This is a genomic window from Bradyrhizobium sp. NBAIM14 (assembly GCF_020193895.1).
GTDB lineage: Bacteria > Pseudomonadota > Alphaproteobacteria > Rhizobiales > Xanthobacteraceae > Bradyrhizobium > Bradyrhizobium yuanmingense.
In genome coordinates this window covers 112,541-227,883 of record NZ_JADYVQ010000010.1, presented here as the reverse complement: position 1 = coordinate 227,883, position 115,343 = coordinate 112,541, and the positions used below count along the sequence as shown (strand labels likewise).

Here is a 115,343-nt window from a genome sequence, read left to right as displayed (position 1 = left end):
ACCGCGCCGAAATATTCATGGGTGTAGTTCTCAGGACGCCAGCCCTTGACCTCGATCGGCGCGTCCTGGCGCATGGTGTCGGGCGTCAGCCCCTGCTCGAGCGCGGTCAGGTACACGAACGGCTTGAACGAGGAGCCCGGCTGACGTTTTGCGGTGACCGCGCGGTTGTACTGGCTGTCGGAATAGTTCCGCCCGCCCACCATGGCGCGCACTGCGCCGTCGGGCGTCATGGCGACCAGCGCGCCCTGGCTGACGTTGAACTTCACGCTCTTGGCCGCGAGCTCGTCGATGATGGCGGCTTCCGCCACGCTCTGCAGTTTCGGATCGATCGTGGTCTCGACCTTGATGCTCTCGTCGATCTGCCCGACCAGATCGTCCAGCACCTCGCCGATCCAGTCGGCGACATAGTTCACCGTGCCGGCGCCGGCCGGCTTCACGTTGTAGGAGGGATGGCCGATCGAGGCCTTCGCCTGCGCGTCGGTGATGAACTTCGCATCCGCCATCGCCGCGAGCACGATCTGGGCCCGCGCTTCGGCACCTTCCGGATTGCGGTTCGGGGCAAGGCGGGATGGCGACTTGACGAGGCCGGCCAGCATCGCGGCTTCCGCGACCGTCACGGCCTTCGCCGACTTGCCGAAATATTTCTGCGCTGCCGCCTCGACGCCGTAGGCGCCGGAGCCGAAATAGACGCGGTTGAGATAAAGCTCCAGGATCTCGTCCTTGGAATGCTTGCGCTCCAGCCAGATCGCGAGCTCCACCTCCTGCAGCTTGCGCCGGATAGTGCGCTCCTGGGTCAGGAACAGGTTCTTCGCGAGCTGCTGCGTCAAGGTCGAGCCGCCCTGCGAGACGCCGCGATGAAGCAAATTGGTGACGAGCGCGCGCAGGATGCCGACCGGGTCGATGCCGAAATGCGAATAGAAGCGGCGATCCTCGATCGCGATGAACGCCTTGGGCAAATACGGCGGCAGATCCTTCAGCGCGACATTGGCGCCGGCCATCTCGCCGCGCTGGGCCAGAATGCTGCCGTCGATGCCGACGATCTGGATCGTTGGCGGGCGCTTCGGGATCTCCAGCGACTGGATCGGCGGCAGATGCGCGCCGACATAGATCACGACGCCGATCACCGCGATGACGCCCCACAGGCTCAGCACCGCGCCCCAATAGACAAGGCGGCCGAGACCGAACCCGCCACGCGACTTCGCTCGACGCTTGGCGCCGCTGCGGCCGGCTGGCGCCTTGCGCTCGCGCGGCGGCTCGGTGCCGGCATCCTCGCTCTTGCGCTTGGCGGATGGTTTCGCGGATTTCTTCGGCTTGTCGTCGCCGCCGGGAACGCGGTCTGCCGGGGTGAGCCGCAGATCGGCGAGCGCCGCGGGCAAGCCGAACAGCGGCTCCTTCCGCGCACCCTTTTTCTTTCCCCACGCCATACGCAAAACGCCCGGTCAGCCCGCCCCGCCGAGACGCTAGCGGTCGCTGTTTAAGGCCGGGTTACCCCGGCGTTAACGCACGATTAGGAGATGCGGCATTCGCCGGCCGCAGTTCCGCTTCGGGGGCCGCAAGGCTAGGATCGCTCGTATCAATAAGATGAGGGAGCGCCATGGGCCATATCGATCCGACCAAGGAGATCTTCGCGCAATTCCGGGAGAACGATCGGCCGGGCCCGATCCACATGCTCAACCTGGTGCGCCTGCGCAAAGAGGCGGCCTATCCCGACGGCCGCAAGGCCAGCGGCGCGGAAGCCTATGCGGCCTATGGCCGCGAAAGCGGCCCGGTGTTCGAACGGCTCGGCGGGCGCATCGTCTGGCAGGGCAAATTCGAGCTGATGCTGATCGGCCCGCAGGAGGAACGCTGGGACCATTGCTTCATCGCCGAATATCCAACCGTCGCCGCCTTCGTCGAGATGATCCGCGACCCCGTCTATCGTGAGGCGGTGAAGCACCGCCAGGCCGCGGTGGAGGATTCGCGGCTGATCCGGCACGCCGTGCTGCCGGTCGGGAAGAACTTTGGAGAGATACCGACCTGAACGCCAAGTAGGAGGCTCTCTCGATCGTCATGGCCGGGCTTGACCCGGCCATCCACGGCTTCCTTGACGCCCCAACAACGTGGATGCCCGGGCCTTCGCCTCGCCGAAGCGGCTCCGGCCGCGCAGGCGGGACAAGCCCGGGCATGACGTCGCAGAGGCAGATGCGTTCTAGCCCGACGGGCCGGTGTCCTCGATGATCGGTCCGAACAGCTCCCAGCGCTCGCCGTTGAACTTCATCATCTGCATCTGCTTGTTGACGCGGTAGTCGTTCGGCCCGGTGTTGATCTTGATGCCGGGCAGCGCCAGGCTCGGCGTGTAGCCCTTGATATTGGCGGCCTGCTTCATGATGTTCGCACGCGTCAGATCGTCGCCGCATTGCTTCAAGACCTGCACCAAGAGCTCGGCGACCGAATAGGCGTAGGTGTTGATGGTGTTGAGCTTGTCACCTTCCGGGAAATACTTGTCCATGAAAGCGAAGAAAGCCTTCACGCCGGGATCGTCCTTCCACTGCGGGTCGCTCGGCTCCTTGCCGTAATTGGTCGAGATGATGCCCTTGGAGATGTCGAGGCCTGCCGGCTTCAGCGTCGCCGAAATCGGGCTCGCATTGATGTCGAGGATGTGCACCGGCGTCCAGCCGAGATCGGCAAGCTTCTTGATCGCCTGCGCCGCGAATTTCGGCGTCGAGGCGTTATAGAACAGGTCGACGCCCATCGACTTCAGCTTCACCACCTGCGAGTCGACGGTGGGGTCGGTCACCTCATACGACACCTCGCCGACGATCATGTTGGCCTTGTCGCCGAGGCCGCTCTTGAGGCCGGCAAGATAGTCGCGGCCCATGTCGTCGTTCTGGTAGAGCACGCCGATCTTGGCGTTGGGGTGATTGGCGAGAATGTATTTTGCGTAGATCCGCCCCTCGGACACATAGTTGGGATTGTAAGCGATGGTCCAAGGATAGTTCTGCGGATCGTTGAAGCGCGCGGCGCCGGTCGAGGCCAGCAGCTGAGGTACCTTCTTGCCGTTGAGGTACTTCTGCACGGCGGCGTTCGCGGCTGTGCCGATCAGCTGAAAGGTGAACAGGACCTCGTCGCCCTCGACCAGCTTGCGCACCTGCTCGACGGTCTTCGGCGGCGAATAGGCGTCGTCATACTGGATCAGGTTGATCTTGCGGCCGTTGATGCCGCCCTGATCGTTGATCATCCTGAAATATGCGGCCTGGGTCTTGCCGATATTGGCGTAGACCGAATAGGCGCCGGAGAACGGCACGGTCTGGCCAATCTTGATCTCGGTGTCGCTTGCGCCGGTGTCGTATTTCTTCTGGGCGAGGGCCTGGCTGGTCGAGACTGCGACGGCGAACGCCGCCGTGGCAGCTAGGAAGGCTCTGCGATTGTTCATGTTGGTTCGTTCCTCCTGACGGAATTTTAGGTCGATGGTCTTTCTCCGTTGATTGCAACGGTCGCCATCGCTGCCGAAGATTGTGGAGGAAGCTTCGCCGCAGCGCAAGGATCGCGGCGCCGCGCCGTAGCGTCTCAGGCGAGAAACATCGCAATCAGCGCGATTGCCGCCGGCAGCGCCTGCACGATCAGGATCCGCGTGCTGACGGTCGCCGCGCCATAGGCGCCGGCCACGATCACGCAGAGCAGGAAGAACACCTTGATCTGGAATGCGAAGGCCGGGTTGCCGTGGAACAGGCCCCAGACCAGGCCGGCCGCGAGGAAGCCGTTATAGAGACCCTGATTGGCGGCCAGCACCCTGGTGATCTCGGCCTTCTCGGGCGAATTCCGAAACACCTTCAGGCCCAGCGGCTTGTCCCAGAGAAACATCTCCAGGACGAGGAAGAAGACGTGCAGCGCCGCGACCAGCGCCACCAGGATATTGGCGATCAGGATCAAGGCGAGCTCCCCCAAAAGCATCAGCTTTCGGGTGGACGTTAGCACGGCCGCCGTGGCAAGTGCGATCGATGTGTTTCGATTGCTGGTGCCGCAATGTCCGCTCGATCAACCAAGGTGCCTGAACGCTTCGGTCTCGACCACCTGGCGACGCCGATCGGGATTGCGCTGCTCGTCACCGATGCCGAGGGCAAGCTGCGCGCGCTCGACTGGGAAGACTATGAGCACCGCATGCGCGATCTGCTGCGCCTGCACTATGGCACAGTGGATCTGCGTGATCAGCCTGCGCCGTCGGACATGCGGACCGCACTCTCGCGCTATTTCGACGGTGATCTCGGTCAGCTCCAGAGCATCGCATGGCGTATCGCCGGCACGCCGTTCCAGCAAAAAGTCTGGACCGCGCTCGCGCAGATCCCCGCCGGCACCACGATGAGTTACGGCGCGCTCGCCGCGAAGATCGACATGCCCAGGGCGATACGAGCCGTCGGCCACGCCAACGGCTCAAATCCGATCAGTGTGGTGCTCCCGTGCCATCGCCTGATCGGAGCGGACGGTTCGCTGGTGAAGTATGGTGGTGGCCTCGAGCGGAAGAGATGGCTGCTGCGGCACGAGGGGGTGGAGATTTGACGCGCAGCTCAGATGCTGTTCGGGTTAATGCGCGGATCCCCCTGTTTCCAGTCAACCCATTCCTCTGCGTCTCGAAGCGAAACAAAGTCGGCGATCGGAATGTCTGTTAGGTCAGCGCGCCGTTCGATCACACGCCATCCGCCCTGTTCGAGGCGCTGGATTATGTAAGATTCGACCGGAAGGTAATCAGTCATTGCGGCTGAGCCTTTTGGGATTGCGAGGCTGGTTCAAGCCGCCGGCTGCACCGCCTTGTCGCCGGCCATCACATGGGTCAGCGCGCTCTTGATCGCGGCCTGGCGCGTCGGCGCGTTGATCTGGGCGCCCAGCAGGTCGGTGACGTAGAACACGTCGCGCGCGCGCTCGCCGAAGGTCGCGACATGGGCCGAGGCGATGTTGAGATTGAGCTTGGAGATCGCGGTGGTCAGCTCGTAGAGCAGGCCGGGCCGGTCGAGCCCGGAGACCTCGATCACGGTGTAGCGATCGGACCATTGGTTGTTGATCGTCACCTCTGGTTCGATCACGAAAGGCTTCGCCTTGCTGCGCACGGTGCGCCGCGCCACCACTTCGGGCAGGCGCAGCTTGCCCTCCAGCACGTCCTCGATCATCTCACCGATGCGCGTGGCGCGCCGTCCCTCGTCCTCGTCGCGGTCGTATTCGCGCGAGATCGAGATGGTGTCGAGCGCGCGGCCGTCGGTCGTGGTGTAGATCTGGGCGTCGACGATGTTGGCGCCGGCCGAGGCGCAGGCGCCGGCGATGATCGACAGCAGCCAGGGATGGTCGGCGGCGAAGATCGTCAGCTCGGTGACGCCGCGCACCTCGTCGAAACCGACATTGATCGCGAGCTTGTGGCCGGCCTGCTCGCTGGAGCGGACGAAGCGGGCGTGCCGGATCTTGCGCGGCAGCTCGACCTTGAGCCAGTAGGCCGGATAGTGCCGGCCGATATAGGCGTCGAGCTCGTCGTTCGGCCATTCGGCGAAGGCCATGCGGAATTCGGCGTGCGCAGCGGCGAGGCGCTTGCCGCGGTCGACCTCTGAGAAGCCGCCGGTCAGCACCGGCTCGGTCTCGTAGTATAGCGAGCGCAAGAGCTGCGCCTTCCAGCCGTTCCACACGCCAGGGCCGACGCCGCGGATGTCGGCGGTGGTCAGGATGGTCAAGAGCTTCATCTGCTCCACCGACTGCACCACGGCAGCGAAATTCTCGATGGTCTTGCGATCGGAGAGGTCGCGCGACTGCGCGACTGTGGACATCGTCAGGTGCTCCTCGATCAGCCAGGCCACGAGCTCGGTATCGGCCGGGCTGAAGCCGAGCCGCGGGCAGAGCCGCCGCGCCACCTTGGCGCCGGCGATGGAGTGGTCCTCGGGCCGGCCCTTGGCGACGTCGTGCAGCAGCGTTGCGATGTAGATCACCGCGCGGTGCTCGGGCCGGGTCTTGCGGAACAGGTCGCTCGCCAGCGCGAACTCCTCGATGCCGCCGCGCTCGATGTCCTGGAGGAAGCCGATGCAGCGGATCAGGTGCTCGTCGACGGTGTAGTGATGATACATGTTGAATTGCATCATCGAGACGATCTTGCCGAAGGCGCGGATGAAATGGCCGAGTACGCCGGTCTCGTTCATCCGCCGCAGCACGATCTCGGCATTGTCGGAGGTCAGGATCTCCATGAACAGCCGGTTGGCCTCGGGATTTTCGCGCAAGCCCGCGTTGATCAGGCCGAGCGAGCGCGTCACGTCGCGCATCGCATCCGGATGGAAGGCGAGGTTGTTCTTCTGCGCGAGGCGGAAGATGCGGATCAGATTGACCGGGTCGTGCTTGAACACGTCGGGCGCGGCGACGTTGATGCGGTTGTTGTCGACGATGAAGTCGTCGCTGTCGGGGACGCGCCGCTTCACTGCGCTCGGTCGCAGCCGCGCCATCACCCGGCTCAGCACCGGCGCGGGCTTGGCCTGCTGGTCCTCGAGCTTGGCGCAGAGGATGGCGGTGAGGTTGCCGACTTCCTTGGCGACCAGGAAGTAGTGCTTCATGAAGCGCTCGACGTCCTGCATGCCCGGATGCGAGGTGTAGCCGAGACGTATCGCGATCTCGCGCTGGAGATCGAAGGAGAGGCGCTCCTCGGCGCGGCCACAGTAGAAATGCAGGTTGCAGCGCACCGACCAGAGGAAGTCGGCGCAGCGGCGGAAGCTGCGATATTCCTGCGCGTCGAACACGCCGCGCCCGACCAGCTCGTGGGTGTCGCGGACGCGGTAGACGTATTTGGCGATCCAGAACAGTGTGTGCAGGTCGCGCAAGGCCCCCTTGCCGTCCTTGACGTTGGGCTCGACCAGATAACGCGACTGGCCGCCGCGGCGGTGTCGCTCCTCGCGCTCGGCGAGCTTTGCGGTGACGAATTCGGACGCGGTGCCCTGCACCACTTCCTTGTCGAAGCGCTCGACCAGGTCGTCGTAGAGCGGCTTGTCGCCGGTCAGGAAGCGCGTCTCCAGGATCGCGGTCCGGATGGTCATGTCGCCGCGCGCCTGCCGGATCGATTCATCGACCGATCGCGTGGCGTGGCCGACCTTCAACCCCATGTCCCAGAGGCAATAGAGGATCGCTTCGGCGACCTGCTCGCCCCAGGCGGTCTGCTTGTAGGGCAGGATGAAGAGCAGATCGATGTCCGATTCCGGCGCCATCAGCCCGCGGCCGTAGCCGCCGGTCGCCACCACCGCCATGCGCTCGGCGCCGCTCGGGATCGGCGAGCGGTAGAGATGGCGCGTCGCGGCCGAATACAGGATGCGGATGATCTCGTCCTGCACGTGGCACAGCCGCTCGGCGCAGCGGCGGCCGTGGCGGTCCTTCAGAAGGATCGCCTGGGCGGCGGCGCGCGCCGCGATCAGCTCCGCCTTGAGCAATAGCGCCATCGCCGTGCGGAACGCGTCCTCGCGCCCCTCGTGCTTCTCGGCAAGCGCATCGACCGCGGCGGTGATCCGCGCGGTATCGAAGCGCTCGTCCACCTGTGGCTTCTGCTCAGTCGCGACGCTGTCCATGTCTTACCGGATATAAATATAAGAGGTGACAGGCGCTGTCACGAGACATTCGCAAGGGACGACCGGCGAGTTTCGCCATGCAGATGAATCGGCTTCGATACCGATATCGGCGCCTGGGGTAACGTCATGAATGTGCTCAGATTTTTCTCCTGGATCCCGGCTGGTCATGACTGCCTCCACCAATCATGGGCTGACACAAAACCAATCGCGCTCTATACCGCTCGTCGATATCCCCGGGAGAGAACAAGATGGACGCTGCAGAGCTGCGCCAGATGCAGGCCCCGATCAAGGAGCGCTACAAGACCGATCCCAAGGCTGCGCTGATCACGCTGAAGGCCAAGGGCTCCACCGATAGCGAAGGCATTGCGTGCAAGGTCGAGACCGGCCGCGCTATCGCGATGGCCGGCCTGCACCCGGGCACAGGCGGTTCCGGCCTCGAGCTTTGCTCCGGCGACATGCTGCTCGAAGCCCTGGTCGCCTGTGCCGGCGTCACGCTGAAATCGGTCGCGACCGCGATCGAGGTGCCCTTGAAGACCGGCAACGTCTACGCCGAGGGCGATCTCGATTTCCGCGGCACGCTCGGCATCGACAAGGAGACCCCGGTCGGCTTCGCCGAGATCCGCCTGCGCTTCGAGGTCGACACGTCAGCGCCGCAGGACAAGCTCGATCTGCTGCTCAAACTCACCGAGCGGTATTGCGTGGTCTATCAGACCATCAAGAACGGCCCGAAGGTTTCGGTGTCGATGCAAAGGATGTAAGACGCAGGTCGTCATTCCACCGATTGGTGTCGTCCCGGGGCGCGCCGCTTGGCGCGAGCCCGGGACCCATAATCCCCGGCCGTCGGGATTTTCGGACGGTCGTTGCTCCTAGCTCTTAAGCCACCATGGCCTGTGGTTATGGATTCCGGGCTCGCGCTTCGCGCGCCCCGGAATGACAGATAAAATGTCCCTCGACCTCCACTTCCTCCTCTTCCTGCTCCTGCGCATGGCGATCGCGGCGGCGTTCGTGGTGACGGCATCGATCATCACCGAACGCTCGGGACCCGTGATCGGCGCGCTGATCGCGACCCTGCCGGTCTCGGCCGGGCCGTCCTACGTCTTCCTTGCGATCGATCATGACGCCGCGTTCGTCGCCCAGGGCGCGCTGGCGAGCCTGCCGGTCAATGCGGCAACGATCTTGATGTGCCTCACTTACGTTGTGCTGTCGCAGCGGCACACTCTCGTGGTGAGCTGCGGAAGCGCTTTCGCGGTATGGATCGGGATGGCCTCGATCATCCGCCAGTTCGACTGGTCGCTCGCCGCGGGGCTCGCCGCCAATCTGATCGCGTTCGGCATCTGCATTCCACTGCTCGCGCGCTATCGCCATGCGAAGATGCCGCTGGTGACGCGCCGCTGGTACGATGTGCCGATGCGCGCTGCGCTGGTTGCGACCCTTGTCGCCATCGTGGTTTCGACATCGAGTTGGGTCGGCCCGCGCATCAGCGGCATCATTGCGCTCTTTCCCGTGGTGTTCTCCAGCATCATGGTCATCCTGCATCCGCGCATCGGTGGACCGCCGACCGCTGCCGTGCTCGCCAACTCCGCCTGGGGCCTGCTCGGATTTGGCATGGCGATTGCGGTCCTGCACGTTGCAGTCGTGTGGTTCGGCTCCGCCGCCGGCTTGTGCCTCGCGCTCGCAACCTGCGTGGCATGGAATCTGACGCTGTGGAGAATAGGACGGCGCGCCTTGCGCCGCACGCGGCCGATGCCGTGAGACTACGGATATGCGCGACGCGACGTCGCGAGAAGCCGATGTGGCCCGCTCGGATCAACCGTTGAATGAGCGCCATCATTTCAAGTCCTGCCGTACTGTTCCGGTGTGAGCTCCAGCGGCTCCTCGCGCTGACATGCTGATAACCCCCGTCGAATTCCCGACAGTAAAATTAGAACTTTGTTCGAGCTTTTGCCGTAAAGAATCAGGCTGCTCGCCCGCTTCGTTGCTGTCCGACCATCGCGACGGACCTTCCAATCGGATCTGGGGGAGACGCAGATTGGAATATGTCAGCACTGCTGCGCGATCAGTTCCTCGATACTGACGAGCATATCCCCCTTCGGCTCAATTCGAGATGGAGATTTCCTGATGTTCGGCCGTAAATTCCACACTGATGCACAATCGCGGCTCGATGCCATCGGCCGTTCGCAGGCGATGATCGAGTTCAATCTTGATGGGACGATCATCACGGCCAACAAGAATTTTCTCGACGCACTCGGCTACCGTCTCGAGGAGATCCTGGGCAAGCATCACTCGATGTTTGTGCCGGCCGACCAGCGCGACAGCGCCGAGTACAAGGCGTTTTGGGCCGCATTGAACCGTGGCGAGTATCAGGCGCGCGAGTTCAAGCGGATCGCGAAAGACGGCCGCGAGGTCTGGATCGAAGCATCCTACAATCCGGTGCTCGACGGCAACGGCAAGACGGTGATGGTCGCCAAGATTGCGACCGACATCACCGAGAAGAAGATCCGCAGCATGACGGACGCCTCCAAGATCGCTGCCATCAGCCGCGCCCAGGCCGTCATCGAGTTCAAGCTCGACGGCACCATCCTCTCGGCCAACGAGAATTTCTGCAAGGCGCTCGGCTATTCGCTCGACGAGATCAAGGGCAAGCATCACAGCCTGTTCGTGGCCGAGGCCGACCGAAACAGCCCGGCCTATCGCGAATTCTGGGCCGCGCTCAACCGCGGCGAATACCAAGCCGGCGAGTTCAAGCGGATCGGCAAGGGCGGCCGCGAGGTCTGGATCCTTGCCTCCTACAATCCGTTGCTCGACGAAAACGGCAAGCCGTACGGCGTGGTCAAGTTCGCGACCGACGTCACCGCGGAGAAGCTGAAGAATGCCGATCTCGCCGGCCAGATCGCGGCGATCGACAAGGCCCAGGCGGTGATCGAGTTCAACATGGACGGCACGATCATCACCGCCAACGCCAACTTTCTCGGCGCGCTCGGCTATTCGCTGGCCGAGATCAAGGGCCGCCACCACAGCATGTTCGTCGAGCCCTCCGAGCGCGACGGTGCCGGCTATCGCGAGTTCTGGGCCGCGCTCAATCGTGGCCAGTACCAGGCGGCGGAGTACAAGCGCATCGGCAAGGGCGGCAAGGAGGTCTACATCCAGGCCTCCTACAATCCGATCCTCGACCTCAACGGCAAGCCGTTCAAGGTCGTGAAATACGCCACCGACGTCACCAAGCAGGTCCTGGTCCGCATGGGCAACGAGCGCGTGCGGGGCATGATGGAATCGGTCGCCGCCGGCTCGGAGGAGCTCAACGCCTCGGTGCGGGAGATCTCCGAGGCCATGACCAAGTCGCGCGAGACCGCGATGGGCGCGGTCGAGCAGGTCGGCGCCGCCGACGCGCAGGCCCAGCGCCTCACCGAGGCCGCGCAGGCGATGAGCGGCATCGTCGAGATGATCAACAACATCACGGGGCAGATCAACCTGCTCGCGCTCAACGCCACGATCGAATCGGCGCGCGCGGGCGAGGCCGGCCGCGGCTTCGCGGTGGTCGCTTCCGAGGTCAAGAGCCTCGCCAACCAGGCCAAGCAGGCGACCGACAAGATCGGCCAGGAGATCGGCAGCCTCAACAGCATCTCCGGCGACGTCGTCAGCGCGCTCGGCTCGATCAAGCAGGCGATCAACAATGTCAGCGAGTACGTGACCTCGACCGCCGCCGCGATCGAGGAGCAGAGCACGGTGACCAACGAGATGTCGACCAGCATGCAGCGCGCCGCCGCGGAAGCGGCGGCGATCGCGGCGCGGGGCTAGGCCGGGCTCGGAATTGCAGGGTGGGCAAAGGTGCGCTCTTTGCGCGCCGTGCCCACCATCTCTCCCCGATCGCTTCATGGAGCAGTGGGCACGCTCCGCTTCGCCCACCCGACGGCACCGTCACTGCTTCGGCAGTTTCGCCTTCAGCGCATACAGAGCATCGAGCGCCTCGCGCGGCGACATCTCGTCGGGGTGCAGCGCCTTCACCGCCTCCATCAGCAGCTCCGCTTCGCTCGGCGGCGCGGCTTCAGTGGCGGCGCGCGAAGGGACAGCGAACAGCGGCAGATCGTCCACCAGGGCTCGCGCGGTCTGGCCGCGGTCCTGCGCCTCCAGCTTGGACAGCACCGATTTGGCGCGCGTGATCACCGCCGGCGGCAGGCCGGCGAGTTTCGCCACCTGGATGCCGTAGGAGCGGTCGGCCGAGCCCGGCAGCACCTCGTGCAGGAACACGACGTTGCCCTGCCATTCCTTCACCCGCACCGTGGCGTTGAACATCCGCGGCAGTTTCGCCGCGAGCGCGGTCAGCTCGTGATAATGCGTCGCGAACAAGGTTCGGCAGCGGTTGCTCTCGTGCAGATGCTCGATCGCGGCCCAGGCGATCGAGAGGCCGTCGAAGGTCGCGGTGCCGCGGCCGATCTCATCCAGGATGACGAGCGAGCGCTCGCCGGCCTGGTTCAGGATCGCCGCGGTCTCGACCATCTCCACCATGAAGGTGGAGCGGCCGCGGGCGAGATCATCGGCGGCGCCGACGCGCGAGAACAGGCGGTCGACGATGCCGATCCGCGCGCGCGTCGCCGGCACGAAGCTGCCGATCTGGGCCATCAAGGCGATCAGCGCGTTCTGGCGCAGGAAGGTCGATTTACCGGCCATGTTGGGACCGGTGAGCAGCCAGAGCTGGCCGGACCTCTGGGCCGGCGCAGGCGACAGGTCGCAGGCGTTGGCGATGAACGGCTCGCCGTTGCGCTTGAGCGCCTGCTCGACCACGGGATGGCGGCCGGCCTCGATGGCAAAGCTGAGCGAGCCGTCGACCTCGGGCCGCACATAGTTCTCGTCGACAGCGAGCTTGGCCAGCGAGGTCGCGACGTCGAGCAGCGCAAAGCCTTGCGCTGCGGCCCGCAGATCGTCGCTGATCGCGAGCGCCTTGGCGCAGAGCCGCTCGAAGATATCGAGCTCGAGGCCGAGCGCTCGGTCGCCGGCATTGGCGATCTTGGCCTCGATCTCGCCGAGCTCGGACGTGGTGAAGCGCACCTGTCCCGCCAGCGTCTGGCGATGGATGAAGGTCGCGTTCAGCGGCGGCGACATCAGCTTGTCGCCGTGCTGGGCGGTGACCTCGACGAAATAGCCGAGCACGTTGTTGTGCCGGATCTTGAGGCCTTTGACGGAGGTCGCATCGGCGTAACGGGCCTGCATCGAGGCCACGACCAGACGCGAGGCATCGCGCAGGTTTCGCGCTTCGTCCAGCGCCGGCTCGTAGCCCTGACGCACGAAGCCGCCGTCGCGCTTGATCAGCGGCAGCTGCTCGTCCAGCGCGCTGGCGAACTCGGCTGCGAGCGCGCGCGACGGCCGCTGCAGCGCTGCCATCACCGCCGCGATCTCCTGCGGCGGCTGATCCATTTCGGAGAGCCGCGTCAGCACCTGGTCGGCGGCGATGATGCCGTCGCGGATGCCGGCGAGGTCGCGCGGCCCGCCGCGGCCGACCGAGAGTCTGGCCAGAGCGCGCGACATGTCGGGCGCGCCGCGCAGGATGCTGCGGATGTCCTCGCGCGCGGCGGAATCGGCCACGAAGGTGCTGACCGCGTCTAGCCGCCGCGCGATCGCAGGCGCATCGGTCAGCGGCGCGGCCAGACGCTGCGCCAGCAGGCGGGAGCCTGCCGAGGTCACGGTGCAGTCGATGGCATCGAGTAGCGAGCCGCGGCGTTCGCCGGCGAGCGTGCGCGTCAGCTCGAGATTGGCGCGCGTCGCCGGATCGATCGCCATGGTCGCACCCGAGGCTTCGCGCGCGGGCGGCGAGAGCGGCGGATGCTTGCCGACCTGGGTGCGGTCGACATAGGTGACGGCGGCGGCCGCCGCGGTGGCCTCCAGGCGCGTCAGCTGCGCGAGCCCGTCCATGGTCGCGACGGCAAAGTAGTCGCAGAGCCGCTTCTCGGCGGTCGCGCCGTCGAAGACGTCGCGAGTCAGCGGCGTCACGGCCGGCAGCTCGCGCAAGGTCTGGCCGAGCTCGTTGTCGCCAAAGAGCGCGTCGGTGACGATCGCCTCGTTCGGGTTGATGCGCGCCAGCGTCGCGGCGAGCTCGCCGCCCGAGACCTCGGTGACCATGAATTCGGCCGTCGAGATGTCGATCCAGGCAAGGCCGAAGCGGTCGCCGCCGGCGGAGGAGCGGGCGCGCGCGATCGCCAGCAGGTAATTATTGGCGCGCGCATCCAGCAGTGTGTCCTCGGTCAGCGTGCCCGGCGTCACCAGCCGCACCACGCCGCGGCGTACCACGCTCTTGTTGCCGCGCGCTTTCGCCGCCGCGGGATCCTCGGTCTGCTCGCAGACCGCGACCCGATGCCCGGCGCTGATGAGACGATGCAGATAATCCTCTGAGCGCTCGACCGGCACGCCGCACATCGGGATATCCGCGCCCTGGTGCTTGCCGCGCTTGGTCAGGACGATGCCGAGCGTCTTTGAAGCGATCTCGGCATCCTCGAAGAACAGCTCGTAGAAGTCGCCCATCCGGTAGAACAGCAGCAAGCCCTGATGCGCCGCCTTGATCTCCAGATACTGCTCCATCATCGGCGTGACGCGCGCGGCAGCCTCGGCCTGCGGCGCGGGCGTGTCATCGGCGGGCGGAACTTGTATCGGCTGTTGCATCGTCATGGGCGGCGCAACCTACAAAATTTCGGCACCTGCTCCTATTTGCTTTGCCGGGGAAGCGAAGGTTTTCCACGTTGTCCGTGTAGCGCATGCGGCTGCCACATTTTCCGCCGTCATTCCGGGATGCGCCGGAACGGCGCAGGCCCCGAATCCATCGGGCCGCACGTCACGCCGACAAATGGATTCCGGGTTTGCGCCAAATGGCGCGCCCCGGAATGACGTCTGCTCCGCGAAACCGTCAATTGACCTGCCGCGGGCGCCCTCCTAAAACTCCGCCGACATTGAAGAATTTGGCCGGATCGCGGCATTCAGGGAGAACAACGATGCGTGACGTCTTTATCTGCGATGCCGTGCGGACCCCGATCGGCCGTTTCGGCGGCTCGCTCGCCAAGGTGCGCGCCGACGATCTCGCCGCCGCCCCGATCAAGGCGCTGATGGCCAAGCACCCCAATCTCGATTGGGCACAGGTGGACGAGGTGTTCTTCGGCTGCGCCAACCAGGCCGGCGAGGACAATCGCAACGTCGCGCGCATGGCGCTGCTGCTGGCGGGCCTGCCGGATTCGGTTCCCGGCCAGACTCTGAACCGGCTCTGCGCCTCGGGCCTCGATGCGGTCGGCGCCGCGGGCCGCGCCATTCGTTCCGGCGAGATCGATCTCGCGATTGCCGGCGGCGTCGAATCGATGACCCGCGCGCCCTTCGTGATGGGCAAGGCGCAGGAAGCCTTCTCGCGCTCGGCCGAAATCTTCGACACCACGATCGGCTGGCGCTTCATCAATCCGCTGCTGAAGGCGCAGTATGGCGTCGATGCGATGCCGGAGACCGGCGAGAACGTCGCCGAGGAGTTCCAGGTCTCGCGCGCGGACCAGGACGCCTTCGCCATCCGCTCGCAGCAGCGCGCAGGCGCAGCGATCGCCGCCGGCTATTTCGCGGAAGAAATCACGCCCATCACCATTCCCGGCGGCAAGGCCGGCCCGATCACCATCGACAAGGACGAGCATCCGCGCCCCGAGACCACGCTGGAAGGTCTCGCCAAGCTGAAGCCGATCGTGCGCAATCCCGGCACCGTCACCGCCGGCAATGCCTCCGGCGTCAATGACGGCGCCGCCGCAATGATCCTGGCCTCGGAAGCCGCGGTCAGGAAGCACGGCCTTACGCCCCGCGCCCGCATCCTCGGGCTCGCCTCGGCCGGCGTGCCGCCGCGGATCATGGGCATCGGCCCGGTGCCGGCGACCCGCAAGCTGATGGAACGGCTGGCTAAGAAGATCAGCGATTTCGACCTGATCGAGCTGAACGAAGCTTTCGCTTCGCAGGGCATCGCCTGCATGCGCCAGCTCGGCGTCGCCGATGACGCCGATTTCGTCAATCCGCATGGCGGTGCCATCGCGCTTGGCCATCCGCTCGGCATGAGCGGCGCCCGCCTCGCGCTCACCGCCGTGCACGGCATGGAGAAGCGCGGCGGCAAGCTCGCACTCGCCACGATGTGCGTCGGCGTCGGTCAGGGCGTCGCGGTCGCGATCGAAAAGCTGAATTGAACTCTCTCCTTCGCCTCTCCCCGCTCTTTGCGGGGATAGGCGAAGAGCCCGGGCTCGCGCATTTCTCTCGCGTTCCGGAAAGACAGGGAGAAAATAGCCTGTGATCATCGAGCGCGAGAAGGACGTCACGGCCGCGGCCCTGGCGGTAATGGAGCGGACATCCGATCCGCGGCTGCGCGAGATCATGCTCTCCCTGGTCAAGCATTTGCACGCCTTCGTCCGCGATGTCAGGCTGACCGAGAAGGAGTTCCGCGACGCCGCGGCGATTGTGGCCGAGCTCGGCAAGCTGACCACCGACACGCATAACGAAGTCGTGCTGATGGCGGGGTCGCTCGGCGTCTCCTCGCTGGTGTGCCTGCTCAACAACGGCGATCAAGGCAATACGGAGACCGATCAATCATTGCTCGGGCCGTTCTGGCGGTTGAATTCGCCCCGGGTCGAGAATGGCGGATCGATCGTGCGCTCGGAGACACCGGGGGCCACGCTGTTCGTCAGCGGCCACGTCACTGGCAAGGACGGCCGGCCCGTCGGGGGTGCCGAGGTCGATGTCTGGCACGCCTCGCCGGTCGGCCTCTACGAGAACCAGGACCCCGAGCAGGCCGACATGAACCTGCGCGGCAAGTTCACGACCGATTCTGACGGGCGCTTTTCCTTCCGCTCGGTGATGATGGTCGGCTATCCCATTCCGACCGATGGTGTCGTCGGCCGCCTGCTCGCGGCGCAGGCCCGCCACCCCTATCGTCCCGCGCATCTGCATGCCCTGATCTTCAAGCCGGGATTCAAGGTGCTGATCTCGCAGGTCTATGATCCCAGCGACCCCCATATCGACAGCGACGTGCAGTTCGGTGTGACACAGGCGCTGATCGGCAAGTTCGTGCGCCACGATACGCCGCATCCGACGGCGAAGGACGCCTCATTGCCCTGGTATTCGCTCGACCATACCTACCGGCTCGAGGCCGGAGAGGCCGTGCTTCCGCGTGCGCCGATCAGGTAGCAGCGGCCGGCTGCCATGCGCGGGAACGCCGCCAAACCGGCTTTCCCAAATTAGTTATATCCTATAATGATTGGCGGAAGAGTTGACCGGCCGGACCGAAAACGGCCGGGGAGGAGTTCGCCAATGACATTCATCTATCCCACCGGCAGCAACGCGGCGCATCCGCTGCCGCTGTCGCCCGACTACAAGAGCTCGATCAAGCGCGCGCCGAACAAGCCCTTGATTCCGATGCCCCATACGCTGTCGGAGCTGACCGGGCCGGTCTACGGCCACGAGACCGTGCGCGAGGGCGACAACGACCTCACCCGCCAGCACGCGGGCGAGCCGCTCGGCGAGCGCATCATCGTGCATGGCCATGTGCGCGACGAGGACGGCCGCGGCGTGCCGAACTCGCTCGTCGAGATCTGGCAGGCCAATTCCTGCGGCCGTTATGTCCACGTCCGTGATCAGCATCCGGCGCCGCTCGATCCGAATTTCACCGGCGCGGGCCGCACCGTGAGCGATGCGTCCGGCTATTATCGCTTCGTGACGATCAAGCCTGGCGCCTACCCTTGGGGCAATCACCACAATGCCTGGCGTCCAGCGCACATCCATCTGTCGGTGTTCGGCCATTCCTTCGTCACGCGCCTGGTGACGCAGATGTATTTCCCGAACGACCCCTTGTTCCCGTTCGACCCGATCTTCAACTCGGTGCCGGACGAGAAGGCGCGAGCGCGGATGGTCTCGTCGTTCGACTTGGAGAATACCCAGCCCGAATGGGCGCTGTGCTACCGCTTCGACATCGTGCTGCGCGGCAAGGACGCCACCCCCATGGAGAACCATTAAGTGCAAGAGTCCGCGAAGCCCGACGGGATCACCCCATCGCAGACGGTCGGTCCGTTCTTCAAATACGGCCTGACGCCGACCGGCGAGTACGCCTGGAACGACGCGTTCACCAATTCGACGCTGACGCCCGATGTCACCGGCGATCGCATCCGCATCGAGGGCCGGGTGTTCGATGGCGACGGCGTGGCCGTCCCCGATTGCATGCTGGAGATCTGGCAGGCGGATGCGCAGGGCCGCTTTGCCGATCCCCAGGACAAGCGCGCGCTGCCGAATGCGAGCTTCCGCGGCTTTGCCCGCTGCGGCACTGACAAGGACGGCAACTATTCCTTCGAGACCATCAAGCCGGGTGTCGTGCCCGATCCTGCTGGCAAGCCGCAGGCGCCGCACATCCTGGTTGCGGTGTTTGGCCGCGGCATGCTCAGGCATCTCTACGCCCGCATCTATTTCAGCGACGAGGCCGGCAACGCCGCCGATCCCGTGCTGGCGCTGGTGCCGGCTGACCGCCGCGCCACGCTCACTGCGGTCCGCGAGGCCGGCAAGCCGGTCTACCGGCTCGACCTGCACCTGCAGGGCGACAACGAGACGGTGTTCTTCGACGTATGAGGGCAGGGCGTGCCGGGGAGGCCTGCTCCTCGGCACACATATCTCATTCGGCGCATCGGAGCCGGTGCTGCGTTGCCGCATCAGACTCGAACGTTGATTTTTGCGCGGTTGTGCGTCAGCCTCGCTGACTCAATACCGATGACTTGACGCCTAATCTCCGTATTCATGCGGGGTTCGTGAAATACAATTCCGGCGCGAATCAATCCCGTATTTACCGTAGTCGTCTAGGGTGGCCGCAGTTTCGACGCCGACCTGGATTGTTTCATGAAATTTCGTCTGTCCTTGTCCTCTGCGATCGTCGCGTTTGGCATCGTTCTCGCCATTGGTTTCGCCGCCGTTGTTTCGACCAGCCTGTACGCCCTAAAAGAGCTCAAGGTCGGCGGTCCGCTCTATTCCGACATCAAGCTCGGCAATGACCTCATCGCCGACATCCTTCCGCCGCCCGAATACATCATCGAAGCCTATCTCGAGGCGACGCTGGCCATGCGCGAGCCGGATCAGCTGGCGGCCCACGGCGAGCGTCTGGTCCAGCTCCGCAAGGACTACGACGAGCGCAAGGCGTTCTGGGTCTCCTCCAGCCTCTCGGCCGACCTCAAGACCGCGCTGGTGTCGAAATCCGATGCGGAGGTGCAGAAATTCTGGAAGGCATCGGATCAGCTTCTGCCCGCCCTCAAGGCCAAGGACGCGGCGGCTTCCGAGCGCGTCTATGCGCAGCTCAAGGAGGCCTATACCGCGCATCGCGCCGTCATCGACAGCATCGTCGAGAGTGCTAACAAGCGGAATGCCGCCATGGAGAAGCTGGCCGCGGACCGCGACAGCGCGATGCTCTATATCCTCCTCGGCGTCTCCATCGCCGTCCTCGCCTTCGTTACCGCCGGCCTGCTGGGTGTTGCCCTCGGCGTGGTGCGCCCGATCGTGCGCATGACGGACACGATGCAGAAGCTCGCGACCGGCGATCTCGCCGCCGAGATTCCGTTCGCGCAGCGCCAGGACGAGGTCGGCTCGATGGCGGGCGCGCTTGTGGTGTTCAAGCAGGCGGCGGTCGAGAACTCCCGTCTGCGCGAGGAGCAGTTGCGGCAGGAACGGGCGGCGGCGCTCGCCAAGCGCTCCGCCCTGCACCAGATGGCCGAAACGGTCGAGCGCGAGACCGGCCGCTCGGTCGATACCGCGACTGCGGCGACGCAGGGCGTGGAGCAAGCCGCCTCCGGCCTCTCTGAGATCGCAAAGTCGCTCTCTGCGCAGTCGCAGGCGGTGGCGGCGGCCTCGACCCAGGCGCTCGGCAGCTCGCAGGCCGTCTCCGCTGCGGCCGAAGAGTTGAGCGCCTCGATCCGCGAGATCACGAGCCAGGTCGCGCGGACCAGCACCGTCACCAAATCGGCCGTCGCCGGCCGCGAGCAGGCGCGTTCGACCATTCAGGCGCTGGCCGGATCGGTGAAGAAGATCGCGGAGGTCTCCGACCTCATCGGCGGCATCGCAGGCCAGACCAACCTCCTCGCGCTCAACGCGACGATCGAGGCGGCGCGCGCCGGCGAGGCCGGCCGCGGCTTCGCGGTGGTTGCCGCCGAGGTGAAGTCCCTGTCCGACCAGACTGCCAAGTCCACCGAGGAGATCGGCCGGCTGATTGCCGAGATCCAGGCCTCGACGCAGGCCGCGGTCGACGCCGTCGAGGCCATGGGAGGCCACATCATCGAGATCGACGGCGTGGCGACATCGGTCGCTGCCGCAATGGAAGAGCAGGATGCCGCGACCCGGGAGATCACGCGGTCGATTTCCGAATCGGCCTCCGCCGCACAGGAGGTCTCGGCCAAGATCGGCGACGTCAGCCGCGATGCCGCCTCCGTCAACCAGCGCGCCGCGGATGTGAGGCAGGCGATCGCCGGGATGACGGCCAATCTCGATCAACTGCGCGCGATCGTCGTGCGGACGGTGCGCGACTCGACCGCCGCAGCCTGAGCCGGCGGCAGCCGCTGGTGCCCGGGCATGTGATCGTGCAGTATGACGCGGGACAGGGGCATCGTGGTTCATGACATCTCCACAATTGCCGGCGGTCGTTGAGCCCGCTCGACTGACGGCCGCGCTGCGCCGGGGCGGCGCGCTGGATGCAGGCGCCGTCCGCGAGGTGAAGGTGCTGCATCAGCGCGACACAGTGGTGTCGCATATCGTCAGGCTCGGGCTGCGCTATGTCGGCGAATCCGCCGGTGCTCCGCAGTCGCTGATCCTGAAGACTCCAAATTCCGCCTTCGCCAAGCGCCTCGCCGATGGCGGCCGGCGCGAGGTGGACTATTACACGCAGCTGCTGCCCAAGATGCCGCCGGGACTCGTCCCGCACTGCTTTGACGGGCATTTCGACGAGGACAGCCTCGCCTGGCATCTGCTGCTGGAGGATCTCACCGACAGCCACGAGGTCGCGACAACCTGGCCCGTGCCGCCGTCGCGCGAGCAGACCCTCGCCATCGTCACCACGCTGGCGCGCTGGCACGCAGCCTGGTGGGACCATCCGAGCCTCGGCGACACCGTCGGCACCTGGGCGAGCGTGGAGGACAGCGCGCAACGGATGGAGACGTTTGCGGGACATTACGATCGCTTTGCCGATCTCCTCGGCGATCGCCTCGGCGAGGAGCGGCGGATCATCTACCGTCGGCTCATCGACCAGTCGGAGCGGCTGTCCCAGCGTTACCATTCACGCCGCCACCTCAGCATCACCCATGGCGACGCCCATGTCTGGAATTTCCTGCTGCCGCGCACGGGCGTCGACGACACCGTTCGCATCTTCGATTTCGATCTTTGGAGCATCAACGTTCCGACCCACGACCTCGCCTACATGATGGCGATGCATTGGTATCCGGAACGCCGGCACGCGCTCGAACGGCTGCTGCTCAATCTCTACCATGACACGCTGGTCGAAAGCGGTATCACCGGCTACACGCGCGGCGCGCTCGATCGCGACTACCGCTGGGCGGTGCTCTGGCAAATCACGCGGCCGGTCTGGCAGTGGAGCATCAACCTCCCGCCGCTGATCTGGTGGAATAATCTGGAACGGGCGTTTGCGGCCGTGGACGATTTGGGCTGCGAGGAGCTGTTGTAGCGCTGTTGTGTCCCGGACGCGGTGCAACGTGTAGCGCTGCGCTGCGTCCGGGGCCCGAGATCCGCTACTCCATCACCGCATGCTCCGGCCCCGCCGCCTGCTTGCGCAGCGTGGCTTTGGTCGAGCCGATCAGCAAAGCGAGCGGGATGGTGCAGAGGATGAAGAGCATCACCAGCTGGTAGTCGTGCGCGAAGGCGATGATCTGCGCCTGCACGTTGACCATTCTGTCGGCCATGGCGCGGCCGGTGTCGGTCGACAGATTGATGATGCCGCTGACGCCGGGCATCTGCAGTGCGTGGTTGAACGGGTTGATGTGCTCGGACAGGATCGCGTAGGTCCATCGCGTGCCTTGCGTCAATTGCGCGATCACGACGGAAATGCCGACCGAGCTCGCGACGTTGCGCATCAGGGTCAGCATCGCGGTGCCGTCGGTGCGCAGCTCGTTCGACAGTGTCAGGAACGCCACGGTCGAGAGCGGCACGAAGACGAGGCCGAAGCCAAAACCCTGGATGACGCTGACGGTGACGATCTCCGGCACCTGGGTCAGATCGGTCCAGCCGGTCATCTGGAACAGCGAGCCCGCCGTCAGCGTCAGGCCGCAGATGATCAGCGTGCGCGCCTCGATATAACGCATCATGCGGCCGACCAGCATCATGGCGAAGAAGGTGCCGATGCCGCGGGTCGCCAGCAGCAGGCCGGCGGTGATGATGGGATAGCCGATCACGTTCTGCATGTAGGGCGAGGCGAGTGCCATGGTCGAGAACAGGACGAGCCCCATCACGATCATGAACAGGCAGCCGGTGACGAAGTTGCGGTCCCGGAACAGGGCGAAGCGGATGAACGGGGTCGAGGTCGTGAAGGAATGCGCGAGGAAGAAGTAGAACGCGACGGCCGAGACGATGAACTCGGCGAGGATCTCGTTCGATTCCAGCCAGCCCAATTGCTCACCGCGGTCGAGCGCGAGCTGGAGCGCGCCGATCGCGACCGCCAGCGCGGCGAAGCCGAACCAGTCGAATTTGAGGCTGAAATCCTTCCTGGTCTCGTCCATGAAGACGACCAGCCCGAGCACGGTGATGATGCCGAACGGCAGGTTGACGAAGAACACCCAGTGCCAGGAATAGGTCTCGGTGAGCCAGGCTCCCAGCGACGGTCCCATGATCGGACCCATCATCACGCCCATGCCCCAGATCGCCATCGCCTTGGCGCGTTCCTGAAGCGTGTAATAGTCGAGCATGACCGATTGCGACAGCGGTACCAACGCTGCGCCGAACACGCCCTGCAGCAGGCGGAACAGCACCATCTGGTTGATGTCCTGCGCGAGGCCGCACAGCACCGATGCCATGGTGAAGCCGGCCGAGCAGATGATGAAGATGCGCTTGCGGCCGAAGCGGTTGGCGATCCAGCCCACCGGCGCCGTCATGATCGCGGCGGCGACGATGTAGGAGGTCAGCACCCAGTTGATCTGGTCCTGCGAGGCCGACAGCGTGCCCTGCATGTAGGGGAGGGCGACATTGGCGATGGTCGTGTCGAGCGCCTGCATGATGGTCGCGGTCATGGCGCAGATCGTCACCATGTTCCGGCGCAGGCCGGGGACCATCAGGCTGGCATTGGGGCCGGACATCGCGCCAGTCCTTGTCTTATTCTTTATCCTGGCCCGCGGTCGCGGACAGGCCGAGCAGGCCGGCAAGCGACCGCCGATGACCGGTGTCGATGGTGGCGTAGACGCTCATGCCGGCTTTCAGCTTCCGCACATATTTGTCGGTCTCGTCGAAATAGATGCGGATCGGCACACGCTGCACCACCTTGACGAAATTGCCCATGGCGTTCTGCGGCGGCAGGATCGCGAATTGCGCGCCGGTGCCGGGCGAGAGCGAGCCGATCTTGCCCTTGAAGACATGGTTCGGGAACGCGTCGACCTCGAGCGTGACGGACTGGCCTTCGGTGACATAGGTGAGGTCGCTCTCCTTCGGATTGGCGTCGACCCAGGGATGGGCGACGTCGATGATGGAGAACACCGGCGTGCCGGCGGGCACATAGCGGCCGAGCTGAATCTGCTCGACCTGCGTCGCCACTCCATCCATCGGCGCGCGCAGCACGGTGTGGTCGAGGTTGCGCTGCGCGTCATCCAGCTTGGCTTTCGCCTGAGCGTAGGGCGGGAATTGCTCGAGCGGCAGGTCGGGGTTGCCGAGCAACTGGGTCTTCGCGTTGGAGAGCTGCTGCTTGATGTATTGCGCCTGCGCCCCGGCGGTGACCAGCGCATTCGAGGCATTGTCGAGATCGAGCTGCGAGCCGAAATTGTTTTTCACCAGCGCCTGCTTGCGCTCGACGTCGCGCTGCTTCAGATCGATGCCCTGCTGGGCGAGGCCCAGCATGTCGCCGTAGATCTTGATGTTGGCGACGAGGTTGTCATAGGTCGTGCGCGCCTGCGCGAGCTGCGCCTTGGCCTCCTCGACCGCGAGGCGGAACGGAACCGGGTCGATCTCGAACAGTTCGTCGCCGCGCTTGACCGACTGGCCCTCCTTCACGACCACTTTCAGGATCTTGCCGGAGATGTCGGGCGTCACCAGCACCTTCTGTGCGCCGACATAGGCATTGTCGGTGCCGACATAGCGGCCCCCATGCAGATAGAAGGTGACGCCGCCGATGGCGACAATGACCGGCAGCACGACCAGGAGCAGGAAACGGCGATAGCGGCGCAGGCCCGCCAGCAGGCGGCGGCGCGGATCGGTGCCGGCCTTCTTGGTCGGCTTGCCGCTGTCGCTCTTCTGCTCGGGCTGCAACTTGACGACCTGATCAGCCATGGCGCTGCTCCTTGCGTGCTTGCTCCGCGCCGGATGCCTGGATCGCGGTTCGCACGTTTTCCTTGATGGTTTCGAGCTGGGTGAGGAGGCGGTGCGCGTCCGCCGGATTGATGCCGTCGAGCGCGTTCGCCGTCAGCTCCGACTTCAGGCCGCTCATGCGGCCGAGCAATTGCCGCCCGGCCTTTTTGAGGTACAGGCGCTTGACCCGGCGATCCGAAGCGTCGCTGCGGCGCTCGATCCAGTCGTTGTCGCAGAGCTTGTCGATCAGCCGTGTCAGCGTGATCGGCTGCATCTCCAGGAGCTCGGCGAGCTCGGACTGCTTCATGCCCTCGCTGCGCTCCACCTTGGCCAGCACCGCCCATTGCGCCCGGGTGATGCCGAAGCGCGAGGCCTCCTTGTCGGCATAGACGCGCAAGAGGCGATAGAGCTCACCGACCGTGAACAGGAAATTCTGGTCGACCGACCCGCGCGTCATGAGCGTCGTCTCCAATAAGCTTGAATATTATAAGCAAGCTTATGATTAATTCACGGACCGGGGGCGCGGTGCTGTCCCGCGGGAGGAGCATGGCTGGCAGCCGGACGGCTCGTCGTGCTTTGGGTTCCCCCGCCGAAATGCTAGAAGACGGCGACATGAGCCTCGCAAAGCCGGCATTCCCCGCGCCCGACCATGATCACGGCCGCTGCACCGCGGACGCGCTTGCGCATGCCGAGGTGGTCTGCCAGCAGCGCGCGCAGAAATTCACGCCGATCCGCCGCCAGGTGCTTGGTGCCTTGCTCTCCAGCCACCGCCCGCTCGGCGCCTACGAAATCATCGACGAGCTTGCCAAGTCGATGGCGCGGCCGGCACCGATCACGATCTATCGTGCGCTCGACTTCCTGATGGCCAACGGCCTCGTGCATCGCATCGAAAGCCGCAACGCCTATCTCGCTTGCGCAGCCCACGACCACGATTCGACCTCCGCGGTGGCGTTCCTGATCTGCGAGCGCTGCGGCCTGGTCGGCGAGATCTCCTCGGCGTCCTTCGCCAAGGACCTCAACGCCGCCGCGCGCAGCTCAGGCTTCGCGCCAAAGCTGTCTGTGGTGGAGATCACGGGCGTCTGCACGCATTGTCAGAAAATGTCTTGAAGCAACAACGGCGCAAAGCCGGATTTTTGGGAAGAAATGTCCGCACCTCAAGCCATACCGTCCGCCGGCCGTCCCCTCAGTGCCGGCGCCATCGCCCTGATGCTCATGCTATGCCTGACCTGGGGATTCAACCAGATCGCGGTGAAGCTGGTGCTGCCGGACATTCCGCCGATGCTCCAGGCCACCATCCGCTCGATGGGCGCGCTGCCGGTGCTGTTCCTCATCGGCACCTTTCGCGGTGTCAATTTTTTCGAACGTGACGGCACCTGGAAGCCCGGCCTGATCGCCGGGCTGATGTTCGGCATCGAGTTCGTGTTGATCTTCCAGGGGCTGCACTTCACGTCTGCTTCTCGTGCGGTGGTGTTCCTCTACACCGCGCCGTTCTTCGTGGCGCTCGGCTCCTACCAGGTGCTCGGCGAGCGTCTCGGTGGCGCGCAATGGCTCGGCCTTGCCATCAGCTTTGCCGGCGTGGCGCTTGCGATCGGCGTGCCGCAGCCCAATGTCGATTCGCAGGTTCTGCTCGGCGATCTCATGATCGTCGGGGGCGCCGCGCTGTGGGCCGCGACGACGCTGGTTGCCAAGGGCACGCGGCTGCGCTTCGCCGCGCCCGAGAAGGCCCTGGGTTATCAGGTCGCGACCTCGATCCCGATCCTGGGGCTGGCGGCCTGGCTGTTCGGCGAATCCATCACCCACACTCCGTCGCCGCTGTCGCTCGGCCTGATGGCGTTCCAGGCGATCTGGGTGGTCGGAACCACGTTCACGCTTTGGTTCGCGCTGGTGAAGGCCTATTCGGCCAGCAAATTGTCCGCTTTTACCTTCATCACCCCTTTGTTTGGCGTGGTGGGTAGCTATTTCATCATGCACGACACCCTCAGCCTGACATTCGGGGCCGCAGCGGTCCTTGTAATTGCTGGGCTTTTTCTGGTTAACCGTCCCAGCCCATCAGCTGCGGCGCCGCGTGATGCATTGCTGAACGTCACCAAAACCTGATATTTGGACCGCCATGAACAAGCTCGAAAACCCTCTCGATTCAGACATTGCGGGCCCGGCGCCCCGGCATCGGACCACCCAGGTCAAGGTCGGCAACGTCGCTGTGGGCGGCGGTGCGCCGATCGTCGTGCAGTCGATGACCAACACCGATACCGCCGATGTCGAAGGCACCATCGCCCAGGTCGCAGCGCTCGCGCGCGCCGGCTCCGAAATGGTCCGCATCACCGTGGACCGCGAGGAGGCTGCGGCCGCCGTTCCGCACATCCGCGACGGCCTCGCCAAGCGCGGCATCACTACGCCCCTGATCGGCGACTTCCACTATATCGGCCACAAGCTCCTCGCGGCCTATCCGGCCTGCGCCGAGGCCCTGGCCAAATACCGCATCAATCCCGGCAATGTCGGCTTCAAGGACAAGCGCGACACCCAGTTCGCCGACATCATCGAGATCGCGAACAAGAACAACAAGCCGGTGCGCATCGGCGCTAATTGGGGCTCGCTCGACCAAGAGCTTTTGACCAAGCTGATGGACGAGAACGCGGCCTCGCCCAACCCGCGCGACGTGCGCGCGGTGACGCGCGAGGCCATGGTGCAGTCGGCGCTGCTCTCGGCGGCGCGCGCCGAAGAGCTCGGCATGCCCAAGGACCGCATCATCCTCTCGGCAAAAGTCTCGGCGGTGCAGGATCTTATCGCGGTCTATCAGGATCTCGCGTCCCGTTCGGACTACGCCATCCATCTCGGTCTCACCGAGGCCGGCATGGGCTCGAAGGGCATCGTTGCGTCCTCGGCCGCGCTCGGCATCCTCTTGCAGCAGGGCATCGGCGACACCATCCGAATCTCGCTGACGCCCGAGCCCGGCGGCGACCGCACCCGCGAGGTGCAGGTCGGCCAGGAGCTCCTGCAGACCATGGGCTTCCGCACTTTCGTGCCGCTGGTTGCCGCCTGCCCCGGCTGCGGCCGCACCACCTCGACCACGTTCCAGGAGCTGGCCCGCTCGATCCAGGATTTCATCCGCGACGAGATGCCGACCTGGAAGACCAAATATCCCGGCGTGGAAGAGCTCAACGTCGCGGTGATGGGCTGCATCGTCAACGGCCCCGGCGAGTCCAAGCACGCCAATATCGGTATCTCGCTGCCCGGCACCGGCGAAGCGCCGGCCGCGCCCGTCTTCGTCGACGGCAAGAAGTTCCGCACGCTGCGCGGCCCGACCATCTCCGCCGACTTCAAGGCGCTGGTGATCGACTACATCGACCAGCGCTACGGCCAAGGCGCCAAGGTGCCGGCTCCTGCGGCAGAGTAGGCGCTCCTCAACATCGGAATCGTAGGGCGGGTTAGCACAGCCTAACCCGCCTATTTTTTTGCGGGCGCGAGGTGGCGGGTTACGCTTCGCTACCCGCCCTACGTTGCTACGATGGCTCCCAATCAAGAACGATCGGGAGACACGCCATGAGCTCACTCGCCGGCAAGCAGGGCCCGCGCTATCGTCACACCGCTGAAGACGGCGCGCCGTACGAGACCATCGTCGTCGAGAAGCTCACCCCCATCATCGGCGCGGAAATCTCCGGCGTTGATATCGGCAAGCTCGTCTCGGACGATGCCCGCTCCAACCGGCAGATGGACGAGATCCACCGCGCGCTCGCCGAGAACCTCGTCATCTTCTTCCGCGACCAGCACATCACGCCGCAGCAGCATCTCGCCTTCGGCCGCAAGTTCGGCGAGCTGCATTTTCATCCCGCCGCCCCGCATGAGGACGAAGACCCCGCCTTGATGAAGATCTATGCGGACAAGAACTCGCCGCGCGCCAATGGCGAGGGCTGGCACTCCGACGTGTCCTGCGATCTCGAGCCGCCGATGGGCTCGATCCTCTACATCAAGCAATGCCCGCCCCGCGGCGGCGACACGCTGTTTGCCAACATGTACGCGGCCTATGAGGCGCTGTCGGAGCGCATGAAGGCCTATCTCGACGGCTTGACGGCGCTGCATGACGGCGAGCCGATCTATCGCGGCCTCTATGCCAATTATGGCGTTGCCGATCGTCCCTCCTATCCCCATGCCGAGCATCCCGTCGTGCGCACGCATCCGGTCACGGCGAAGAAGGCGCTCTACGTCAACCGCGGCTTCACGCGCCACATCAACGGCATCCCGCGCGACGAGAGCGACGCAATGCTCGCCTATCTCTACCAGCACGCCGAGAACCCGCTGTTCCAGTGCCGCTTCCGCTGGACCGAGAACGCCATCGCCTTCTGGGACAACCGCTGCACCCAGCACCGCGCGATGTGGGACTACTGGCCGCACACACGCTCGGGCACGCGCGTGACGGTGAAGGGAGAGCGGCCGGTCTAATGGGCCGGGCTCGGGAGACCAACATCAATCAGTCAGCTTCGCGCAAAGGAAAGCCCCGGACGCGAGACCGGGGCTTCGTTTGTCGAAGAAGTGCCAAAGTCAGTATTTGGCGACGATCGGGCCACCGAAGCGGTAATTGATACGGGCGGTGACAATGTCGACATCCTGGCGGATCGTATCACCGCGCGTGACCCCCGGAACGATCGACGAGCTAAAGGTGATGTCGCGATGGCCCATGAACAGGTGATCGTATTCGAGCGCCAGCGACCAGTTCGGCGCGAAACCGAATTCGATGCCGGTGCCTACGACGCCGCCCCAGCGGGTCTCGGTGGCGCGATCAAACACCAAGCCGATGCTGGTGATCACGCCCTCGTACTTGTCGCGGGTGACGGCGGCGCCGCCCTTCACGTACCAGAGAACGTTGTTCCAGCTGTAGCCGACCTGGCCGGTGAATAGGCCGAGCGCATCAACCTCGGAGCGGTTGGTGAAATTGCCGTAGAACAAGCTGGAATTGGAGCCGGTGAAGTCGGCCCAGTTGCCCTGCGCCTCAACACCGAACACCCAATTGGTGGCCTGCCAGCGATAGCCGATCTGACCACCGACGGTGGCGCCGCTCGCATTGTGGCAGCCTTCCCGGAAGGGCGGCGCAACGGTGAAGCCGGCATCGTTGTAGATATCCCAGCACTTGTCGGCCCAGCCACCACCGCCGTTGATGCCGACGTAGAAGCCGCTCCAGTCGTAGATGGGGGCGATTGCGGGTGCCTTGGTGTAGGGTCGGGCTGCAAGGTCAGCGGCCGACGCCGCGCCTGTGAACAGCGCCATCAGAGCGGCGGTTGCGAATGCGAGTTTCTTCATTTGACCCCGTAGACATTCAATGGACGATTCGAATTCAAACCCGCCCTAAATACCGGCTAGTTGCGCGTTCGTCCGTCGCTCCGCCGCAACAGTCGCCGACAATCTCCGCGAGCGCGGGAATCGCGCGATTGCCAGTGCCGCATCGCGCAACGACACAATCGGCATTTTCATTTCGTCTCAAATACTTAACTGCCGACGCGATGGTCGGCCTGATCGCCCAAGACAGGGGGCGCCCTGGGTCAGACCGCGCGTTGACGCTCGGACCTCCCTGCGTCAAGGTGACCAAAAGCAAAAAGCACCGCCGAAGGTCGCGTCATCTTTCGTCCCGAAAGACTACAACTTCCTCACCGAAAGCGGTCCCGGCACCGGCATGCGTGAGCAGCAGCGGAGTAGCGCTTGAGGCACCTGCGGAGCGTCATCGTCGGGCTGGTCGCCTCGATCGTTCTGTCATCGCTTGCATTCGTCACGGCCGGCGAGGCTGCTATCGCGCGCAAGAGTGCGAGACATGAGCCGAAACCCTCACCTTCATTCAAGTGCGAGACGCCCAAATTCCGGATCGTCGTGGATGTCGGCCACACGCCGGACTCCTACGGTGCATTGAGCGCACGCAACGATCCGGAGTTTGGCTTCAACTTCCGCCTCGCACGGCTCATCACGGCCAAGCTCAAGGCCGAGGGCTTTGCCGCAACCCGCCTGCTCGTCACCGACGGCAAGGCACGGCCGAGCCTGTTCAAGCGCGTCGGCGCTGCAAACGAAGGCCGCGCCGATCTGTTCCTGTCGGTCCATCATGATTCGGTGCCGGACAAGCTGCTCGAGACCTGGGAATTCGACGGCGCAAAGAGCTATTTCAGCGATCGCTTTTCGGGCCACTCGCTGTTCGTGTCGCGGCAGAATCCGCACTTTGCCGCCAGCCTGATGCTGGCCAGGATGATCGGCCGGCAATTGAAGCAGCAGGGCCTGCACTATGCCAGCCAGTACACGCTGCCGGTGATGGGCCGCTACCGGCGCCAGCTGCTCGACAAGGATGTCGGCGTCTACCGCTATGACGGGCTGGTCGTGCTGTCGCGCACGCGAAGCGCCGCCGTGCTGCTCGAGGCGGGCTCGATCATCAATCGCGACGAGGAAATGGAGATGAACTCGCCGGAGCGACACGAGGCGGTCGCACAAGCCGTCGCGGTCGCGATGAGGGAGTTTTGCGAGAGACGGTAGTTGGCCCTGCCGGTTCAGCAGCAGTCATTGCGAGCGCAGCGAAGCAATCCAGAGTCCTTCCGCAGAGGCAGTCTGGATTGCTTCGCTGCGCTCGCAATGACGAGGAAGCTACAGCGGCCCGGCTCGATATTCCCTATTCGCCAGGCTCGCCTCCTCCAGATCCAGATCGCGCTCGATCCGCCGCCGCGTCTCGTCGGTGATCTGGCCGTCGCGCAGCAGCTTATGGATGAATTTGCGCTCGGCGGCGATCAGGTCGCGGGTCAGAGCGGTGCCGGCGGCAGAGATGTCGTGACGGTTGGGATCGAGCGAGTCCGGGAGCTGGTTGAAGCGGATCTCGTGGCGGGCGCGCAGCAGCCGCATCACCTCGTCGGAAACCTCTATTTCCGCCGTGAGCGCGTCGAGCGATTTCAGCGCGGCCTCCAGCGCCTGACGGCGCGCGGCGATCTCCGCTTCGTGCTCGGCGGCATGCTCGTGACGACCGGCTTCGGCGACGCCGAGCCACCGCACGATCGGCGGCAGCGTCAGGCCGACGCCGATCAGCGTCACGAAGATGACACCGAAGGCGACGAACAGGATCAGGTCGCGATACGGAAACGCTTCGCCATTCGGCAGCGTGAACGGCAGCGCCAGCGCGGCGGCCAGCGACACCGCGCCGCGCACGCCGGTGAAGGCGAGCACGAACGGCCATTGCCATGGCGGCGAAGGATCGCGCTCGCGCAGCGACCTGGAGAGCATTCGCGGCAGATAAGTTGCGGGATAGAGCCAGGCAAAACGCGCGATCACGACGATCACCAGGACCAATGCGGTTGCGATGAGAATGTCGTCGAGCGGAAAAGTCTTTGATTTCTCGTAGAGCGCGCGCATCTGGAAACCGGTGAGCAGGAACAGCATGCCCTCGATCAGGTAGATCACGAGATCCCAGAAGAAGATGCCTTGCAGGCGCGTCGCCGAGGAGATCAGCAATGGGCCGTTCCAGCTGACATAGAGCCCGCAGGCCACCGTTGCGATCACGCCGGAGCCGCCGATATGCTCGGGCAGCCAGTACGAGACATAGGGCGTGATCAGCGACAGCGTCAGCTCGACCTGCGGATCTCCGGACCATTTGCGAAGGCGCAAGGAGAGCCAGCCGACGCCGATGCCGAAGGCGATCTCGCCGGCGACGATGAGGAGGAATTCACCGGCCGCGAGCGGCAGTGAGAAATGGCCGACGAGGATCGCGGCGAGCGCGAAGCGGTAGAGGATCAGCGCGGTGGCGTCGTTGGCGAGACCTTCGCCTTCGAGCACGACCAGGATGCGGCGCGGCATGTTCAGCCGGCGCGCGATCGCGAGCGGCGCCACCACATCGGGCGGCGCGACGATGGCCCCGAGCAGGAAGCCGACGGTCCAGGGCAGGCCGATCATGTAGTGTGTGGCGGCCGCCACCATCGCCGTGGTGAAGATCACGGCGCCGACCGCGAGCAGCACGATCGGACGCAGGTTCTTCTTGAATTCGCGCCAGCTCATCGCGACGCTGGCCGAGTAGATCAGTGGTGGCAGCACCACCAGCAGCACCAGCTCCGGCGGCAGCTCCACAGTCGGCATGCCCGGCACGAAAGCGAGGCCGACGCCCGCCAGCATCAGCAGGATGGCAGGGGCGACGTTGAAGCGTCGCGCGGCCAGTGCCACGCCTGCCAGCACGGCCAGCAGGATGAGAAAGGTCTGAAACTTCGCTTCCATGATGGTCTGTCTTGACCCGGAAGCGACGGCTAGGTCAATGCGCGGCTCACGCCAGCCGCTCGGCCACCATCCGCCCAATCCGCGCGAACGCGGATGCGATCTGCGCCGCGCTCGGCGTGCCGCCCTGGGTATAGGCCGCGATCAGGATCGGCGTATCCGCCTTCGGCCAGGCGACCGCGATGTCGCCCGAGGCGTCCTTGCCGTTGTTGCCGGTCTTGTCGCCGATCTTCCAGCCTGCCGGGAGTCCGCCACGCAGGCGATTTGCGCCGGTCTTGCAGTTCACCATCCAGTCGGTGAGCAGGGCCCGCGAAGCAGGCGACAGCGCCTCGCCCGCGACCAGCCGGCGCAAATTTCCCGCCATCGCCGCCGGCGTCGTGGTGTCCCGGGGGTCGCCGGGTTGCGAGCGGTTGAGCTCGGGCTCGTTGTGGTCGAGCCGCGAGGTGGTATCGCCGAGCGACCGCCAGAAGGCGGTCAGCGCGGCGGGGCCGCCGATCCGCGCCAGCAGCAGATTGGCGCAGGTGTTGTCGCTGAGCTCGACGATGGCCTTGCACATCTCGCCGACCGACATCTTGCCGGCCGCGAGATTTTCCCTCGCCACCGGCGCGTATTCCAGCAGATCCGCCTGGCCATAGGGGATCATGGCCGCGAGCTGCTCCTCGCCGCGATCGACCCGCGCCAGCACGTTGGCGGCGAGCGAAGCCTTGAACGTCGAGCACATCACGAACCGTTCGTCGGCGCGCCAGGCGAGCTTCTTGCCGGTTGCGAGATTCTCCGCATAGAGCCCGATCCGCCCGCCGCTCTCGCGCTCGTAGGATTCGAATTCTGATGGGGCATCCCCGGCGAGCGCAGGGGAGGCGGCCAACCAGGCGAATGAGGCGAGCAGGGCGCGGCGGTCGACAAGCATGGTGATTTCCAGGCGAGCAGGGGTGGGAGATGGAGCGGACGCTGCATCCGCGTCGTCATTGCGAGCGCAGCGAAACAATCCAGACTGTCTCCGCGGTGAGATTCTGGATTGCTTCGCTGCGTTCGCAATGACGGAGAATTGGATAGCGAGTGCGTCCGAATTCGGGCAGCAGGACGGCGCCCGTCACTCCCTCAAATCATATCGGTACGACTTCGACACGATCTGCCAGCCGTCGGCGAGCTTCATCGCCACGAGATAGTCGGTGAAATAGCGCGGCGGCAGCTGGCAGCGCACCTTGATGAACGCGGTCTTGTCGTCCGACCGGTCGATGGTGACGATGAAATCCTCGCGCGGCTTGCCTTCGGCCTTGGCCGAGGCGCGCTTGCGCACGCGGTCGAGCCAGTCCGGCACGGTCAGAACCTGGAGCTCGCCCTTTTCGACCCAGCGCAGATCGGCGGAGGGATGGAAGATGGCGCCGAGCTTGTCGGCGTTGCCCTCGTAAAGTCCGTCAAAATAGGATTGCACGACGGCTTCGACGCTCGACCGGTCCTGGCTCATGGGTCGTTCCTTTGCATGATAACTTCGGGCCAACTTAGTCGTACACGTTGAAATGCGCTATGGGTGTGTCAGCGATTTGCGCGAAGGCGTCACGATGGCAGAATCAGAAAATTCGAACGCTCGCATTCTTGTCGGCGAATGCTTTTGCCGCGCCGTGCGCTTCGAGGTGGCCGACGCATTCGCCTATGCGATGAACTGCCACTGCTCGAACTGCCGGCGCACCACCGGTGCCGCCTTCAAGCCCTTCGCCGGCATCCGGCAAGACAGGCTTCGCATTGTTAGGGGCGGCGACCTCCGGATGATTTTCGGCGACGACACCACCCATGACGCGCATTGTGGCCGCTGCGGCTCGCTGCTCTATTCCCGGGTCCGGGAAGGAGAGTGGGTCCACGTCGCCATGGGAACCCTGGTCGATGCCCCCTCCATCCGGCCGAGCGCCCATATTTTCGTCGGCTCGAAGGCGCCCTGGCATGAAATTACGGACGACCTGCCGCAATATCGGGAGCACATCGGGGTTGTCTGACGGAACCCGGTCCGCACCGCCGTCCGTTGGCGAACCGCGACAGCGCTGGCGCGACAAACAAGAGAGGTCGTACGGCCTGCCGCCGGGGTCCGCTTCGTGACCTCCATCACAAGCGCCGGCGGAGGATGTTGCTAAAGCGGTCCCAAAGGGCCGGACGGCCCGGAACCATCGGAAGTCGTGTCATGCGCAGCTTGCTCAGACTTTGTCAGCTTTTCGTCGCCCTCGGCCTGATGTTCGGCGCCGGGCCGGCTGTTGCCGGAAAGCGCGTGGCGCTGGTGCTGGCCAATTCGGCCTATCAGCACGCGCCCTCGCTCGCCAATCCTGTCAATGACGGGTCGGTGATGGCCAAGACCCTGAAGGAGGCCGGCTTCGACGTCGTCGACTCCCGGCACGATCTGTCGGCGCTGGAGACACGGCGCGTGCTGCGCGACTTCGCCGACGCGACCCGCGACGCCGAAATCGCCGTGGTCTACTACGCCGGCCACGGCATCGAGGTGGAGGGCTCGAACTATCTGATCCCGGTGGATGCCAAGCTCGAGCGGGACACCGACGTCTTTGACGAGGCGCTCTCCCTCGACCGTGTCCTGGTCGCGGTCGAGCCCGCCAAGCAATTGCGTCTGGTGATCCTCGATGCCTGCCGCGACAATCCGTTCAGCAAGCGGATGAAGCGCACGGTCGCTTCGCGCGGCATCGGCCGCGGCCTCGCCCAGGTCGAGCCGTCCAGCCCCAACACGCTGATCGCCTATTCGGCCAAGGCCGGCTTCACCGCGCAGGACGGCGACGGTGCCAACAGCCCGTTCACCATCGCGCTGTCGAAGCATCTGACGACGCCGGGCCTCGACGTCCGCCGCGCCTTCGGCTTCGTGCGCGACGATGTGCTGAAGTCCACTGGCAACAAGCAAGAGCCGTTCGTCTACGGCTCGCTGGGTGGCGAGGACGTGCCGCTGGTGCCGGTCAAGCTGGCGCCGGCGGCGCCCGTAGCCAATCCCCAGGCCGATATCCGCCGCGACTACGAGCTCGCGCTCCAGGTCGGCAACCGTCCGGCGTGGGAAGCTTTCCTCGCCCAGCATCCCGACGGGTTCTATGCGAGCCTTGCCAAGCTCCAGCTCGAGAAGATCGGCGCGGAGCAGGCGCATGCGGCGGCGATCGCGAAAGCGAAGCAGGCCGAGGCCGAGCGCGACCGCCTTGCTGCGCTCGGCGCGCAGAAGGATGCGCAAGCCAGGGCCGCGGCCGATGCGAAGGCCGCCGAGCAGGCGCAGCTTGCTGCGCAGAAGGCCAAGGAGCAGGCCCAGCAGCAGGCGGCCGCCGCCGAGCAGCAGCGCGTCAACCTCGCCGCCACGGCGCCGGGCGTTGCGCCGGGCAACACCACGAGCGCCTCCGGCACCAACGTCGCCGCGCTCACCCCGGCGACCGCGCCGGCTGACCTCAACCGCTCGGTGCAGAGCGAGCTCGGCCGCGTCGGCTGCTTCTCCGGGCAGGCCGACGGCAATTGGAATACGTCCTCGCAGCGGTCGCTGTCGCAGTTCAACCGCTATGCCGGCACCAAGCTCGACGTGAAGGTAGCGAGCACCGATGCACTCGATGCGGTCAAGGCCAAGCCGTCGCGGGTCTGCCCGCTGGTCTGCGAGCACGGTTTCAAGGCCGAAGGCGACAAGTGCACCAGGATCGTTTGCGGCAACGGCTATGTCCTGAACGACGACAATGAATGCGAGAAGAAGCGCGCCGCCAAGCCGGCGTCAAAGCCCGCGACCTCGCGGCGCGACGACGGCGAGGACCGCCCCGCACGGCAGCGGGCCGGTGCTGCAGCGGGCGGCTACGGTGCAGCCGCGGCGGCTGGCGCGGGCCGTGCCTCGAGCGGCAGTGGTCAGATCTTTTGCAACGCTCTGCTCTGCCGGCCGGTCAGGCCCGGTTGCCGCCTCGTTTATCGCGGCGGCGGCGGCCCCCACGTCGACGCCAATGTCGAGGTCTGCAACTGAAATGGCACGGCTTTCCTGACCACTCGAACAATAACCTAAAGCGCGATGACGATTCATCCTGATCGCATCGCGCTTTAGCTCAGTTCTTCCGCTCGGCCACGAAGCGCGCGGCGGCCTGCAACACGGCGGCGCGGTCGCCGAAGATCGAGACGGCGCTGTCGGCGCGCGCGAGCAGGTCGCGCACGCGCTGCTTGGCGCCTTCGATCCCAAGCTGGGTCACGAAGGTGGTCTTGCCGAGCGCGGCATCGGCGCCGGCCGGCTTGCCGAGCGCGGCCGCATCGCCCTCGACGTCGAGCAGATCGTCGGCGATCTGGAAGGCTTCGCCGAGCGCGCGGCCGTAATCGTCGAGCGCCTGATATTCCGCCTTCGAGGCCTGGCCGAGGATCGCGCCGGCAATGCAGCCGTAGCGCAAGAGCGCGCCGGTCTTCATCTGCTGGATACGGGCGACGTCGATCGGCTCGTTGCCGCCAAAGCGGCCTTCGCCGGCGAGATCGAGGATCTGGCCACCGACCATGCCGCCGATGCCGGCGCAGCGCGCCAGTGCACGCGTCAAGAGCAGCCGCACATTGGCGTCGCGATGGACCTCGTCGCGGGTGATGATGTCGAAGGCGAGCGTCAGGAGGCCGTCGCCGGCGAGGATCGCGGTGGCGTCATCGGTCTGCTTGTGCAGCGTGGGGCGGCCGCGGCGCAGGTCCGAATTGTCCATGGCCGGCAGGTCGTCATGGATCAGCGAATAGCAATGGATGCATTCGAGCGCGGCGCCCACGAGCAGGGCCGCCTCGCGCGGCACGCCGAACACGGCGGCGCTCTCGACCACCAGGAACGGCCGCAGGCGCTTGCCGCCGTTGAGGCTCGAATAGCGCATTGCGTCCATCAGTCGCTTGGGCCGGGCGATTTCGTCATGCAGGATGTCGTCCGACAGCAGGCGCCCGAGCAGGGCTTCGGTGTCATCAGCGGTCTTGTCCAGACGTTTGGCGAAATCGGACGGGGACGTGCCGGTCATCAAGAAGGGCTCCAGAACTAAAATTCGGCGGGACAATCCTTTATGCGCCCGCGCCAGTCAATCGTTTGGAAGGCCTAAAAAGTGCTGGAAAAGGCCCGAATTATCACAGACTTAATGCTCCAGCCCGTGGCCGCTCGTCAGTTCGTGCCGGAAAGGTCGATTTGCGCATCGTCAAAATCCTGCTGGTGGCGCTCGCGCTCGTGGTCCTCGCACCCTATGTGATCGCGCCGTTCTACCGCACCGGCCACCCAGTTTCGACGCTGATGGCCTGGCGCAGCCTGCGGGGCGCGCCGATGCAGCGGGAGTGGATCGATCTCGCTGATATGTCGCCCTCTCTGCCGCGCGCGGTGGTGGCGGCCGAGGATGCCCATTTCTGCAAGCATCACGGCATCGATTGGGGGGCGCTGCGCGAGGCGATCGACGACGCCAGGGAGGACGGCACCGCCTTCCGGGGCGCCTCCACCATCACCCAGCAGGTCGCGAAGAACCTGTTCCTGTGGCAGGGGCGCGACTTCGTTCGCAAGGCGCTCGAATTCCCGCTGGCGCTTTGGATCGACCTCGTCTTGCCCAAGCAGCGGATTCTCGAAATCTACCTCAACATCGCCGAGCTCGGCCCGCAGGGGCAGTTCGGGGTCGAGGCGGCCAGCGCCTATGCCTTCGGCAAATCGGCCGAAAGCCTCTCGCCCCGCGAGGCGGCGCTTCTGGCCTCGATCCTGCCGAATCCGGTCAAGCGCAGCGCCCGGACCCCGGGACCGGGCGTCCGGCGGCTGGCAGCCACCTATATGGCGCGGGGGCAGGCGAGCTCGCTTGCGACCTGTTGGATGGAAAATCGCTGATTTTTGGCCCGTTCCGGGCGCATTTTCCGGCCCAAGAGCCTAGCTTTACGGTCAGCCTTCCTCTATAAGCGCGGCCTTGATCGGCATTCAGCTCGCCTCGTTATTTGCGGGTGCTGAGCCGTCCCTTCGCGGACGATGCCCTGATGACACCAATCCCTAGAGGATACTGAAATGGCCGTTCCGAGAAGAAAAACCTCGCCGTCGCGCCGTGGCATGCGCCGCTCCGCGGACGCCATCAAGAAGCCGACCTATGTGGAAGACAAGGACTCCGGCGAGCTCCGTCGTCCGCACCATCTCGACCTCAAGACCGGCATGTACAAGGGCCGCCAGGTCCTGAAGAAGAAAGAGTCCTGAAGCCAGGATCTTTCTCGGGCGGGAGATCGGACCCGCCCGATTCGGCCAACCCATGAGATAGACGGTGATGGCGGCGGAGCGGATGCTTCGCCGCTGCATTGTTCTGTCCGGATATCTTGATCGAGAAGGCATCAAGCCGATGGTCGGTTTCCCGCTGCTCCTGATTCCGCTCGCGGTCTACAACATCATCGCCTTCCTGATGCCGACCGTGTCCTTCACGGACGTGCTGTTCAAGGTGCCTATGGTGTCCGGAGAGGTCTGGCCGGTCACGCTCGCCGATCTCCTGCTCGCGCTCGGCATCGTTCTGCTGCTGCTCGAGGTGGTCAAGGGTGCGCGGCCGGGCTCGAAATTCCTGATGGATCATTTGCTGTCGCTGATCATCTTCGGCGCGGCCGCTGCCGAATTCGTGATGTGGCCCAAATTCGGCAACTCCACCTTCTTTCTGCTGGTGCTGCTGGCGATGGCGGACTTCTTCGCTGGCATCGCCCAGCGCACGCGCCGCCGAGTCACCTATGTCGCCGAGACCACGGTGCCGGCCCCTCGTAAGGCCAAGCGCAGGGCCGAAGCGCCGGCGGAAGACGTGGAGTCCGAGCGCAAGTTCGAGCCGGTGATCGCGCCGCAGCCGGCGCCGGCCGCACCTACCGCGCAATCCGTCGCCGAATCCGTGCTGATGGATCACCCGGCGCCCAAGCCCGTGCAGGGCGCCCCCTCGCCGGAAATTCCCTCGCCGCAGCTGCAGCCGGGGAACGGCACGCCGTCTTCCGACACGCCGCCGCGCTGATTTCTCTGAATTGGCTCGCATCTCACCGCCGCGGCAGTGTGCTCCCTTGCCCCGTTCTTACGGGGAGTGGGTTGGGGTGAGGGGCCTCTCTCCGCGGATGCGATAGCCGCGGCACCTGTACCCCCTCACCCGGATCGCACCGGACGATGCTTCGCATCGCCGAGTCGATCCGACCTCTCCCCGCAAGCGGCGAGAGGTAAGAAGCGCGCTCTCACTTCAATCAATCTTAAGCTACCTGACGCGTGCGCGCGCTGACGGTTCCGAGCGGGCGCTTGCTGCCATAGGCCATCAGCGCATCCTCGGAGGAGGCGCGGCGGAGCCGGCTCGTTTGCGGCAGCTGCTCGGCATTGGCGATCAATTGTGTGACGAAGCTCGGATCGGGGCGGGGCAGGGGCACCTTATGGACCCACCGCAACGTCGGCATCAGCGGCACCAAGGCCGTGCCTGTGCCGTTGTCCGCCGCGTCCGATCGATCAGTACTCAACATCGCAATCACCGTTGATCCGGCGAGACTGTCGCGTTTCGAGACGCGGGGGCCGGCGCGAGTCCTGTACTCGCAAGGCCTATGCCGGCCGGGCCGGTTTGGTTCCGACGCCTTCGGAAACGTGGTTTCCAAATTGTTTATCAACTTTGCCTAGGTTCGGCAGCGAATCTGGCTCTATCCTGTGCCGGCTCAGGACTTCTCCACTGTCCCGAAACGAGGCGACTTTGACCCCTGGATTGCCGCAAGCCTCCGACATCCTGGCCGCGCTCGGTCAGGCCGTGTTCGCCTGGGACATCGCCAGCGATGCCATCGTCTGGGGTGAGCAGGTCAGCGCCGTTTTCCCCGGCATTCCCGCCGAGCGGCTTTCGACCGGCGCCGAATTCGCCAAGCTGATCGAGCCCGCGCAAACGCTGCGGACGGCGGCGCTGGCACTGACGTCCCCGGTGCACGGCGCCGACGGCACCCCTTACCGAATCGAGTACGGCGTGCGCATGAGCGCCTCCGATCCCGTGATCTGGATCGAGGAGACCGGCCGCTGGTTCGCAGGTCCCGACGGCCGTCCCACGCGAGCGATCGGCTCCGTCCGCATCAACAATGAGCGCCACGCCCGGGACGAGGAATTGAGCAGGCTGGCCCGGCTCGATCCGCTGACCGGCGAGCTCAACCGCTCGCATCTGATCGCGGCGCTGGCCGAGGCGATCGAGGAGACCACGCGCTTCCGCTCGACAGCGGCCTTCATGCTGGTCGGCATCGATCATCTCGCCCGCGTCAACGATGCTTTCGGCTTCGACGTCGCCGACGCCGTGATCCTCGACGTCGCCAAGCGCATTCGCGCGCGCCTGCGCGGCGGCGACGTGCTGGGGCGCTTCTCCGGCAACAAGTTCGGCCTGATCCTGAAGAACTGCACCGTCGACGACATGAACGTGGCCGCCGAGCGCTTCCTCGCCGGCATCCGCGACGAGGTGGTGCCGACCAAATCCGGTCCGGTCTCGGTCACCGCGTCGATCGGCGCGGTCAGCCTGCCGCGCTATGCCCGCAACACCGACGAGGCCGTCAACCGCGCCCATGAGACGCTGGACGCCGCCAAGCGCCGCCGCTCCGGCTCGTTCGCGGCCTGGCGTCCGGATGCCGCGCGCGACGCACAGCGCCGCGTCAACATCCGCGTCACCGACGAGATCGTCACCGCGCTCAACGAGCGCCGCATCAGGCTCGCCTATGAGCCCGTCGTCTCGGCTGTCTCGCGCGAGCGCGCATTCCATGAATGCCTGGTGCGGATGGACCAGGGCGACGGCCAGGTGCTGCTCGCGCCCGACATCGTGCCGGTCGCCGAACGGCTCGGCCTGATCCGCCTGGTCGATCACCGCGTGCTCGAGCTCGTGGTCGCCGAGCTCGCGGCGGCGCCCGACGTCTGCCTCAGCCTCAACATCTCGCCGGATACGACCATGGATCCGGACTGGTGGGCGGGGATCGAATCGCTGATGCTGGCCCATCCCGGCGTCGCCGAGCGGCTGATCGTCGAGATCACCGAGACGGTCGCGATCCAGGACATCGACGACGTCCGCGCCTTCGTCAGCCGCCTCAAGCATTTCGGCAGCCGCATCGCCATCGACGATTTCGGCGCCGGCTACACCTCGTTCCGCAATTTGCGCAAGCTCGGCGTGGACATCGTCAAGATCGACGGCGCCTTCGTGCAGAACATCACCCATTCCGCCGACGACCGCGCCTTCGTGCAGACCCTGATCGACCTCGCCCGCCGCCTCGACATCAAGACCGTCGCCGAATGGGTGCAGGACGACGAAGCCGCAAACATGTTGCGCGACTGGGGCTGCGACTACATCCAGGGCCGCCTGATCGGGCTGGCTTCGGCGGAACGCCCGTGGGGCGTGCCGCCGGACAGCGCGCTGCCTGCGGCGGGCTGAGATGGCGTAGGGTGGGTTAGCCGAAGGCGTAGCCCACCACTTTACGATCCGCGTCGAGAGAGAAGCGGTGGATTACGCCTTCGGCTAATCCACCCTACAGACTACGAGATCTTCTCACGCTCCCTCGTCCAGCGCCACAAGCTCGCGCTTCTTGCGCAGCGACGGCAGCAGCGGCGCGATCAGCAGCACCAGGGCAAACACAAGACACACTGCCGAGATCGGCCGCTGCACGAAGGTCCAGAGATCGCCCTGCGACAGGATCAGCGACTTGCGCAAATTGTTCTCCATCATCGGACCCAGCACGAAGGCCAGCACCAGTGGCGCCGGCTCGTAGCCGAGCTTGCGCATGAAATAGCCGATGATCCCGAACGCGATCATCACATAGACGTCGAACACGTTGTTGCTCGAGCAGTAGACGCCGAGGATCGTGAACAGGATGATCAGGGGGAACAGGATGTTGTAGGGCAGCTTGAGCAGCTGCACCCACATGCCGATCATCGGCAGGTTCAGGATCAGCAGCATGACGTTGCCGATATACATGCTGGCGACGATGCCCCAGAACAGGCCGGGGTTCTGCGTGATCATCAGCGGGCCCGGCTGCAGGCCGTGAATGACGAAGGCTCCGAGCAGCAGCGCCATCACCACGTTCGGCGGGATGCCGAGCGTCATCAGCGGAATGAAGGCGCCGCCGGCTGCGGCGTTGTTCGCCGATTCCGGGCCGGCGACGCCCTCGATCGCGCCGTGGCCGAACCTTTCAGGGGTCTTCGACAGCCGCTTCTCCAGCGCGTAGGACGCGAATGACGAGACCACGGCGCCGCCGCCCGGCAGGATGCCGAGGAAAAAGCCGAGGATGGTGCCGCGGCCGACCGGACCGGCGCTCGCCTTCCAGTCCTCCTTGCTCGGCAGGAGATGGGTGATCCTGGTGTTGATGACGTCGCGCTTGATCGCCTGCTCGGTGTTGAGCAGCACCTCGGCGACGCCGAACAGGCCCATCACCACGGGCACGAGGCCGATGCCGTCGATCAGCTCCATGCGGCCGAAGGTCAGTCGCGGCTGCGCGGTGATGCTGTCGAGCCCGATCAGCCCGAGCACGACACCGATGCACGCCATCAGCAATGCCTTCGGCATCGATCCCTGGGTGAGGAAGGTGAGCACGACGAGGCCGAGCACCATCAGGCTGAAATACTCGGCCGGGCCGAAAGCAATGGCGAGACTGGCGAGCTTCGGCGCCACCAACATCAAGGCGACCAGCGCAAAGGTGCCGGCAGCGAAGGAGCCGAACGCGGCGATGCCGAGCGCGGGGCCCGCACGGCCCTGCTTCGCCATTTGGTGGCCGTCGATGCAGGTGACGACGGAGGCCGCCTCGCCGGGGATGTTGACCAGGATCGAGGTGGTCGAGCCGCCATACATCGAGCCGTAATAAATGCCGGCCATCATGATGATGCCGGATTCCGGCGTTCCCGACAGCGTCACCGGTAGCAGTAGCGACATCGCCGAGATCGGGCCGATGCCGGGCAGCACGCCGACCAGCGTGCCAATGAACACGCCGATGAAGCAGTAGAGCAGGTTGATCGGCAGCAGCGCGACGCCGAATCCATGTGCCACGTTGACAAGCGTATCCATGGGGGTCAGCCGATCCCGAACAGGCCTGACGGCAACTGGATCAACAGCAGCCGCTTGAGCACCCACCACATGCCCGAGGGCACCAGCACCGCGATCGGAATCGCCAGCGTCCAGCGCACCGGATCGATCAGCCGCAACAGCAGCAGCATCAGCGGGATCGATGACAGCAGGAATCCCAGCGGCTCCAGCGCGAACGCGAATGCAGTGAGGCAGGCGATGAGGACAAGCGGCTTGCTCCAGCGCACGTTCTCCCAGCGCGAGGCCAGCGTCGGCCCGCCCTCGGTGATCGCCGAGACGATGATCGCGCTCGCGAACACGCACATCAGGATGCCCGTGTAGAACAGCACATAGCCGGAGCCGGGATCGTTGATGGTGCCGAGCCTGAGCTTCAAGCCCGACCAGATCACGAAGCCGCCGAGTGCGAGCCCGATCAGCCCGCCCCAGAGTTCGGAGTTGCTGAGGCGGAGCTTGACGTTGGTTGGATCGTTCATCGATTCTCTCTCGTGCCCCGGACGCAGCGCAGCACCGCAAGTTGCGTTCACGCACGTCTTCGACGTGCTATGGCAGGTGCGCTGCAAAGCCGGGGCCCATGCGTGTGGGCGAAGAAGATGGGTCCCGGCACTGCGCAGCAGCGTTGCACGCTGCAGCGCGTCCGGGACACAAGCAGCGCGGTCTTACTTCTTCGCGAGCCCGAGCGTCTCGATCACCTTGCGCTCGGATTCCGTGACCTCGACGATGAATTTCTTGTAATCCTCGGTGTTCTTGTAGTTCGGCACCATGTCGTATTTGGCGAGCGTCGCCACCACCGCGGGGTCTTCGACCGCCTTCTTGAAGGCGTCGTGCAGCTTGGCCACGATCTTGGGATCCATCCCTTTCGGTCCTGCAATGCCGAACGGGGAATCGTAGACCATGGGATAGCCGAGCTCCTTCAGCGTCGGCACGTCGGGATAGTTCGGCGAGCGCGCGCCGGTCCACACCATCAGGAGCCGCAGCTTGCCGGCGTCGACCAGCGGCCGCCATCCCGTGGAATCAGCCTGCAGCATGGTGTGCTGTCCCAGCACGGCGGCGTTGGTCTCCGCGCCGCCCTTGAAAGGGACCTGGGTCAGCTTGATGCCGGACATCGCGGCGATCTGCTCCATGCCGATATGCAGCGAGGTGCCGGCGCCGGGCGTGGCATAGGTCACCTTGCCCGGATTCGCCTTTGCGAACTCCACCACGTCCTTCCAGCTCTTGAACTGCGATTCCGCGCTCGTGGTCACGCCGAAGGTGTAGCCGGTGAGATGGACGATATAGGTGAAATCCTTTGCCGGATCCCACGACACCTCCTGCATCAAGGGCAGGCGAAACACGGTGATCGGGATCTGCGAGATGGTATAGCCGTCCGGCTTCGCCGCCGCGGCCATCGTCGCCGGCCCGACCGTGCCGCTGCCGCCGGCCTTGTTGTCGATCACGATCGGCTGGCCTAGCACCTTCGAGGCGCTGTCGGCGATCGCGCGCATCGAGAGATCAGTCGATCCGCCGGCCGGCCAAGGCACGATCAACGTGATCGGCTTCGTTGGATAGTCCTGCGCATTGACCGCCGTGGAGAGCAATAAGCCCATGACGGCGTGCACCGCGGCAAATGCAATCGTCTTCAGCCCGTATCCCGACATCGAAAGCCTCCCTCGCGGCGGCCTCTCTGGGGGCGCCGTCTCTCGTTGCGAGGCGATTGTTCCTGAATTTGACGGAGAAGAAAAGCGTGTTGCGCGCATCGCTGTGCGGCCGTCGGTCAGCTAACGCCGACAGAGCCGACCTCTGCGACAATGCCGAGAGGCGGAATTTGAGCGGCCGAAGCGGTCAGGCCACCCGCCGGACCGTGTTCAGCGTCTCGATGGTGCGGCCGACTTCCGAGGCGAGACACGGCTTGCCGAAATAATAGCCTTGGACCGCGGTGCAGCCGCATTCGCGGACGAAGTCGAGCTGTTCCTCGGTTTCCACGCCCTCCGCCGTGGTCTCGACGCCGAGCACGGAGCCGAGGCTCGCGATCGTTCTGACGATGGCAACGCTCTCCGGGCTTTCGCCGAGCGTTCCGACGAAGGAGCGATCGATCTTGATGCGGTCGAACGGAAACTTGCGCAGATAGCTCAGGGAGGAATAGCCGACCCCGAAATCGTCGAGGCTGACGCGCACCCCGAGTGCGCGGAGCTGGTGCAGGATGTCGATGGTCGCCTTGCTGTCGTCGAGCAGCGCCGTCTCCGTGACCTCGAGCTCGAGCCGCTGCGGCGGCAGGCCGGCTTCCGCAAGCGCGCTCGTGACCATCGCCACCAGGCCGCGGGAGCGGAATTGCACCGGAGACAGGTTCACCGCGACGGTGACGCCGGGCCAGGACGCGGCGGTGGCGCAGGCCGTGCGCAGCACCCATTCGCCGATCGGAACGATCAGCCCGTTCTCCTCCGCAATCGGGATGAACTCGGCCGGAGAGACGAAGCCGCGCGAGGGATGCTTCCAGCGCAGCAATGCCTCGAAGCCGGTGAGCTCGGAGGAATCGAGCCGCATCTGCGGTTGAAACACCAGGTGGAATTCACGCCCTTCCAGCGCGCCGACCAGGTCCTGCTCCAGCGCGTGCCGGCTGCGCGCCTGTTCCTCCATCTCGGGCTCGAACAACTGATAGGCTCCGCGCCCCTTGGCCTTGGCCTGGTAGAGCGCGAGGTCGGCGCATTTCATCAGCTCATCGGCATCGAGTCCGTGGTCGGGCGCGATCGCGATGCCGACGGAGACGCCGACATGGATCGACTGGCTTTCCAGCGGCGGCGGATGACCGATGATCTCGACCAGGCGGCGGGCGAGCGCCTCGGCCGATTGCGGCTGCGGCCCGCGCTGGAGCACGGCGAACTCGTCGCCGCCAAGCCGCGCGACGGTGTCGTGCTCGCCGACATTCTCCTTGAGGCGCGCCGCGACCCAGCGCAGCAGGCGGTCGCCGGCGGCGTGGCCGAGGCGGTCGTTGACGGTCTTGAAATTGTCGAGGTCGAAGCACAGCACGGCCATGGCGCCGCCGGCGATCGCGACCTGGTTCAGCCCCTCGCCCATCTTCTCGCGGAACAGCGTGCGGTTGGGCAGGTCGGTGAGCGAATCGTGCCGCGCCATGTGCGCCACCCGGGCCTGGGCCTTGTGGCGCTCGGTGACGTCCTCATAGGTCACGACCCAGCCACCATGCTCCATCCGCTTGTGGTTGAGCTTGATGATGCGGCCGTCGTTCAAATGGCGGTGCAGCGTGTGCTCGCCCTCGCGCAGCCTCTCGACGTAGTCGGCATAGAGCTTGGCGCCGGTCATGTTCGGATGGATGCCGAGCTCGCAGGCGTGCTCCATGATGTCGCGCATCGAGACGCCTGGCTTCACGGTCTCCGGCGACAATCCATACATCTCGATGTAGCGGCGGTTGCAGACGATCACGCGCAGGCTGCCGTCGAGCATGCACAGGCCCTGGCTCATGTTGTTTAGGGCGGCGTCGAACCGGCGGTACTGCTCGCTCAGCTCCTCGATCGCACGCTCGCGCTCGGTAATGTCCTCATAGGTGGCGACGAAGCCGCCTTCGGCCAGCGCGCAATAGCGCACCGAGATCACCGTGTCGTTCGACATGCGCCGGCGCATCGGCGAGGAATCACGGCTTGCGATCCGCGCGCGGGCGGCTTTGAGGATCTGCTGCGGGCTGTATTCCGGGGAGAACGCGCCGTTCGCCATGGATCGCTCGATCAGCTCGGCGAGGTGTGTGCCGGGGCGGGTCTCCTCCGGCGACAACAGGTAGATCTTGAGGTAGGTGGAGTTGCAGACCCGAAGCCGCATGTCGCTGTCGAAGAAGGCGAGCCCGTGCGCCATGTTCTCCAGCGCCGCATCGAGGATGAAATTCTGCTGCCGCAGCGTTTCCTCGTATTGCAGCCGCTCCGTGACGTCCTCGTGCACCGTCACCCAGCCGCCGTCGGGCAGGAAGCGGGAGACCGCCTGCACCATCCGTCCGTCGTAGCGCATCACCAGCAGCGTCTTCGGCTTCCTGCTGCGCACGTCCTCCAGCCGGTTCTGGTAGAATTCGTCGCCCGACATGCCCGGCAGGTTGCCGCGCGACATCCAGTGCTCGATCACCGTGGAATGCGCGACGCCCGGCTTCACGATCTCGGGGTCGAGGTTGTAGAGCTTCAGGAACCGTTCGTTGCAGACGACGACACGGCTGTCGACGTCGTACATGATCAGTCCGTGCGACATGTTGGCGAGCGCGTGCTGGCTGCGCTCGGTCTGCACGCGCAGTTCCGCTTCGAGCCGGGCGAGGCGGGTGACGTCGTCGCAGATCGTCATCCAGCCGCCGCCGGGGAGCGGCTTCAGCTCGAGCGCCATGACGAGGCCGCTCGCCAGCATTTGCTCGGTGCGGAACGGCTTGCCCGCGGCGATCTGCGCCATCCGCCTCGAATACAACGTGTCGAGCTGGTCTTGCGGAAAGTTGCCGCGGCTTGCGCTGTGCGCGAGCACCTCGCGATAGCTGGTGCCGATCCGCACGATTTCGGCCGACATGTCGAACAGTCTGAGATAGCGCTGGTTCGTCACCACGATCCGGTTGTCGGCATCGTAGACGCAGACGCCCTGTTCCATGTGGTCGAGCGCAAGCTGGCTCAGCGCGACCAGGGCGCCTGGGCCCTGCTCACGGCCTGTACCAAGCTCGCTCTCGCGGGTCGACATCATGGGGTCGGCGGGGCCTCGGCCAGCAATAGACTGAATGCAGCCTAATTCAGCCGCCGAGGCTAGCGAACAGGCCGGAAAATTCCCTTAAGCGCCGTAGTTTACGGAGGATGACCGGCGATGGTGAGCGCACGCGTAAACGGCCCGCTGCCAAGGCGATAGGCCGTAGCTCCGGACGAGCGCGGCGATATTCCCGCTCCGCTCGTACAGATTTACAGCGCCGGGCGTTGCTCTACGGCCCGTACAGCACGAGCTCCGTATCGGTGAGGTCGCCGAGCTGTGGCTGGTGCGGGCCCCTGAAGTATTTCCGGCCGCGCCGCTCGGTGTAGATGCCGACGAGGCCGGGAACCGGACCGTTGGCATCGACGGCCACCGCGATCTTGCCGAGCCGCAGCAGCAGCCGTCCGATGCGGCCGGCGCATTCGGCAAATTCTGCGGTGCTCCGGCAATAGATCAGCTTCATGGCGGGCGGTGCGATGAAACCGCGGCGGATGCGCACCGGTTGCAGGATGAAGGGGAAGGTTCCCTTCGGCGTGCGGCATACCAGACTGAGGCAATTGTAACGCGCATGTCGCGTCAAAAGCTCGGTCTCCGCCTCGGAAAGCCCCTTGATCTCCTTGGCGTGCGGCGGAATGACCTCGATCTCGTTCCAGCGCGGGACGCGCGCTAGCGCAGGGACCGAGAAGAATATGCCGCGGCAATAGGCGCGAAAGCCCTGCGTCTCGATGATTGGCCAGGTCCACTGCGCCGGGCTGATGTTGAAATAAGTGACGTGCTTGTGCCGCTGGGCGATCTTGGTCAGCAGCGGCGCGTAGTTGCGGTAGGCCGGGTCGACATACCAGCTCGACAAATTGCACCGGATGGCGGTCTCGTCGCCCTCCTTGCGTTCGCTGTAGATCAAGAGCAGCACGCCGACGGGCGTGCCGTCGTCGTCGAGCATGTAGCCGAAGCGCGGATAGCCCTCCGGCGCGGCCCGGAAGGCCTGCCGGCGCAGACCCTGGATCCAGTAGTCGCGTGAACGGCCGACGAAGCCGCGCGTCAGCAAGTCCGCGATCTTATCGACGTCGGACTCGGTGATCTCGCGGCATCGGACCTTGGTATGGATCACGCTCGTCTTGCCCGTGGAAATGGTCGGCCTCGTGAGGTCTATCGTTTCAGCATGATCTTCTCGGAAAACCGCTCCGCACTTTTCCGGATCATGCTCTAGCGCCAGCCTTCGCCATGGGCCTCGGCCGCGACAGGCGGCTGCAGGGCCAGGATGTCCCGCACCTTGGCGGGCCAGGCGGAAAGATCGGTGCCGTGGGTGTGGAACATGGCGACGGCCAGGCGGTCCATGCCGAAGGCCACGCAGCCGGTGTGCGCCGGCTCGCCATCGGCGTCCTGGATTCCCCAGGTCGTGCCGAAATGCTCGCGGTGATAGTTGAAGCTCATGCACGCCGTCGGCTGCTCTTCCGAGCGCAGCGGGATGAGCAGCTCGAACTTGAGCTGCTGCTGCTTCTGGCTCACCGCCTTCATCTGGCCGACCCGGCCGAAGAACGGATCGCTGGCATAGTCGACGCGGAAGCTGAGGCCGAGGTCGGTCGCGATCTTCTGCGCGCGCACCATCCAGCGCTCGCGGAAATCAGCGACGTCGTCTGGGCTGCCGATGCAGACATATTCGCGCATGCGGAACGATTGCAGCCGGTCGAGATGCTTCGACGGCTCGCGGCGGAAGCAATCCGCGGCAACGTCGAAGCGCAGCCCGCCCTTCGGCAAAGGTCCGCGGCTCGCCGCGATCGGATAGACCGGATAGCAGGCCGCCGGCGACAGCACGAGATCGGCCGGCGACAGCGAAGTCGTCCAGTCGCCGCCGGCATCGAAGCGGCTCACCGCGGCGTTGATCTCGCGTTCGGTGCCGTGCAGGCCGCAGACGCAGCCGAGCAGGTTGGGAAAGCTCTTGAGATAGCCGGACTTCTCCAGCTGCGAGCGGCTCATCACCGGCGGGAAGCGCATCACCTCGGTGCCGGCCTCGCGATGACCGGTGATCAGCGCGGCGAGCTTCTCGACAATGCCCTCGTAGAGCGCGGTGCGGGCATAGACGCCATCGGCGCCCATGCGGTGGAACAGCTGGTCGGCGAGATGATCGAGCGGATCGATCATTTGCGGCGCGGTGGTGGGCGAGTCGGGGAGGACGGCAATATTCATGGTTCGATGTCCTGCTATCTCAAAATTGTTCTTGTTGAATCGGCCGCGGAGGTACGTCAGTCGCGAAGGCTCGCCGGCACCCCGCTCATCAATGTCGACGTCGCGGCATTGGCCAGGATCCGGTCGTTGTTGATCATGATCGGCGACGACAGCACGTCGCGGAGGTGGCGGCCCATCGTGAACTCGCCGTCGTTGCGATAGCCGGCAAGTCCCGCGGTGCGCATCGCGTGCATCACGGTCTCGACCGCGAGCTCGGAGGCCTGCACCTTCAAGAGCGTAATCGAGGACTGGAAGTCGAGCGAGCTCAGAGCACGCTCGTCATGCTCGACGCGGGCGAAAGCGTCGATATTGGCTGATATCAGAGCGCGCAGCTTGGCCAGCGACATCTTGGCGGCGGTGAAGTGCGCCGCGGCCGGGGGCATCTGTCCGCCGGACGAGCGGGCCGCCTTGCGGATGAAGGCCTGCGCGCGCGTCACCGCCGCAGCGGCGATGCCGGCCCAGGCCGACGACCAGCACAGATGCGCGAACGGCGTCATGGTCTGGGCGTGGATCTTGTCATAGGATTCCGGGAAGATGCGGTCGGCGGGGCAGTCGACCTTCAGCTCGAACCCGGTCGAGCAGGTGCCGCGCATGCCGAGCGTTTCCCAGCCCAGCGTCCGCTTCAGCGAATAATCGTCCTTGGCGAGCGCCAGCAGCACCTGGTCGGAGGCGGCGGCTTCGGTGGCGCGGCGGGCGATGGTGACGAGGCCATCGGCTTCGGCGCCGTAGGAGATCACAGTGGCGTCGCGCACCAGCGAGACGGTATCGCCGGCATGGTCGACCGCAGCTGCGCTGGCGCGGATGTTGCCGCCGTTCTGGCCTTCGGTGGTGGAGGAGGCGAGCAGCCACTGGTCGCGGGCGACCCGGCGCATCATGGTCTCCATCCAGGGGATGCCATGGCCGTGCCTGATGACGCAGGCGACCTTGGTCTGGTGCATCGCGTAGATCATCGCCGTGGACGCGCAGGCGCGTCCGAGCGTGTAGCAGATGTCGGTGACGTCATGGATCGAGGCGCCGAAGCCGCCGAACTCGACCGGAATCATCACGCCGAGCAGCTTCTGCTCGCGTGCGACGTCGAAAGCCCGGTGCGGGAAGCGGGCGTCGCGATCGACCTCGTCGGCGTCGGCCGCGGCCGCTGCGGCGGTCCGGGCGGCGCGCTCGATCAGGGAGGGACCCTGCTCGAGAAAGCTCGTCTGCATTTCGTCGACAGTGAGGACTGCTTCACGCACGTTCATGCTCGTCCGCCTCCGGTTTGCCGTTCGAGATCGCCGGCATCATTCGCGATGCCGCTTGAGGCGATCCTCCAGCCATCTTTGCTTGTGAGACGAGGCTACGGATTTAATTCAAATTCGTCGATGAAATAGAGGGTAAACAAAACCCAATTCCGAACGAACAGTTAAGGTCCGGTTGTTCGCATCGCCGGATTTTCCGGTATCGCGTTAGGACTCTGGAAGAAGGGCTGGATTTCCGACAATCTGAGTCATCGTTTACTAAGAAACGCGAAGTATTGGTGTCGCCCATTGCAGGACCGGCAGCCCGCACCCATCGTAGCCGGCAGTCCGGTCCGCCTCCGATAGACAGATGGGAATTTGCCGATGCAGGCCTTTGATACCGTTTTGCGCAATCGCATCATCAAGCTGGTGAAGGGCATCCTCGAACAGAATTCGCTCACCGCGAACGTTACGCCTTCGGCCAAGCTCGTCGATATCGGCCTGACCTCGATGGACATGGTCAATCTCATGCTCGGCGTCGAGGCCGAATTCGACTTCACCATTCCGCAGTCCGAGATCACGCCGGAGAATTTCCAGTCCGTCGAGACGCTGGAGCGGATGGTCGCGATGCAGCTCCAGCCGGCGACCGCGGCTTAACAGGGGCGCATCTCCCCCCGTTCCAAATCCGCCGCAAAACTGGCATAGCTTAACCATGTCACATTTGGCGGACAGGGTGGAGCAGGCATGACGCAGGCGGTATTGGGCATCATCGGCGGCTCGGGCATATATGACCTGCCCGGCTTAGAGGGTGCGCGCGAAGAGGTGATCGAGAGCCCATGGGGCGAGCCGTCGGCTCCTTTAAGGCGTGGCTCCATCGCCGGCCTGCCGATCGTGTTCCTGCCCCGGCATGACAAGGGGCACCGGCTGTCCCCCTCCGACATCAATTATCGCGCCAACATCGACGTGCTGAAGCGCGCCGGCGTCACCGATTTGATCTCGCTCTCGGCCTGCGGTTCCTTCAGGGAGGAACTGCCCCCTGGGACCTTCGTTCTCGTCGATCAATTCGTCGATCGCACCCATAAGCGCGAGAGCTCGTTTTTCGGCCGCGGCTGCGTCGCGCATGTGTCGATGGCGCACCCGGTCTCGCCGCGGCTGCGCATCCATCTGGCGGCCGCCGCGGAAGCGGAAGGCATCTCTATCGCGCGCGGCGGCACTTATGTCTGCATGGAAGGGCCGCAATTCTCCACTTACGCGGAAAGCATGACCTACAAGACGCTGGGCTACTCGGTGATCGGCATGACCAATATGCCCGAAGCCAAGCTCGCCCGTGAGGCGGAGATCTGTTACGCCACTGTCGCCATGGTGACGGATTTCGACTGCTGGCATCCCGACCACGATGCGGTCACCGTGCAGGACATCATCCGCGTGCTGAATTCGAACGCCGACAAGGCGAAGGCGCTGGTGGCGCGGTTGGCCAAGGATTTTCCGCGTGAGCACGAGCCGTGCCCGATCGGTTCGGACCGTGCGCTCGACACCGCGCTGATCACGGCGCCCGAGGCGCGCGATCCCGAGCTCCTGAAGAAGCTCGATGCGGTGGCCGGGCGCATCCTGCGAGCGTGAGACGCAAGAAAAACGAAAAGGCAGAATGCCATGAAGGTCGACGGCAAGCATTTCCGCAGCATCTGGCGCGAGCGCGACGGCTGGTCGGTCGGCGCGATCGATCAGCGCCGGCTGCCGCATGAATTCGTCATTGCGCGGCTGACCTCGTGTGAAGATGCGGCCGTTGCTATCAGGGACATGCTGGTGCGCGGCGCGCCGCTGATCGGCGCCACGGCCGCCTACGGCATGGCGCTCGCGATGCGCGAGGACGCTTCCGACGCCGGGCTGCAACGCGCCTATGACACGCTGGTCGTGGCGCGGCCGACCGCGATCAATCTGAAATGGGCGCTGGACGAGATGCGCGCGGCGCTCGCGCCGATCGATCCGGTGGAACGGGCGGAAGCGGCCTATGCGCGCGCCGACGAGATCGCCGAGCAGGACGTCGAGATCAATCGCGGCATTGCCGACAACGGCCTGAAGCTGATCGAGGCCACCGCGGCGAAGAAGCCGGGCGAGGTGGTCAACGTGCTGACCCATTGCAACGCCGGCTGGCTCGCCACCGTCGACTGGGGCACGGCGACGGCGCCGATCTATCTCGCGCATGAGCGCGGCATCAAGGTCCATGTCTGGGTCGACGAGACGCGTCCGCGCAACCAGGGCGCCTCGCTCACGGCCTGGGAGCTTGGCCATCACGGCGTGCCGCACACGGTGATCCCGGACAATACCGGCGGACATCTGATGCAGCACGGCATGGTCGATCTCGCCATCGTCGGCACCGACCGCGTCGCCGCCAATGGCGACGTCTGCAACAAGATCGGTACTTACCTGAAGGCGCTTGCCGCGCATGACAATGGCGTGCCGTTCTACGTCGCGCTGCCGTCGCCGACGATCGATTTCGCCGTCCATGACGGCATCCGCGACATCCCGATCGAGCAGCGCAGCGGCGTGGAGGTCACCGACATGACCGGCCGCACCGCGGACGGCCGGCTGGAGACGGTACGCATCGTGCCCGAAAACTCGCCGGTCGCGAACTACGCCTTCGACGTGACGCCGGCGCGGCTCGTCACCGGTCTCATCACCGAGCGCGGCGTGCTGAAGCCGGACCGTGCCGCGCTGGCCGCGGCGTTTCCGGAGCGGACCTCTGCTGCGGCGAAGTAGATTTGGTTGGGCGATATCTCGCCACAACCGTCATTGCGAGCGCAGCGAAGCAATCCAGACTCCCTCCGCGGAAAGACTCTGGATTGCTTCGCTGCGCTCGCAATGACGGCGTATGTCGAACTACCCCAGCTTCAGCCCCGTCGCCGTCTCCAGCTCCGCGATCGCCTGCGCTCCGCTCGTCACCTTGATCGTGGTCATGCCCATCTGGCGCGCCGGCTTCAGGTTGACGCCGAGATCGTCGAGATAAACGCAATTGTTCGGGTCGACCTTCAGCGTCTCGACCATCATCTGGTAGATGCGTGGATCCGGCTTGCGCAGACCGATCTTGGCGGATTCGATGACGTGATCGAACAGCACCATGACTTCGGCGATGTAGAGAGAACGCCCCGTCATGCTGCCGATCGCGTTGGCCGGCAGATTGTTGGTGATGCAGCCGGTCTTGAATTGCGCCTTGATGCGCTTCAGGGCCTCGACCATCTCCGGGCGCAGATCGCCCTGCAGCAGCGGCAGCACGTCTCGGCCGCGCACCTCCGCACCGAGCGCGAGCGATTCGGCGGCGAACAATGCGTCGAACGTCTCGATGTCGACCTCGGCCCGCTCGAATTTGGCCCAGGCGTTTTCCAGATGATTGGCGGCGTTGGTGCGCCGGATGATATCGGCGGGCAGGCCGCGCTCGGTCTCGAACCGCGTGAACGCCTCGAAGGGCGAGCTCGTCAGCACGCCGCCGAAATCAAAGATCACCGCCTCGATCGCCAATGTCCTGCCCTCGTCAATTGCTTTCCAAGAGGGCTAGCATGCGCTATCGGCAAGAGCCAGTCCGAAGCAATCGCCCGCCTTCATCGATGCCGATGCGTGTTCCCATGAAGAAGCTCGCCACCCTCATCGCAGCTACGCTGCTGCTCGCTGCGCCCGCTCACGCCATCGTCGGCGGCGGCACGCCGCAGGCAGATGGCGTCGCCCGCGCCGTCGTCACCATCGTCGGCTCGCGCGGCAATTTCTGCACCGGCAGCCTGATCGCCCCGAGGCTGGTGTTGACGGTCGCCCATTGCGTGCCGCCGGGCGCGGATTACAAGGTGGTCGATCGCGGCGGCGACGGCCAGCCGCAATTGCTGAACGTGCGCACCGTCGCGATCCATCCGAACTTCAACATGCAGGCGATGCAGGCGCATCGCGCCACCGCCGACGTGGCGCTGCTGCAGTTGGAAATTCCACTGAAGGGAAAATCCACGGTGACGGTCGGCATGCCCACGATTCCAATTCAGGTCGGCAGTCGCTTCGTCGTCGCCGGCATCGGCGTCACGGTTCTCGGTGATGGCAAGAGCGGCGGCACCACGCGCGTGGCCGGCCTCGTTGCAACCGGGCAGCCCGGCACGCTGCAGATTCGTCTGGTCGATCCCGTAACCAACGGTGTTCGCGGCGGAATTGGCGCCTGCACCGGCGATTCCGGCGGCCCCGTGTTCGAGGACAGGTCGAACGGTCCCGTGCTCGTCGGCCTCATCAGCTGGTCGACAGGACCGAACGGCGCCGCCGGTTGCGGCGGCTTGACCGGCGTGACGCCGCTGACGCTCTATCGCGACTGGATCGTGCAGACCGCGCGGAGCTGGGGTGCGGCACTGTGATTTGACCGCGACTTGATCTATGTCATTTTGAAGCGGAGGCGCGGCGGGTGATCATGCCCGTCGCGGAGGAAACGCGCCGTCCAATCAAGGACGGCCACAAAGACAAGCAAGGCATAGAAGCAACAATGAATGTCGCTGTTCGCAGTCACGCCACGGCCAAACAGGCTTCTGAACATTTCGACGTGCTGATCGTCGGCGCCGGCATATCCGGCATCGGTAGCGCCTATCACATCCAGAAGCAGCTGCCGGGCACGAGCTACGTCATCCTGGAGACGCAGGAAACATTCGGCGGCACCTGGAGCACACATCGCTATCCCGGTATCCGCTCCGACAGCGATCTCCACACTTTCGGCTACAGCTTCAAGCCTTGGGTCGGCCCGCCGATTGCGACCGCCGAAGAGATCCTCTCCTATATGAAGGAGGTGATCGACGACAACGATATCGCGCGGCACATTCGCTACAAGCACAAGATCAATTCCGCGAGCTGGTCGAGCGAGCAGAATCTCTGGACCATTGACGCCGTGACGACCGACACCGGCGAGCCCAAGACCTTCACGGCGAACTTCCTCTGGATGTGCCAGGGCTATTATCGCCATTCCGAAGGCTACACGCCGGAATGGAAGGGCATGGACCGTTTCAAGGGCCGCATCGTCCATCCCCAGACCTGGCCCGACGATATCGACCTCACGAACAAGAAGGTCGTCGTGATCGGCTCGGGCGCGACCGCGGCAACACTGGTGCCGAACATCACCGACAAGTGCGCCCATGTCACCATGCTGCAGCGCTCGCCGACCTATTTCCGCCTCGGCCGCAACGCCATCGAGATCGCGGAAGAGCTGCGCCGGTTGCAGGTCGATGAAGCCTGGATCCACGAGATCGTGCGGCGCAAGATCCTGTTCGAGCAGGATGCGTTCACCAAGCTCTGCGTGTCCAAGCCCGAGCAGGTGAAGAAGGAGCTGATCGGCCAGATCAGCGCCGTGCTCGGTCCCGACTACGACGTCGAGACCCATTTCACGCCAAAATACCGGCCGTGGCGGCAGCGCATCGCCTTCGTGCCGGATGCCGATTTGTTCAAGGGCATCGCCAGCGGCAAGGCCTCCGTCGTCACCGACGAGATCGAATGCTTCGTCGAGAATGGCATCCAGCTCAAGTCCGGCAAGCTGCTTGAGGCCGATGTCGTCGTCACAGCGACCGGCTTCAATCTTGCCGCGCTCGGCGATATCGCCTTCGAGATCGACGGCAAGCCGCTGGCCTTCGGCGACACCGTCACCTATCGCGGCATGATGTTCACGGGCGTGCCGAACATGGTCTGGGTGTTCGGCTATTTCCGCGCCAGCTGGACGCTGCGCGTCGATCTCGTCGCCGATTTTGTCTGCCGGCTGCTCGGCCACATGAAGGCGAAGGGTGCAAAGAAGGTCGAGGTCAAGCTGCGGCCTGAAGACCACAACATGCCGATCCTGCCCTGGATCGATCCGGAAAACTTCAATCCCGGCTACATGATGCGCAACATGAACCTGTTGCCCAAGCGCGGCGACAAGCCGGAATGGCAGCACAGCCAGGATTACTGGACCGAGAAGGACGAGATTCCGAAGACGGACCTGGACGACAAGGCTTTCGTCTACAGTTGACGATGCCGATGTAAGGCGAGGTTAGCGATCGCCACTGTCGTCCCGGGGCGCGAAGCGAGCCCGGGACCCATACTCCCAGGCGGTGGTTATAGAGCGAGCTGGTCACTCCGAGCCTTCGCCAAACTACTCCCTGGGGTTATGGGTCCCGGATCGGCGCTCCGCTTCGCTGCGCTTGTCCGGGACGACACCATTTGCTCGGTTGGCAGCGCCTCAACTCATCTACACCACGCTCAAGAATTCCGCCGCGTCGCATTCGCGGCGATCGCGGCCGCGGCGGTCCGGTTCTCGACGCCGAGCTTGGCGTAGATCTGCTCCAGGTGCTTGTCGACGGTGCGCGGGCTGAGGCCCAGAATTTGCGCGATGTCGCGGTTGGTCTTGCCCTTGCTGAGCCAGGCCAGCACCTCGCCTTCGCGCGTGGTGAGGCCGAGCTCGCTGGTGAATTCGGGCGGCAGCGCGGTGCCGGCTTCCTTGGACAGCCGCAGCAGGAATTCGTTCGGCGCGGTCTCGCCCATGTAATAGAAGCGGAGCTGCGGACTATCGGGCAGCGACGCGGCCTGGGATTTCGAGCCGCTCTTGGCCTTCGCCTGCTCGAGCCATTGCAGCAGCGTCGGCGGCAGCACGAAGTCGTCGGTCTGCGCGCCGTGATGATCGGATAGCAGCTTCTGCGCCTGCGGCGTCGCCCACAGCACGCTGCCCTGGCGATTGACCGCGAACAGGAAACGGCCGGAGACGTCGAGCGCGGCGCGCGCGCTCTGGGTCAGCCGGGCATTGCCGAGATGGACCCGGATGCGCGCCAGCATCTCCTCGATCACGATCGGCTTGGTCACGTAGTCGACGCCGCCGGCTTCCAATCCACGCACGATGTGCTCGGTTTCGGCCAGACCCGTCATGAAGATCACCGGGACATTGGCGAGACCCGCGTCGCGCTTGAGCCGGCGGCAGGTCTCGAAGCCGTCGATGCCGGGCATCACGGCATCGAGCAGGATGATGTCGGGCGTGATCTGGTCGATGATTCGCATCGCCGCGGCGCCGTCGAGCGCCACCATCACCGTCATGCCGGCGCCGTCGAGCGCGTCGGTGAGCAGCCGGAGCGTCTCCGGGGAATCGTCGACGACGAGCGCGACGTCGCGCTTCTTCGATTCAATGCTCATAAGCATGCAACGTCTTCAATGTGTCCATGTACTGGTCGAGATCGAAGCGATCGACCAGCGACCGCATCTGCGCGACGAAGTCGGCATGCTCGGGGTGCTCGCTGCCGATCTCGTCCAGCTTCAGCTGGATGCCCTTGACGTAGCCGATCTGGCCGAGCCCGATCAGCGCCTCGATGTGCCGCAGCGGCGGCTTCGATCCGGTCTCCGGATGCCAGAACGGCACCGCGACCTCATGCGAGCCGTATTGCCATTCGATCTTGAGAAGCTGGCGAATCGTCGCCAGCAGCCGCGGGATGTCGATCGGCTTCATCAGGTAGCCGTCGTGGAAGGGCTGCGCCAGCGGCGTGCCATGAGCCTCGAGCGCGCTTGCCGACACCATCAGGATGCGGGCCTGATGATGGCCGCTGGCGCGCAAGGCCTCGGCGACCGCCCAGCCGTCCATGGCAGGCATCGAGATGTCGAGCAGGAACAGATCGGGCCGGCAATGCTGCGCCAATGCGAGGCAGCCGGCGCCGTCGGGTGCGCTGAGCAGGATGAAGCCGAGCGGCGTCAGCACCTCGCGCAGGAGGTCGCGATGCACGGGATCGTCGTCGGTGACGAGGATGGTCTTGCGCGGGCCGTGATAGCCTGAGACCGGCGCCTCCACCGGCGCGATCCGCTGGGGATTGGCGACCTCCGAGAGCAGGATCTTGACCCTGAAGGTCGAGCCGGTGCCGACCGTGCTCGTGACCTTGATGTCCCCGCCCATCACGCCGGCGAGCAGGCGGCTGATGGTGAGCCCGAGGCCGGTGCCGGTCTGCGGCTGCGACGCGCCGAGCGCACCCCGCTCGAATGGTGCGAAGATACGTTCGAGGTCGCCGCCCTGGATACCCGGGCCGGTGTCGATCACCTCGAACTCGGCGACCGGGCTGCGGTAGTGCACCACGAACTGCACGCTGCCGGACTGGGTGAACTTGATGGCGTTCGAGAGCAGGTTGATCAGCACCTGACGCAGCCGCTTCTCGTCGGCATAGACCACCCGCGGTAGCGTCGGCGGCCGCCTGAACACGAAGTCGATGCCCTTGGCGGCGGCCTGGAGGCGGAACATGCCGACGAGCTGGTCGAGGAACTCGCTCAAGCGCACCTCGTCGCGCGACAGATACAGCCGCCCCGCCTCGATCTTGGAGATGTCCAGGATGCCGTCGATCAGGCCGGAGAGATGGTCGGCGCTGCGGCGGACGACGCGGACCTGGTCGCGGGGCTTGGCGCCGAGCGTCGTATCCTGCTCGAGCAGTTGCGCATAGCCGCTGATCGCATTGAGCGGCGAGCGCAGCTCGTGGCTCAGGCCGACCACATAACGGCTCTTGGCGAGGTTGGCGGATTCGGCGACCTCCTTGGCACGCTGGAGCTCGGCGTCAGTGCGCTTGTGCGCGTCGATCTCCTGGATCAGCAGCGCGGTCTGCCGCCGCGTCTCGGCCTCGGCGGCGCGGCGGCTCTGCTGCGCCAGCACGAACAGCCACGCCACCACGCCGATGATGATGCTGAGGGAGAAGAACACTTTCCACAGCACGTCGGACACGAGCTCGTTGTCGCCGTGCACATTCGCCGACGTCTGTAGATAGATGAGTCCCAGCACCAGGGCGATCAGCCCGGCGGAGACCACGAACACGCCGATATAATGGCCGACTTGCGAGTTGATCCGGGCGTAGATCGGCTGCGGCATCAGCCGGCCCAGCGTTTCCGACACCTGCGCCTGGAATCTCGCATGCGGCTTGCAGAGATCGTGGCAGCGCGCGTCCAGCGAACAGCACAGCGAGCAGATCGGGCCGGCGTAAGCGGGGCAGGAGGCCATGTCCTCCGGCTCGAACGAGTGCTCGCAGATGCAGCACTGGATCGCCTCGATGTTCTGCCAGCTCCGCTTCGGCTTGCGCGCGATGTAGTATTTGCCGCCTGTGGCCCAGGCGATCAACGGCGCCGTGAGGAAGGCCGCCGCGAGCGCGATGAAGGCCGACAGCGCCTTCGCGGTCGGCCCGAACAGGCCGTAGAAGGCGCTGATCGAGACGATGGTCGCGATCGTCATCGCTCCCACGCCGACCGGATTGACGTCGTAGAGATGCGCGCGCTTGAACTCGATCTGCTGCGGCCGCAGTCCGAGCGGCTTGTTGATGACGAGGTCGGCGACCAGCGCGCCGACCCAGGCGATCGCGACGTTCGAATAGAGCGCCAGCGTCTGCTCCAGGGCCTTGTAGACGCCGATCTCCATCAGCAGCAGGGCCACGACGACGTTGAAGACCAGCCAGACCACGCGCCCGGGATGGCTGTGGGTCAAGCGCGAGAAGAAATTCGACCAGGCGATCGAGCCGGCATAGGCGTTGGTGACGTTGATCTTGACCTGCGACAGGATCACGAAGGTGCCGGTCAAGGCCAAAGCGAGGTCGGGCTGCGACAGCACATAGCGGAACGCTTCGAGATACATGTGCGCCGGCTCGGCGGCTTCTTCGGGCGGCACGCCGTGGCTGAGTGCGAAGAAGGCGAGGAACGAGCCCGCCAGCAGCTTCAGCGCGCCCAGCACGATCCAGCCCGGCCCCGCGCTCATCAGCGCCATCCACCAGGAGGCCCTGGAGGCGCGGCGGTCGCGCGGCAGGAACCGCAGGAAGTCGACCTGCTCGCCGATCTGCGCCACCAGCGAGAACACGACCGAGGCCGCAACGCCGAACAGCAGGAGATCGAAATGCCCGTTGAGGTCGCCGTGCTCGCCGGAGAACTTGTGCCACTCCGCAAAGGAGCGCGGGTTGTGCCAGGCGATCGCGGCAAACGGAATGATGTGAAGGATCACCCACAGCGGCTGCGTCCACAATTGGAAGCGGCTGATCAGCGTGATGCCGTAGGCCACCAGCGGGATGATGACGACGGCGCTGATGAGATAGCCCACCGGCCGCGGAATCCCGAAGCACATCTCGAGTGCTGAGGCGAGGATCACGGCCTCGATCGCGAAGAAGATGAAGGTGAAGGAGGCGTAGATCAGCGAGGTGACGGTCGAGCCGATGTAACCGAAGCCGGCCCCCCGCGTCAGCAGGTCGATGTCGATGCCGCATTTGGCGGCATAATACGCAATAGGCACCCCGCAGCCGAAGATGATGATGGAAACCACGACGATGGCGGCAGTCGCGTTGGTGACGCCATAGTTCAGCGTGATGGTCCCGCCGATCGCCTCCATCGCCAGGAACGAGATCGCGCCCAGTGCCGTGTTAGCGACGCGGGCGGCGGACCAGCGCCGCGCGCTCTTGGCGGTGAAGCGCAGGGCGTAATCTTCCAGCGTCTGGTTGGCGACCCATTGATTGTACTGGCGCCTGACGCGGTCTATTCGCTGCCGCCCTGCCACTTAACCCCACTCCCGATACGGACCCGGACCCCTCGCAAATTCCGTACCAGAAGCCTACGTCGGCATTTTGCGGTGCAGTATACGCGATCTTGCGTATGCGTGGGCTGCATAAATTCGAGCCATCCTCACGGGCACCAATCGCGTGTTCTCGAACAAAAGTGGGGTGCTCATGTCAGACGAAGCAAACAAGGGCCTGTTGTCGCCGCTGCGGCGCAAATTATTGATGGGAATGGCCGCGGTCCCGGCCATCACCATGCTGCCGCGCGGGTCATTTGCGCAGGCGCCGGCGACCTCGGCGGTCAACACCACGGGTCTGGCCGTCACCGACACCGAGGTCACGGTCGGCATCCTGCATTCGGCGACCGGCACCATGGCGATCTCCGAGACCGGCTCGATCCAGGCCGAAAAGCTTGCGATCGAGCAGATCAACGCGGCCGGCGGCGTGCTCGGCCGCAAGATCAAGTTCATCCAGGAGGACGGCGCATCGGACTGGCCGACCTTCGCCGAGAAGGCGAAGAAGCTCCTCGTCAACGACAAGGTCGCGGCGATCATGGGCTGCTGGACCTCGGCCTCGCGCAAGGCGGTGCTGCCGGTCGTCGAGCAATATAACGGCATGCTCTACTACCCGACCTTCTACGAAGGCCTCGAGCAGTCCAAGAACGTCATCTATACCGGCCAGGAAGCGACCCAGCAGATTCTCGCCGGCCTGAACTGGATCGCCAAGGAGAAGGGCGCCAAGTCCTTCTTCTTCATCGGCTCGGATTACATCTGGCCGCGCACCTCCAACAAGATCGCGCGCAAGCACGTCGAGAACGTGCTCAAGGGCAAAGTGGTCGGCGAGGAATATTATGCGCTCGGCTCGACGCAGTTCAATTCGGTCATCAACAAGATCAAGCTGACCAAGCCGGACGTGATCTTCACCGACGTCGTCGGCGGCTCCAACGTCGCCTTCTACAAGCAGCTCAAGGCGGCCGGCATCGATCTCTCCAAGCAGGCACTGCTGACGATCTCGGTGACCGAGGACGAGATCGACGGTATCGGCGGTGAGAACATCGCGGGCGCCTATGCCTGCATGAAGTACTTCCAGTCGCTCGACAATGCGAACAACAAGGCTTTCGTCTCGGCGTTCAAGAAGATGTGGGGCGAGAAGACCGTGATCGGAGACGTCACCCAGGCTGCCTATCTCGGCCCGTGGCTGTGGAAGCTGACGGTCGAAAAGGCCGGCTCTTTCGACGTCGACAAGATCGCCACGGCTTCTACGGGTGTCGAGTTCAAGGGCGCGCCGGAAGGCTATGTGCGCATCCACGAGAACCATCACCTCTGGTCGAAGACCCGGGTGGGGCGCGCCAAGCTCGATGGCCAGTTCGAGCTGATCTACGAGACCGCCGATCTCGTCGAGCCGGATCCGTTCCCGAAGGGTTACCAGTAAGAAGCGTTACCGGTAAGTCGCGGCGCCCGTCGCACCCCCTCAAGGCAAAACCGCTCCCTGGCGTGGATCGCAAGTCCATGCCTCAAGCCCCCGCGTCGCGAACCTGCTCGCGACGCGGGACCCTTTCCCGACGGAGGACATGGATGTTCGGCGACTATTCGATTGGCGACCTCGGCTCGATCTTCGTCATGCAGGGGTTTGCCGGACTGATCCTGTTCTCCGTCTATGTCCTGATGGCGCTCGGCCTTGCGATCATCTTCGGCCAGATGGGCGTCATCAACATGGCCCATGGCGAGTTCATGATCCTCGGCGCCTACGTCACCTGGATGACCTCCAATCTCTTCCAGGCTAATTTGCCGAGCCTGTTCAGCGGCTACTTCTTCCTCGCGATGATCCTGGCCTTCTTCGCCTCCGGCGCCTTGGGGATGCTGGTGGAATGGGTGCTGATCCGGCACCTCTACAAGCGCCCGCTCGACACGTTGCTCGCCACCTGGGGCCTCAGCCTGATGCTGCAGCAGGCATATCGCTCGGTGTTTGGCGCGCGCGAGGTCGGCGTCGAGCTGCCGCAATGGATGCTGGGCTCGCTCCGCGTCACCGACAGCATCGAGGTGCCGATCAACGGCGTCTTCGTGATGTGCCTCACCGTGCTGATCACCATTGCGGTCGCCTACGTTCTCTACATGTCGCGCTGGGGCCGTCAGGTCCGCGCGGTCGTGCAGAACCGCATCATGGCCGGCGCGGTTGGCATCAACACCGAGAAGGTCGACCGCTACACCTTCGGCCTCGGCTGCGGCATCGCCGGTGTCGCCGGCAGCGCCTTCACCATGATCGGCTCGACCGGGCCGACGTCGGGCCAGCTCTACATCGTCGACACTTTCCTCGTCGTCGTGTTCGGCGGCGCCGCCAGCCTGCTCGGCACCATCGCCTCGGCCTTCTCGATCTCGCAGACGCAATCGACGCTCGAGTTCTTCATGTCGGGCTCGATGGCCAAGGTGCTCACACTGCTCGCCGTCGTCGGCATCCTGATGCTGCGGCCGCAGGGTCTGTTCGCCCTCAAGGTCCGCAAATAACGAGAAGCAGGCAAGTCATGATCATCAACTCACGCTTCTTCAATCGATCCGAACTGATGGGCTTCATTGCGCTCGCCGCCGTGCTGTTCGTGATCCTGCCGCTGACGCTGGATGTCTTCCGCCTCAATCTGGTCGCGAAATATCTGACCTATGCCTTCGTCGCGATCGGCCTCGTGCTGTGCTGGGGCTACGGCGGCATCTTGAGCCTGGGGCAGGGCGTGTTCTTCGGACTCGGCGGCTATTGCATGGCGATGTTCCTCAAGCTCGAGGCCTCCAGCGTCGAGAACACCAAGATCCAGTCGACGCCCGGCATCCCCGATTTCATGGACTGGAATCAGATCACGGCGCTGCCGTTCTTCTGGCAGCCGTTCCACAGCCTCACCTTCACCATCCTCGCCATCATCCTGGTGCCCGGCCTGTTCGCTCTGATCATCGGCACCGCGATGTTCAAGCGCCGCGTCGGCGGCACCTATTTCGCGATCATCACCCAGGCCGTCGCCGCCATCCTGACCATCCTCATCGTCGGCCAGCAGGGCTATACCGGCGGCATCAACGGCATGACCGATCTGCGCACGCTGAAGGGTTGGGACATCCGGCCCGATCACGCCAAGATCATCCTGTACTTCGTCGAGGTGGTGCTGCTGTTCGCCTGCATCGGCATCGCGCAGTTCATCCGCCTGACCAAGCTCGGCCGCATCCTGGTGGCGATGCGCGAGCAGGAGGACCGCGTCCGCTTCTCCGGCTACAGCGTCGCCAATTTCAAGATCTTTGCCTTCTGCATGGCCGCGGTCTTCGCCGCGATCGGCGGCGCCATGTTCGCGCTCAACGTCGGCTTCATGTCGCCGTCCTTCGTCGGCATCGTGCCGTCGATCGAGATGGTGATCTACACCGCGGTCGGCGGGCGGATGTCGATCTTCGGCGCGGTCTGGGGCGCGATCCTGGTGAATTTCGCCAAGACCAGCCTGTCGGAATCCTTCCCGCAACTCTGGTTGTTCGGCCTCGGCGCGCTGTTCATCGCCGTCGTGCTCGCTTTCCCGAACGGCTTGTCCGGGCTCTGGGCCGATTACGTGCAGCCGCGCATCGACCGGCTGTTCGCCTCGCGCAAGCCGAAGTCTGGCTGGACCGACAATTCCGTCGCCGACGGCGCGCCGGCAGAGTGAGGAGGCGATCATGCTCATCGGTCACCAGCCCAAGGACTTCCTGCTCGCGGTCTCCGGCCTCACCGTCTCGTTCGACGGGTTCAAGGCGGTCAACGATCTCTCCTTCTATGTCGAGGAGAACGAGATCCGCGTCATCATCGGCCCCAACGGCGCCGGCAAGACCACGGTGCTCGATCTGATCTGCGGCAAGACCAAGGCGACCTCGGGCTCGATCCAGTTTCGTGGCAAGGAGCTCACGAAGATGAAGGAGAACGAGATCGTGCAGACCGGCGTCGGGCGCAAGTTCCAGACGCCGTCGGTGTTCGAGGATCTCACCGTATTCGAGAACCTCGAGATCTCGTTTCCGCGCGGCCGCACCGTGTTCGGCTCGCTGACCTTCCAGCGCGACCAGCTGGTGAAGGAGCGGGTCGAGGAGGTCGCAGAGATGATCTTCCTCAAGGACAAGCTCAACACCTATGCCGACGAGCTCAGCCACGGCCAGAAGCAGTGGCTCGAGATCGGCATGCTGCTGATCCAGGATCCCGACCTCTTGATGCTCGACGAGCCCGTCGCCGGCATGAGCGTGTCCGAGCGCGCCAAGACCGCCGAGCTGCTCAACCGCATCATCAAGAACCGTTCGGTGCTGGTGATCGAGCACGACATGAAGTTCGTCGAGGACATCGCGCACAAGGTCACCGTGCTGCACCAGGGCCAGATCCTCTCGGAAGGGACGATGGAGAAGGTGAAGAACGATCCCAAGGTCATCGAAGTGTACCTCGGTCACTAGCGCATGATCCCGGAAAGTGGCGTCCGGTTTCCGGACAAGATCATGCGCAAGAAGCAAGGAGCACGCTGATGCTGGCTATTTCTGATCTCCACGTCGCCTACGGCCAGAGCGAGGTGCTACACGGGCTCAACGTCAAGGTGGCGGCGAACGAGATCGTTGCGATCATGGGCCGCAACGGCATGGGCAAGACCACGCTGATGAAGTCGCTGATGGGCATCCTGCCGGCCAAGAGCGGCTCGGTGAACATGGATGGCGCCGAGCTCGGCAACCTCAAGAGCTTTGAGCGCGTCGCCAAGGGTCTCGCCTACGTGCCGCAGGGCCGCATGATCTTCTCCACCATGACGGTGAAGGAGAACATCGAGACCGGGCTCGTCGTCTCCGGCGGCTCCGAGGTGCCTGACGACATCTACGAACTGTTCCCGGTGCTGCTGGAGATGAAGGGCCGCCGTGGCGGCAATCTCTCCGGCGGGCAACAGCAACAATTGGCGATCGCGCGCGCGCTCGCCACCAAGCCGAAGGTGCTGCTGCTGGACGAGCCGACCGAAGGCATCCAGCCCTCGATCATCAAGGAGATGGCGCGCACGTTGAAGCGCATCCGCGACGAGAAGGGGCTGTCGATCGTCGTGTCCGAGCAGGTCCTCAGTTTCGCGCTCGACATCGCCGATCGCGTGCTGGTGATCGAGAACGGCGAGATCGTGCGCGATGATCCGCGCGATGCCGTCGATGCCGCGCAGGTCTCGAAATATCTGTCCGTCTAACCAACCGTGTAAAAGGGGAGCATCTCGATGCCAGAGACACTGATCAAGGTCGATCTCACCAAGTCGGCCTATGAAAACGACATGGTGCACAACCGCTGGCACCCCGACATCCCGATCGTGGCCTGGGTCAATCCCGGCGACGATTTCATCATCGAGACCTATGACTGGACCGGCGGCTTCATCAAGAACAACGATTCCGCCGACGACGTGCGCGACATCGACCTGTCGATCGTGCACTTCCTCTCCGGCCCGATCGGCGTCAAGGGCGCCGAGCCCGGCGACCTTCTCGTCGTCGACCTGCTCGACGTCGGTCCGCTCAAGGAGAGCCTGTGGGGCTTCAACGGCTTCTTCTCCAAGCAGAACGGCGGCGGCTTCCTCACCGACCATTTCCCGCTGGCGCAGAAGTCGATCTGGGACATCAAAGGTCTCTACACCTCCTCGCGTCACGTGCCCGGCGTCAACTTTGCCGGTCTGATCCATCCCGGCCTGATCGGCTGTCTGCCCGATCCGAAGATGCTGGACACCTGGAATAAGCGCGAGGCCGAGCTGATCTCGACCAACCCGACCCGCGTGCCCGGCCTTGCCAATCCGCCGTTCGCGCCGACCGCCCATGGCGGCCGCGCCAAGGGCGATGTGAAAGCCAAGATCGGCGCCGAGGGTGCGCGCACCGTGCCGCCGCGCGAGCATGGCGGCAATTGCGACATCAAGGATCTCTCGCGCGGCTCGAAGATCTACTTCCCGGTCTACGTCCCCGGCGCGGGCCTTTCGATGGGCGACCTGCACTTCAGCCAGGGCGACGGCGAGATCACCTTCTGCGGTGCGATCGAGATGGCCGGCTGGCTCCACCTGAAGGTGGAAGTGATCAAAGACGGCATGTCGAAGTACGGCATCAAGAATCCGATCTTCAAGCCGTCGCCGATCACGCCGAACTACAAGGACTATCTGATCTTCGAGGGCATCTCGGTGGACGAGGCCGGCAAGCAGCACTATCTCGACGTCCACATCGCCTATCGTCAGGCCTGCCTCAACGCCATCGAATATCTCAAGAAGTTCGGCTATTCCGGCGCCCAGGCCTATTCGATCCTCGGCACCGCGCCGTGCCAGGGCCACATCTCCGGCGTCGTCGACGTGCCCAACGCCTGCGCCACGCTATGGCTGCCGACCGAGATCTTCGACTTCGACGTGATGCCGTCGGCGGCCGGACCCATCAAGCACATCACCGGCGACATTCAGATGCCGATCTCGCCGGACAAGTGACGCCGCGCTCCCTCTCCCCGTTCTCACGGGGAGAGGGTTCGGGGTGAGGTGCTGTCTCCACACGCACGGTGGCAGCGAGTTGTGTGAACAGGCAAGAGCGTAGGTGATGCGATGCCGGTCTACGAATATCTCTGTGACGACTGCGGTCCCTTCAAGGACCTGCGCCCGATGGCGGAATGCGACGATCCGCAGAGCTGCCCACACTGCGAGACGATGGCGCCCCGCGTCATCCTGACGGCGCCGAACTTCTTCTGCATGCCGGCGGAGAAGCGCAAGGCGCACGCCGTCAACGAGCGCAGCACGCACGCACCGCAGACGCTGGCGCAATATAAGGCCTCGCACGGCCCGGGCTGCGGCTGCTGCTCCTCGGGCAAGACCGTGAAGGACAAGAGCGCGGCGGATAGGACAAAGCCGGCGCGGCTGATGACCAAGAGCAGGAGCGGCGCCAAGGGCTTTCCGACCGCACGCCCCTGGATGATCAGCCACTAACCCACGCCAGCATCAGACAACAGGAGCGCTCCACATGCTTCACGGTGACATCTCCAGCAGCAACGACACGGTCGGCGTCGCGGTGGTCAATTACAAGATGCCCCGCCTGCACACCAAGGCCGAGGTGCTCGACAACGCTCGCAAGATCGCCGACATGATCGTCGGCATGAAGGTCGGGCTGCCCGGTATGGATCTCGTGATCTTCCCGGAATATTCCACGCAAGGCATCATGTACGATGCCAAGGAGATGTACGAGACGGCGTCAATGGTGCCGGGCGAGGAGACCGCGATCTTCGCCGAGGCCTGCCGCAAGGCCAAAGTGTGGGGCGTGTTCTCGCTCACCGGCGAACGCCACGAGGAGCATCCGCAAAAGGCGCCCTACAACACCCTGATCCTGATGAACGACAAGGGCGAGATCGTGCAGAAGTATCGCAAGATCATGCCTTGGGTACCGATCGAAGGCTGGTACCCCGGCAATTGCACCTATGTCTCCGAGGGGCCCAAGGGTCTGAAGGTCAGCCTGATCATCTGCGATGACGGCAATTATCCGGAGATCTGGCGCGACTGCGCGATGAAGGGCGCGGAGCTGATCGTGCGCTGCCAGGGCTACATGTATCCGGCCAAGGAGCAGCAGGTCATGATCTCCAAGGCGATGGCCTGGGCCAACAACGTCTATGTCGCGGTCGCCAATGCCGCCGGCTTCGACGGCGTCTATTCCTATTTCGGCCACTCCGCGATCATCGGTTTCGACGGCCGCACGCTCGGCGAATGCGGCGAGGAGGATTACGGCATCCAGTACGCGCAGCTGTCGAAGCATCTGATCCGCGACGCGCGCCGCAACGGCCAGTCGCAGAACCATCTCTACAAGCTGGTTCACCGCGGCTACACCGGCATGATCAATTCCGGCGACAGCCCGCGCGGCGTCGCCGCGTGCCCGTATGATTTCTACAAGAACTGGATCAGGGATCCCGAAGGCACGCGCGACATGGTCGAGGCAATGACCCGCTCGACGCCCGGCACCGATGAGTGTCCGATCGATGGCATTCCGAACGGGGCGGCGGCCGGCAATTACTGAGCCGTCGCCGATTCCGCCTTACCCTCCCTGGAGGGGGAGGGTTGATCGCGCGTAGCGCGAGCGGGGTGGGGTGATCCCTCCTCTCGGGCGCTGTTGGATGGGGAGAGACCGTCACCCCACCCCGTCTCACATTTCGCTACGCTCCATGTGAGCCGACCCTCCCCCTCCAGTGGAGGGTAAGAAAGAGGCGTTACCGCTTCTGCTCGGTGGGCCTGCGCGGGGGCCGCGGCGGCGCCGGCGTGCCGCTCATCTTGTTGGCGGCCTCGCTGACGTCGAGCAGCGAGCGGCGAATGTCGTCGAGATAGGCCGCCGACTTCTTCTTCATGGTGCCGGCAAGCTCGTGCAGCCCCTGGATCTTCTCGAACAGCTCGTCGGCCTTGCCATCGACGAAGCCCGGCACCGCGCCCTCGATCTTGGCGACCGCCTTGTCGAAGCCCGCAAAGGCGCTATCGACCTTGGCCATGACCGAATCGATCTCGGCGCCCTTGCTCCTGAGGTCGGCGGTATAGGTCTCGAACGTGTGCAGGCCCTCCTTGATTGCGGGGGCGTTGTTCACGATGGTGCGGTCGACGCTGTGCAGAGTTTCGACGATGGTTTCGGCGTCGCTGAGATCGGCCGTCAGCACCGGGATGCCGTCCGCGTCCAGCGGCACCGGCGGTGCAGAGGGGGCGCCGCCGATGAGTGAGATCGCGGCAATGCCGGTGAGGCCCTGGAACTCGATTCCGGCCACGGTGTCCTTGCGGATCGGCGCGGTGTTGTCGAGCATGACGAGTGCCACGATCCTGCGCGGACTATCCAGCTTGATCGACAGGATCTGGCCGGCGGGCACGCCGTCGAAATTGACCGGCCCGCCGCGGCGCAGCCCGCTGGCGGAGCCGCCCTCGAACACCACGCGCAACTGGCTGCGGCTCTGGATGGTGCGCCATTTCTGCGCGCCGAGCAGGCCGCCGAACGCCACGGCGATCGCCGCCAGCGTTGCCGTTCCGATCACAAGATTGCTCGCGCGTGCCATGCAGGGGCGATTTTACGGCCAAAGCGGGGAAGTTGGAAGAAGGTCACGATGGTACGTAGGGCGGGTTAGCGAAGCGTAACCCGCCAACGCCTCGCGCGTGGATGCACCGAATTGGTGGATTACGCTGCGCTAATCCACCCTACGGACCTACGCACCTCAATGCCCGGCCGCCCGCTTTGCCGCAGCATTGTTCAGCACGATCAGGGCGTCGACGGCCACACCCGTCCTGGTGTTGATCAGGAACGGGTTGATGTCGATCGAGGCGATGCGATCGCCCGCATCCGCGATCAGGTTGGACAGCCCGACCAGCGCCTTCACCGCCGAGGCCTCGTGCAAGACCGGCCTGCCGCGATAGCCGCGCATCTTGACGCCGGCCTTGGTGCGGCCGATCAGGAGCCGTGCCTCGCTCTCATCCAGCGGCGCGCCGGCGAGCGCGACGTCCTTCATCAGCTCGATATCGATGCCGCCGGTGCCGAACAGCACGACCGGCCCCATCTCTGCATCGAGCGAGGCGCCGACGACGAGCTCGAGCTCGGCCTTGACTTGCTGTGCGATCAGGATGCCGTCGAGCTTCGGCTTGCCCTTGAGCTTCGCCACGCGCGCGGTGATGTCGGCGAACGCCTTCTTCACCTCGGCTGCGCTGTTGAGGTTCAGCACCACGCCGCCGATGTCGGACTTGTGCAGGATCTCCGCACTGACGAGTTTTGCCACGACCGGAAAACCGATCTGCTTGGCAATCTTGATGGCGTCCGCCGCGGTCTGTGCGATCGCCTCCTTCGAGATCGGGATGCCGTAGGCCTTGAGCAGCTTCTTCGAGGCGACCTCGTCGAGCGCAGCACCGGTCGCCGATTTCAACGTCTTCTCCAGCACGGCGCGGGCGGCGGGTTTCGAGCTCGAGACGATATCGGGCACCTCCTTGCGCAGCTTCGCATAGGCGAGCAGCGACTTGATCGCGGTCACCGCGCGGTCCATGCCCTGCATGACCGCGAGATGCGGCAGCGACTTCCGCAAGCCCTTGGTGTATTCGGTGAAGCCGATCGACATCGCGCTGATGTAGATCACCGGCTTGCCCGCCTGGCTCGCCATCTCGTTGACGATGCGCAAATTGCGCTCGCGCAGCTCATGCGGCGCCTTCGGCAGCTCGGCATCGACGATGACGATGTCGATATCGGGGTCGTCGATCATCAGCTTGATCGATTTCATGTAGACGGAGGGATCGACCACTGCGGCAAAGCCAGCATCGAGCGGATTGCCGACGATCGAGCCGGGGCCGAGCATCTTCGCCAGCTCCGCGCTGACATGCGGGCTCAGCGGCGCGAAGTTCAGGCCTGCGGCATAGAAGGCGTCGATCAGCATGCCGCGCTTGCCGCCGGACAGCGTCACAGCGGCGAGCCGGTCGCCTTTCGGAACGGCCGCGTGCACGAAGCACTCGGTGGTCTCGATCAGCTCGTCGAGGCCGCCGACCCGGATCACCCCTTCGCGCGTCGCGATCGCGTCGAACGTCTCGATCGAGCCGGCGAGTGCGCCGGTATGGGCCATCGCCGCGGCGCGGCCGCCTTCGGAGGCGCCGAGCTTGAGCGCGATCACGGGCTTGCTCGCCGCGCGTGCCGCCTTGCAGGCATCGCGGAACGCCTTGGTGTTGCGCACGCCTTCGAGGTAGACGACGATCACCTTGATGCTCGGATCCTCGGCGAAGTAGCGCATCAGATCCGGCGTCTCGAGCCCGGCCTCGTTGCCCGTGGTCACCATGTAGCCGACGCCGACACCCCGGTCTTCCAGCGTCTGGCGGATCGCCATGACGATCGCGCCGGATTGGCCGGCGATCGCCACCGCGCCCTGTTCCATGGTGACGATGCGATCGTCGATATTGGTGAAGAGCTTTTCGCCGGCGCTCAAATTGCCGAGGCAGTTCGGGCCCGTGACCGCGAGCCCCGTCTCGCGCACCGCAGCCTGCAATTCGGCAGCGAGCTTCTGGCTTTCGTCATCCTGCAGCTCGCTGAAGCCGGAGGTGACGATAGTGGCCGAACGCGCGCCGGCTGCGGCGGCATCGCGGATCACCTGTACGGCAAAGCGCGCAGGCACCAGCACCAGGACGTGATCGGGCTTCTCCGGAAGACTCGCAAAATCCTTGTAGCAGGGAACGCCCCAGACGGTGTCGCGCTTGGCGTTGACCGGATAGAGCCCGCCTTCGAAACCATATTTGATCAGATTGTTCCAGATGCGCTCGGCATAATTGCCGGGCTTGTCGGTCGCGCCCACCAGCACGATGTTGTGCGGGTGCAGCATGGCATGGATGCCCTTGACGATGTCGCTGACATCTGGCGGCGGAGACCATGGACGTGATGCGGGCGCAGCAGACACACGGGCTTCCATGGCGTGACCTCACCTGTTGTTCTTATTGGTGTCGCGTCACTCTGTTCTATGGCGAGTCCTTTGGCAACTGTGTGGCTGGTATGCCGTGTGGTGGAATGAAGCGCGCACCGGTGCGTGTCAGTCCGATCGGCGATCTAGCCGTCGGCGCCAATCAATGTCGCATGCACGATGTAGCGCTCGGGGCCGGATGTGACGGCATCGAATGGCCAGCAGGTCGCGAGAACAAGCTCGAAACCCTGTGCCATGGGATCGATGCCGGATGCATCGAAGCGAACCACGGCCGAGGAATCCGCGCGATAGCGAAAGTGTCGACCGTCACTGCGCGTGACGTCGATGACGTCGCCAATGGCAACATCCTTCAGGAAGCGGAAATGAGTGTCGCGATGGGCGGCATAGACGGCAATCCCGCGTTCGCCCGCATCAGCCGTGTGCTCGATATGACCGGGCCCGAAAGCGAGCGCCTGTCCGCTCGTGCCTTCCAGCACGATGGCGCTGGCACCGATCCGCTTCACCTCGATCCGCGCGACCGGCCAGGTGTCGGCCCAGGACCAGGGCTTTACCGCCTGTCCCGTGGCAATGCTCCGGTCGAAGGCGCGCTCCAGCAGCACCTGCGCCAGCCACGCCTTGGCATGGATATAGGCGCCGTCGCCGAACAGGAAGAGGCCGACAAGCGCGAGGACCAGCGGAGAGATGAAGCGGGGCATTGTGTTTCGTCTCCCGTCATTGCGAGCGAAGCGAAGCAATCCAGACTGTCTCCGCGGCGGCAGTCTGGATTGCTTCGTCGCTTCGCTCCTCGCAATGACAGTGAAAAAAGGCGCGCGCGGCCGTTTGGAGGGGACGGGCAGCCGCGCGCGCTAACAGAGGAGTTCGGGGGAGCTCCTCTCTCAAGCGGCGTCGGTGAGCAAGGTCCGACGCCGGTTGAACACGAACAGGATCAGGGCGAGCACGATCAGGATGAAGCCCGCGATCATCTTCAGCTCGGCCGAGGTCGCGGTCTTGGGCAGGCGGATCGCATCGGGCGCAGCAGGCATAGGCCGTCGCGTTGCCGGCTGATTGCGCGCATCGGCATGGCGCTCGTGCAGCTGTGTCGGCGTCAGATGCGGCCGCTCGCCGAACACCTTCTCGAAATCCCAGCCCGCGGGCAGGTTGATCGGCAGCTCGCTGAGCTTGAGCGGTTCGCCTTCGGGACGGCTTGGCGTCTTGTCGACCGCGACGAGGCTGGTCAGCCGCGTGACGATCTGATGGTCGAGCGCCAGCGCCAGGATCGCCTTGTCAGCTTCCTCCGGCGTCATCTCGCGCAGGGTGCGCGCGACCTCCGCATCGGCGATCTTCCGCCTGGCCCAGAGCTTCGACAGGCCCTTGCCTTCGGCCGCGTTTTGCAGCGGCAGCGTCACCGACCATGGGCGGTCGCCGACGCGGCCCTTGATCTCGAGCGAGCCTGCGAGCTTGTCGAGCCTCGCCGCCAGCACCAGGGGCTCGTCGCGATAGACGTCGGGAATGATCGCCGGGGTGACGTCGGCATTGGCTTCGGAAAACCTTGCGGTGAGGCCGGTCACGGCCGGATTCTCCAGCTTGGCGAACAGGCCGCGCATGCGCTCCTCCACTTGCTCGGTGGAGCCGATATGGGTGAAGGCGCCGCGGCCGAGCTCGGCGGCGCGGGTCATCAGATAGGTGTTGGGCGCGGACCCGATGCCGACCATGAAGATGCGCGAGCGGCCGCGCATCGTCGTGATCGCATCGAACAATTGCTGCTCGTTGCCGATCGCGCCGTCGGTAAGGAACACGACCTGGCGGACCATGCCGGTGTCGCCGAGCCTGTCGGTCAGCGCCGCGCGAATCGCCGGCACCATCTCGGTGCCGCCGCGCGCCTGCAAGGCGCCGACGAAGGAGGTCGCCTCGCCGACATGCGCAGCATCGGCCGGCACGGAGGCCGGAAACAGCATGTCCATGGTGTCATCGAAGCGGATCACGTTGAAGCGGTCATTCGGCTGCAGGCGGCCGAGAGCGTAGAGCAGGCTCGCCTTGGCCTGCACGATGGAGGTGCCGCCCATCGAGCCGGAATTGTCGATCACGAACACGACCTCGCGCGGCGGCGGCTTCTGCGTCGCCTGCTCGGCGGCCGGCGGGGTGACGAAGGCGAGCAAATAATCGGCATCGCCGATGTGCTCGCGGAACAGTCCGACCGATGGCGCTGTCTCGGCAGCCGGCTTCCAGGTCAGCTCGAAATCGCGGTCGGCGGGGACAGTGCCGTCGGCGAGCGTCACCACGCGCGTCATGTTGTCCGGGCTTTCCGTCTTGACGTTGTGATGGTGGCTCTTGACCTCGCCGAGCGCAAAGCCGGCCTGCAGGCGCACAATGATGCTGGTCGGATTGAGCGGCGGATGTTTGGCGGGATCCAGCACAGGGGGCGAGATGCGCTCGCGATCCGGCGCCGGGTCCGACGTCGCCGCGCCCCAGCCCGAGCCATCCTTGCGGAAGTCGACGCTCTGGATGATCGGCGCGGGATTGTAGCGCGGCCCGACCACGAGCGGCAGGCGCAACGAATATTCGTTGCCGACTTGACGCACCGGCTCCTGGTACTCGATCTGCACCAGCACAGTTTCGCCGGGACCGATATTGGCGACCGAGTTGGTGAAGATGTTCGGCCGCTCCTGCTCGGTGAGCGCGGCCTTCTGGCCGGCGCGGCGCGCCTCCTCGTAGATCACGCGCGCTTGCTGCCGTTCCTTGATGTCGCCGATGATGACGCGGTCGCCGACCACCATCTTCAGTGTGTCGACGGCGCCGCCGGCCGCGAGCGGATAGACGTAGGTGGCCTCGACCCAATCCTTGGTCGGGTTGCGGAATGCTTGCGTGACGCGGGCGCGCAAGGTCGGGCCCGACACGGTGATGTCGATATCGGTCCCGAGGCGAATCGCCTCCGTGGTAGTGCCGTCCTCTTTCAGTAGCAGGCTGCCCGACCGTGCTTCGCCGGGCTGGAGCAGGCTGGCCTGTTCGGTCGTCGCCGACCAGCTCGCCCCGAAACTCACCAGCAGGGCCAGGAAGGCGACCAGCATCACGGCGATGCCCTGCGCCAGAAGGAACAGTCCGACCTTGATGAGGCGGCTCAACAGCGGGTGGTCGTCGCTATCGGCCGTGTCGTAGGCGTTCATTTGGCTTGCTCCGAAGCATGTTTGCTGGTCCTCAGCATCCGCCGGCGGGGCGGGATTTCGCGAGCAGAATGATCGGCAATGTTCCGCCGCGGCCGGCCCAGGCTCGCTTGAGCCGGGGCGGTCATGTGCGGTTTTGTGCTGGTTTGTCCGCCCTGCTAGAGTGACCGGCCTGGAGCGGGGCTGACGGTGAAGATGCAGGACAAACTCACGGACAATCAGCTTTCGGACGAGCAGAGCCGCGAGATCGCCGAGACCATTCGCGAGGAGCTCGCCCGGCGCCGGATGTCCCGGCAGGCGCTGGCCGAGCAAGCCAAGCTCAGCCTGTCGACGCTGGAGAAGGTGCTCGGCGGCCGGCGGCCGTTCACGCTGGCGACGACCGTCCGGCTGGAGCAGGCGCTCGGCGTCTCCTTGCGCAAGAGCGTCATCGTGGCGACGCCGCCGGCCGCAAACGACGTCGCGCCCGACAGCCTCGGCTCTTATGCCCACCGCGCAGTGACCTGGCTCGAGGACGTCTACATCACCCTGCGGCCGTCGTTCGGCGACAAGGACGCGATCTTCGCCTATCGCACCGAGATCGCCTGGGAGCCGAAGCTCTCGTCGCTGGTCTTTCGCGAGGGTGAGCGGACCGATGCCGCCTACGAGCATACCGGCGAGGTCGCCGTCCCACATCAGTCCGGCTTCATCTACCTCGTCATCATCAAGCACGGCCAGCACCGCGTGATCACGGTGTCGCGGCCGACGGTATCAGGCGAGATGTACGGCATCATCTCGACGCTGCGCGCCGGGCCCGGCTCGCAGCTCACGCCGATCGCCGCGCCGATCGCCTATGTGCCGCTCAGGAATATCCCAAAACCTTCCTTGGGCCGGGTTGCGCCCGAGGATCCCAACCACGCCTTGTATCGAAAGCACTTGCGCCGCACGGTGGAAGAGCCGTTTGCGCTGTTTCTGACGCTGTGACCCCAGGACAAGACGTCCACGCTCGAAGCGTCCGCGCCAATCAGCCACTCCGCGCAAGTGAGCGGCCGAGGTTCGAGCCATGGTGGCTGAGACGAAACCGGTCGAGGCAAGTCTCGCGATGAAGAGCCCGTTCTATACCGCCGAGCACGACGCGTTCCGCGACGTGATGCGGCGCTTCGTCGAGAAGGAGATCACGCCCTTCGCCCATGACTGGGACGAAGCCGGCGAATTCCCGCGCGCGCTCTATCGCAAGGCGGCTGGAATCGGCCTGCTGGGACTTGGATTTCCGGAAGAATATGGCGGCATCGCCGCCGACCAGTTCATGAAGATCGTGGCGAGCCAGGAGCTTGCGCGCGCCGGGGCGGGCGGCGTCAGCGCCAGCCTGATGAGCCATACGATCGGCTCTCCCCCGATCGCGCGGGCCGCACGCGCCGAGGTGAAGGCGCGCGTGCTGCCGCAGGTGCTGGCAGGCGAGAAGATCTCCGCACTGGCGATCACCGAGCCGGGCGGCGGCTCCGACGTTGCCAACCTGAGCACGCGCGCGCGGCGCGACGGCGATCACTACGTCGTCAGCGGGGAGAAGACTTTCATCACCTCAGGGATGCGTGCCGACTACCTGACGGTTGCGGTGCGGACCGGCGGCGAGGGCGCCGGCGGCGTCAGCCTGCTCCTGATCGACGGCGATACGCCCGGACTGTCGCGCACCAAGCTGAAGAAGATGGGCTGGTGGGCCTCCGATACCGCGACGCTGTATTTCGATGCATGCCGCGTGCCCGCCGCGAACCTGATCGGCGAGGAGGGCCAAGGCTTCAAGATCATCATGCAGAACTTCAACAGCGAGCGCATGGGCATGGCCGCGAGCTGCACCGCCTTTGCGCGGGTCTGCCTTGACGAGGCCATCGCCTACGCAAAGGAGCGCAAGACCTTCGGCAAGCCGCTCGCGCAGCACCAGGTCATCCGCCACAAGATCGTCGACATGGCGCAGAAGGTGGCGGCATCGCAAGCGATGCTGGAGATGCTGGCCTGGCGGCTCGAGCAGGGCGAGAGCCCGGTCGCCGAAATCTGCATGATGAAGAACCAGGCGACGCAGACCATGGCTTTTTGCGCCTCGGAGGCCGTGCAGATCTTCGGCGGCGCCGGCTTCATGCGCGGCATCAAGGCCGAGCGCATCTACCGCGAGGTCAAGGTCAACGCCATCGGCGGCGGCACCGAGGAGATCATGAAGGATCTGGCCTCGCGGCAGATGGGGTTGTGACTACGGCCGTCATTCCGGGGCGCGAAGCGAGCCCGGAATCCATCGGGCCGCAGACACCGTAGACAAATGGATTCCGGGCTCGCGCTACGCGCGCCCCGGAATGACGAGAGGACAAAATGTTATTCACCGCCGATCACGACGACATCCGCCGCTCCCTGCAGAAATTCATTGCGGGCGAGATCAATCCGCACGTCGATGCGTGGGAAAAGGCCGACATCTTCCCCGCGCACGAGCTGTTCAAGAAAATGGGCAGCCTCGGCTTCCTCGGCCTGAACAAGCCGGTCGAATTCGGCGGCTCGGGCCTCGACTATTCCTACGCGCTGATGATGGCGGAGGAGCTGGGCGCCATCACCTGCGGCGGCGTGCCGATGGCGATCGGAGTGCAGACCGATATGGCAACGCCCGCACTGGCGCGGTTCGGCTCGGATGAGGTGCGGCGCGAATTCCTGGCGCCGTCGATCTCGGGCGATTACGTCGCCTGCATCGGCGTCTCCGAGCCCGGTGCGGGGTCGGACGTCGCCTCGATCAAGACCCAGGCGCGCTCTGACGGCGACGATTACGTCATCAATGGCGGCAAGATGTGGATCACCAACGGCACCCAGGCCGACTGGATCTGCCTGCTCGCCAACACCGGCGACGGCCCCGTTCACCGCAACAAGTCGCTGATCTGCGTGCCTATGAAGAGCAAGGGCGTCACCGTCGCGCGCAAACTCGACAAGATGGGGATGCGCTCGTCCGACACCGCGCAGATCTTCTTCGACAATGTCCGCGTGCCCAAGCGCAACCGGATCGGCGAGGAGGGCCAGGGTTTTACCTACCAGATGATCCAGTTCCAGGAGGAGCGCTTGTGGGGCGCGGCCGCCTGTCTGAAGGCGCACGAATACATCATCGACCAGACCATCGAATACACCCGCAACCGCAAAGCCTTCGGGAAGTCCATCCTCGACAACCAGGTCGTGCACTTCAAGCTCGCGGAGATGCAGACCGAGGTCGAGCTCCTGCGCGCGCTGATCTATCGCGCCGGCGAGCAGCTGGTCGCCGGCGAGGATGTGACGCGGCTTGCGACCATGGCCAAGCTGAAGGCCGGCCGGCTCGGCCGCGAGCTCACCGACGCCTGCTTGCAATACTGGGGCGGAATGGGCTTTACCAACGAGACACCGGTCAGCCGCGCCTATCGCGACAGCCGTCTGACCTCGATCGGCGGCGGCGCCGACGAGGTCATGCTGATGGTCCTGTGCAAGATGATGGGGACGCTGCCGGGCAGCAAAGGAAACGCCTGATGATCACGCTGTATCATTGCGACGCCGCACGCTCGTTCCGTCCGCTCTGGATGCTGGAGGAGATGGGGCTGCCCTATGAATTGAAGATGCTGCCGTTCCCGCCGCGCGTCTTCGCCAAGGACTATCTCGCGCTCAATCCGCTCGGCACCATTCCCTTCATGATCGACGGCGAGACCAGGATGACGGAATCCTCCGGCATCTGCCATTACCTCGGCATCACATACGGCCCGACGCCGTTGATGGTCGGTCCTGAGGATCCCGCCTACGGCGCGTTCCTGAACTGGATGTATTTCAGCGATGCCACGTTAACCTTCCCGCAGACGCTGGTGCTGAGATACACCCAGCTCGAGCCGGAGGAGCGCCGCAACCCGCAGGTCGCCACCGATTACGCGAAATGGTTTCTGGGCAGACTGCGCGCCGTTGAGGCAGCGACGGCGAATGCCGAAACATTGTGCGCGGGCCGCTTCACCGCCGCCGACATCGTCATCGGTTACGCGCTTCGGCTCGCGAGCAATATCGGGCTTGCCAAGGATTTTGGCCCTAACGTCGCAGCCTATTGGTCGCGTCTGCAGCAGCGCGACGGCTATAAGCGCGCGGTTGCTGCGGAGCAAAAGGCCGGGCAAGAGCAGGATGTTGCGCCGAGGGTGAGGGCGTAAGGGAGGCTGTCATTCCGGGGCGCGGAAGCGCGATCCCGGAACCTCGCGTTTCCCGGTCGCGTTATTGCGCGTCTACGACGCGCCATGTCTTTTGACAGCGCTATCCTACCGTGACAGCGCCCAAATTTCCGCTAAGGTGACCTCCGTCCGCAGCGGCCAGAGAGCCGCGCGAGGAGGAACCCAATGGAATATAACGGTCGCGAATCCGACCACCTGATGCTGATCACGCCGGAGCGGGTGTTTTATGCGGGCCTGCTCGGCCGTCCGCGCAAACGGACACCCGGCTGCTGCCATGTCTATGTCGCGGTGAAGGGCAATCTGCACCTGACCATCGACGACGTTCTCGCCACCGGCGAGCTGTTCGTCACCCTGCCGAACCAGCGGCACTCCATCGCCAGCGACTATCGCACCGTCATCAGCGTGACGCTGGAGCCGGAAAGCATGGCGGATGGCGTGATTGAAGCCTTGGCCGCGCGCCTGACCGGACCCGATCAGGCCGCCTATGCCCGCAAGATCCTCGCCGCCTACGCACTTTTGCGTCAGCGCCGCTATGGCGACATCACCACGGCCGAGTTCGACGAGATGTGCTTTGGCGAGGCGCTGCCGCGCCGCGTGCTGGATCCGCGCGTGATGCGTGCGGTGGCCCGCATCGAGCGCTTCTCCGGCGAGCCGGTGACGGCGGATACCTGCGCCGCTGAAGCCGGCCTCTCGGCCTCGCGCTTCCTGCACCTGTTCAAGGAGGAGACCGGCATCTCGTTCCGCTCCTTCCGCGCCTGGAAGCGCGCGCGGTATCTGCTGCACTTCGCCAACCAGGACCTCAACCTCGCCCATCTGGCGCAGGACATCGGCTATCCCGATTCCACGCATTTCAGCCACTCGATCCGCCGCTTCTACGGATTGAAGCCGCGGGCGATCTTCGTCGGCTCGCGCGATCTTGCGATCTACCGCAGCACCGAGACCGTGCGGATGGCGGAGGCTTCGTAGGGTGGGTTAGCCGATCAGATGCGCGAAGCGCAGCTGCTCGGCGTAACCCACCTCGTCAATTTCACGGAGGCAGACAGTGGTGGGTTACGCCTTCGGCTAACCCACCCTACGAATTCGTCGTTTTTCCCAGCTTCTCCGCGCAAGAAGCCGCATGTCGCGCGTCACATGATCGCAAGCGTTGAATTCTCAACGTGCGAGACAGTGAACGCATGAGCGACAAGGCCGTCATCACCTGCGCGCTGAACGGCGTGCTCACCGACCCCAAGCAGCACAACGTGCCCGTGACGCCCGAGCAGATGGCGCGCGAGGCCAGGGCTGCGTTCGAGGCCGGCGCGTCCATCATGCACATCCATCTGCGCCAGCAGGCGCCGGGCAAGGGACATCTGCCGTCCTGGGAGCTCGCGGTCAGCAAGGAGATCCAGCAGGCGATCCGCGAAGCCTGCCCGGGCGTGATCATCAACCACACCTCGGGCGTGTCGGGGCCGAACTACTCAGGCGCGCTCGACTGCATCCGCGAGACGAAGCCCGAGATTGCCGCCTGCAACGCAGGCTCGCTGAACTACCTGAAGGTGAAGGCCGACAACAGCTGGGCCTGGCCGCCGATGATGTTCGACAATTCGGTCGAGAAGGTGAAGGACTATCTTGACGTCATGAACGCGGTCGGCACCATCCCCGAGTTCGAGTGCTTCGACGTCGGTATCGTCCGCTGCGTCGGCATGTACCACCAGGTCGGCATGTACAACGGCCCGCTCGAGTACAATTTCGTCATGGGCGTCGCCTCCGGCATGCCGGCCGATCCTGAATTGCTGCCGATCCTCTTGAAGCTGAAGCGCCCCGAGGCGCATTGGCAGGTCACCGCCATCGGCCGCGAGGAGATCTGGCCGCTGCACCAGCGCTGCGCCGAGCTCGGCGGTCATCTGCGCACCGGCCTCGAGGACACCTTCTATCTCGCCGACGGCAAGAAAGTGACGTCGAACGGCCAGCTGATCGAAGCCGTCGCCGCCTGCGCAAGGCGCGCCGGCCGCGAGATCGCGAGCCCCGCCGAGGCGCGGAAGATCTTTGGGACGAACAGGTAAGGTATCGCCCCGTCATTGCGAGCGAAGCGAAGCAATCCAGAATCTTTCCGCGGATGCAGTCTGGATTGCTTCGTCGCTTCGCTCCTCGCAATGACGAGCAGGATCAAGTCATGTCCACCATCGAAAACACCATCTCCCCCGGCAGCGCCGCCTACCAAGCCAACCGCGACGGCATGCTCGGCCTGATCGACCGCATGCGCGCGCTCGAGGAGCGCACGCGCGCCGCGTCCGCCGCGGCCAAGGACCGCTTCCACAAGCGCGGCCAGCTGCTGCCGCGCGAGCGCGTCGCGCTGGTGCTCGATCCCGGCGCGCCCTTCATCGAGCTCTCGACGCTGGCGGGCTACATGTTCGACGTGCCGGATGCGAGCAAGAGCGTGCCGGGCGGCGGCGTCATCGCCGGCATCGGCTTCGTCTCGGGCATCCGCTGCATGGTCAGCGCCAGCGATTCCGGCATCGACGCCGGTGCGCTGCAGCCTTACGGTCTCGACAAGACGCTGCGGGTGCAGGAGCTCGCGCTGGAGAACAAGCTGCCCTATGTGCAACTGGTCGAAAGCGCCGGCGCCAATCTGCTGCGCTACCGCGTCGAGGATTTCGTTCGCGGCGGCAACATCTTTCGCAACCTGGCGCGGCTCTCCGCTGCCGGTCTGCCGGTCGTCACCGTCACGCACGGCTCCTCCACCGCGGGCGGCGCCTATCAGACCGGCCTCTCCGACTACATCGTCATGGTCCGCGGCCGCACCCGCGCCTTCCTCGCCGGGCCCCCGCTGCTGAAAGCCGCGACCGGCGAGATCGCGACCGAGGAAGAGCTCGGCGGCGCCGAGATGCATACGCAGATCTCCGGCCTCGGCGATTACCTCGCCGAGGACGATCGTGACGCATTGCGCATCGCGCGCGAGATCATGGCCGCGCTGCAATGGGAGCGGCCGGGCAAAGCGTCGGCGCAGTTCAAGCCGCCGCGCTATGACCAGGACGAGCTGCTCGGCATCATGCCGATGGACCACAAGCGCCCGGTCGACATGAAACAGGTGATCGCGCGCATCGTCGACGATTCCGATTTCACCGAGATGGCACCGAGTTACGGCCCGGCCACCGTCTGCGGCCATGCCCGCATCGAGGGCCAGGCCATCGGCATCATCACCAACAACGGCCCGCTCGATCCCGCCGGCGCCAACAAGGCGACGCATTTCATCCAGGCCTGTTGCCAGACCCGCACGCCGATCCTCTATCTCAACAACACCACCGGCTACATGGTAGGCAAGGCCTATGAAGAAGCCGGCATGATCAAGCACGGCTCCAAGATGATCCAGGCGGTGACCTCGGCGACGGTGCCGCAGATCACCATCTATTGCGGCGCCTCGTTCGGCGCCGGCAATTACGGCATGTGCGGCCGCGGCTTCCATCCGCGCTTCTGCTTCTCCTGGCCCAACGCCAAGACCGCGGTGATGGGCGGCGAGCAGGCCGCCGAGACCATGGCGATCGTGACCGAGGCCGCCGCAGCTCGCCGCGGCAAGCCGATCGAGAAGGACAGGCTGGACGCCATGAAGGCTGAGATCATCGGCGTGTTCGACGGCCAGATGGATGTGTTCTCGACCAGCGCCCGCGTGCTCGACGACGGCGTGATCGATCCGCGCGACACCCGCGCGGTGCTATCGGAGGTGCTCGCGATCTGCCGCGAGGGCAATGCGCGCACGCCCCAGCGCATGCAGTTTTCGGTGGCCCGCCCATGAGGAACGGATCAGTGCAGCACCGGCCGTTCTCTAGGGTTCTGGTTGCCAATCGCGGCGAGATCGCACTGCGCGTGATGCGCAGCGCGCGAAAACTCGGCCTCGGTGTCGTCGCGGTCTATTCCGATGCGGATCGCGATGCGCTTCATGTGAAGCAGGCGGATCAGGCCGTGCGCATCGGCGACGCCTTGCCGGCGCAATCCTATCTCAACATCCCCGCGATCATGGCCGCGGCCAAGGCCAGCGGGGCGGATGCCGTTCACCCCGGCTATGGCTTCCTCGCCGAGAACGAGGCGTTTGCGCGCGCCTGCAAGGATGCCGGCCTCGTCTTCATCGGCCCGTCGCCGCAGGCGATCGAGGCGATGGGCAACAAGGCCGGCGCCAAGGAGATCATGAAGAAGGCCGGCGTGCCCATCGTGCCCGGCTACCAGGGCGCTGAGCAGGGCGACGAGGTCATGCTCGCCGAAGCCGGGAAGATCGGCTTCCCCGTGATGATCAAGGCGGTCGCCGGCGGCGGCGGCCGCGGCATGCGGCTCGTCACTGACGCGGCATCCTTCCCCGAAGCCCTGCGCAGCGCGCGGTCGGAAGCGAAAGCCGCGTTCGGCGATGCTGCCGTCATCCTCGAGCGTGCGATCCAGAATCCGCGCCACATCGAGATCCAGGTGTTCGGCGACAGCCACGGCAATGCCATCCATCTCGGCGAGCGCGATTGCTCGGTGCAGCGGCGGCACCAGAAGCTGATCGAGGAGGCGCCGTCGCCGGCGGTCACGCCGGAGCTGCGCGCGAAAATGGGCGAGGTCGCGGTGTCAGCGGTCAAGGCGCTGCGCTATGAAGGCGCCGGCACGCTGGAATTCCTGCTCGATCAGAGCGGCGCGTTCTACTTCATGGAGATGAACACGCGGCTGCAGGTCGAGCATCCCGTCACCGAGGCGATCACCGGGCTCGATCTCGTCGAGCTGCAGCTGCGCGTCGCGCGCGGCGAACCCTTGCCGGTGAAGCAGCAGGACATCAAGTTCTCCGGCCACGCCATCGAGGTGCGGCTCTGCTCGGAAGATGCCGCGCAGGATTTCATGCCGCAGTCCGGCCGCATGGCGCGCTGGCAGGTGCCTGAGGGCATCCGCGTCGAGCACGCGTTGCAACCGGGCTCGGAGATTCCGCCATTCTACGATTCCATGATCGCCAAGCTGATCAGCCATGGTGCCAATCGCGAGGAGGCGAGGGGACGGCTGATCGTCGGATTGGAGCAGCTTACGGCGTTCGGCGTGACGACGAACCAGGCGTTCCTATTGTCGTGCCTGCGTCATCCCGGCTTTGCCAAGGGGGAAGCGACGACGGCTTTCATCGGCGCCCATCGCAACGAGCTGCTTGCGCCGCGTGCGGACGCGGCATTCGAGATCGCGCTGGCAGGCCTGCTGCTCTACGTCACCAACCCGCGCGCGCCATCGTGGCAGGGCGGGCGGAGCCTTGCCGCCACCTTTCCGCTGCCGGCGAAAATCGACATCGGCGGCGATGCGCACGAGCTCGACATCATGCGCGAGCGCGACGGCAGCTACACCGTCGCCGTCGAAGGCCGCCAGCATAAGTTCGAGATCGATCAGCTCGATCTCGACGCCATCCGCTTCCGCCTCGCCGGCGTGGTGGACAGCGCAAAATTCCTGCGGGATGGCGATCGGCTGTACGTCCAGCACCGCGGCATCCCGCTGGTGGCGAATGATCTCACCCTCGCCGCGCCGAAGGCGACTTCAACGAATGGCGGCGACGGCAAAGTCCGCGCCGCCATGAACGGTCGCGTCGTCGCTGTCCTCGTCAAGCCCGGCGATCGCGTCACCGCCGGCCAGCCGGTGCTGACGCTGGAGGCGATGAAGATGGAGCACGTCCACAAGGCCGGCATCGCGGGCGTGGTCGGCGCGATCGACGTCGCCGAAGGCGAGCAGGTCACGACGGGCCGCATCGTCGCGGAGATCGGGGCGGGTTAGCGCCACAAACGCGGTCTCGTAGGGGGGCAAAGGCGCGCAGCGCCGTGCCCACGAATGTCGATCATAAGCGGAATGGTGGGCACGCTTCGCTTTGCCCACTCCACGGCTGCGGTGGCCGCTCAAATTCAAAAACAAAGCAATTTCAAGATCTTGCTTGCTGCGGAAATCTCGCGACACTTCCCATTGAACGCCGTTCATTTTCGAGCTACCAATATTGAACAATGTTCAATATCTGGAGATGTTCATGCTGCGCGCGCGCGACCAAGCTCAACCGGCCAATGCACTGGTCCCGCCAGTCGTTCGCCGACTCTCGTACGCCCCCCTTCAAACCGGCGAGAAATATCTTATCGGTGCGCTCCTCGTCCTGACGCTCACCGCGCTTCTGGCGCCCACGATGCCCGCCGCCGCCTGGCACATCCCGCATTTCGTCGATAGCCGCACCTTCCTCGGCGTGCCCAATGCCGGCGACGTGCTGAGCAATCTCGCCTTCCTCGCGATGGGCGTCTGGGGCTCGGAACGGCTGCGTGCCCGCCACGATGCGCCGGTGGGTGCGAACTGGTTCTTCGTCGGCCTGATCCTCACGTGCCTCGGCTCGGGCTTCTATCATCTCGACCCCGACGTGCCGCAACGGCTCATCGCCGATCGTCTCGGCATGGCGGTCGCGTTCGCGGGCTTTCTGGGCATCGCGGCCAGCGAGCGCATCAGCACGCGCGCAGGCGAAGCGGTGCTGGTGCTGACGATGATCGCGGGCCTGTTGGCGGCCTGGGTGGCACGCGAGAATCTCACGCCCTGGGTGGTGGTGCAGTTCGGCGGCATGGCGCTGGCCGTGGGCCTCGCGTTCACACGCCCGCGACCCGGCGCGCTTGGCGTGCCGCTCGGCGGCGTGATCGTCTTCTATGTGCTGGCCAAGCTGTTCGAACTCGGAGACGTGACCGTGTTCGAAGCGACCGGCCACATGGTCTCGGGCCATACGCTCAAACATCTCGCCGCCGCGCTCGCGGCCTGGCCGGTGATCCGGGCGCTGGGAGCAAGGCCGTGTACGCATTAAGCGGCTGGCCGTCGACTGATGTCCGCTTAAGCCCCAACACCAGCGGAGAAGCAGCAATCTTCCAATGCAGCTGAAGGGCCACATGCGGACTCATGCAGCGCAGCATCATTCAATCACCTCGTCAGCCGTCGCGAGTAGCGCGGTTGGAATATTCAGACCGAGAGCGCGAGCAGTCTTAAGATTGATCACCAATCGGAAGCGTTCCGGCTGCTGGATCGGGAGTTCGGCCGCTTTCGCGCCCCGCAGCAGTTTTGCAACATAACCGGCGGAGCGGCGATTGAGGTCAATGATGTCAGGGCCATACGCGAGAAGGCCACCTTCGACCGCTTCTTCACGCCAGTGATACACCGCCGGAATGCGGTTTTGCGCGGCGAGCTCGATGATCTTGCGCCGGTTGGCGAACCCGATGGGGTCCACAAGCACGAGCAGGCCCTGAATATCCTTCGAAGCTATGGTCTGGAAAGCAGGGCCTATGTCCTCCACCGAGCGTTTGATCACCGGAAGTATCTCGACCTGCCGGTCCGCGGCGGTTTTCTGGAAGTCGGCCATCAGCCGTGCATGATATTGGTTGTCGGGGTCGAGGAGCACCGCGAACCGCGACGCCCGTGGCAGTAACTCCAACAGAAGCCCGAAATTCTTGCCGCTGCTTGCGACCCCGGTCAGTCCCGTCACGTTTCCACCCGGCCGCGCAAGACTTGCCGCAAGGCCGACACCGACCGCGTCTGCGGTGGCAGTCACGATGGGGATCGTGCCGGTGACTGCCCTGGCAGCAATTGCCTCGGGCGTGCTGGACGCCACAATCACCTCGACTTCGAGAGCCACCAGCTCGGCGGCAAATCTCGCCAGTTGTTCCCGGTCATTCTTCCAGAACCGGCGCTCGATGATGATGTTCGCGCCCTCCACATATCCCATCTCGCGGAGTCCGCGATCGAAGGCTTCGATTCGTTGGTGCGGAACTGACGCCAGGAAACCGATGCGAGGCATCTTCTTCATGAGCTGATGGGCGGGCTGCGCGATCAAGCTGCGCGGCCAAACGGCACCGATGGCCCCGATCAGTGCAATGAACTCCCGCCGCTGCATGTACCCTCCAAGGACCACGCCTGGGGATGACTACATTAGCATTTTGCCATGGGACCGTGTGATCGACGGAGGTATGCGGGACTGAGATGGGCCGTTTGGGTTGAATAAGTCGAAAATAACGTCACAGCAAGAACCTCGCTGAATTAGGTCAGAGCGAGTGATGAAGTTCTCGCCTTCAACCCAACTATGCTCTCGGAGCTTTCGCAGAAAAGCATCGAGCGCGCGTTGTACCAACTCCCGGCTCGGAGCACTTAGATAAACAATTCGATGGACACGTTCCTTTTGCCGGGCGCGCGCGGCAACTGGCCAAATTGCGGCCAGTCCGCCGAGGGTCGACATGAAATCGCGTCGCCTCATGACTAGCCTCCAAACAGCGGAGCATTATGGGGCGCAATCAGGACCGAGGATAGGGAAATGAGTCCGCAATGGATCGAATGCAGACGGTCGCGGTCGCGCGGCAAGGTCGCTACGGGCCGACATCGGGCGTAGAGCCTTATTCGATCACCTCGTCCGCACGGGCGAGCAGTGATGGCGGGATTTCGATGCCTAAGGATCGCGCGGTTGCTGAGTTGAGAACCAAACTGAACTCCGTGGGCTGCTGAATGGGCAAATCCTCCGGCCGAGCACCTGCCAAGATTCGTGCGGCGTAGATGCCGGCTTTTGCAAAGTTTGCGACAAGGCTCGGCCCGTAGCTCATCAGGCCACCGGCCGCCGGAAATTCGCGGAATTCATAGGACGCCGGAAGCGAATGACGATCGGCCAATGCGACAAGTTGCGCACGCAGGTTGAAAAATATCGCATCGTTGCTGACGAGGACCGCACCGACTTGGGCGCTAACAAGCTGCCTGAAAGCTGGCTCTAATTCATCCTGGTTGCGCGCCTTGGCTACTTTCAAGGTCCGCCCGGTCGAACGGGCAACTTCGTCAATTTCCTGAAGCAAGTCTTGATTGTCAGGGTTCACCAAAAATCCGACGGTAGCCTTTTGCTGGAGCAGCTCCTGGATCAGTTCGAGGCGCTTTAGGACAAGCCTCGCTGTCATCATAGATATGCCCGTGGCGTTGCCCCCGGGGTGAGCGAAGCTCTTTGCCAGTCCGAGCTTCACGGGGTCTGACGCGATTACGAATACGATCGGAATGGTTGAAGTTACTTTCCTTGCGGCGAGCGCAACCACATTGCCCCCTCCGATGATCAGCGCTGGATTGAAATGCAAGAGCTCCTGAGCGAGCTCCGGAAGCCTACTGTGGTTTCCTCGTGCCCACCTACGTTCTATCGTAACGTTTTTGCCAACTACGAAACCCCTCTCCGCGAGACCTCTTTCGAATGCTGCGTCATAGGGACTCGCAATGTCAGGGAAACCCACGGACAACACACCGATAACAGCTACCGCTGAACGTTGCGCGCTCGCCGTCAGCGGCCACAGAGGTGCCGCGCCGACAAGAAGCGTGATGAACTCCCGCCGTCTCATGTGCGCTCCTAAGCTCTCTGGTGACGGCATCGTAGCCGTTCAGGCGAGCTCATTGAAAGTGGCCAAGGTCAAAAGTGTTGCATCCGCGAACCGCCGCAGACTTCTGTCTCCCCCAGCTCCACGAAGCGAGAAACATTTGTTCCCGCTCCTAGAATTGCAATATGGCAAGCCAATTTGCGACAGCATTACTGCTACACATCTCGCTTGGATTGCTGACCATGCCATTGTTTAAGGAGATCAGGGACCCTGACGATGCTCACGTTCCGGCGTCAGGCACGTGCAACCGCAAGAATGAGTTTCGACCCGGGCGGTTGAGGGGTTGGAGTGCAGGCTCAGACTTCTGCTATGGGTCAAAAGCGGTGCTCGGAGGGCGAGGTCCCAATGGTCGGCTGAGGGCCACAAGCGGACATCAACGGGACGATGCAAGAGCACATGGCGGATTTTCGGTTGCCATGATCCGGCCCCGCGCTGGGGAGCACGGAGCGTACAGAACGCTGGCTTGAGGTTGAGGCAATTGGTCCAATCTTCTGATCCATCTTGAAACAAGATCAAGCCTCTCTAAGTCTCACGCCGGAGGGCTCCTCCGACCTCTTTTGGAAAGGATTGCTTGTAACCGTCGAGGACGACGATGATGACACTGGAAGAAAAGCTCGCCCGCTTGCGCACCCACCGCAATAGCATTCACCGCTACCACCGGCTGCTCAAGACCCGCCTTTCCGATCTGGAGCGCGAGTACATCGAAAGCCATCTCTCCGAGGAACGGGCGGCGCTGGTAAGCCTCGCGCGCACGCCGTTCCCCATTCCTTTTAAAATGCCGCCGCCAGAGCAGCAGCCGCAGACCTTCAAGCCTGAGGTGACCTGAGCTTGCCGTGGGCATCAGGAGGTCGCTCCCGTGCGACAGCGGCCCATCAACGGCGTCGAGCCGGAAAGAACCGAGGATGACATTACGCGTGAGCTGCTCGGCCCCAGGGGCGTTCCGGGCGGTCCCGATCCCGCCCGCATGGTCCCGCAGGTCGAGAAGAACACGCCAAAGCACATAAGGTGGAGAAACCCCGAGCTCCCGCGATGAACCGAGCGCCAGAAACCGGAACCTTGTTGATCTGGTCAAGGGCAGAGAGGGGGAACGGGTAGTGGCAAATCACCGTTGCTCCGAATTGCGGGGCGCCTTTGATTGCGGTGCAATGATGCAAGACGCTCAGAAGTACATCAACATTGCCGCTCTAGTCGCGCTCGCTGGTTGGCTTGGTCTCTGTTTCAAGATGGGCTGGTACTGATGGGGCGGCTTACGCCCGGAGTAGACCACATCGGCCCCAGCCTGGAGGTTTTTCCGGATCGAAAAACGAGCTGGGACCGAGAGGTCTGCCGTTGGATGGCAAACGCAGCTTGGTCCCAAAAATCATGCCCCGTGGCATTCAAATTTGGAATCCGACGCAAACGGAATGCCCGATGAACCTAGCCCCGGAGCAAGGCCTTTCCATCGGCACTTTCGGAATTTGGCGCCGGGAGTAAGCCGTCCAGCAAGGCTAGCTCGAGCTGCGGCACTTACGGCTGACCCAAGGCCGACTGCGCTGAGTAGCTGCCGGCCCCAGGTCCGCACCGAATTTCGTCCGCGTCGGCTGGACAGGTTTTTCCGAGGACGGCGAAGCTATGCCACGAGCCAAACGATCCAGCTTCTCAGCTACCGGTGGTCAGCCGCGGCGGGTTGCGGGACATAATCCAGAGCTCGATCGCTGCCAAGATTGCGACCGCCGCGCCGATGATCACATGCACCGTCATCGCGGTGGTTCCCTGGAAGCCCAATACCCAGGGCGACACCAGTGCCCACAAGCCGACGACGAGGTTCAGCCATTCCTCCCACACCGCGAACGCCGCCAGCGCCGCGACCGCAAGGATCGCGATGGCGATACCGGTGATAACGGCGTTTTGAGAGACCGTCCCCGCATCGAAACCGAATATCCAGGGCGAAACGAACAGTACCGCGCCGAGGATCAGGTTCGCAACATCACAAAACTTTGCGCCCGATTCCCTTCCCAATTCTGCATGGCACCCTCCATTGGAGGTTTCGATGCCAAATCAACCGCGTAATCGCCGAGCCGGTTTCCATCGCGGCCCGCGGCATAATGGCAACGGAGAGGCGGACCCACCGCGCCGGTGCTGTCCTAGGCTGTGTGCTCATTAAGCAGCTGACCGCCTGCGGTCCCAACCTTAACAGCGGCGGGAAAGCGGACGGCTCCGGAGGTCGCTGAAGGGTCAAAATGCGAAGAACTCAGGTTGAGCAAATCTGGACCGCTCTGCCGCGATAAGCAGACCTCTGTGAGACGCAGCGCAACTTCGCAGATGGACCAAAGGCTGAATTTACGGACTTAGTCACTATTGGCACGCGCCAGCAGGGACGTTCGAAGCCCTTCTTCGATTGACACGATCTGACTGTTCTCTCCACTTGGCCAATTGTCGGTTAGAGGCTTGAAGTCGTCGCCGCCCATCCTAAGTTCAGACGCTGCCGGCTGTGTCCGGCAGACCGAAACTCATGCAAAGGATTGAGAAGCCCGCTTGCGCGGGCATAAGTCGAGGGAAGTCACATGAGAAAGCTTGCTCTTGCAATCGCCGCGGCAGCAACGCTCCTCATCGGAACCGTTGCGCCGGCCTCGGCCCATTGGCGGGGCCATCATCATCATTGGGGCGGTCCAGGCATTGGTCCGGCCATCGCGCTCGGCATGTTCACCGGAGCGCTGGCCGCCGCGGCCGCACCTCCGGTCTATTATGCGCCGGTCTATGGTCCGCCGCGATACTATTATGGCCCCCGCTATTACCGGACCGTCCGGTATTATCCGGCGGCATATCCTTACTGGTATCCCTGGTGAACTGATGCAAAGGCCCGGCCTCCAACCGGGCCTTATCGCTGCCCGGCATCTCGATCGCCTGCGTCCGGCGCTGCCGAGCCCGCGTTTGGGATGACTGGAACCGATGGCAGCAGGAGAAGTTCTGTCGTGAACATGCAGGTCCGGAGGCGCACCGGGCCCGAGCGAGCGCGCCAAATGCGCCTCGACGTTAGCCCGGCCCGCGTAACACGATCGGATCTGGTCTTCGCATGAACAAGAATGCCCGTTTCAATATCGGATACGCCATCGCCGCAATTTTCGCGGTCTTCCTGATTCAGTATCTGATCTCGGCGGCGAACCAGATCGCGGTGATCCCCTACAGCGAATATCAGCAATTGCTGCGCCAGGGGAAAGTCGAGGCGGTCGGCATCTCCGACCGCACCTTGCAGGGCACGCTGAAGGAGCCGCTGCCCGGCGGGCAGAAGCAATTCGTCACCACGCGTGTCGACCAGGATGTCGCGCAGGAGCTGGAGAAATACAGCGTCCGCTTCACCGGGCAGATCGAGAGCACGTTTCTGCGCGACCTGTTGTCCTGGGTCATGCCGGTTCTGCTGTTCTTCGGCGTCTGGTGGTACATCGGCCGCCGCATGGCCGAGGGCGGCGGGATCGGCGGCGGGCTGATGGCGATCGGCAAGAGCAAGGCCAAGGTCTACGTCGAATCCAACACCGGCGTCACCTTTGCCGACGTCGCCGGCGTGGACGAGGCCAAGGACGAACTGCGCGAGGTTGTCGATTTCCTGAAGAACCCGACCGACTATGGCCGGCTCGGCGGCCGCATGCCGAAGGGCGTGCTGCTGGTGGGCCCGCCGGGTACAGGCAAGACCTTGCTCGCCAAGGCCGTGGCCGGCGAGGCCAGGGTGCCGTTCTTCTCGATCTCCGGCTCGGAGTTCGTCGAGATGTTCGTCGGCGTCGGCGCGGCGCGGGTGCGGGACCTGTTCCAGCAGGCGCGCGAAAAGGCGCCGGCCATCATCTTCATCGACGAGCTCGACGCACTGGGCCGCGCCCGCGGCATCGGCCCGTTCGCCGGCGGCCATGACGAGAAGGAGCAGACGCTCAACCAGCTGCTCGTCGAGCTCGACGGCTTCGATTCGCGCTCCGGGCTCGTCATCCTCGCCGCCACCAACCGGCCCGAGATCCTCGACCCTGCCCTGCTCCGCGCCGGCCGCTTTGACCGCCAGGTGCTGGTCGACCGTCCAGACAAGCGGGGCCGGATCGAGATCCTCAAGGTGCACATGAAGAAGGTGCGCCTGGCCGAGAATGTCGATGCAGACGCCGTTGCCGCGCTGACACCAGGCTTCACGGGCGCGGATCTCGCCAATCTCGTCAACGAGGCCGCGCTGCTGGCGACGCGCCGCGCCGCCGAGGCGGTGACCATGAGCGATTTCAACAATGCGGTCGAGCGCATGATCGCAGGCCTGGAAAAGCGCAACCGCCTGCTCAACCCCAGGGAACGCGAGATCGTCGCCTATCACGAGATGGGGCACGTCCTCGTCGCGCTCTCACTGCCGGGGACCGATCCCGTGCACAAGGTCTCGATCATCCCGCGCGGCGTCGGCGCGCTCGGCTACACCATCCAGCGGCCGATCGAGGACCGCTTCCTGATGACCAAGGAGGAGCTGGAAAACAAGATGGCGGTGCTGCTCGGCGGCCGCGCCGCGGAGCTGATCGTGTTCGGGCACTTGTCGACCGGTGCGGCGGACGACCTGCGCCGCGTCACCGATATCGCCCGCAGCATGGTGACGCGCTACGGCATGTCGGAGCGTCTCGGCAGCGTCGCCTATGAGCGCGATCCCGGCAACTTCCTGGCCGGCCCTGACCGCCCCTATCCGACGCGCGAGCGCGACTATGCCGAGGAGACCGCGGCCGCGGTCGACCACGAGGTGAAAACCATCGTCGACCAGGTGTTCCAGCGCACCCAGGGCATCCTGACCACGCGGCGGCCGATCCTGGACCGCGCCGCAAAAAAGCTGCTCGAGAAGGAAACGCTGGAGCAGAGCGACATCGATGTGCTGATCCGGGAGATGCCCAAGGAAGGGCTGCGGGCGATCTAGGGCCACTCACGCGGCGCGCTTGCGCCTGATCTCGGCGGGAAGCTCGATCATCCGCCTGTCCGGAGGCGAACCGTTCGAGATGAGCGGCGCGGGCGCGCCATCGCGCTTCGGCGCCTCGATTCCGATGCCGGGATCGGTGCTTCTGGCGTGCCATTCGATCAGGAGATGGCCGGCCACCAACATCAAGCCGGCGCAGAACAGCGCAAGAGCTGCGCTCACGAGATCACGATAGTCATCCATCCCACGAACCAAGCATGCGTGCAGTCTCATCGGCGCCTGCGTGGACCAGATTGGAATGAAGGCTCCGCGTTTCAAGAGCCTGTCTGCAGCGGCAAAGGCATACGGCAATCGCAATTTCCGTCACGACCGTTCACGCTGGAACATTCCGGCCATTTCCAAATTCTAGTGGCGCCCACCGGCCTGAGGCGTCTGGGTGCCATGATCGGGCTCAGCGGATCAGGTTCGCGGTGGTCCAACCATCTTGCTCTAACGAGGATTTGGCCATGAAACCTGACTGCGCTCGAACCGCGCCGCTCTCGGCGCTTCACTCAGATTATCGCTTGGATCGGCAAGGCGCCCCTGATCGGGGCGAACGGTGCTCGTGAGGGAGGGCGCGATGTTGGTTGCCTCACTTCCTGCCCTTCACGGGGAAAGCGGGCTATCCCGCTATCTCAAGGAGATCCATCGTTTTCCGCTGCTCGAGGCATCGGAGGAAGCCGACTATGCGAGGCGATTGCGCGATAGCGGCGATCGTGACGCCGCCTATCGGCTGGTGACGAGCCATTTGCGGCTCGCGGCGAAGATCGCGCTGCAATATCGCCGCTATGGCCTCGCCATCGCCGACCTCATCTCGGAGGCCAATGTCGGGCTGATGCTGGCCGTCAAGCGGTTCGATCCCGAGAAAGGCTTCCGGCTTGCGACCTATGCCTCCTGGTGGATCAAGGCCTCGGTTCAGGAATACATCCTGCGATCATGGTCGCTCGTCAAGCTGGGCACCACTGCTGCGCAGAAGAAGCTGTTCTTCAACCTGCGCAAGCTGAAGAGCAGACTTGGCGTCGCGGAGGATGGCGATCTCCGGACGGATCAGCTGACATCTATCGCCAAACATCTCGACGTCAGGGAAGCCGACGTCGCCGAGATGAACGGCCGGCTGCGCGGCGACATCTCGCTCAACGCGCCGATCAGCGTCGAGACGGAAGGCGACCAATGGCAGGACCGGCTCGTGGATCCCTCTCCCGATCCGGAAAGTCTGCTCCTGGACGCGGCCGACCGTGAACGCACCAAGGCTGCCCTCGCCGATGCACTCGCTGCGCTGTCACCGCGGGAGCGCAGCATCGTCGAGGCGCGATATCTCGGCGAGCCGCAGCAGACGCTGGATGCGCTCGCCGGCAAGTTCGCCATCTCGCGCGAGCGCGTCCGGCAGATCGAGCAGCGCGCGTTGCAGCGGATCAAGGCGAAGATGTCCGCGCGCCTCGATGAGGCGCGCCTTGCAACGTCGCGTTAGGCGAGCGAAGAAGAATGCTGATCGGCCAAGGCCGATCAGCATCCTCTGCAGATATCGGGGACGAGACGTTCGGGCGAAAACTCCCGGCTCTGGCGCTCAGCCTGGCCGGACTGCTCAGGATTGCTCCGAGACGCTCCGACGGAAGTGGTCGCAAGCTGCCGGGCGGGCTCGGCCGAGCTCCGCATCTCGGCGCGAGGCGTGTCGGCCTCCTTGGCCTGAAGCCCATTGGCCATGCCCAACACAGCGACGGCGAGGACAATGCCTCTCATCTGATGATCCTCCTTTCGCGTGAGCGATGAGTGGCTGAACGATGAGGAGCGGCCTCGCCGGCCGCTCCCCCATTTCAGCTCGTGGCGGGCTCCGGCTTGTCTCGATCAGGCGGCGTGAGGTCGAGCCGGATCCCGGATGGCCCGAGGACCGGCAGCAATGTGTCCACCTTCATGGTCGGGCTGCCCCGATCCCAGCTCGACCACGGCATCGTGTCCAGGTACGGGATCGGCGGCAAGGCGAGCCGCTCGAAACTGTCCGCAGTCTTGGCGGCAGGGCCGGGGCTTTCGGCGCCAAAGGCCGCAAAGGGCACCAGCGAGAGGCCAGCCCCAACGGCCAAGGCGGCGAGCCGCCGCAACGTTTTCCGAGTGGTTTCCCCGCGAGCGGAGAAAGCACGATCCTTGATCATTTCATCCTCCTTTCGTTCGAGAACACAGTCACAGATCCATGGCAAACGAGCCCGGCCGTTCGGCCGGGCTCGCCCGTCCTTAGAAGTCCATCGCGGGAGCGCTCGGCGCTTCCGTCTTCTTCGGCTTCTCGGCCACCAGCGCTTCGGTCGTGATGAGCAGCGAGGCCACCGAGGCCGCATCCTGCAAGGCGGTGCGGACGACCTTGGCAGGATCGATCACGCCGGCCTGCACCAGATCCTGGTACTCGCCAGTCGCGGCATTGAAGCCCCAGGTGTAGGTCTGGTTCTCGAGCAGCTTGCCGACGACGACGGAGCCGTCCTCACCCGCATTCTGCACGATCTGCCTCGCCGGGACCTGGATGGCGCGCCGCACGATGTCGACGCCGGCCTTCTGGTCGGCATTGGCGGTCTTGACGCCGTCGAGCGCCTTGAGCGCGCGCAGCAGTGCCACGCCGCCGCCCGGCAGGATGCCTTCCTCGACCGCGGCCCGGGTCGCATGCAGAGCGTCGTCGACGCGATCCTTGCGCTCCTTGACCTCGACCTCGGTCGCGCCGCCGACCCGGATCACCGCGACGCCGCCGGCGAGCTTGGCGAGGCGCTCCTGCAGCTTCTCGCGGTCGTAGTCCGAGGTGGTTTCCTCGATCTGCGCCCTGATCTGCTGGCTGCGCGCCTCGATGTCCTTCTTGGCGCCAGCGCCGTCGACGATCGTCGTGTTCTCCTTCTCGATCACCACTTTCTTGGCACGGCCCAGCATCTTCACGGTGACGTTCTCGAGCTTGATGCCGAGATCTTCGGAGATCACGGTGCCGCCGGTGAGGATCGCGATATCCTCCAGCATCGCCTTGCGGCGGTCGCCGAAGCCCGGCGCCTTGACGGCTGCCACCTTCAGGCCGCCGCGCAGGCGGTTGACGACCAGCGTCGCCAGCGCCTCACCCTCGACCTCCTCCGCGATGATCAGGAGCGGCTTGCCGGATTGCACGACCTGCTCCAGCAGCGGCAGCACGGTCTGCAGGCCCGACAGCTTCTTCTCGTGGATCAGCACATAGGGATCTTCGAGCTCGGCCTTCATCTTCTCGGCGTTGGTGACGAAATAGGGCGAGATGTAGCCGCGGTCGAACTGCATGCCCTCGACCACTTCGAGCTCGGTGTGCAGGCTCTTCGCTTCCTCGACCGTGATCACGCCCTCATTGCCGACCTTCTGCATCGCATCCGCCAGGAAGCGGCCGATCTCGGTGTCGCCGTTGGCCGAGATGGTGCCGACCTGGGCGATCTCGTCGTTAGAGGTGATCTTCTTGGCGTGCGACTTGAGGTCGGCGACGATCGCATCCACGGCAAGGTCGACGCCGCGCTTGAGGTCCATCGGATTCATGCCGGCCGCGACGGCCTTGGCGCCCTCCTTGACGATGGCCTGCGCCAGCACCGTCGCCGTGGTGGTGCCGTCTCCGGCGAGATCACTGGTCTTCGAGGCGACCTCGCGCACCATCTGGGCGCCCATATTTTCGAACTTGTCCTCCAGCTCGATCTCCTTGGCGACGGTGACGCCGTCCTTGGTGATGCGGGGAGCGCCAAACGATTTCTCGAGGACGACGTTGCGCCCCTTTGGACCGAGCGTGACCTTCACCGCATTCGCCAGTGTGTCGACGCCCTGCAGCATGCGCTCGCGGGCCTCGGTCGCGAACTTCACGTCCTTGGCAGCCATGTTGTTAAACTCCTTTCCGTTCGATGCTGTCAGCGTTACGCCGCCTTCTTCAGCGTGCCGGCCTGCTCGGCCACGCCGAGAAGATCGCTTTCCTTCATGATCAACAGCTCCTCGCCGTCGATTTTGACCTCGGTGCCCGACCACTTGCCGAACAGCACCCGGTCGCCGACCTTGACGTCGAGCGGCACGAGCTGGCCCTGCTCGTTTCGCCCGCCCGGCCCCACGGCGATGATCTCGCCCTGCTGCGGCTTCTCCTTGGCGGTATCGGGAATGATGATGCCGCCGGCGGTCTTCTCCTCGGCATCGATGCGGCGCACGAGCACACGGTCGTGCAACGGGCGGAAATGCATGCACATCCTCCTTGGGTAGGTTCAGCGATGTCCAAAATCCGGGTCCGGAACCGGCCCCCGGGCGGCAAACGACCTAGGAATACGCGGATTTCTAGTCAAGAGGACCTGCAAAAATTTTTGCGCTACTTCAAGGTTCTTGTCCGGATGGATGTGCCGCCGTCCCTGTCACGCCTGCTTGGCGGGCGAGGTGCATCGGCTTGGGCCCGCAAATCTCGAGAGCCGCCCTTACTGGTCATTTCCATGTGAGGATGATCCCATATAGCCCCTTGAGGTCCGCTTCGGGTCAAAAGCGGTAACGCCCTGCCGAGCAGAAGATTTCCGCTTCTCCCTCAGGAGCTGACATTTCTTCTATGAGTCCGCCTTAGCGGCCTCGCCCCGTGCCGTCATTGAGCAAACACGCGACCTGATGCCCGTCACCGGCGTCCAGCAGCGCCGGGCGTTCCGTCTTGCACCGCTCCATCGCAAACCGGCAGCGTGTGTGAAATGCGCAGCCCGACGGGGGATTGACCGGGCTCGGCACGTCGCCATCCACCAAGGGCGCGAGCTTCTTCGCCAGCGGGTTGGCGACCGGCACCGAGGCGAGCAGGGCCTGCGTGTAGGGATGCCGGGGATTGCGGAACAGCTCGTCCTTGTCGGCGATCTCGACGATGCGGCCGAGATACATCACGGCGACGCGGTGGCTGATATGGGCGACCACGGCAAGGTCGTGCGCGATGAAGAGATAGGAGAAGCCGTGCTGCCGCTGCAGGTCGATCAGAAGGTTGATCACCTGCGCCTGGATCGAGACGTCGAGCGCGGAGACCGGCTCGTCGCAGACGATCAGGCGTGGCCCCAGCGCCAGCGCGCGGGCAATGCAGATGCGCTGGCGCTGACCGCCGGAGAATTGATGCGGGAAATTGCGCATCTGGTCAGGCCGCAATCCCACCTGCTCGAACAGTGTTGCGACCCGGGCTTCCAGCTCCTTGCCGGTGGCGAGCCCGTGCACGGCGATCGGCTCGCCAACGATGTCGCCGGCGGTCATGCGCGGATTGAGCGAGGCGAACGGATCCTGGAACACGATCTGCATCGAGCGGCGATGCGGCCGCATCGCCGTTTTCGACAGATGCGTGATGTCCTCGCCGTCGAGACGGATCTGGCCCGAGGTCGGCTCGACCAGCCGCAGCACGCTGCGCGCCACCGTGGACTTGCCGCAGCCGGATTCGCCGACGAGGCCGAGCGTCTCGCCGGTGCCGAGCGCGAACGAGACGCCATCGACCGCGTGCACGGTGCCAACCTGCCGGCGCAACACGCCGGCGCGCACAGGGTAATGCTTCTTGAGGTCGGTGACTTCGAGCAGCGCCTCGGTCATGCCACCTCCGCGACTTCTTCGGCGCGCCAGCAGGCGGCCAGATGCCCGCCGCCCCAATCTGCCAGCGGCGGATATTCGGCCTCGCAGCGCTTGATGGCGAGCTTGCAGCGCGGCGCGAAGGCGCAGCCTTGCGGCAGCCGCACCAGCGACGGCACCGTGCCGGGGATTTCGTTCAGCCGCGCCTGCGCGGCGGCGCCGGAGGCCGGCACGGCCGGGATCGAGGCCATCAGCCCGCGCGTATAGGGATGCTTCGGCGCGGCGAACAGCGCCTCGACGCTGGCCTCCTCGACCTTTCGCCCCGCATACATCACGATCACGCGTTGCGCGGTCTGCGCGACCACGCCGAGATCGTGCGTGATCAGCACGAGCCCGGTGCCGAGCTCCTTCTGCAGGTCGAGGATCAGCGCCAGGATCTGCGCCTGGATGGTGACGTCGAGCGCGGTGGTCGGCTCATCCGCGATCAGGAGCGCCGGCCGGCAGGCCAGCGCCATTGCGATCATCGCACGCTGGCGCATGCCGCCGGAGAGCTGGTGCGGATACTCGCGCGCGCGCCGCGCCGGCTCGGGAATGCGCACCAGCCGCAGCATCTCGACGGCGATGCCTTGCGCCTCTTTCGCCGAGATATGCCGATGCAGCCGCACCGCCTCGACGATCTGGTCGCCGATCCGCATCACCGGATTGAGCGAGGTCATCGGCTCCTGGAAGATCATGGAGATGCGATTGCCCCTGACCGCGCGCATCTGCGCCTCATCCAGCGCCAGCAGGTCGGTGCCTTCCAGCGAGACGGAGCCGCCGACGATGCGGCCGGGCGGATCGGGCACGAGACGCATCAGCGACAGCGCGGTCACGCTCTTGCCGCAGCCGGATTCACCGACGATCGCCAGCGTCTCGCCGCGCCTCACGCTGAAGGAGAGGTCGTCGACCGCCTTGAACAGGCCGGAATTGGTGAAGAACACCGTCTTCAGGTTCTTCACGTCGAGCACGAGATCGGTCTTGTCCGCCATCAGCCGCGCTGCCTCGGATCCAGGATGTCGCGCAGGGCGTCGCCGAAGAGGTTGGCGCCGAACACTGCGAGGCTGATCGCGACGCCCGGGAAGATCACCAGCCACGGCGCGGTGCGGACATATTCGGCGGCGGATTCGGACAGCATGCGTCCCCACGACGGATAGGGTTCGGGAATGCCGAGGCCGAGGAAGGACAGCGAAGCCTCGGTCAGGATGGTCGAGCCGAGCTGCGCCGTCGCCAGCACGATCAGCGGCGCCAGCGTGTTCGGCAGCACATGGCGCAGCGCGATCCGCATCTCGCTCATGCCGATCGACTTGGCGGCCTCCACGAACGGCTGCTCGCGCAGCGCCAGCGTGTTGGCTCGGATGACGCGCGCCACCGTCGGGATCAGCGGAATGGCGATGGCGATGATCACGTTCGGCAGCGAGGGCCCGAGCGCGGCCGTCATCACCAGCGCCAGCACCAGCAGCGGCAGCGCCTGCAGCACGTCGGAGACGCGCTGGAACACCAGATCAAACCAGCCGGAGAGATAGCCGGAGGTAAGGCCGACGATCACACCGATGGTGCCGCCGAGCACGGTCGAGCCGATGCCGACCGCGAGCGAGATCCGTGCGCCGTGGATGATGCGGCTGAACACGTCGCGGCCGAAGGAATCGGTGCCCATCCAGTGCGCCCAGCTCGGGCGCGCCAGCGCGCGGGCGGAATCGACGGTCAGCGGATCATAGCGCGCGATGACATCGGCGAAGATCGCCGTCAGCACGAACAATGTCATGATGACGAGCCCGGCCGCGCCCAGCACGTGCCGCTGCGCCATGAACAGCACGCGCCGCCAGCCCCCGGTCGCATGCGCCCCGGCCCGCCTCAGCTCAACGTCGAAGTCGATCGCGGCCAAGCTGCTCTCCTAATCCGTGTACCTGATCCGCGGGTCGAACACCGCGTAGAGCATGTCGACGGTGAAATTGGCGAACACCACCACGACCGCGATGAACATCACGAGGTTCTGCACGATCGGATAGTCGCGCCAGCGGATCGCCTCCACCAGGAAGCGCGCGACGCCGGGGATGTTGAACACGGTCTCGGTGACGATCAGGCCGCCGATCAGGAACGCCGCCTCGATGCCGATCACGGTGATCACGGGCAGGATCGCGTTCTTCAGCGCGTGGTGATAGTTCACCGCCGCTTCGGATGCCCCCTTGGCGCGGGCGGTGCGGATGTAGTCCTGCCGCAGCACCTCCAGCATCGAGGAGCGCGTGATGCGCATGGTCAGCGCTGCGCTGCGGAAGCCGACGGCGGCGGCCGGCACGGCGTAGGTCGCGAACGCCTCGAGCCAGGTCTTCGGATTCGGGTTGAAGATCGGCATCTGCCCGAACATCGCCACCGAGGCGGTGAGGATCAGAAGCCCGAGCCAGAACGAGGGCAGCGACAGCCCGCTGAGGCTGACGACGCGAAGCGCGTAGTCGAGCTTCGTGCCCTGCTTCACCGCGCTGATGACGCCCAAGGGAATGCCGATCGATGCCGAGAACAGCAGCGCGAGGCCGGCGAGCTTTGCCGTGATCGGAATCCGCGGCAGGATCTCCTGCAGCGCCGGCTTCTCCGAGACGTAGGAGAAGCCGAAATCGCCGCGCATGAAGCCGCTGATCCAGTGCCAATATTGCACGATCAGGGGACGGTCGATGCCGAGCTCCTTCTCCAGATTGGCCTTGTCGGCCGGGTCGACATAGCCGGCGGCGGCGAACAGGATGTCGACGATGTTGCCCGGCACGATGCGCAGCAGGAAGAAGATGACGATCGAGATCCCGAACAGGGTCACGAACATCAGGAACAGGCGCCGCACCAGATAGGCAAACATGCACCGCCCCCCGCGCCAGCCGTTAGCGTCGCGTCACTTGTCGAGCCACACGTCCTCGTAGCGGAAGCCGTTGTAGGAGCTGTTCGACATGATCGTGACGCCCTTGACGTGGGGGTGCCAGCAGGTGCCGGCGCGGGCATGGAAGATGATCGGGCGGGCGACGTCCTCCTGCAGCTTCTTGTCGATGTCCCACACCAGCGGCCTGCGCTTTCCGATGTCGGTCTCCTGCGACTGCACGTCGAACAGCTTCTCGATCTCCTTGTTGCAATAATTGGTGTAGTTCCGCTCCGAGCCGCAGGCATAGTTCTCGTAGAACGACTGGTCGGGATCGTCGACGGCATTGCCGGTCAGGTTGAGGCCGAGCATGTAATCCTTGCGCGCGACCTTCGGGAACCAGTTCGCGGTTTCCACGACGTCGAGCTCGCCGTCGATATAGATGGTCTTGAGCTGGTCGATCAGGATCACGGCGGGGTCGCGATATTCCGCGATGTTGCGGGTCGAGACTTTCACGGCGAGGCGCTTGTCCGGACCGTAGCCCGCCTTCTGCATCAGCTTCCTGGCTTCCTCGCGGTTGGCGTTGATGTCGCGGCCATAGCCCGGAATGGTCTCCAGCCTGTCCTTCGGCATGCCCCAGAGGCCCTGCGGCGGCGGCAGCATGGTGCCGCCGATGTCGCCCTGGCCTTCGAACAGGATGTCGACGAACGCCTTGCGGTCGAGCGCGAGCGCCATGGCACGGCGGATGTCGATGTTGTCGAACGGCGCGGAGGTGGAATTGACGATGATGTTGGTCGAGACGTTGGTCGGCTCGACGACGCAGGTCGCGTTCGGCGCCTGTGACTTGATGTCCTTCAAAAGCGGGATCGTGATGTGCGTCGGAAAGGTCATGTCGAACTTGCCGGCGACGAAGGCCAGGATCGCGGTCGAGCGGTTGGTGATGATGGTGTACTCGATGCCGTCGAGATAGGGCAGGCCCTTCTTCCAATAATTGGGATTGCGCGTCAGCTTGATCGATTCGTTGGCCTTGAACTCGACGAACTTGAACGGTCCGGTCCCGATCGGATGGGTGCGCATGTCCGCCGGCGAGACATGGCAGGGATAGACCGGTGTGTAGCCGGAGGCGAGCATCGCCAGCAGCGAGGGCTGCGGCCGCTTCAGGTCGAAGGTGACCTCGAATTCGCCGTTGGTCGTGACCTCGTTGACCTCGCTGTACCAGGCCTTGCGCGGATTCTGCCGCAGCTTCTGCTGCGACTTGCCCATCAACAGATCGAAGCTGCATTTGACGTCGGCCGAGGTGAACGGCTTGCCGTCGTGCCATTTCACGCCCTGACGCAGCTTGAATGTCAGCTTCTTGTTGTCGCTGCTCCAGGACCAGCTTTCGGCGAGGTCCGGCCGCAGCGTATCGGGGCTGTTCTGCGCGATGTGCTGATCGTAGATGAGGAGATTGTTGAACACCCCCATGAAGGGGATGTTGATCGAATAGGTCGCGCCTTCGAGGATCGAGGCGTTGGCCGGACTGTCGCGGTGATACATCCGCAAAATGCCGCCCTGCTTGGGCTCGCCGGCGAGCGTGGCAGTTGAGGCCGTCAGCACAGATAACGCCGCCATTGCGGCGAGCGCCCACACGCTCCGCATGCTCATCCTCCCTGGACCTCGGCCTTTTGCGGCCTGTTGATCCAGACGATAGCGAGGCGCGTGCAGCGAGGCAACCCGCAAGGCTCGCTGCGCCCTCGACAATTCGGATGACGGAATATCTCGGGTGCTTCTCTCGCGATGTGAGAGTGCAGGTGCGAAGACGCGATTCCCTGTGAGAGTTTGCGCGAGGTCGCCTCAACAACCTCCGCTGTCATCCCTTACAAGCGCGCCCTCAGCGCGCGCCGATCCGGGATCCATAGCCACAGGGAGGAGTTTGGCGAAGACTCGGAGTTGCCAGCCCATGCCGCAACTCCTTCCTGGGGTTATGGGTCCCGGGCTCGCGACTTCGTCGCGCCCCGGGAAGGAAGACAGTTGCGTGTATGGCGCTTGCTTGCGCACCTTACGTAGCGGAAACCCTCACACGATCCGCGAGACCTTGTTCCCCCAGTACCGGTCCCGCAGCAGCCGCTTGTACAGCTTGCCGGTCGGCAGCCGCGGCAATTCCTTTTCGAAATCGACCGAGCGCGGCACCTTCTGCCGCGACAGCGACTTTGCGCAGAACGCGATCAGCTCCTCGGCGAGCGCCGGCCCCGGCTCCACGCCGGGCATCGGCTGCACCACCGCCTTCACCTCCTCGCCGAGATCGGCATTGGGTACGCCGAACACCGCGGCGTCCGCCACCTTGGGGTGGGTGATCAGGAGGTTCTCGCATTCCTGCGGATAGATGTTCACCCCGCCGGAGATGATCATGAAGGTGGCGCGGTCGGTCAGGTATAGGAAGCGGTCGGCATCGACATAGCCGACGTCGCCGACCGTGCTCATGCTCCCATCGGCAGAGCGCGCCTCCTTGGTTTTCTCGGGATCGTTGAAATATTCGAACGGCGTTGCCGTCTTGAACCAGACCTGGCCGGGCGTGCCGGTCGGGCATTCCCGCATGTTCTCGTCGAGAATGTGCAGGTCCCCGAGCAGCACCTTGCCGACGGTGCCGCGATGCGCCAGCCATTCCTCGCTGTTGCAGGCGGTGAAGCCGAGGCCTTCGGTGGCGCCGTAATATTCGTGGATGATCGGTCCCCACCATTTGATCATCTCGTCCTTGACCTGCGGCGGACAGGGCGCGGCGGCGTGGATGGCGATCTCCAGCGAGGACAGATCGTAGCGGGCGCGCACCTCCTCCGGCAACTTCAGCATGCGCGAGAACATCGTCGGCACCAATTGCGTGTGGGTGATGCCCCATTGCTCGACCAGCTGCAGGTAACGCTCGGGATCGAAGCTTTCCATGATGATCACGGTGCCGCCCATGCGGATCGTGAGGTTCACGGCCGCCTGCGGCGCCGAATGATAGAGCGGCGCCGGCGACAGGTAGACCATGCCCTCGCGGTAGTGCCAGAGCCTCAACAGGAAATCGAACAGCGGCAGATTGTGCTTCGGCTTCTCCTCCGGCAGCGGGCGCAGGATGCCCTTAGGTCGTCCCGTCGTGCCGGAGGAATAGAGCATGGCGGTGCCGAGCCACTCGTCGGGAATCGGCGTTGCCGGCAGGCCGGCGGTCACCTCCGATAGGCCAACGATGCGCTCGCTCTCGCCCGGGCCGTCGGCGACGATGCAGAGCTTGATGTCGGGACAAGCCTCGATCGCCTCGCGCGCGATGGCGAGCTTGGCCATCGACGTGATCAAAATCTTCGACTGGCTGTTGACGAGCAGATAGGCGAGCTCGCCCGGCGTCAGGAACGAGTTGATGCAGGTGTAGTAGAGCCCGGAGCGCTCGCCCGCGCCGCAGGCTTCGAGATAACGCGCATTGTTCTCCATGAAGATCGAATAATGGTCGAGCCGCCTCAAGCCGTGCTGGCGGAACAAGTGCGCCAGCCGGTTGCTGCGCGCCTCCAAGTCGCGATAGGTGACGGCCTCGCCGGTCGCCGCCATGATGAAGGCGGGCTGCAGCGGACGCAGGCGGGCGTGGTGACCTGTGTACATCGATCCTCCGGATGTCGATCAGGCGGCAAGCAGCAGGATCTCGCGCACATCGGCGGAGCTAGCGATCTTGCGCGGGTTGCGCGGAATCCAGTTCGTCCGCATCGCGGCTTCCGCGATCGCGTCGAAATGCTCCGGCGAGATGCGCACGTCGGCGAGGCTGCGCGGCATGCCGAGCGAACGGATGAAGGCATCGAGCACGTCGGCCGCGTCACGGCCGGGATAGCCCATCGCGGCCGCGACGATCATCTGCCGCTCGGCATTGTCGCGCGCATTCCAGCGCATCACCGCCGGCAGCATGACGCAGGAGGTGTAGCCGTGCGGCACGTCGTATGCCCCGCCCAGCACGTAGCCGATGCCGTGGCTCGCGCCCATGGGCACGCCGGCGGCGAGGGCGCCCATCGACAGCCAGGTGCCGATCTGCGCATCCATCCGCGCATCGAGATCCCCAGCGTCGGCCTTCACCCGCGGCAGCGCGTCGGCGAGCATGGCGAGGCCCTTCACCGCCTGCGCATCGGCATAAGGATGCGTCTCGCGCGAGCAGATCGCCTCGACGCAATGGTCAACGGCGCGGATGCCGGTCGACAGGAACAGCCATTCCGGCGTGTGCACGGTGATGGCAGGATCGAGGATGGTCGCGCGCGGCACGGCGACCGGATGCCGCAGCATCTGCTTCACGTGGCTCGCGCGGTCGGTGACGCCGGCAATCGATGAGAACTCGCCGCCGGCGATCGTGGTCGGCACGCTGACCTGCCGCACGTGAGGGGCGTTCATCTCGGGCGCGGCACCCTTGTGCACGCGGATGCGGTCGATGCCGGCGATATCGTCGATGCCGTTGGCAAGGCAGAGCTGCACCGCCTTGGCGCCGTCGGTGATGGAACCGCCGCCGATTGTGACGATCAGATCCGCCTCCGCCGCGCGCGCCGCTTGTGTCGCCGCGATCACCGCCTCGCGCGGCGTATGGGCCGGCATCGCGTCGAACAGGCCGGCGCAGCGGGAGCCGAGCGCCTCTCTGATTTTCGTGATTTCGTCGGTCTGCCGGTTCAGCGTCCCCGACACCATCAGGAAGGCGCGGCTTGTTCCGAGCCGGTCCATCTGCGCGACGATGGCCCCGGCCGCAGGATGGCCGAACACGACCTCCTCGATCGCGCCGAACACGACACGTCCCTGGTACACGCCTGTCCTCCCCGGACAATTCGTTGTTGTTGTTAGGGACGCAATCTAGCCGACCCCGCCGGAGCCGTCATGCGCGAAGACGCTGGCCGTTTGCAGCGCAGGGGCGGGGCTGTTGAAGATGAGATGTGGCGGCGGCCGGCGCGCACGCCTCGTCCTTCGAGACGGCGCTACGCGCCTCCTCAGGATGAGGCTCATCGGCGCCGGTGCCCGTCGAGAACTGCCGCCGCGCACTCCACCCTCATCCTGAGGAGCCCGCTTAAAGCGGGCGTCTCGAAGGATGGCTGCAGGGGAAAATCTCTCCAAGGCGAGTCCTTGCCAAAAAGGCAGGGCCAGCAACCGGCCGCTATTCCCTCAAAACACCACGCCCACGCGCGTGCCGCGCTTCCAGGCGATGCGGCAGCGCTTCTTGGTGTTGACGTGCAGCAGCTCGAAGCGATCGGGGATCGCCACCTGACCGCCGAGATCGACGCAGGCCCCGCCGGGCGAATAGTCGATCAGCGTGCACGGGATCACCGGCGCGCGCGGGTCGGTGATGATCTTGGCCTGGCGTGACACCAGGCCTGCGGGCTTCACACGGACGAACTTGCGCGGATGCATTGGCACGTCTCCTCCAACTCCGCAGGTCGCGGCGGCTGATCTGTCCCAATCATGGAAAAGAGTTGATGCGATCCCCCTAAGCCGCGCCCGAGAATTTTAACGAAAAGTGTCAGCGAAAGGCAAAAGCAGCGGTAGCGGAGTGCGCTTCCCCTCTCCCCTTGTGGGAGAGGGTGGCTTCGATGCGAAGCATCGAAGCCGGGTGAGGGGTTCTATCCTCGCGAACGGTCCCACGCGCGGCAACAACCCCTCATCCGGCGCCGTAGCCGACGCTACGCGTCGGCGTATGCTTAAGACGGCGGCCGTAGGCCGCCTATGCCACCTTCTCCCACAAGGGGAGAAGGGAAGTCACCCCGTCACCCCCTCCACCTCCGCCCCCACATCCGCCCCCGGCGGCACCGGCATCGGCACCGTCACATAGTCCTTCGGCAGGTTCACCGGCCGGTAGCCCGGCTCAACCGCCATGCGCTTCAGCACGCTCTCATGCACATGCGCGCCTTCGGGGATCAGGCGCGGTTCGCCATCGGGGATGTAGAAGCCGAAATAGACTTTCCGCTCCGGCCATTCCCGATATTTCGCGCGCTTCGGCAAGAACTCCAGCACCCGCCAGGCCGCCGTCATGGAATCGTGCAGCATGCCGCTCTTGCCGGTAAAAGCCGGCTCGACATATGTGAACGGCGAGTTCTTGCGCTGGATGCCCCAGGCAAGCTGGTTCACCGTGCGCGGGTTGAACTTCAGCCCCGCCTTCTCGGCCTCGTCGATCATCCAGAGCAGCGGATATTTGGACTCGCCGCTCTCGGCCTCCGGATAGCCGCCGCCGACGTCGCAATGCACGCCGGCGAACCACACCTGCATGATGTCCTGCGGCACCTTCTTCTCATCAGGCACGTAGCGGTTGCTCCAGAACTCCTGCGGCTCCGCGTATGGCTTCAGGCGGAACATGCGCCGCCGCTCGTCGATCGCGATCGCCTGCCGGAAGATCCTGATGCTGGGATCGCGCAGTGTGAAGGCGAGCTCCTCCAGGCTCGGCCAGTAGAAGCGATCGGCGCGCGGCACGATCACGCTCGCCACCGTGTCCCAGACGCCGACGAAATGGATGGTCGGCCAGCGCGTCGAGGTGATGCGCGCGAATTGCGCGGCGAGGTCGAATTCGTCCTTCGGCAGCGGCCCGCTCTCGTCGAACACGATGTTCTTGATGTCCTCGACGTCGTTGCCGCGCCCGCTGCCGGAATATTGCTTGTAGGCGATGAGCCCGCTGCCTGCGAGGTTCGCCTGCTCCGGCGAGATCAGGCCAATTTTGTGGATCAGCCCCGCCAGCACGCGCACGGTGTAAGCCCCGCGCGAAAAGCCGAACAAATAGATCTTGTCGCCGGGCGCGTAATGCTGAACCAGGAAGCAATAGGACGACAGCACGTTGTCGTCGAGCCCGTAGCCGGTCGCGAGCCCCCACACCAGCTTGATGTTGGCCTTCCAGCGCCCCCAGGTCGACGGCTCCGTCATGGTGCCGACCCCGGGATCGTAAAACACCATCTGCCTGGGCTGCGTCTTGTCCGTCTTGCGCAGGCAGCGATAGAGCTTCAGGACGTTGGAGATGTTCTCCGAGATCTCGTTGCCGGTGCCGTCACAGCAGATGACGAGGTTCTTGCTGGCGGGCTTGTGGTCGGCGGTGGCTGCGGACTCCATGGGATGCGCCTCCGAGGGATGCTACCCGGGCGAGTATAGCGGAAAATGGGTGGCAGCGAGGGGAGGAAGGCGACGCCGCCGGCATGCAGCCCCAATGGCAGCATCGTCTGTTGACATTAACCTCTTGTTAACCATGCGGTTGCCTAATGTTGACGATGGGGGATCACCATGTCGGCCCATGTGACGCGGCGGAAGTTGATGCCTGTTTCGGCTGATCCGGCAATCCGGTCGGTGGCGAGGCTGGCTGTTCGCGCCAAGGCCGTCCTACAGGGCAGAACGCCTGTCCTACGGAGCAAAGCCATGTTCGCAAGGGACGACTTAGTGGACAATCTCAGCCGCGATCTCGATCGCGCGCGCGGCAGACGCGATGCGCTCGCATCTGAAGCGACGACCCTGACGGCCCAGATCGCCGAAATTGAAGCCCGCCTTTCGGAGGAGAAGAAGAGGCGGGAGCGTGAGCGCGTCCTGAGCGAGATCGAACTGATCAAGACGCGAATCAAGCAAGCCGCCGGCGCGTTTGCACCTGTCGTGGACGGTCTCTCCAGGGCGGTCGAATCGGCGGCGGCCGTTGTGCCCGAGGCGCGCGAGCTCAATAGTTTCCTGGTGTCGGTGGCGACCGAGGTCGACAGCGTGCTCGATCCCCTGTTGCGTGAACTGGATCAGCGCGCGGATGCAGTGCGATCCGGCCACGCGGCGCTGGACTTGCCGAGTTCGGCCGTTGAAGTGCCGCCCGTCGAGCTGCCGAAGGACACCAACGAACGCCTGCTGCGCTTTCCGGCCTGGCTGTCCCGCGACAAGGAAACGGACAAGGAAGCAGCGGAGAAGCCGCACAGCACGGCGGCCTGAAGCCTCGGCGGCTGCGCACGCTCTACGCCGTCATTCCGGGGCGCGCCTCTTGGCGCGAGCCCGGAATCCATACTCACGATGGTGGTTATGGATCCCGGGCTCGCGACTTCGTCGCGCCCCGGGATGACAAGTTGTCGTTGGGCTCGCTGGTTGCCGAGCAGGTAACTTCCCCGCTCGCCGCCGCTCAGTTCGCCGCGCGGCGCAGGAAGGCCGGAATATCGAGAGCGCTCTCGTCGGGCGCATTGCGCGCAGGCGCACGCCCGTAAGGATCCAGCGGCTGAAGCGCCGCCTGCTGCGCATGGTCCAGGCTCGGCCGTGCCGGCGGTCCCACGGGGTGGTGCGGCTGCGGCCGCAGCGGCGGGCTTGCCGCTTGCGGAAGGGGGGCACTGCGCTCGATGCGATCGGCGATGCGGCCGCCGTCGTTGCGCAGCCTGCCGGCGAGCTGGGTGAGGGCGGTTTCCACTGGTAGCGCCTGCGCCGGATCGAGATTATCGATACCGGTCGCCACCACCGAGACGCGGACGATGCCCTCTAAGCTTTCGTCAAAGGACGCCCCGACGATGATGTTGGCGTCCGGGTCGGCCTCGTCGCGAATGCGGGTGGCGGCTTCGTCGACCTCGTACAGCATGAGATCCTTGCCGCCGGTGATGGAAATGATGAGGCCACTGGCGCGCTTGATCGAGGGATTCTCGATCAGCGGATTGGAAATCGCGGCCACGGCGGCTGCGAGCACGCGCTTCTCGCCGGAGGCCTCGCCCCGTCCCATCATGGCCTTGCCCTTCTCCTTCATGACGGAGAGGACGTCGGCAAAATCGAGATTGATCAGGCCTTCCTTGACGATGAGGTCGCTGATGCAGGCCACGCCCGAGTAAAGCACCTGGTCGGCAAGGGCGAAGGCATCGGCGAACGTGGTCTTCTCGCTGGCCACCCGGAACAGGTTCTGGTTCGGGATGATCAGGAGGGTGTCGACTGTCTTCAGCAGCTCCTCGATGCCGGCTTCGGCAAAGCGCATGCGGCGCTGGCCCTCGAAGTAGAACGGCTTGGTGACCACGCCGATGGTGAGAATGCCGAGCTCGCGCGCGATTCTGGCGACGACGGGTGCAGCCCCGGTGCCGGTGCCGCCGCCCATGCCTGCCGTCACGAACACCATGTGCGCGCCGGTCAATTGCTCGCGGATCGTGTCGATCGCCTCTTCGGCTGCGGCGCGTCCCAGTTCCGGCTGCGAGCCGGCGCCGAGGCCCGCGGTCACCTTCGTGCCGAGCTGGATGAGGCGCTTCGCCTTCGACATCGCCAGCGCCTGCGCGTCGGTGTTGGCGACCACGAACTCGACCCCCTGCAGCCCGGCCGCGATCATGTTGTTGACGGCATTGCCGCCGGCGCCGCCGACGCCGAACACGACGATGCGGGCCTTCATTTCATGGATATCGGTGTTGCCAGTCATTCTTCCCTCGCGATTGCTCCGGCAAGCCGGGGATTAAAGAAAGTTCTGAGTCCTACCTGCGGGCCGCGCGGTCTGCTTGCACGATGAAGGCGGCCAGGTGTCCCAACCGACGCGCCGCGTGTCCCGCGATCGAGCCGCCAGGGCGGCGACCGCTCCGCAGCGCCGTCACTTCGTCTTCCAGTCGTGCAGCCCATGCATTGGCGGCCGTCGTCTCGGCGGCCGCCTGCGTCAGCTCGACGGCGAGGCGATCGGCACGTTCGCGCTCGCGCTCGAACACGGCCCTGTAGGCGGTTGCGACGGATTCGAGCCGCGCGATCTCCGCCTTGAAGACCTCGGTCTTGACGGCCTCGATCCTGGCCAGGGAGGTCGCGATGGGATCTGCCCGGCGGGCGCGTCGCGGACGCGGCGTGTAGCGGAGCGCGGCGAGATCGACGCTCACCACCGCCTTGCCGTCAGCCGACCGCGAGCGCGGCAACCGCCGACGCCGCGCCACTGCCCGCGCGGCCTCGCGCGAGACATTGAGGCGGGCACCGAGATCGGCATACGTCAACAACTCAACGCACATCCGCGCTTCTCCTGGAGCGAACCGGGAAGGGATTTCGAGCTAGTGATGGCTGGACGATTGCAGCAGGCTAGGGTGCGTTGGTTAATGGACGGTTAACGGGCGCGGGGGGTGTTTACGGGTGGCGCTGCGGTGCCGGCCGCCGGAGTCGAAGGGCGCCATCTGTCGCGGCGAGGGCTTGTCCGTCTTGCGCAGGCAGCGATAGAGCTTCAGGACGTTGGAGATGTTCTCCGAGATCTCGTTGCCGATGCCGTCACAGCAGATGACGAGGTTCTTGCCGGCGGGCTTGTGGTCGGCGGGGTGGGCGGATTCCATGGGATGCGCCTCCGGGTGATGCTACCGGGGCGAGTATAGCGGAAGTTACCTGACAAGGGTATCAGTGGAGAAAGCCATCAGAAGTTCGATTGAGTGATATCGGGGCCACTCTGCATTTGATAGTATATAGTTCACCCTAGCTGCCCTGCGCCGTCACCCAGCGCTTTCCCTCTCGGTGGCTTTTGCCAGGAGAATGGTGAATGATTGACGGTAGGTGGTTAGGTTCTCGGTCGATCCGCCAATAGGTGCTGTCGGCGACTATGAACCGGCCGCAACGCGGACTTAAAGCATAGAGTCGGCGCTCCGTTTTCTAGAGAATGCATGACCGACGAAGAACTTATCTCAACGTTAGACAAGCTGATGGCAATGATGATTGCCGTTGCTACGGGTGGTCCTCAAATTCAGAATGTGGAACGTCAATTCGTAGCACTCTTCGATGAGGCTGAATCCGAATTGCGTTCGCGGGGCTACGAAAAATTGCCGCCGTACCGTTCTCTATGGGATTGGTATGGTCGATGGAGCCAGGACGATCTGCCGACCTACAAATCTCGTCGGAAATTCGTGAGTGATGCATTTGAAATTGTTCGAAAGCAGCTACGGGAAAAGCCGGCGTCACCCTACGAGCCGACGGGTTGGGTGCGTGTGGACCGCACTGTGGTTGAAATGCGCAGAAGACTTGATGCAGCGGAGAACGAAGAGCAATTCCAAAGCGTGGGCTTATTGGGCCGGGAGTTACTGATTTCGGCGGCCCAAGAAGTATTCGACTCAAATGAGCACCCTACGCTAGATGGGGTCACTGCGAGTGCTACGGACGCAAAGCGGATGCTTGAAGCGTACATAGCGAGCTCACTCAGTGGAGGCGCCAATGAATTTGTGAGAAAACATGCGAAAGCCGCCTTGGATTTAGCTGTTCACCTCCAGCACAAGCGAACTGCAACGTTTCGTGAGGCCGCCATTTGCTGCGAGGCCACCATTTCGATTGTTAACGTCATCGCCATCATCGCTGGACTGCATGACACTCGAGGTGAGCAGGCATGATCGAAGATCAAGACAACGTATTTCCTGCCACCCATTGGTGCTGATGCAGTCGCGCCGCATCTACATCAGCGACGATCCGGCAATTTGCATTCTTTCTACGGCCATTTACGAGATAGATGCAGTTTACCGGACCGGTGCCTTCGCAGCGCATCTGGTGATGTTGCTGTCCGATCTGTGCGATCCATTCCAGATCAGCCTTCAATTCCCAGTTCTGCGCCACTCGAAGTCGCTCAATTGCTTGGCGCATCTCTTCGATAGTCTTGTAGCGACGGTCTGGATCTAGGGCGCATGCTTTATTGCAGATTGTCTTCAGGCGTCGTGGTACATAATCGCGATATCCGACCACCTCGATCACCTTACCCGCTTTCACCTGACCGATGGTCACGCGTGTGTGCAGGTCGGGATAGTTGTTGCAGAGCTGGAATAGGGTCATACCCGCAGAGTATACTTCTGTTGAAACATTCGTGATATTGTTCCAAACTTCAGGGGCTAGGTAGACTCGGGTGCCCGCGCCGCTGCCTAACAATTCAGTCTTCGCGAGTCCGAAATCGCTTAATTTGTAGCGATTGCCGGCCACCAGGATATTCGCTGGTTTTATATCGCGATGAAGGATGGATTGTCGGTGGGCATGCTCTAGACCAAAGCATGTATCGATCAATATCTTTAACGACCGGCGGATAGAGATGAATTCCGCTACCAGTAGGTCTTGTACCGATCCATCTCGACAGTATTCCATGTCGATTGCCGCGTACAGCTCGCCGGTCGGAGCTTGCAACACATCGACAGAGTTCACACCAACAATG

Annotated in this window: 98 protein-coding genes and 1 pseudogene (2 of these 99 running past the window's edge); 50 read left to right on the top strand and 49 right to left on the bottom strand. The window is 64.6% G+C overall.

Annotated elements, in window-relative coordinates; translation table 11 throughout:
- Nucleotides 1-1,424, bottom strand: the 5' portion of a protein-coding gene (locus I6F28_RS23525) for a transglycosylase domain-containing protein (RefSeq protein ID WP_036023971.1). It extends 787 nt beyond the left edge of the window; 1,424 of the gene's 2,211 nt are visible here — the first part of the coding sequence; its start codon is at nt 1,422-1,424; the stop codon falls past the left edge of the window.
- A 170-nt stretch (nt 1,425-1,594) separates the two neighbouring features.
- On the opposite strand from I6F28_RS23525, the gene I6F28_RS23520 reads away from it, so the two are divergent.
- Nucleotides 1,595-2,020, top strand: a complete 426-nt coding sequence (locus tag I6F28_RS23520; RefSeq protein ID WP_036002330.1) for a DUF1330 domain-containing protein — start codon at nt 1,595-1,597, stop codon at nt 2,018-2,020.
- Nucleotides 2,021-2,188: 168 nt separating this feature from the next.
- Here the strand turns inward: I6F28_RS23520 and I6F28_RS23515 are convergent, their stop codons facing one another.
- The gene (locus tag I6F28_RS23515; protein ID WP_036002328.1) at nt 2,189-3,412 is read right to left on the bottom strand and encodes an ABC transporter substrate-binding protein; all 1,224 of its coding nucleotides are present in this window, start codon (nt 3,410-3,412) and stop codon (nt 2,189-2,191) included.
- 134 nt (nt 3,413-3,546) lie between these two features.
- Entirely contained in the window at nt 3,547-3,930 is a 384-nt protein-coding gene (locus I6F28_RS23510; protein WP_081492917.1) for a DUF1304 domain-containing protein, read from the bottom strand.
- A 72-nt stretch (nt 3,931-4,002) separates the two neighbouring features.
- Here I6F28_RS23510 and I6F28_RS23505 point away from each other — a divergent pair, with 72 nt between their 5' ends.
- Nucleotides 4,003-4,533: a methylated-DNA--[protein]-cysteine S-methyltransferase gene (locus I6F28_RS23505; protein ID WP_036023966.1), complete on the top strand. Its 531-nt coding sequence runs from the start codon at nt 4,003-4,005 to the stop codon at nt 4,531-4,533.
- 8 nt (nt 4,534-4,541) lie between these two features.
- On the opposite strand, the gene I6F28_RS23500 is transcribed toward I6F28_RS23505, so the two are convergent.
- Together I6F28_RS23500 and I6F28_RS23495 are read right to left on the bottom strand one after the other, a co-directional pair.
- Complete coding sequence (locus I6F28_RS23500; protein WP_036023964.1) at nt 4,542-4,727, bottom strand: hypothetical protein; 186 nt, start codon at nt 4,725-4,727, stop codon at nt 4,542-4,544.
- Between the two features lie 33 nt (nt 4,728-4,760).
- The gene (locus I6F28_RS23495; RefSeq protein ID WP_225141300.1) at nt 4,761-7,550 is read right to left on the bottom strand and encodes a [protein-PII] uridylyltransferase; all 2,790 of its coding nucleotides are present in this window, start codon (nt 7,548-7,550) and stop codon (nt 4,761-4,763) included.
- 248 nt (nt 7,551-7,798) lie between these two features.
- On the opposite strand from I6F28_RS23495, the gene I6F28_RS23490 reads away from it, so the two are divergent.
- The 3 genes from I6F28_RS23490 (at nt 7,799) to I6F28_RS23480 (ending at nt 11,345) form a co-directional block, all read left to right on the top strand.
- Complete coding sequence (locus I6F28_RS23490) at nt 7,799-8,308, top strand: OsmC family protein (protein WP_036002314.1); 510 nt, start codon at nt 7,799-7,801, stop codon at nt 8,306-8,308.
- A 184-nt stretch (nt 8,309-8,492) separates the two neighbouring features.
- Nucleotides 8,493-9,302, top strand: coding sequence for a hypothetical protein (locus I6F28_RS23485; RefSeq protein ID WP_036002311.1), 810 nt, complete (start codon nt 8,493-8,495; stop codon nt 9,300-9,302).
- A 366-nt stretch (nt 9,303-9,668) separates the two neighbouring features.
- On the top strand, nt 9,669-11,345 hold the full coding sequence (locus tag I6F28_RS23480) for a methyl-accepting chemotaxis protein (RefSeq protein ID WP_225130567.1): 1,677 nt from the start codon (nt 9,669-9,671) through the stop codon (nt 11,343-11,345).
- 120 nt (nt 11,346-11,465) lie between these two features.
- Here I6F28_RS23480 and mutS read toward each other — a convergent pair whose 3' ends face one another.
- A complete protein-coding gene (gene mutS / locus I6F28_RS23475; protein ID WP_225141298.1) occupies nt 11,466-14,204 on the bottom strand; it encodes a DNA mismatch repair protein MutS in 2,739 nt (912 codons plus the stop codon).
- 320 nt (nt 14,205-14,524) lie between these two features.
- Between mutS and pcaF the strand changes: the two genes are divergently transcribed.
- From pcaF to I6F28_RS23445, 6 genes are all read left to right on the top strand, one after another.
- On the top strand, nt 14,525-15,733 hold the full coding sequence (gene pcaF / locus I6F28_RS23470) for a 3-oxoadipyl-CoA thiolase (protein ID WP_036002283.1): 1,209 nt from the start codon (nt 14,525-14,527) through the stop codon (nt 15,731-15,733).
- A 100-nt stretch (nt 15,734-15,833) separates the two neighbouring features.
- On the top strand, nt 15,834-16,727 hold the full coding sequence (locus tag I6F28_RS23465) for a dioxygenase family protein (protein ID WP_225141296.1): 894 nt from the start codon (nt 15,834-15,836) through the stop codon (nt 16,725-16,727).
- A gap of 123 nt (nt 16,728-16,850) precedes the next feature.
- Nucleotides 16,851-17,552 carry a protocatechuate 3,4-dioxygenase subunit beta gene (gene pcaH, locus I6F28_RS23460; RefSeq protein WP_109142086.1) on the top strand — a complete coding sequence of 234 codons (702 nt, stop codon included), beginning with the start codon at nt 16,851-16,853 and terminating at the stop codon, nt 17,550-17,552.
- Complete coding sequence (gene pcaG, locus I6F28_RS23455) at nt 17,553-18,155, top strand: protocatechuate 3,4-dioxygenase subunit alpha (protein ID WP_225141294.1); 603 nt, start codon at nt 17,553-17,555, stop codon at nt 18,153-18,155.
- A 264-nt stretch (nt 18,156-18,419) separates the two neighbouring features.
- Entirely contained in the window at nt 18,420-20,108 is a 1,689-nt protein-coding gene (locus I6F28_RS23450; RefSeq protein WP_225141293.1) for a methyl-accepting chemotaxis protein, read from the top strand.
- 70 nt (nt 20,109-20,178) lie between these two features.
- Nucleotides 20,179-21,240 carry a phosphotransferase gene (locus I6F28_RS23445; protein WP_225141291.1) on the top strand — a complete coding sequence of 354 codons (1,062 nt, stop codon included), beginning with the start codon at nt 20,179-20,181 and terminating at the stop codon, nt 21,238-21,240.
- Nucleotides 21,241-21,304: 64 nt separating this feature from the next.
- Here I6F28_RS23445 and I6F28_RS23440 read toward each other — a convergent pair whose 3' ends face one another.
- Genes I6F28_RS23440 through I6F28_RS23430 form a run of 3 tightly spaced genes read right to left on the bottom strand, consistent with a single transcriptional unit; the run spans nt 21,305 to nt 24,516 of the window.
- Nucleotides 21,305-22,861: an MDR family MFS transporter gene (locus I6F28_RS23440; RefSeq protein ID WP_249782035.1), complete on the bottom strand. Its 1,557-nt coding sequence runs from the start codon at nt 22,859-22,861 to the stop codon at nt 21,305-21,307.
- Nucleotides 22,862-22,877: 16 nt separating this feature from the next.
- Nucleotides 22,878-24,041, bottom strand: coding sequence for an HlyD family secretion protein (locus tag I6F28_RS23435; protein WP_225141287.1), 1,164 nt, complete (start codon nt 24,039-24,041; stop codon nt 22,878-22,880).
- Complete coding sequence (locus tag I6F28_RS23430; RefSeq protein ID WP_225130546.1) at nt 24,034-24,516, bottom strand: MarR family winged helix-turn-helix transcriptional regulator; 483 nt, start codon at nt 24,514-24,516, stop codon at nt 24,034-24,036. Before I6F28_RS23430 ends, I6F28_RS23435 begins: the two co-directional genes overlap by 8 nt.
- Before the next feature lie 155 nt (nt 24,517-24,671).
- On the opposite strand from I6F28_RS23430, the gene I6F28_RS23425 reads away from it, so the two are divergent.
- The 4 genes from I6F28_RS23425 (at nt 24,672) to I6F28_RS23410 (ending at nt 28,496) form a co-directional block, all read left to right on the top strand.
- The gene (locus I6F28_RS23425; RefSeq protein ID WP_036002259.1) at nt 24,672-25,166 is read left to right on the top strand and encodes a Fur family transcriptional regulator; all 495 of its coding nucleotides are present in this window, start codon (nt 24,672-24,674) and stop codon (nt 25,164-25,166) included.
- Between the two features lie 36 nt (nt 25,167-25,202).
- Nucleotides 25,203-26,156, top strand: coding sequence for a DMT family transporter (locus I6F28_RS23420; protein WP_225141285.1), 954 nt, complete (start codon nt 25,203-25,205; stop codon nt 26,154-26,156).
- Nucleotides 26,157-26,169: 13 nt separating this feature from the next.
- Nucleotides 26,170-27,453: a flavodoxin-dependent (E)-4-hydroxy-3-methylbut-2-enyl-diphosphate synthase gene (gene ispG / locus I6F28_RS23415; protein ID WP_036038529.1), complete on the top strand. Its 1,284-nt coding sequence runs from the start codon at nt 26,170-26,172 to the stop codon at nt 27,451-27,453.
- A gap of 146 nt (nt 27,454-27,599) precedes the next feature.
- Entirely contained in the window at nt 27,600-28,496 is an 897-nt protein-coding gene (locus tag I6F28_RS23410; protein ID WP_225141283.1) for a TauD/TfdA dioxygenase family protein, read from the top strand.
- 99 nt (nt 28,497-28,595) lie between these two features.
- Here I6F28_RS23410 and I6F28_RS23405 read toward each other — a convergent pair whose 3' ends face one another.
- The gene (locus I6F28_RS23405; RefSeq protein ID WP_225113312.1) at nt 28,596-29,351 is read right to left on the bottom strand and encodes an outer membrane protein; all 756 of its coding nucleotides are present in this window, start codon (nt 29,349-29,351) and stop codon (nt 28,596-28,598) included.
- A gap of 396 nt (nt 29,352-29,747) precedes the next feature.
- Here I6F28_RS23405 and I6F28_RS23400 point away from each other — a divergent pair, with 396 nt between their 5' ends.
- On the top strand, nt 29,748-30,560 hold the full coding sequence (locus tag I6F28_RS23400; protein ID WP_225130537.1) for an N-acetylmuramoyl-L-alanine amidase: 813 nt from the start codon (nt 29,748-29,750) through the stop codon (nt 30,558-30,560).
- A 108-nt stretch (nt 30,561-30,668) separates the two neighbouring features.
- On the opposite strand, the gene I6F28_RS23395 is transcribed toward I6F28_RS23400, so the two are convergent.
- The 3 genes from I6F28_RS23395 to I6F28_RS23385 all read right to left on the bottom strand — a co-directional run bounded on the left by I6F28_RS23395 (nt 30,669) and on the right by I6F28_RS23385 (nt 33,738).
- Nucleotides 30,669-32,276, bottom strand: a complete 1,608-nt coding sequence (locus I6F28_RS23395) for a Na+/H+ antiporter (protein ID WP_225141281.1) — start codon at nt 32,274-32,276, stop codon at nt 30,669-30,671.
- Between the two features lie 46 nt (nt 32,277-32,322).
- Nucleotides 32,323-33,180, bottom strand: coding sequence for a class A beta-lactamase (bla, locus tag I6F28_RS23390; RefSeq protein ID WP_225141279.1), 858 nt, complete (start codon nt 33,178-33,180; stop codon nt 32,323-32,325).
- Nucleotides 33,181-33,363: 183 nt separating this feature from the next.
- A complete protein-coding gene (locus I6F28_RS23385) occupies nt 33,364-33,738 on the bottom strand; it encodes a nuclear transport factor 2 family protein (protein ID WP_036038516.1) in 375 nt (124 codons plus the stop codon).
- Between the two features lie 94 nt (nt 33,739-33,832).
- Here I6F28_RS23385 and I6F28_RS23380 point away from each other — a divergent pair, with 94 nt between their 5' ends.
- Both I6F28_RS23380 and I6F28_RS23375 read left to right on the top strand, forming a co-directional pair.
- Complete coding sequence (locus I6F28_RS23380) at nt 33,833-34,261, top strand: GFA family protein (RefSeq protein ID WP_192893035.1); 429 nt, start codon at nt 33,833-33,835, stop codon at nt 34,259-34,261.
- A 182-nt stretch (nt 34,262-34,443) separates the two neighbouring features.
- On the top strand, nt 34,444-36,237 hold the full coding sequence (locus I6F28_RS23375) for a caspase family protein (protein WP_225141277.1): 1,794 nt from the start codon (nt 34,444-34,446) through the stop codon (nt 36,235-36,237).
- 79 nt (nt 36,238-36,316) lie between these two features.
- Here the strand turns inward: I6F28_RS23375 and I6F28_RS23370 are convergent, their stop codons facing one another.
- On the bottom strand, nt 36,317-37,240 hold the full coding sequence (locus tag I6F28_RS23370) for a polyprenyl synthetase family protein (protein WP_036038510.1): 924 nt from the start codon (nt 37,238-37,240) through the stop codon (nt 36,317-36,319).
- A 161-nt stretch (nt 37,241-37,401) separates the two neighbouring features.
- Between I6F28_RS23370 and mtgA the strand changes: the two genes are divergently transcribed.
- The 3 genes from mtgA to I6F28_RS23355 all read left to right on the top strand — a co-directional run bounded on the left by mtgA (nt 37,402) and on the right by I6F28_RS23355 (nt 39,211).
- Entirely contained in the window at nt 37,402-38,076 is a 675-nt protein-coding gene (gene mtgA, locus I6F28_RS23365) for a monofunctional biosynthetic peptidoglycan transglycosylase (protein WP_225141275.1), read from the top strand.
- A 171-nt stretch (nt 38,077-38,247) separates the two neighbouring features.
- Nucleotides 38,248-38,430 (top strand): 50S ribosomal protein L32, encoded by a 183-nt coding sequence (gene rpmF, locus I6F28_RS23360; RefSeq protein ID WP_007598106.1) that lies wholly within the window; start codon nt 38,248-38,250, stop codon nt 38,428-38,430.
- A 139-nt stretch (nt 38,431-38,569) separates the two neighbouring features.
- Nucleotides 38,570-39,211, top strand: a complete 642-nt coding sequence (locus I6F28_RS23355; protein WP_036002287.1) for a hypothetical protein — start codon at nt 38,570-38,572, stop codon at nt 39,209-39,211.
- Between the two features lie 226 nt (nt 39,212-39,437).
- On the opposite strand, the gene I6F28_RS23350 is transcribed toward I6F28_RS23355, so the two are convergent.
- Entirely contained in the window at nt 39,438-39,698 is a 261-nt protein-coding gene (locus I6F28_RS23350; RefSeq protein WP_036002219.1) for a hypothetical protein, read from the bottom strand.
- A 221-nt stretch (nt 39,699-39,919) separates the two neighbouring features.
- Here I6F28_RS23350 and I6F28_RS23345 point away from each other — a divergent pair, with 221 nt between their 5' ends.
- On the top strand, nt 39,920-41,614 hold the full coding sequence (locus I6F28_RS23345) for a bifunctional diguanylate cyclase/phosphodiesterase (protein ID WP_225141273.1): 1,695 nt from the start codon (nt 39,920-39,922) through the stop codon (nt 41,612-41,614).
- A gap of 114 nt (nt 41,615-41,728) precedes the next feature.
- Here the strand turns inward: I6F28_RS23345 and I6F28_RS23340 are convergent, their stop codons facing one another.
- The 7 genes from I6F28_RS23340 to I6F28_RS23310 form a co-directional block, all read right to left on the bottom strand.
- Nucleotides 41,729-43,237, bottom strand: coding sequence for a tripartite tricarboxylate transporter permease (locus tag I6F28_RS23340; protein WP_225126232.1), 1,509 nt, complete (start codon nt 43,235-43,237; stop codon nt 41,729-41,731).
- Between the two features lie 5 nt (nt 43,238-43,242).
- Nucleotides 43,243-43,728, bottom strand: a complete 486-nt coding sequence (locus I6F28_RS23335; protein ID WP_074447634.1) for a tripartite tricarboxylate transporter TctB family protein — start codon at nt 43,726-43,728, stop codon at nt 43,243-43,245.
- Between the two features lie 183 nt (nt 43,729-43,911).
- Nucleotides 43,912-44,889 carry a tripartite tricarboxylate transporter substrate binding protein gene (locus I6F28_RS23330; protein ID WP_036023927.1) on the bottom strand — a complete coding sequence of 326 codons (978 nt, stop codon included), beginning with the start codon at nt 44,887-44,889 and terminating at the stop codon, nt 43,912-43,914.
- A 184-nt stretch (nt 44,890-45,073) separates the two neighbouring features.
- On the bottom strand, nt 45,074-47,941 hold the full coding sequence (locus I6F28_RS23325; protein WP_225141270.1) for a PAS-domain containing protein: 2,868 nt from the start codon (nt 47,939-47,941) through the stop codon (nt 45,074-45,076).
- 229 nt (nt 47,942-48,170) lie between these two features.
- On the bottom strand, nt 48,171-49,046 hold the full coding sequence (locus I6F28_RS23320; protein ID WP_109142104.1) for a GNAT family N-acetyltransferase: 876 nt from the start codon (nt 49,044-49,046) through the stop codon (nt 48,171-48,173).
- 95 nt (nt 49,047-49,141) lie between these two features.
- On the bottom strand, nt 49,142-50,122 hold the full coding sequence (locus I6F28_RS23315; protein ID WP_225130509.1) for an amino acid--[acyl-carrier-protein] ligase: 981 nt from the start codon (nt 50,120-50,122) through the stop codon (nt 49,142-49,144).
- Between the two features lie 56 nt (nt 50,123-50,178).
- The gene (locus I6F28_RS23310) at nt 50,179-51,396 is read right to left on the bottom strand and encodes an acyl-CoA dehydrogenase family protein (RefSeq protein WP_109142106.1); all 1,218 of its coding nucleotides are present in this window, start codon (nt 51,394-51,396) and stop codon (nt 50,179-50,181) included.
- Nucleotides 51,397-51,756: 360 nt separating this feature from the next.
- Between I6F28_RS23310 and I6F28_RS23305 the strand changes: the two genes are divergently transcribed.
- The 3 genes from I6F28_RS23305 (at nt 51,757) to mtnA (ending at nt 54,129) form a co-directional block, all read left to right on the top strand.
- Entirely contained in the window at nt 51,757-52,029 is a 273-nt protein-coding gene (locus tag I6F28_RS23305; RefSeq protein ID WP_036002155.1) for a phosphopantetheine-binding protein, read from the top strand.
- 87 nt (nt 52,030-52,116) lie between these two features.
- Nucleotides 52,117-52,992 (top strand): S-methyl-5'-thioadenosine phosphorylase, encoded by an 876-nt coding sequence (locus I6F28_RS23300; protein ID WP_036023920.1) that lies wholly within the window; start codon nt 52,117-52,119, stop codon nt 52,990-52,992.
- Nucleotides 52,993-53,022: 30 nt separating this feature from the next.
- Nucleotides 53,023-54,129 carry an S-methyl-5-thioribose-1-phosphate isomerase gene (mtnA, locus tag I6F28_RS23295; RefSeq protein WP_225141268.1) on the top strand — a complete coding sequence of 369 codons (1,107 nt, stop codon included), beginning with the start codon at nt 53,023-53,025 and terminating at the stop codon, nt 54,127-54,129.
- 120 nt (nt 54,130-54,249) lie between these two features.
- Here mtnA and I6F28_RS23290 read toward each other — a convergent pair whose 3' ends face one another.
- Nucleotides 54,250-54,885, bottom strand: coding sequence for an HAD-IA family hydrolase (locus I6F28_RS23290; protein WP_036002146.1), 636 nt, complete (start codon nt 54,883-54,885; stop codon nt 54,250-54,252).
- A 104-nt stretch (nt 54,886-54,989) separates the two neighbouring features.
- Here I6F28_RS23290 and I6F28_RS23285 point away from each other — a divergent pair, with 104 nt between their 5' ends.
- The gene (locus tag I6F28_RS23285) at nt 54,990-55,748 is read left to right on the top strand and encodes a S1 family peptidase (RefSeq protein ID WP_225141266.1); all 759 of its coding nucleotides are present in this window, start codon (nt 54,990-54,992) and stop codon (nt 55,746-55,748) included.
- 125 nt (nt 55,749-55,873) lie between these two features.
- Entirely contained in the window at nt 55,874-57,376 is a 1,503-nt protein-coding gene (locus tag I6F28_RS23280) for a flavin-containing monooxygenase (protein ID WP_225141264.1), read from the top strand.
- A gap of 230 nt (nt 57,377-57,606) precedes the next feature.
- Here the strand turns inward: I6F28_RS23280 and I6F28_RS23275 are convergent, their stop codons facing one another.
- Complete coding sequence (locus I6F28_RS23275) at nt 57,607-58,533, bottom strand: response regulator (RefSeq protein WP_081494488.1); 927 nt, start codon at nt 58,531-58,533, stop codon at nt 57,607-57,609.
- Nucleotides 58,517-61,888: a hybrid sensor histidine kinase/response regulator gene (locus I6F28_RS23270; protein ID WP_225141262.1), complete on the bottom strand. Its 3,372-nt coding sequence runs from the start codon at nt 61,886-61,888 to the stop codon at nt 58,517-58,519. The genes I6F28_RS23275 and I6F28_RS23270 overlap by 17 nt, the downstream gene beginning before the upstream one ends.
- Nucleotides 61,889-62,057: 169 nt before the next feature.
- On the opposite strand from I6F28_RS23270, the gene urtA reads away from it, so the two are divergent.
- From urtA to I6F28_RS23230, 8 genes are all read left to right on the top strand, one after another.
- Entirely contained in the window at nt 62,058-63,317 is a 1,260-nt protein-coding gene (gene urtA, locus I6F28_RS23265) for an urea ABC transporter substrate-binding protein (protein ID WP_036002134.1), read from the top strand.
- Between the two features lie 143 nt (nt 63,318-63,460).
- Nucleotides 63,461-64,387: an urea ABC transporter permease subunit UrtB gene (gene urtB / locus I6F28_RS23260; protein WP_225141260.1), complete on the top strand. Its 927-nt coding sequence runs from the start codon at nt 63,461-63,463 to the stop codon at nt 64,385-64,387.
- Between the two features lie 17 nt (nt 64,388-64,404).
- Nucleotides 64,405-65,547, top strand: a complete 1,143-nt coding sequence (urtC, locus tag I6F28_RS23255; RefSeq protein ID WP_057025952.1) for an urea ABC transporter permease subunit UrtC — start codon at nt 64,405-64,407, stop codon at nt 65,545-65,547.
- Between the two features lie 10 nt (nt 65,548-65,557).
- A complete protein-coding gene (urtD, locus tag I6F28_RS23250; RefSeq protein ID WP_057025953.1) occupies nt 65,558-66,313 on the top strand; it encodes an urea ABC transporter ATP-binding protein UrtD in 756 nt (251 codons plus the stop codon).
- Between the two features lie 68 nt (nt 66,314-66,381).
- Entirely contained in the window at nt 66,382-67,071 is a 690-nt protein-coding gene (gene urtE / locus I6F28_RS23245) for an urea ABC transporter ATP-binding subunit UrtE (RefSeq protein ID WP_036002119.1), read from the top strand.
- A 27-nt stretch (nt 67,072-67,098) separates the two neighbouring features.
- The gene (gene fmdA / locus I6F28_RS23240; protein ID WP_028133835.1) at nt 67,099-68,328 is read left to right on the top strand and encodes a formamidase; all 1,230 of its coding nucleotides are present in this window, start codon (nt 67,099-67,101) and stop codon (nt 68,326-68,328) included.
- Between the two features lie 111 nt (nt 68,329-68,439).
- A complete protein-coding gene (locus I6F28_RS23235; RefSeq protein WP_109142111.1) occupies nt 68,440-68,817 on the top strand; it encodes an FmdB family zinc ribbon protein in 378 nt (125 codons plus the stop codon).
- A 34-nt stretch (nt 68,818-68,851) separates the two neighbouring features.
- Nucleotides 68,852-69,892: an aliphatic amidase gene (locus tag I6F28_RS23230; protein WP_225141248.1), complete on the top strand. Its 1,041-nt coding sequence runs from the start codon at nt 68,852-68,854 to the stop codon at nt 69,890-69,892.
- 190 nt (nt 69,893-70,082) lie between these two features.
- On the opposite strand, the gene I6F28_RS23225 is transcribed toward I6F28_RS23230, so the two are convergent.
- The 4 genes from I6F28_RS23225 to I6F28_RS23210 form a co-directional block, all read right to left on the bottom strand.
- The gene (locus tag I6F28_RS23225) at nt 70,083-70,904 is read right to left on the bottom strand and encodes an MlaD family protein (RefSeq protein WP_036002108.1); all 822 of its coding nucleotides are present in this window, start codon (nt 70,902-70,904) and stop codon (nt 70,083-70,085) included.
- Between the two features lie 156 nt (nt 70,905-71,060).
- Entirely contained in the window at nt 71,061-73,277 is a 2,217-nt protein-coding gene (locus I6F28_RS23220) for an acetate--CoA ligase family protein (protein ID WP_225141246.1), read from the bottom strand.
- 134 nt (nt 73,278-73,411) lie between these two features.
- Nucleotides 73,412-73,981, bottom strand: coding sequence for a class GN sortase (locus tag I6F28_RS23215; protein ID WP_225141244.1), 570 nt, complete (start codon nt 73,979-73,981; stop codon nt 73,412-73,414).
- 180 nt (nt 73,982-74,161) lie between these two features.
- Nucleotides 74,162-76,426, bottom strand: a complete 2,265-nt coding sequence (locus tag I6F28_RS23210) for a marine proteobacterial sortase target protein (RefSeq protein WP_225141242.1) — start codon at nt 76,424-76,426, stop codon at nt 74,162-74,164.
- Nucleotides 76,427-76,618: 192 nt separating this feature from the next.
- Between I6F28_RS23210 and I6F28_RS23205 the strand changes: the two genes are divergently transcribed.
- The 9 genes from I6F28_RS23205 (at nt 76,619) to I6F28_RS23165 (ending at nt 87,382) form a co-directional block, all read left to right on the top strand.
- Nucleotides 76,619-77,383 carry a helix-turn-helix domain-containing protein gene (locus tag I6F28_RS23205; RefSeq protein ID WP_249782034.1) on the top strand — a complete coding sequence of 255 codons (765 nt, stop codon included), beginning with the start codon at nt 76,619-76,621 and terminating at the stop codon, nt 77,381-77,383.
- Nucleotides 77,384-77,501: 118 nt separating this feature from the next.
- Nucleotides 77,502-78,638 (top strand): acyl-CoA dehydrogenase family protein, encoded by a 1,137-nt coding sequence (locus I6F28_RS23200; RefSeq protein WP_225141311.1) that lies wholly within the window; start codon nt 77,502-77,504, stop codon nt 78,636-78,638.
- Nucleotides 78,639-78,754: 116 nt separating this feature from the next.
- Entirely contained in the window at nt 78,755-79,918 is a 1,164-nt protein-coding gene (locus I6F28_RS23195; protein ID WP_225141238.1) for an acyl-CoA dehydrogenase family protein, read from the top strand.
- Nucleotides 79,918-80,574 (top strand): glutathione S-transferase family protein, encoded by a 657-nt coding sequence (locus I6F28_RS23190; protein WP_225141236.1) that lies wholly within the window; start codon nt 79,918-79,920, stop codon nt 80,572-80,574. Before I6F28_RS23195 ends, I6F28_RS23190 begins: the two co-directional genes overlap by 1 nt.
- A 183-nt stretch (nt 80,575-80,757) precedes the next feature.
- Nucleotides 80,758-81,558: a helix-turn-helix transcriptional regulator gene (locus tag I6F28_RS23185; protein ID WP_036023887.1), complete on the top strand. Its 801-nt coding sequence runs from the start codon at nt 80,758-80,760 to the stop codon at nt 81,556-81,558.
- A 209-nt stretch (nt 81,559-81,767) separates the two neighbouring features.
- Nucleotides 81,768-82,634 carry a beta-keto acid cleavage family enzyme gene (locus I6F28_RS23180; protein ID WP_225141234.1) on the top strand — a complete coding sequence of 289 codons (867 nt, stop codon included), beginning with the start codon at nt 81,768-81,770 and terminating at the stop codon, nt 82,632-82,634.
- A gap of 110 nt (nt 82,635-82,744) precedes the next feature.
- A complete protein-coding gene (locus I6F28_RS23175; RefSeq protein ID WP_225141232.1) occupies nt 82,745-84,361 on the top strand; it encodes an acyl-CoA carboxylase subunit beta in 1,617 nt (538 codons plus the stop codon).
- Nucleotides 84,358-86,334 (top strand): acetyl-CoA carboxylase biotin carboxylase subunit, encoded by a 1,977-nt coding sequence (locus I6F28_RS23170; protein ID WP_225141230.1) that lies wholly within the window; start codon nt 84,358-84,360, stop codon nt 86,332-86,334. The genes I6F28_RS23175 and I6F28_RS23170 overlap by 4 nt, the downstream gene beginning before the upstream one ends.
- Nucleotides 86,335-86,548: 214 nt before the next feature.
- Complete coding sequence (locus I6F28_RS23165; protein WP_225141228.1) at nt 86,549-87,382, top strand: hypothetical protein; 834 nt, start codon at nt 86,549-86,551, stop codon at nt 87,380-87,382.
- Nucleotides 87,383-87,487: 105 nt separating this feature from the next.
- Here the strand turns inward: I6F28_RS23165 and I6F28_RS23160 are convergent, their stop codons facing one another.
- Both I6F28_RS23160 and I6F28_RS23155 read right to left on the bottom strand, forming a co-directional pair.
- On the bottom strand, nt 87,488-88,462 hold the full coding sequence (locus I6F28_RS23160) for an ABC transporter substrate-binding protein (RefSeq protein WP_036002174.1): 975 nt from the start codon (nt 88,460-88,462) through the stop codon (nt 87,488-87,490).
- 493 nt (nt 88,463-88,955) lie between these two features.
- Nucleotides 88,956-89,927, bottom strand: coding sequence for an ABC transporter substrate-binding protein (locus I6F28_RS23155; RefSeq protein ID WP_225141226.1), 972 nt, complete (start codon nt 89,925-89,927; stop codon nt 88,956-88,958).
- A gap of 628 nt (nt 89,928-90,555) precedes the next feature.
- Here I6F28_RS23155 and I6F28_RS23150 point away from each other — a divergent pair.
- Entirely contained in the window at nt 90,556-90,789 is a 234-nt protein-coding gene (locus I6F28_RS23150; protein ID WP_346656744.1) for a hypothetical protein, read from the top strand.
- 812 nt (nt 90,790-91,601) lie between these two features.
- Here the strand turns inward: I6F28_RS23150 and I6F28_RS23145 are convergent.
- The gene (locus tag I6F28_RS23145) at nt 91,602-91,961 is read right to left on the bottom strand and encodes an SPW repeat protein (RefSeq protein ID WP_225141224.1); all 360 of its coding nucleotides are present in this window, start codon (nt 91,959-91,961) and stop codon (nt 91,602-91,604) included.
- A 545-nt stretch (nt 91,962-92,506) separates the two neighbouring features.
- Between I6F28_RS23145 and I6F28_RS23140 the strand changes: the two genes are divergently transcribed.
- Both I6F28_RS23140 and ftsH read left to right on the top strand, forming a co-directional pair.
- Entirely contained in the window at nt 92,507-92,788 is a 282-nt protein-coding gene (locus I6F28_RS23140) for a hypothetical protein (RefSeq protein WP_057030022.1), read from the top strand.
- A gap of 227 nt (nt 92,789-93,015) precedes the next feature.
- Nucleotides 93,016-94,857 carry an ATP-dependent zinc metalloprotease FtsH gene (gene ftsH, locus I6F28_RS23135; RefSeq protein ID WP_225141221.1) on the top strand — a complete coding sequence of 614 codons (1,842 nt, stop codon included), beginning with the start codon at nt 93,016-93,018 and terminating at the stop codon, nt 94,855-94,857.
- A 6-nt stretch (nt 94,858-94,863) separates the two neighbouring features.
- Here the strand turns inward: ftsH and I6F28_RS23130 are convergent, their stop codons facing one another.
- Nucleotides 94,864-95,097 (bottom strand): hypothetical protein, encoded by a 234-nt coding sequence (locus I6F28_RS23130; protein WP_109142125.1) that lies wholly within the window; start codon nt 95,095-95,097, stop codon nt 94,864-94,866.
- Nucleotides 95,098-95,473: 376 nt separating this feature from the next.
- Between I6F28_RS23130 and rpoH the strand changes: the two genes are divergently transcribed.
- Nucleotides 95,474-96,361, top strand: coding sequence for an RNA polymerase sigma factor RpoH (gene rpoH, locus I6F28_RS23125; protein WP_225141219.1), 888 nt, complete (start codon nt 95,474-95,476; stop codon nt 96,359-96,361).
- A gap of 343 nt (nt 96,362-96,704) precedes the next feature.
- Here the strand turns inward: rpoH and I6F28_RS23120 are convergent, their stop codons facing one another.
- From I6F28_RS23120 to I6F28_RS23065, 12 genes are all read right to left on the bottom strand, one after another.
- The gene (locus I6F28_RS23120; protein WP_036002054.1) at nt 96,705-97,037 is read right to left on the bottom strand and encodes a hypothetical protein; all 333 of its coding nucleotides are present in this window, start codon (nt 97,035-97,037) and stop codon (nt 96,705-96,707) included.
- 79 nt (nt 97,038-97,116) lie between these two features.
- On the bottom strand, nt 97,117-98,736 hold the full coding sequence (gene groL, locus I6F28_RS23115; protein WP_225131536.1) for a chaperonin GroEL: 1,620 nt from the start codon (nt 98,734-98,736) through the stop codon (nt 97,117-97,119).
- A 35-nt stretch (nt 98,737-98,771) separates the two neighbouring features.
- A complete protein-coding gene (gene groES, locus I6F28_RS23110; protein WP_036002037.1) occupies nt 98,772-99,086 on the bottom strand; it encodes a co-chaperone GroES in 315 nt (104 codons plus the stop codon).
- A 361-nt stretch (nt 99,087-99,447) separates the two neighbouring features.
- Nucleotides 99,448-100,434: an ABC transporter ATP-binding protein gene (locus I6F28_RS23105; RefSeq protein ID WP_225114822.1), complete on the bottom strand. Its 987-nt coding sequence runs from the start codon at nt 100,432-100,434 to the stop codon at nt 99,448-99,450.
- Nucleotides 100,431-101,438 (bottom strand): ABC transporter ATP-binding protein, encoded by a 1,008-nt coding sequence (locus I6F28_RS23100; protein WP_036002031.1) that lies wholly within the window; start codon nt 101,436-101,438, stop codon nt 100,431-100,433. The genes I6F28_RS23105 and I6F28_RS23100 overlap by 4 nt, the downstream gene beginning before the upstream one ends.
- Nucleotides 101,438-102,331 carry an ABC transporter permease gene (locus tag I6F28_RS23095; protein WP_036020171.1) on the bottom strand — a complete coding sequence of 298 codons (894 nt, stop codon included), beginning with the start codon at nt 102,329-102,331 and terminating at the stop codon, nt 101,438-101,440. Before I6F28_RS23095 ends, I6F28_RS23100 begins: the two co-directional genes overlap by 1 nt.
- A gap of 9 nt (nt 102,332-102,340) precedes the next feature.
- Nucleotides 102,341-103,288, bottom strand: coding sequence for an ABC transporter permease (locus tag I6F28_RS23090; protein WP_036002026.1), 948 nt, complete (start codon nt 103,286-103,288; stop codon nt 102,341-102,343).
- 33 nt (nt 103,289-103,321) lie between these two features.
- Nucleotides 103,322-104,920, bottom strand: coding sequence for an ABC transporter substrate-binding protein (locus tag I6F28_RS23085; RefSeq protein ID WP_036002044.1), 1,599 nt, complete (start codon nt 104,918-104,920; stop codon nt 103,322-103,324).
- Between the two features lie 417 nt (nt 104,921-105,337).
- Complete coding sequence (locus I6F28_RS23080) at nt 105,338-106,888, bottom strand: AMP-binding protein (protein WP_036020173.1); 1,551 nt, start codon at nt 106,886-106,888, stop codon at nt 105,338-105,340.
- Nucleotides 106,889-106,906: 18 nt separating this feature from the next.
- Nucleotides 106,907-108,061: an iron-containing alcohol dehydrogenase gene (locus I6F28_RS23075; RefSeq protein ID WP_225141217.1), complete on the bottom strand. Its 1,155-nt coding sequence runs from the start codon at nt 108,059-108,061 to the stop codon at nt 106,907-106,909.
- Nucleotides 108,062-108,412: 351 nt separating this feature from the next.
- A complete protein-coding gene (locus I6F28_RS23070; RefSeq protein ID WP_036020176.1) occupies nt 108,413-108,658 on the bottom strand; it encodes a PilZ domain-containing protein in 246 nt (81 codons plus the stop codon).
- A gap of 345 nt (nt 108,659-109,003) precedes the next feature.
- Nucleotides 109,004-110,338 carry a T6SS phospholipase effector Tle1-like catalytic domain-containing protein gene (locus I6F28_RS23065; protein ID WP_225141215.1) on the bottom strand — a complete coding sequence of 445 codons (1,335 nt, stop codon included), beginning with the start codon at nt 110,336-110,338 and terminating at the stop codon, nt 109,004-109,006.
- Nucleotides 110,339-110,638: 300 nt separating this feature from the next.
- On the opposite strand from I6F28_RS23065, the gene I6F28_RS23060 reads away from it, so the two are divergent.
- Entirely contained in the window at nt 110,639-111,184 is a 546-nt protein-coding gene (locus I6F28_RS23060) for a hypothetical protein (RefSeq protein WP_225141213.1), read from the top strand.
- Between the two features lie 184 nt (nt 111,185-111,368).
- On the opposite strand, the gene ftsZ is transcribed toward I6F28_RS23060, so the two are convergent.
- The 3 genes and pseudogenes from ftsZ to I6F28_RS23045 form a co-directional block, all read right to left on the bottom strand.
- The gene (gene ftsZ, locus I6F28_RS23055) at nt 111,369-112,625 is read right to left on the bottom strand and encodes a cell division protein FtsZ (protein WP_225141211.1); all 1,257 of its coding nucleotides are present in this window, start codon (nt 112,623-112,625) and stop codon (nt 111,369-111,371) included.
- Nucleotides 112,626-112,677: 52 nt separating this feature from the next.
- A complete protein-coding gene (locus tag I6F28_RS23050; protein ID WP_225141209.1) occupies nt 112,678-113,190 on the bottom strand; it encodes a hypothetical protein in 513 nt (170 codons plus the stop codon).
- Nucleotides 113,191-113,328: 138 nt separating this feature from the next.
- Nucleotides 113,329-113,502 (bottom strand): annotated as a pseudogene (locus tag I6F28_RS23045) (phospholipase effector Tle1 domain-containing protein); the annotation flags it as partial.
- A gap of 321 nt (nt 113,503-113,823) precedes the next feature.
- Here I6F28_RS23045 and I6F28_RS23040 point away from each other — a divergent pair.
- Entirely contained in the window at nt 113,824-114,540 is a 717-nt protein-coding gene (locus I6F28_RS23040; protein WP_225141207.1) for a hypothetical protein, read from the top strand.
- Between the two features lie 7 nt (nt 114,541-114,547).
- Here I6F28_RS23040 and I6F28_RS23035 read toward each other — a convergent pair whose 3' ends face one another.
- A protein-coding gene (locus I6F28_RS23035) for a serine/threonine-protein kinase (protein WP_225141205.1) crosses the window boundary here: on the bottom strand, nt 114,548-115,343 show its 3' portion. 203 nt of this gene lie beyond the right edge of the window; only the last 796 of its 999 coding nucleotides appear in the window; the start codon falls outside the window, past its right edge; its stop codon occupies nt 114,548-114,550.

Excerpts from the sequence above, each read along its gene's own strand:
- I6F28_RS23220 (WP_225141246.1), bottom strand. The coding sequence starts at position 73,277 with ATGGAAGCCCGTGTGTCTGCTGCGCCCGCATCACGTCCATGGTCTCCG.
- I6F28_RS23155 (WP_225141226.1), bottom strand. The coding sequence starts at position 89,927 with ATGAGACGGCGGGAGTTCATCACGCTTCTTGTCGGCGCGGCACCTCTG.
- I6F28_RS23325 (WP_225141270.1), bottom strand. The coding sequence starts at position 47,941 with ATGATGTCGACCCGCGAGAGCGAGCTTGGTACAGGCCGTGAGCAGGGC.
- I6F28_RS23140 (WP_057030022.1), top strand. The coding sequence starts at position 92,507 with ATGAGAAAGCTTGCTCTTGCAATCGCCGCGGCAGCAACGCTCCTCATC.
- I6F28_RS23435 (WP_225141287.1), bottom strand. The coding sequence starts at position 24,041 with ATGGCTGATCAGGTCGTCAAGTTGCAGCCCGAGCAGAAGAGCGACAGC.
- I6F28_RS23080 (WP_036020173.1), bottom strand. The coding sequence starts at position 106,888 with ATGTACACAGGTCACCACGCCCGCCTGCGTCCGCTGCAGCCCGCCTTC.
- I6F28_RS23185 (WP_036023887.1), top strand. The coding sequence starts at position 80,758 with ATGGAATATAACGGTCGCGAATCCGACCACCTGATGCTGATCACGCCG.
- I6F28_RS23225 (WP_036002108.1), bottom strand. The coding sequence starts at position 70,904 with ATGGCACGCGCGAGCAATCTTGTGATCGGAACGGCAACGCTGGCGGCG.
- rpmF (WP_007598106.1), top strand. The coding sequence starts at position 38,248 with ATGGCCGTTCCGAGAAGAAAAACCTCGCCGTCGCGCCGTGGCATGCGC.
- I6F28_RS23445 (WP_225141291.1), top strand. The coding sequence starts at position 20,179 with ATGACATCTCCACAATTGCCGGCGGTCGTTGAGCCCGCTCGACTGACG.
- I6F28_RS23425 (WP_036002259.1), top strand. The coding sequence starts at position 24,672 with ATGAGCCTCGCAAAGCCGGCATTCCCCGCGCCCGACCATGATCACGGC.
- I6F28_RS23395 (WP_225141281.1), bottom strand. The coding sequence starts at position 32,276 with ATGGAAGCGAAGTTTCAGACCTTTCTCATCCTGCTGGCCGTGCTGGCA.
- I6F28_RS23130 (WP_109142125.1), bottom strand. The coding sequence starts at position 95,097 with ATGGATGACTATCGTGATCTCGTGAGCGCAGCTCTTGCGCTGTTCTGC.
- mutS (WP_225141298.1), bottom strand. The coding sequence starts at position 14,204 with ATGACGATGCAACAGCCGATACAAGTTCCGCCCGCCGATGACACGCCC.
- I6F28_RS23510 (WP_081492917.1), bottom strand. The coding sequence starts at position 3,930 with ATGCTTTTGGGGGAGCTCGCCTTGATCCTGATCGCCAATATCCTGGTG.
- I6F28_RS23355 (WP_036002287.1), top strand. The coding sequence starts at position 38,570 with ATGGTCGGTTTCCCGCTGCTCCTGATTCCGCTCGCGGTCTACAACATC.
- I6F28_RS23305 (WP_036002155.1), top strand. The coding sequence starts at position 51,757 with ATGCAGGCCTTTGATACCGTTTTGCGCAATCGCATCATCAAGCTGGTG.
- I6F28_RS23430 (WP_225130546.1), bottom strand. The coding sequence starts at position 24,516 with ATGACGCGCGGGTCGGTCGACCAGAATTTCCTGTTCACGGTCGGTGAG.
- I6F28_RS23150 (WP_346656744.1), top strand. The coding sequence starts at position 90,556 with ATGATGACACTGGAAGAAAAGCTCGCCCGCTTGCGCACCCACCGCAAT.
- I6F28_RS23310 (WP_109142106.1), bottom strand. The coding sequence starts at position 51,396 with ATGAACGTGCGTGAAGCAGTCCTCACTGTCGACGAAATGCAGACGAGC.
- rpoH (WP_225141219.1), top strand. The coding sequence starts at position 95,474 with ATGTTGGTTGCCTCACTTCCTGCCCTTCACGGGGAAAGCGGGCTATCC.
- I6F28_RS23490 (WP_036002314.1), top strand. The coding sequence starts at position 7,799 with ATGGACGCTGCAGAGCTGCGCCAGATGCAGGCCCCGATCAAGGAGCGC.
- I6F28_RS23330 (WP_036023927.1), bottom strand. The coding sequence starts at position 44,889 with ATGTCGGGATACGGGCTGAAGACGATTGCATTTGCCGCGGTGCACGCC.
- urtC (WP_057025952.1), top strand. The coding sequence starts at position 64,405 with ATGATCATCAACTCACGCTTCTTCAATCGATCCGAACTGATGGGCTTC.
- I6F28_RS23065 (WP_225141215.1), bottom strand. The coding sequence starts at position 110,338 with ATGGAGTCCGCAGCCACCGCCGACCACAAGCCCGCCAGCAAGAACCTC.
- I6F28_RS23280 (WP_225141264.1), top strand. The coding sequence starts at position 55,874 with ATGAATGTCGCTGTTCGCAGTCACGCCACGGCCAAACAGGCTTCTGAA.
- I6F28_RS23380 (WP_192893035.1), top strand. The coding sequence starts at position 33,833 with ATGGCAGAATCAGAAAATTCGAACGCTCGCATTCTTGTCGGCGAATGC.
- I6F28_RS23275 (WP_081494488.1), bottom strand. The coding sequence starts at position 58,533 with ATGCTTATGAGCATTGAATCGAAGAAGCGCGACGTCGCGCTCGTCGTC.
- pcaF (WP_036002283.1), top strand. The coding sequence starts at position 14,525 with ATGCGTGACGTCTTTATCTGCGATGCCGTGCGGACCCCGATCGGCCGT.
- I6F28_RS23450 (WP_225141293.1), top strand. The coding sequence starts at position 18,420 with ATGAAATTTCGTCTGTCCTTGTCCTCTGCGATCGTCGCGTTTGGCATC.
- I6F28_RS23195 (WP_225141238.1), top strand. The coding sequence starts at position 78,755 with ATGTTATTCACCGCCGATCACGACGACATCCGCCGCTCCCTGCAGAAA.
- I6F28_RS23300 (WP_036023920.1), top strand. The coding sequence starts at position 52,117 with ATGACGCAGGCGGTATTGGGCATCATCGGCGGCTCGGGCATATATGAC.
- I6F28_RS23505 (WP_036023966.1), top strand. The coding sequence starts at position 4,003 with ATGTCCGCTCGATCAACCAAGGTGCCTGAACGCTTCGGTCTCGACCAC.
- I6F28_RS23315 (WP_225130509.1), bottom strand. The coding sequence starts at position 50,122 with ATGAATATTGCCGTCCTCCCCGACTCGCCCACCACCGCGCCGCAAATG.
- I6F28_RS23370 (WP_036038510.1), bottom strand. The coding sequence starts at position 37,240 with ATGACCGGCACGTCCCCGTCCGATTTCGCCAAACGTCTGGACAAGACC.
- urtD (WP_057025953.1), top strand. The coding sequence starts at position 65,558 with ATGCTCATCGGTCACCAGCCCAAGGACTTCCTGCTCGCGGTCTCCGGC.
- I6F28_RS23335 (WP_074447634.1), bottom strand. The coding sequence starts at position 43,728 with ATGAACGATCCAACCAACGTCAAGCTCCGCCTCAGCAACTCCGAACTC.
- I6F28_RS23230 (WP_225141248.1), top strand. The coding sequence starts at position 68,852 with ATGCTTCACGGTGACATCTCCAGCAGCAACGACACGGTCGGCGTCGCG.
- I6F28_RS23050 (WP_225141209.1), bottom strand. The coding sequence starts at position 113,190 with ATGTGCGTTGAGTTGTTGACGTATGCCGATCTCGGTGCCCGCCTCAAT.
- I6F28_RS23410 (WP_225141283.1), top strand. The coding sequence starts at position 27,600 with ATGAGCTCACTCGCCGGCAAGCAGGGCCCGCGCTATCGTCACACCGCT.
- urtE (WP_036002119.1), top strand. The coding sequence starts at position 66,382 with ATGCTGGCTATTTCTGATCTCCACGTCGCCTACGGCCAGAGCGAGGTG.
- I6F28_RS23170 (WP_225141230.1), top strand. The coding sequence starts at position 84,358 with ATGAGGAACGGATCAGTGCAGCACCGGCCGTTCTCTAGGGTTCTGGTT.
- I6F28_RS23440 (WP_249782035.1), bottom strand. The coding sequence starts at position 22,861 with ATGTCCGGCCCCAATGCCAGCCTGATGGTCCCCGGCCTGCGCCGGAAC.
- I6F28_RS23060 (WP_225141213.1), top strand. The coding sequence starts at position 110,639 with ATGTTCGCAAGGGACGACTTAGTGGACAATCTCAGCCGCGATCTCGAT.
- I6F28_RS23350 (WP_036002219.1), bottom strand. The coding sequence starts at position 39,698 with ATGTTGAGTACTGATCGATCGGACGCGGCGGACAACGGCACAGGCACG.
- ftsZ (WP_225141211.1), bottom strand. The coding sequence starts at position 112,625 with ATGACTGGCAACACCGATATCCATGAAATGAAGGCCCGCATCGTCGTG.
- bla (WP_225141279.1), bottom strand. The coding sequence starts at position 33,180 with ATGCTTGTCGACCGCCGCGCCCTGCTCGCCTCATTCGCCTGGTTGGCC.
- I6F28_RS23175 (WP_225141232.1), top strand. The coding sequence starts at position 82,745 with ATGTCCACCATCGAAAACACCATCTCCCCCGGCAGCGCCGCCTACCAA.
- I6F28_RS23480 (WP_225130567.1), top strand. The coding sequence starts at position 9,669 with ATGTTCGGCCGTAAATTCCACACTGATGCACAATCGCGGCTCGATGCC.
- I6F28_RS23235 (WP_109142111.1), top strand. The coding sequence starts at position 68,440 with ATGCCGGTCTACGAATATCTCTGTGACGACTGCGGTCCCTTCAAGGAC.
- pcaH (WP_109142086.1), top strand. The coding sequence starts at position 16,851 with ATGACATTCATCTATCCCACCGGCAGCAACGCGGCGCATCCGCTGCCG.
- I6F28_RS23210 (WP_225141242.1), bottom strand. The coding sequence starts at position 76,426 with ATGAACGCCTACGACACGGCCGATAGCGACGACCACCCGCTGTTGAGC.
- fmdA (WP_028133835.1), top strand. The coding sequence starts at position 67,099 with ATGCCAGAGACACTGATCAAGGTCGATCTCACCAAGTCGGCCTATGAA.
- I6F28_RS23520 (WP_036002330.1), top strand. The coding sequence starts at position 1,595 with ATGGGCCATATCGATCCGACCAAGGAGATCTTCGCGCAATTCCGGGAG.
- ispG (WP_036038529.1), top strand. The coding sequence starts at position 26,170 with ATGAACAAGCTCGAAAACCCTCTCGATTCAGACATTGCGGGCCCGGCG.
- groL (WP_225131536.1), bottom strand. The coding sequence starts at position 98,736 with ATGGCTGCCAAGGACGTGAAGTTCGCGACCGAGGCCCGCGAGCGCATG.
- I6F28_RS23205 (WP_249782034.1), top strand. The coding sequence starts at position 76,619 with ATGCAGGACAAACTCACGGACAATCAGCTTTCGGACGAGCAGAGCCGC.
- I6F28_RS23215 (WP_225141244.1), bottom strand. The coding sequence starts at position 73,981 with ATGCCCCGCTTCATCTCTCCGCTGGTCCTCGCGCTTGTCGGCCTCTTC.
- I6F28_RS23495 (WP_225141300.1), bottom strand. The coding sequence starts at position 7,550 with ATGGACAGCGTCGCGACTGAGCAGAAGCCACAGGTGGACGAGCGCTTC.
- I6F28_RS23420 (WP_225141285.1), top strand. The coding sequence starts at position 25,203 with ATGTCCGCACCTCAAGCCATACCGTCCGCCGGCCGTCCCCTCAGTGCC.
- urtB (WP_225141260.1), top strand. The coding sequence starts at position 63,461 with ATGTTCGGCGACTATTCGATTGGCGACCTCGGCTCGATCTTCGTCATG.
- I6F28_RS23100 (WP_036002031.1), bottom strand. The coding sequence starts at position 101,438 with ATGGCGGACAAGACCGATCTCGTGCTCGACGTGAAGAACCTGAAGACG.
- I6F28_RS23200 (WP_225141311.1), top strand. The coding sequence starts at position 77,502 with ATGAAGAGCCCGTTCTATACCGCCGAGCACGACGCGTTCCGCGACGTG.
- I6F28_RS23160 (WP_036002174.1), bottom strand. The coding sequence starts at position 88,462 with ATGCAGCGGCGGGAGTTCATTGCACTGATCGGGGCCATCGGTGCCGTT.
- I6F28_RS23500 (WP_036023964.1), bottom strand. The coding sequence starts at position 4,727 with ATGACTGATTACCTTCCGGTCGAATCTTACATAATCCAGCGCCTCGAA.
- I6F28_RS23070 (WP_036020176.1), bottom strand. The coding sequence starts at position 108,658 with ATGCATCCGCGCAAGTTCGTCCGTGTGAAGCCCGCAGGCCTGGTGTCA.
- I6F28_RS23340 (WP_225126232.1), bottom strand. The coding sequence starts at position 43,237 with ATGGATACGCTTGTCAACGTGGCACATGGATTCGGCGTCGCGCTGCTG.
- groES (WP_036002037.1), bottom strand. The coding sequence starts at position 99,086 with ATGCATTTCCGCCCGTTGCACGACCGTGTGCTCGTGCGCCGCATCGAT.
- I6F28_RS23085 (WP_036002044.1), bottom strand. The coding sequence starts at position 104,920 with ATGCGGAGCGTGTGGGCGCTCGCCGCAATGGCGGCGTTATCTGTGCTG.
- mtnA (WP_225141268.1), top strand. The coding sequence starts at position 53,023 with ATGAAGGTCGACGGCAAGCATTTCCGCAGCATCTGGCGCGAGCGCGAC.
- urtA (WP_036002134.1), top strand. The coding sequence starts at position 62,058 with ATGTCAGACGAAGCAAACAAGGGCCTGTTGTCGCCGCTGCGGCGCAAA.
- I6F28_RS23190 (WP_225141236.1), top strand. The coding sequence starts at position 79,918 with ATGATCACGCTGTATCATTGCGACGCCGCACGCTCGTTCCGTCCGCTC.
- I6F28_RS23180 (WP_225141234.1), top strand. The coding sequence starts at position 81,768 with ATGAGCGACAAGGCCGTCATCACCTGCGCGCTGAACGGCGTGCTCACC.
- I6F28_RS23105 (WP_225114822.1), bottom strand. The coding sequence starts at position 100,434 with ATGACCGAGGCGCTGCTCGAAGTCACCGACCTCAAGAAGCATTACCCT.
- ftsH (WP_225141221.1), top strand. The coding sequence starts at position 93,016 with ATGAACAAGAATGCCCGTTTCAATATCGGATACGCCATCGCCGCAATT.
- I6F28_RS23090 (WP_036002026.1), bottom strand. The coding sequence starts at position 103,288 with ATGTTTGCCTATCTGGTGCGGCGCCTGTTCCTGATGTTCGTGACCCTG.
- I6F28_RS23040 (WP_225141207.1), top strand. The coding sequence starts at position 113,824 with ATGACCGACGAAGAACTTATCTCAACGTTAGACAAGCTGATGGCAATG.
- I6F28_RS23375 (WP_225141277.1), top strand. The coding sequence starts at position 34,444 with ATGCGCAGCTTGCTCAGACTTTGTCAGCTTTTCGTCGCCCTCGGCCTG.
- I6F28_RS23285 (WP_225141266.1), top strand. The coding sequence starts at position 54,990 with ATGAAGAAGCTCGCCACCCTCATCGCAGCTACGCTGCTGCTCGCTGCG.
- I6F28_RS23385 (WP_036038516.1), bottom strand. The coding sequence starts at position 33,738 with ATGAGCCAGGACCGGTCGAGCGTCGAAGCCGTCGTGCAATCCTATTTT.
- I6F28_RS23405 (WP_225113312.1), bottom strand. The coding sequence starts at position 29,351 with ATGAAGAAACTCGCATTCGCAACCGCCGCTCTGATGGCGCTGTTCACA.
- I6F28_RS23120 (WP_036002054.1), bottom strand. The coding sequence starts at position 97,037 with ATGATCAAGGATCGTGCTTTCTCCGCTCGCGGGGAAACCACTCGGAAA.
- I6F28_RS23515 (WP_036002328.1), bottom strand. The coding sequence starts at position 3,412 with ATGAACAATCGCAGAGCCTTCCTAGCTGCCACGGCGGCGTTCGCCGTC.
- I6F28_RS23485 (WP_036002311.1), top strand. The coding sequence starts at position 8,493 with ATGTCCCTCGACCTCCACTTCCTCCTCTTCCTGCTCCTGCGCATGGCG.